A 113,493-nucleotide genomic window follows, 5' to 3' on the forward strand; every position below is an offset into this window, starting at 1 on the left:
CATCCGGTTCGCATCTTGACGGTGACGGTGACGATGACGTTGTCCTTGTGACGCTGACGTTGTCGTTATGACGCGTCGATGGCGCGCGGGTGCCGAAAATGCGGGTGCCGAAAACGGGGCGATAGCCTGGAGCGTCAGACTTCAGCCAGTGATCAGTTCAGTGAGGGGCAGCACTTCCCGTGCGCATCGCCAGATTCTCCATCGACGGCAACGTCGCGTTCGGAGTCGTGGAGGGGGACGCCGCCACTGACGGCGGTCCCTTCCTCGACATCATCAAGGGGCATCCCTTCGCCGAATTCGAGCGCTCGGGCCAAAGGGTCCCCCTCGACAAGGTGCGGCTGCTGCCCCCGGTGCTGCCCAACAAGGTCATCGGGATCGGCCGCAACTACCCGGAGCACGCCAAGGAGCTCGGCAACGAGGTCCCCGACGTCCCGGTGACTTTCTTCAAGCCGTCCACCTCGGTGACCGGTCCCGGTGACCCCATCGCCTATCCCTCCTTCTCGCAGGAGGTGCACCACGAGGCGGAACTGGCCGTGGTGATCGGCCGGATGTGCCGTGAGGTCCCGAGAGAGCGGGCCCACGAGGTCGTTCTCGGCTACACCTGTGCCAACGACGTCACCGCCCGTGATGTGCAGCGCAGGGAGCCACAGTGGGCGCGCGCCAAGGGCTTCGACACCTCGTGCCCGCTCGGCCCCTGGGTGGAGACCGACGTCGATCCCGGTGACCTGGCGATCATGTGCACCGTCAACGGTGAACAGCGCCAACTCGGCCGCACCAGTGAGATGGTCCGCTCGGTCGAGGACCTGATCGTGCACATCACCGAGGCGATGACGCTACTCCCGGGCGACGTCATCCTCACGGGCACTCCGGCTGGGGTCGGCCCGCTCAACGTCGGCGACGAGGTCGCCGTCACCATCGAAGGCATCGGCACTCTCACCAACAAGGTGATCAAGCGTGGTTAGCGCATCTTCCGTACGTGTCCGTTTTTGTCCGTCGCCGACCGGTAACCCTCATGTGGGCCTGGTCCGCACCGCCCTGTTCAACTGGGCGTTCGCGCGCCACCACGGCGGCACCCTCGTCTTTCGCATCGAGGACACCGACGCGGCCCGCGACTCGGAGGAGAGCTACGCACAACTCCTCGACTCGATGCGCTGGCTCGGCTTCGACTGGGACGAGGGTCCGGAGGTCGGCGGCCCGCACGCCCCGTACCGGCAGTCGCAGCGCATGGACATCTACGCCGACGTCGCCCGCAAGCTCCAAGAGGGCGGCTTCGCTTACGAGTGCTTTTGCACCACGGAGGAGCTCGACGCCCGCCGTGACGCCGCACGCAAGGCCGGCAAGCCGTCGGGGTACGACGGGAAGTGCCGCGATCTGTCGGCCGAGCAAGTCGCTGCGTACCGTGCCGAGGGCCGCACCCCGATCGTCCGCTTTCGGATGCCGGACACCCCGATCACCTTCACCGACCTGGTGCGGGGAGAGCTGACCTTCACGCCCGAGAACGTTCCGGACTTCGGCATCGTGCGCGCCAACGGGGCCCCGCTCTACACCCTGGTGAACCCGGTTGACGATGCGCTGATGGAGATCACGCACGTACTCCGTGGCGAGGACCTACTCTCCTCGACGCCGCGCCAGGTGGCCCTGTATGCGGCGCTCGGCGAGATCGGCGTGGGCAACGGCACCGCGCCGGCCTTCGGACACCTTCCGTACGTCATGGGCGAGGGCAACAAGAAGCTGTCCAAGCGTGACCCGCAGGCGTCGCTCAACCTCTACCGCGAGCGCGGGTTCCTCCCCGAGGGGCTGCTGAACTACCTGTCCCTGCTGGGCTGGTCGCTCTCCGAAGACCGGGACATCTTCTCCATCGACGAGATGGTCGCCGCCTTCGACCTGACCGATGTGAACGCCAACCCGGCGCGCTTCGACCTGAAAAAGTGCGAGGCCATCAACGCCACTCACCTGCGGGCGCTCGCGCCCGACGAGTTCGTACGCCGCCTGGTGCCGTTCCTCTTTCCGGGCCGGAGCCCCAGCGAGGCCGAACTCGACCTGCTCGCCAAGGCGGCCCCGCTCACCCAGGAGCGGATGGTGGTGCTCGGCGAGGTGGTCGGCATGCTCGGCTTCCTGTTCGTACAGCCGGAGAACTTCCACGTGGACGAGGCGGACGCGGCCAAAGTGCTCACGGAGGAGGCCAAGCCGGTGCTTGCGGCCAGCATCAAAGCACTGGAGACACTGCCGGACTTCACACCCGACCCCATCCAGGCCACACTGCGCGAAGCACTGGTGGACGGTCTCGGTATCAAGCCCAAGTTCGCGTTCACGCCGCTGCGGGTCGCGGTCACCGGGCGCCGAGTCTCGCCACCGCTATTCGAGTCGATGGAACTGCTCGGCCGCGACGAGACACTACGCAGGCTGCGAGCCGCGCTGTAGCCGGCAGCCCGAGCCGATCGCGCGGTGGGCCCCGGCCTCGCCGTCTGTCGGCGTGGTCCGGTCCCTTCCTGCGTCCGGCGGGCTCAGTTGGTCCTTACGACGCCACCGCGGCCTCGTAATGCCTGCTGGGGCGGCCCTTCGGCGGCCCCGTGCCAGCCCTTCAGACGCGTGGGCCGGCCCCGCCGCCTCCGGAGGCGGCGGCACTCTCGCGGGGCTGATATCGGCGCGTACTGGCGGGTACGGGAGCCGTTGAGCGGGTCCTCCCGCCGGGCCGGCGCGCGGACCGGGCGTTGGCCTTATACGGGCGCTCCAGCGCACCTGGGGCGCCCACAGGGCAGCCGATGAGGGCGGTATCGGTTTTGGTGCGCTGCCTCCCGTCGGGTAATGTTCTTCCTGCGCCGCCCGAGAAGGGCCGAGAAGCCCGGCGGAAAGCGCAAATCCAAACAAAAATCCCCAGCAGGGGGTTTGAGTTTTGGTGGGCTATGGTGTAATTGGCAGCACGGCTGATTCTGGTTCAGTTAGTCTAGGTTCGAGTCCTGGTAGCCCAGCAGGAGATCTTCCATTCGATCTCTTGATCATGCAGTGAAGCCCCCGTTGTGTAGCGGCCTAGCACGCTGCCCTCTCAAGGCAGTAGCGCCGGTTCGAATCCGGTCGGGGGTACTGATCCTGACTCCGTCACCATCCGGACAATTCCCGGAGGCGACGACGAATGGATCGCTAGGGCCCCCGTTGTGTAGCGGCCTAGCACGCCGCCCTCTCAAGGCGGTAGCGCCGGTTCGAATCCGGTCGGGGGTACTGGTCTATACCATGGGCTATGGTGTAATTGGCAGCACGAGTGATTCTGGTTCATTTAGTCTAGGTTCGAGTCCTGGTAGCCCAGCGCAGCATTCAGGCCCCCGTTGTGTAGCGGCCTAGCACGCCGCCCTCTCAAGGCGGTAGCGCCGGTTCGAATCCGGTCGGGGGTACAAGAGTATGGAAGAGGCCTCCCGCATTGCGCGGGGGGCCTCTTGCGTGTCCCGGTTTTGTGCTGGCGCGCTACGCCGCGCATCGTGCAGCCTGGCCCCACGAGAACGCTTGGCTGCGCGACGGGCTCATTCCCGGGCGGGCCGCCGCCAACGCCGAGGGCGACCTGGGGCATCTGCCTGATCAGGATGCGGTCAACCACCACAGGGCCGCGCAGGGTTGGGGCCAATGGCGCGGACAATGCCGCGGATGCTCCAGGAACTGTCACAAGAGAAGGGCGGCGAACTCCTCGGCGACCGCGCGACCGTACGGCTCGGGTGCTGAGGCGCGGTACTGCGTGGGGTGTGCGGAGCGAACGCCCAACGGGGCGCGGGGCGGCGCATGATCCTGTCGGAGCACGGAGCACGGAGCACGGAGCACGGAGCACGGAGCACGGAGCACGGAGCACGGAGCACGGAGCACGGAGCACGGAGCACGGAGCACGGAGCCGCGGCCAGGGGCGTACGGGGCACGGAGCCGCAACTGTGTCTACGGGGCACGGGGCGTGCAGGGCGCGGGGCGTTGACGGTGTTGCCCCGTAGCGGGTGCGGTGCGGCGTCGTCAGTTTGAGCGGCGGAGTGCCTCGGACAGTCGCATTGCCGCGTCTATCACCGCTTGGGCGTGCATGCGGCCCGGGTGGCGGGTCAGGCGCTCGATGGGCCCCGAGACCGATACAGCGGCGACCACGCGGTTGGACGGCCCTCGCACCGGCGCGGAGACTGAGGCCACGCCCGGTTCACGCTCGCCGATCGACTGGGCCCAGCCTCGGCGACGTACGCCCGACAGCGCCGTCGCCGTGAAGCGGGCGCCCTGCAAGCCGCGGTGCAGTCGCTCCGGCTCTTCCCAGGCCATCAGGATTTGAGCGGCCGAGCCTGCCTTCATCGGCAGGGTTGATCCGACCGGCACCGTATCCCGCAGTCCGGACAGCCGTTCCGCCGCTGCGACGCAGATGCGCATATCGCCTTGGCGCCGGTAGAGCTGGGCGCTCTCGCCGGTCACATCCCGCAGGTGAGTGAGGACCGGTCCGGCCGTGGCGAGCAGTCGGTCTTCGCCGGCTGCCGCCGAGAGTTCGGCGAGCCGGGGTCCGAGGATGAACCGGCCCTGTATGTCGCGCGCCACCATCCGATGGTGTTCGAGCGCTACCGCGAGCCGATGCGCCGTGGGGCGCGCGAGCCCAGTAGCCGAGACCAGCCCGGCGAGGGTGGCCGGGCCGGACTCCAGAGCGCTCAGTACCAGAGCCGCCTTGTCGAGAACGCCGACGCCGCTAGAGTTGTCCATGCAACGATACTCGCGTCTCACAGTATGAAACGCAAGTTCAATTTTTCGCGCCACCCGCCAGGCTGGAGACAGCGCCGGGCACGTACGGCGGCGCTCCCGCGAACACACGAGTTGGGTCGGCAGCGACGCCGACCGGAGGGAAAGCGATGGGACGGACACTGGCGGAGAAGGTCTGGGACGATCATGTCGTCCGGCGCGCCGAGGGCGAGCCTGACTTGCTCTTCATCGATCTGCACCTGCTGCACGAGGTGACCAGCCCGCAGGCTTTCGACGGGCTTCGCAAGGCCGGACGGCGGGTGCGGCGCACCGACCTCACCATCGCGACCGAGGATCACAACACCCCCACCCTCGATATCGACAAACCGATCGCGGACCCCGTCTCGCGTACGCAGCTTGAGACGTTGCGGAAGAACTGCGCGGAGTTCGGGGTACGTCTGCACCCGCTGGGCGATGTGGAACAGGGCGTGGTGCACGTAGTGGGCCCGCAGCTCGGGCTGACTCAGCCGGGCACCACTGTGGTCTGCGGAGATAGTCACACGTCCACGCACGGGGCGTTCGGGGCGCTGGCGTTCGGAATCGGCACCTCGCAGGTGGAGCACGTGCTGGCCACTCAGACGCTGCCGTTGGCTCCGTTCAAGACCATGGCGATCACCGTGGAAGGCGAACTGCCCGAGGACGTCACGGCCAAGGACCTGATCCTCGCGATCATCGCGAAGATCGGCACCGGCGGCGGTCAGGGCTATGTGATCGAGTACCGCGGCCAGGCCATCGAGAAGTTGTCGATGGAGGCGCGGATGACCGTGTGCAACATGTCCATCGAGGCCGGCGCGCGCGCCGGGATGATCGCCCCGGACGAAAGCACCTTCGCCTACCTCAAGGGGCGCGACCACGCGCCCCAGGGTGAGCAGTGGGAGGCGGCGACGGCGTACTGGCGCACGCTGCGTACCGACGCCGACGCCGTATTCGACCACGAGGTGGTCATCGACGCCGCGTCGCTGGCGCCGTTTGTGACCTGGGGGACGAATCCGGGGCAGGGTGCCCCGTTGTCGGCGGCGGTGCCCGACCCCGCTTCGTACGCGGATGCCAGTGAGCGGGCGGCGGCCGAGAGGGCCCTGGAATACATGGGGTTGACGGCGGGTCAGAGACTGCGCGACATCCGCGTGGACACCGTCTTCGTCGGGTCATGCACCAACGGTCGGATTGAGGACCTGCGCTCGGTCGCGGCCGTGATGGTGGGGCGCCAGGTGGCTGAGGGGCTACGGATGCTGGTGGTTCCCGGTTCGGTGCGGGTGGCCCTGCAAGCGGTGCAGGAGGGGTTGGACAAGGTATTCACGGCTGCCGGGGCTGAATGGCGGCACGCGGGATGCTCGATGTGTCTGGGCATGAACCCCGATCAACTCGCGCCTGGCGAGCGTTCGGCATCCACCTCCAACCGCAACTTCGAGGGACGGCAGGGCAAGGGCGGCCGTACTCATCTGGTTTCGCCCCAGGTTGCCGCCGCCACCGCCGTGCTGGGGCATCTGGCCTCGCCCGCCGACCTCGCTCCGTCAACCGCTCCTGTGGGGGTCTGATCAGTTATGGAAGCCTTCACCACTCACACCGGCCGCGCCGTCCCGCTACGGCGCAGCAATGTGGACACCGACCAAATCATCCCAGCGCACTGGCTCAAGAAGGTCACCCGAGACGGGTTTGAAGACGGGCTCTTTGAGGCGTGGCGCAAGGACCCGAGCTTCGAACTGAACCAGCCCGAACGCGCTGGAGCGACGGTGCTCCTCGCCGGCTCCGACTTCGGCACAGGCTCCTCGCGTGAGCACGCGGTGTGGGCGCTGCAGAACTATGGCTTCAAGACGGTCATCTCCTCGCGGTTCGCCGACATCTTCCGAGGAAATTCGCTCAAAAACGGTTTGCTGACGGTGGTCTTGCCGCAGGAGACGGTGGAGGCGCTGTGGAAGCTGACCGAAGCCGACCCGGACGCGGAGGTCACCGTGGACCTGGTTGCCCGCCAGGTCCGGGCCGATGGCGTAACGGCCGAATTTGAGCTTGACGAGAACGCCCGTTGGCGGTTGCTGGAGGGGTTGGACGACATCAGCCTGACCCTGCGGCAGGAGCCTGAAATCGCTGCGTACGAGGCGGCCCGACCGGCCTTCAAACCGCATACGGTGCAGGTCTAAGGCCCCCCGCTGCTCCGTGTACGGGGCACGTTTGACACGATGCGTCGTCGGTCTTCGGACCGGCGGCGCATCGGCGTGTTGGGGCCCCATGAGGCGGCAACTCGCTGTAGATGGCACAATCAACGCATGGAACGCGACATCCAACTCCAGCTTTACGGGATTGTCGCCGACCGACTCAAGGAAGCGCACCGAAAGGTGCGCGCACTGCAAGTCCCGGAGGGCGTACGGATGGCGCTGTCCCGGAAGCTGCTCGTCATCACGGCGGCGGCAAAGCACGATCTGGCAGACGCGGCGCGGCGTCTGGACCGGTTGATGGACGACCTCGATGAGGGCCGTTTCCCCGAAGATCTCGACAGTGGCGGAAGTCCGTGACGGTCGAGTTCGTTGCGGCACAAGGGTGATTAGCCCGTTTCGTGTTTGATTTGCGGTATATATCTGCCTAACGTGCGAAAAAGCTTGAACAGATTCGTTCCAGCAATGTCTCCGAAGGGGAAGACGTGAACAAGGCGCAGCTCGTAGAAGCCATTGCCGACAAGCTCGGCGGACGTCAGAACGCCGCGGACGCGGTCGATGCGGTACTGGACGCCATCGTCCGTGCTGTGGTCGGCGGTGACCGGGTTTCAGTCACCGGATTCGGTTCGTTCGAAAAGGTTGACCGCCCCGCGCGGTACGCCCGTAACCCGCAGACCGGTGAGCGGGTCCGAGTCAAGAAGACCTCGGTGCCGCGGTTCCGCGCGGGGCAGGGCTTCAAGGACCTGGTGAGCGGCTCGAAGAAGCTCCCGAAGAACGATGTGGCCGTGAAGAAGGCCCCCAAGGGCAGCCTCTCAGGCGGTTCTTCCACCCGTACGACCGTCAAGGCCGCGGCCAAGAAGGCCACCGCCAAGAAGGCATCGGCGGCGAAGAAGACCACCGCGAAGAAGACTGCTCCCGCGAAGAAGACCACCGCCACCGCCAAGAAGGCATCGGCGGTGGCGAAGAAGGCCAGCGCGCAGAAGACCAGCCCGGCGAAGAAGACCACCGCCACGGCCAGCGCCCCGGCGAAGAAGACCGCCACGGCGAAGAAGGTCAGCGCGAAGAAGACCGCGCCCGCCAAGAAGGCGACGGCCACGAAGGCGCCGGCGCGCAAGGTCACGGCGCGCAAGACCACCGCCAAGAAGGCCACCGCCAGGAAGAAGTAACACCTGCTGTCACCGTTTTGCTCAGCACCTCGCCGGGCCGGACTCCCCCAGGGGAGCCCGGCCCGCGGTGCGTTCGAAGGCGGCGCCTTGGCCAAATACGGTGCTGTACGGGGCAGCATGAGGCAGCGCCGACAGGGGGCGCTGGGTGGCGGTGGCACACGGGGTGTGAAGTTGGAGTGTGAAGTACGGCGCACGGGGCGGGTGTGGCGCGGGGCACGGGGCACGGGGCCTGGAACGTCGTACGGGGCACGGGGCGCGGAATGTCGCACGGAGCACGGAGCACGGAGCATAGAACGGGGCATGTCGTACGGGGCGCGGGGCGCGGAATGTCGTACGGGGCCACGGGAGTCGCGTCAGACACGGGTCCGGGGAGCGGGGCGCGAAGTCAGCGGCCGAGTACGGCGATCTCGCGTGTGCGGTACGGACGCGTGCGCGGCGCCGCATCGGGGCCCACCAGGACCGGGCTCAGGCGATGGGCGTGGGGAGTCAGCAACGGCGGGGGCGGACGGACCTTCCAACGGCCCGGATGTGACGGGCATACGGCGGGGCTAGAAGGTCTGGAGCGTCACGTAGACGACGCGGCGGGACTCGCCTTCTCCCTCGACCTCAATTCGCACTCGCTGGCCGGGTCGCAGCAGTCTCAACCCGCCGGCGTCGAAAGCCGCCGCGTCGAAGGGCAGGGGGGTCCCATCGTCGAGCAGCACGCTGCCCGCACGGGTATCGGGGTCGTACGTGTACGCGGTCGCCTGCATACGCAGCAGCGTAACCGGCGGCAGCCGGCCCCCACCGCATGAAGCCCCGTGCTCCGTGCCCCGTGCTCCGTGCCCCATGCTCCGTGCCCCGTGCCCCGTGCTCCGTGCCCCATGCTCCGTGCCCCGTGCTCCGTGCCCCGTGCTCCGTGCCCCATGCTCCGTGCCCCGTGCCCCGTGCTTTCTGCGGTGGTAGGTGCGTGGCATGGGGCGTGGGTCGCCGCGCCAGGCGTCGCGTACAACGTGCTAGAGCGACGGGGCGCCATGCCGCGGGGCGGACAGGAGGTTGGGCCCGTCCGGCGCGGGTCGTGGCGGCATCAGCCGCGCGGGGTGGGGGAACTGGTGGGCGGAGCGCAGGGAGCCGATGGCGGAGGACCACCGGGGCGCAGCAGCGCGGCCGTGTGCGGGCCCACGCCCAGCTCCAGTGCGGCCCGCAGGTCGAGTCCCGTATCGACGTCCTGGCGAACGCTAATCACATCGGCCAGGAGAATATCGTGGGCCCCGGTAGCACGGTGACGGGCGCGTGAAGGCCCGCCGAAAGCCGGATTTAGTTCCCTTTTCGGGGCGGCAGCTAGCAATGTGGTGCCGATTCCCGTGGCATCCGCGAGAAAAGCGCGGGGAAAATTCGCCGCCGCGCTCAGCACTCGCTGAAGTTCTGCGGGTCGCAACGCGGGCAAATCGGCGTTGAGGGCGGCGACTGCCGCCTCCGGGCGTCGGGACCGTACCGCGGCGACACCGTGCATCAGCGCCGCGTTCAGACCGTTGCCGGGCGAGTCCGGCACCGTACTAGCGCCGAGCGCCGACAATTCGGCCGCTGCCAGCGGATCGTCCGTGACAACCACCACATCCCGTACCCCGGGGCAAGCCAGCGCGGCACTGACGGTGTCCTGCGCGAAAGCGAGTGCGAGCCCGGGACGCAAGCCGTCGGATGCGGCGTCGGCCAGCCTGCTCTTCGCCCGGGACAGGGGTTTTAGCGGCACCACCAGACTCCAGCTCACTGCCGCTTCACCCGCTCCATCTCTTCGCACACACATCATTCTTGCCTGCTGCCGAAGCCGCCCGAGACCGGCGGGGTTACGGTGTCCTCGACAGACCGGATACCTGGGGCGACACTCGTGCGACTGCCCGGGTGGCAGCAAGCCAGCAGGTCAGCAGGCCCCAAGAGGAGGACGTCCGAGTGCCCCGCCACAGAATCGGTTTCTGGTACCGCCTGGCAGCGGTCATCGCGAAACCGCCGCTCGTGATTCTGTTCAAACGGGACTGGCGTGGAATGGAGAACATTCCCTCCCACGGCGGATTCATCACGGCGATCAACCACAACTCGTATCTCGATCCGCTGTCGTACGCGCACTTCCAGTACAACACCGGGCGGGTGCCACGATTCCTCGCGAAGTCTGGGCTCTTCAAGGTGCCCGTCTTTGGCCGAATGTTCCAAGGGCTCCAGTTGATTCCGGTCTACCGAGAGTCCACGGACGCCGCCAACGCCTTCCGGGCGGCCGTGAGCGCGATCAATAAGGGTGAATGCGTCGCCTTCTACCCCGAAGGCACCCTCACTCGCGATCCCGACCAGTGGCCGATGCGCGCCAAGACCGGCGCCGCCCGGGTCGCCCTGCTGACCAAGGCCCCGGTCATTCCGGTCGCGCAATGGGGCGCCAACGAGGTGCTTCCTCCGTACGCGAAGGCACAGCGGCTGCGGCTGTTCCCCCGTAAGACCTTCAAGGTCGTCGCTGGCCCGCCGGTCAACCTGTCCGCGTACTACGGTGAGGAACCGACCGCCGAGGTATTGCGCGCCGCCACTGACACCATCATGGCCGCTATCACCGAACTCCTCGCGGACGTGCGCCAGGAGCCGGTGCCCGCGGACCGGTACGAGCAACCGAAGGGCGGCGCGGCCGAGGGTCTCGGCTCCGCCGATCGCACGGAGCGCCCGAAACGCACGGAAAGTAAGTCCGGGGAGGACGCCACGTGACGCGCTGCGCTGTCTACGGCAACGGCTCATGGGGCACTGCCTTCGCAGTGGTGCTCGCCGACGCCGGATGCGAGGTGACCCTGTGGGGCCGCCGCGCGGAACTGGTGGACGCCATCAACGAGGGACGGGGCAACCCGGACTACCTGCCCGGCGTCGAGCTACCCGCCTCCGTGCGGGCCACCACGGACCCGGCCCTTGCGGCACAGGGCGCGGAGTTCACGGTGCTTGCGGTGCCGTCCCAGACGCTGCGCGCCAACCTCGCCGCGTGGGCCCCGTTGCTGCCCGCCGACACCGTGCTGGTCAGTTTGATGAAGGGGGTCGAACTCGGCACTGCCAAGCGGATGAGCGAGGTCATCGAGGAGGTCGCCCAGGCCGGCCCCGACCGGGTCGCGGTGCTGACCGGCCCCAACCTTGCCAAGGAGATCTCCGTCCGGCAGCCCGCCGCCGCCGTTGTGGCGTGTCGCGATGAGACCGTTGCCCAGCGACTTCAGACGGCCTGCCACACCCCGTACTTCCGTCCGTACACCAACACCGACGTAGTCGGCTGCGAGTTGGGCGGAGCGGTCAAAAACGTGATTGCCCTCGCTGTGGGCATCGCCGATGGCATGGGGCTCGGCGACAACGCCAAGGCATCGCTGATCACTCGCGGGCTGGCGGAGACGACCCGGCTCGGCCTGGCGATGGGCGCCGACGCGCACACGTTCGCGGGCCTGGCGGGAATGGGTGATCTGGTCGCCACCTGCTCGTCACCGCTGTCCCGCAACCACACCTTCGGCACCAACCTCGGCCGCGGCATGACACTTGCCGAGACCATCGCGGTGACCAGGCAGACGGCAGAAGGCGTCAAGTCCTGCGAGTCCGTATTGGACCTGGCGCACCGGCACGGGGTGGACATGCCGATCACGGAGACAGTGGTGGGCATCGTGCACGGCGGGAAGCCCCCCCTCGTCGCCCTCAAGGAGCTGATGTCGCGATCCGCGAAGCCGGAACGGCGCTGATCCGCCGCGGTGGCGGCTCCGAGGGGACCGGAAGTTCGTCGTGGAGCCCGGGGTAGACGCGAGCGGGCACGTGCCCGGGGCGCGGGCCCTTGGGCAGCGAGCGGGCGCGTGCGACGGCGAGCAGGCACGCGACATGGCGCGCGCACGCGCCGTGGATGGCAGCGCGCGCCTTGGAGCGCCCCGGCGGGCGCACATCGACGCGTAGCGCCCCGAGGGCGCGCCCCGGGGCGCGTGTGAGGTGCACCCCGGTCAGGTGCCACGAAGCTCGCTTGGTCCTGTGGCGCTATGCCCGATGGCCCCATGCCGTGTGGCCCCATAGACCCGTGGCCCCACAGCCCGTGATCCTCACGACAGTGCTAATCCCTGTAGCGGCCCCGGCATTTCCCTATCGACTCCCTATCGATGCGGCAGCGCCCCTGGCAGGCACGTAAGAACCGGCAGGGGAGCACGGCCAGGGAGATCTGACCACGAGCGAACCGCAGGGTAACCTCAAGCCGATGAGCAGCGAGTCCACTTCCCCAAGCCCCGTGCCCGCCTCCGGTTCCGGATCTGACGGCCGGAAGCCGTGTGTCGCCGTCGTGTTCGGAGGCCGTAGCTCCGAACACGCGATCTCCGTACTGACTGCGGGCGCCGTGCTCGCGGCCATCGACCGTACGAAGTACGACGTGCTGCCCATCGGCATCACCACCGAGGGCCGGTGGGCGCTGACCACCGACGAGCCTGAGCGGATGGCCATCAACGGCAGCACGCTGCCCAACGTGGACCAGCTCTCGGAAACACCGGACGGTGGCGTCCTGTTGCCGCTCGACCCGGGCAGTCGCGAGGTGGTTTACAGCGAACCGGGCTCCGTTCCCAAGGCTCTGGGCGACGTTGACGTCGTCTTCCCCGTACTTCACGGCCCCTATGGCGAGGACGGCACCCTGCAGGGGCTGCTAGAGCTGTCCGGCGTGCCCTACGTCGGCGCTGGCGTGCTCGCCTCCGCCGTCGGCATGGACAAGGAGTACATGAAGCGTGTCTTCCGTTCCTGCGGGCTACTGATTGGGCCGTACGAAGTGATCCGGGCCCGCGAGTGGGAGTCGGGGCCCGCCGGCGACCGGGGCGCGGTGGCACGGAAGAAGATCGTGGACTTCGCGGCTGAGAACGGCTGGCCCATCTTCGTGAAGCCGGCCCGCGCGGGCTCCTCCATGGGCATCAGCAAGGTCAATGACCTGGCGGGCATCGACGCGGCCGTCGAGGAGGCCAGGCGGCACGACCCGAAGATCATCATTGAGGCGCTGCTGCGTGGGCGCGAGATCGAGTGCGGGGTGCTGGAGTTCGAGGACGGGCCGCGGGCGAGCGTCCCGGCGGAGATCCCCCCGGTCACTGCGCACGACTTCTACGACTTCGAAGCGAAGTACATCGACTCGGCGACCGGCATTGTGCCCGCGCCGCTCACTTCGGAAGAAACGGCGCGTGTACAAGAACTCGCGGTCGCTGCCTTCGACGCCATCTCCTGTGAGGGGCTGGCGCGGGTGGACTTCTTCCTCCTGGACAACGGCGACTTGGTGATCAACGAGATCAACACCCTGCCCGGCTTCACGCCCATCTCCATGTACCCGCGGATGTGGCAGGAGAGCGGCGTCAGCTACCCGGAGTTGGTGGACCGGCTCCTCCAGTCAGCCCTCAACCGCCCTACGGGGCTGCGCTAGACGCGACCCCAGCGGCCCTGCGGCCCCAAGGCCCGTGCTACGTAGCCGCCGCCGCAGCGCACCGCCAATCACCCGCCCGCCGAGTCCCCGATCTCACGGGCCAGTGCGCCTAGCCACGGCGCGCGGAGCCCGCGTGCGGCACGGAGCGCCGCAGGCGCTCCGGTGCGGCAACGTACGCGGTGCGGCTGCACCACGGGGCACGGGGCACGGGGCGCCACGGAGTACTGGGCACGGAGCCGCGCAGGGCCCTGGAGCCCGTAGCCGGCGCGGGGACGGAACGGAGCCTGGGGCAGGGACCACGGGGCCGCGGGGGAGCACACGACGGAACGCGGCTCGCACGCGATCAAGCGGATGGAATGCGACTTCCTCGTGGGTAATGCGGGCTGCGCAGCCCGCAGTTGGCATCCGCCTGTAGCAGTTGTCCGAGACCCGCAGGCCTGGGGTCCCATGCCGTAACGATGCGGCGCCCGGGCAGGGGCAGCTGTCAGATCCCCGAGGGGACGGCCTTCTTGATGGCCTCCGCGAGGTCGGTGAGGGAGTTCACCTCCGGGGCGTACTTCGACGGCACCGTCACCTCTACGTAGGCCTTGCGCAACGTCGTCGTGAAGCGGTATCCGTCGTCCTGCTTTTCCAGCAGCCAGCCGACTCCGTTGACGTCCACGGAGTCGGCTGTGGGGTTGTAATGTTCACTGCCGGGCGTGAGTACATCGGGCCGTGGCACGCCGCACCGCAGGTTCACGGCGGGCTTTCCCCAGACGGCGGTGAAAGCCGAGGCGGGCCTGGTTTCATGTCGGTCCAGCCCATCCACCTTTGTGGGTAGTTCATCGTGCAATGCCTTGCAGAACGTCACGGCCCGTGTCGAAGGGGTGGGAACCGCGGGCGCTGCGGGTTCGTCGCTGTCAGAGCAGCCCACGGCGGACAACAGCAGAACAGCGATGGGCAGACGGGGCCAACGGCGGGGTGCGAAACTCACCGGGCCGAGGATACGGGGAGTTACAGATGGACGACCGGGCAGGTGAGAGTGCGGGTAATGCCGTCCACTTGTTGGACCTTGGCGACCACCATGTGGCCGAGTTCGTCCACGGTGTCGGCTTGGGCGCGCACGATCACGTCGTAGGGACCGGTCACGTCCTCGGCTTGAGTCACTCCCGGAATTTTGCCGATGACTTCGGCAACGGTCGACGCTTTGCCGACCTCAGTCTGGATCAGGATGTACGCCTGTACCACGGAACCTCCAGGGCGGCGACGAGGATCATGTGGGAAGAAGGGACGCTACGGTACCGCGTCGCCAAGCGGCGCGGGGAGACCCGCGCGGCGTGCACGGCGTGGCGGCTGCTTGACCTGACAACGGAGCACAGGGCGGAAGAACAGTGCAAAGGGGCGATGGGATGAAGGGCACCGTGGGTGAGTTGGGGGAGTTCGGGCTGATCAGAGAGCTCACATCCCGACTCACCAGCACTCCGGCGGTCCGGCTTGGGCCGGGGGATGACGCCGCGGTGGTCGCAGCGCCCGACCGAAGGGTCGTGGTCAGCACCGACGTTCTGCTTGAGGGGCGGCACTTTCGCCGTGACTGGTCTACGGCGTACGACGTCGGGCGCAAGGCAGCCGCGCAAAACCTCGCGGACATCGCCGCCATGGGCGCCGTACCCACCGCCCTATTGCTCGGCCTCGTCGTCCCCGCGGACCTCCCCGCAACGTGGGCGAATGAGTTGATGGACGGGCTGCGCGACGAGTGCCAGGTGGCGGGTGCCGCGGTGGTCGGGGGCGACGTGGTACGTGGCGAGACGATCACCATCGCCATCACGGCCCTGGGCGATCTACGCAACCAGGAACCGGTAACCCGTTCCGGGGCCCAACCGGGTGACGTCGTTGCCGTCACGGGCTGGTTGGGCTGGTCCGCGGCCGGGCACGCGGTCCTCTCGCGCGGCTTCCGCTCGCCCCGTGCCTTCGTCGAGGCGCACCGACGCCCCGAGCCCCCCTACCACGCGGGCCCCGCCGCCGCCGGTCTCGGCGCCACGGCGATGACGGACGTCAGCGATGGCCTCGTGGCCGATCTCGGACATATCGCCGAGGCCAGCAAGGTCCGCATTGATCTGCGCTCCGCCTCGATAGACGTCCCTTCGCAGATGTCCGACATCGGCCAGGCCGTCGGCGTGGACCCGCTGCAATGGGTGCTCAACGGCGGGGAAGACCATGCGATCGTGGCGACCTTTCCCGCCGACGTGAAGCTGCCGGCCCGCTGGAAGGTCATCGGCGAGGTACGCAACCCCTCCGCGCTGCCCCAGGTGACGGTGGACGGGGCGCCGTGGGCCAAGGCCGGTTGGGACCACTTCGGCGGCGACGAGGACGCTTCAGCGGGCTGAACCCGGAGCCGCGGCCCCGTACCTGAGCCCCAGGAAGTATCGCTGGCGGGAAGAGGTGTCCTGCGCCCCGTTCCCGTGCTTCGTGCATCGGGGCGCCGTGGTGCGCGCGGCAGTTGGCGCGAGGACGGACTCGCTGGGCCTCGTACCAGAGGGCGCGGGCCGTGGCGGGCGAATTCCGTGCCCGGGGCGGCGGCCCGCCTGGTGCACAGGACTCCCTCGTGGAGTGAGCCCGCCGCGCGCCGCCGCGGAAGCCGAGGGGGAGGGGCGGGGCGATGAGCAGCACAGCGTAGATTCGATGGCATGACCGCCGAACCTCCGGGTGCGGGCCCCGTCCGCACCGCCATACCGCCCCGTGTACTCACCGTCGCCGGGTCCGATTCCGGCGGCGGAGCAGGCATCCAGGCCGACCTGAAGGCGATGCTGGCCCTCGGTACGCACGGCATGAGCGTGCTCACCGCGGTCACTGCGCAAAATTCCCTGGGTGTCATGGGTGCGTGGGAACTGCCACTAGAGGCGATTCGGGCCCAATTCCGCGCCGTCGTTGACGACATCGGAGTCCAGGCCGTGAAGACGGGCATGCTCGCCTCATCCGCCATCGTGGAGACCGTCGCCGGCTTGCTCGCCGGCCTCGCTGCCCCGGTAGTTGTGGACCCGGTCGGCGTCTCGAAGCACGGTGACGCCCTGCTGGCGGCGGAAGCGCTCGACGCCGTACGCATCAAACTCCTGCCCATTGCGACCGTGGCCACGCCCAACCTTGACGAGGTGGAACAACTCACCGGGGTGCGGGTCACCACCGAGTTGGAGATGCGGCGCGCCGCTGCGGCAGTCCTGGAGTTCGGCCCGCGCTGGGCCTTGGTCAAGGGCGGGCATCTAGCTGGCGACGCGGTCGATCTGCTCACCGATGGCGCGGAGGAGTACTGGCTCCGCTCCGTACGCCATGACAACCGGCACACCCATGGCACCGGTTGCACGCTCGCTAGCGCCATCGCCGCGCACCTGGCCCACGGCATGCCGGTGCCGGAGGCGGTTGCGTCGGCCAAGGAGTACGTCACTGGCGCGATCGAGGCCGGTTTCCCCTTGGGCGCGGGCATCGGCCCCGTCGATCACGCGTGGCGCTGGCGCTGATCAAGCCGGGCACCCGGTTTCGTGCGAGAAGCCCCAAGCAGTGGAGCGTTGTCGCACGGGACGCATCCGACGCGCGCTCTGCCGTCCGGCGCGGGTTGCTTGTCCTGCGCGGGCTGCGCCTGCGCGGCGTATGGTGCCGCCGGAGCACGGAGCACGGAGCACGGAGCACGGAGCACGGAGCACGGAGCACGGAGCACGGAGCACGGAGCACGGAGCACGGAGCACGGAGCACGGAGCCAAGTGTGCCGCGGAACACACGGGGCCACGGGGCGCGGGGCCTGTGGTGGGCGGAGCGATGCGGGGCCGCATCGCACAGGGCGCGGAGCGGTGCGGAGTCGCTTTGGACGGGGCGCGGGGTACGGAGGGCGCCTCTAACGAGACACAGGGCATGGCGCACATGAGGAGCCGTCTCGGGTGGGAGACCAGGCAGCAGATCGGCTCGGACGGGAGCGGCGCCACGTGGTGTCTCTTCCACGAGGGGGTCGCTAGCCGAAGCGTGAGGCGAGAGGTCTCTGGTGCACCGGCACAGCACTGGCACCAACGGAGCACGGGGCGCCAGGCCAGAGGACTCTCTGACCCGCCGAGCTCTCCTTCACAGCGTCGCGCGCGCCACATGGGCGTACACGGCGGCTCAGGGGTTTTCGGGCACAAAAAAGCCGGCCCGCACGAGGCGGGCCGGCTTTGGGCAACCGGCTGGCTGCGCTACGACGGGAACGTCAGCGCGCGACCTTGCCGGCCTTGATGCACGAGGTGCAGACGTTGAGCCGCTTCGGCGTCCGACCGACCACAGCGCGCACCGTCTGAATGTTGGGGTTCCAACGACGGCGAGTGCGGCGATGCGAGTGCGAAATGTTGTTGCCGAAGCCCGGCCCCTTGCCGCAGACGTCGCAGTTGGCAGCCACGGGTCACTCCAAAGACTTCAGATGCACTTACAGTGAATTCCCGACATGCCGCAGTAACTGATCAGCAGTGCCGGGGGGAATTGACCCGATTTTCATCGGGCAACCGAAGCAGCATACAACGGCTGCTTCCGTACAACGAAACTACCATGGGTCTCTCGGCCTCCGCCCCGGGCGGTCCCCATAGTGCGCGACTACCCTGCGGGCATTCAGGCTGCCGACCAGGACCGTCCAAGGAGGCCGTAGGTGCCGCACACGTTCGACGCCGAGGCGGTACGTACGTGGTGCGGACTAGCACTGGAGGCGCTGGGCCGAGCCCGCGAGGGGATCGACGCGATCAACGTGTATCCGGTCGCGGACGGTGACACGGGCACCAATCTCTATCTGACCGTCGAGTCCGCTACACAGGCCGTCGGTGCCGCTTTCAACGGCCATGCGGCCAACGGTAGAGCGTCTCGGCCGAGCCTCGCCGACGCCATCGGTGCCATGGCCCACGGGGCGCTGATCGGAGCGCACGGCAACTCCGGAACCATCTTGGCCCAGATGCTGCGGGGCATGGCCGATGTGCTCGCTGAGACCGACGGGGCAGGCGTCTTCGCAGCCGACATGTCCGAGTCGGGCACGGGCGCTGAGACCCATGCCGGCGGCGCGGTGCTCTCGCGTGCCCTGTCACGTGCCGCCGAAACCGCCCGGCAGGCGGTCGCCCGGCCCGTAGAGGGCACAGTTCTGACGGTCGCCACCTCGGCAGCGGCAGCGGCAGCGCTCGCTGCCGGCAGCACATCGAGCAGTACATCGACGGTGCACGCGACGCACACGGGGCACGGAGCGGCGCCGGGCCAGGGTGCAGCTGCGACCGCTCCGGAGCAGGGCGCCGTGGCACCCGCCGGCGACGTTGCGCGCGCCGCCTATGAGGGAGCATGCGCCGCGCTCGACGCGACCACTGGTCAACTCGATGCCCTGGCCCTCGCCGGAGTCGTTGACGCGGGGGGGTACGGACTCGTCACCCTTCTCGGCGCCCTCGCCGAGACACTGACCGGTGAGCGTCCCCAGCCGCCGCTCAGCCCGCTCCGTAGCGGTTCGGTCGGCGGCTCGGACCGTCGCTCATTCGCGGGCCCCCGAGACCCCTGCCGCCTCGCCGTGGCGCAGCGCCCCGGGGTGGCGGAAGCCGAGAGCGGAAGCGGGAGCGCCCACAGCAGTACGTCAGTGATGAAGTGCGCGGTGGGGGACGGTGCGCCCGCCGCTGGGCCTACGGAGCCCGACCCTGTGGCACGCGAAGGCACGGACGCCACGGGCCCCGCCTACGAGGTGATCTACCTCCTGGAAGCCGATGCCGCGGCCGTCGCTCGGCTTCGGGAGCGTTTGGACACGCTGGGCGACTCTCTCGTCGTCGTGGGCGGTGACGGGCTGTGGAACGTACACGTTCACGTCGATGACGCGGGTGCCGCCGTGGAGGCCGGAATCCAGGCAGGCCGCCCGTACCGCGTCCGTATCACGCACTTCGGGGACGCCGCCGCTCAGCGACGTACCCGCGAGGCCGCGACCACCGAACGAGACCTGGGGCACGGGGCACGGGGCACGGGGCACGGAGCGGGCCATGGGGCGCGGGGCGCGGGGCACGGAGCGCCGGACGACCGCGTGGCCCGCTCCGTCGTCGCGATCGTCCCCGGTGATGGTCTCGCCGCCCTCTGCACGGAGGCGGGCGCGACGGTGGTCACCATGCGCCCAGGGGAGCCGCCCGCCAGTGGGGAACTGGTCGATGCCATCCGGCGGGCGCACGCGCACGAGGTCGTCATGCTGCCTAACGACGCGGAGTTGCGGCACACGGCGGCTGCCGCCGCGGCTCAGATGCGTACGGAGGGGGTGCGCGTCGCACTCATTCCGACCCGCTCCGTGGTGCAGGGCATCGCCGCGCTCGCCGTACACGAGGGGGATCGCGGGTTCGACGAGGACGTGGTCGCGATGACCTCGGCCGCCGGTGCCACCCGCTACGCAGAACTGGCCGTGGCCGAGCGGCAGTCATGGACGATGGCGGGCGTGTGCCAAGCCGGCGACGTACTCGGCCTCATCGACGGCGACGTGGTCGTGATTGGCGCCGATTTGCTGGGGACCGCGCGCACCGTGCTTGACCGAATGCTGGCGGCGGGCGGGGAACTGGTCACCTTGGTGCTGGGCGCTGGAGTGCCGAGCGACCTTGGCGAGCGGCTTGAGCGGCATGTACGGGAAACACATCTCGCGGTGGACACGATGAGCTACCGCGGTGAGCAACTGTCCGCCCCGTTGCTCATCGGCATCGAATGACCAGGCGGGCCGACTCGCCACCGATCCGCCCATGCCTGCCGGTATCCAGCGGCCAGCGACCGGTGTTCGCTGTCTGCTGAAGTCCGCCCGTGGAGTGCGGCTGACCGCCGAGCCCCATGGGTACGCCGCTCTCGGCCTCGCGTAGGCGCCCACGACGGATGAGAGCGGATGTGGGGCTCCGAGGGCTGCACCGAAGCCCAGAGAGCCCGCCAGAGGGCGTAACGCGGCGTACGACCACCGGCAGCCGCCTCGAAGAACCGGGCGCGACCGGCAACACGGAGCAGCGGGGCACGGGGCCACGGAGCAGCGGGGCACGGGGCGCTGAGCGGCGGGGTACGGGGCCAGGGAATCGGCGGAATCAGACGCGTGCCCACGGGGGCCAACGGGGCCGCGGAGCCAGACATCGGCGCTATCCGCGGCGCGGAGCCGGCCGTGTGGCGGCCGGCTCCGCGCCGCACCGATGGGGCGCATCGCACACGCTGTCAGTGGTGTGGTGTGCAATGGATCGCGTGCCCGCGCTCGATGAACCCCTGAAGAAGATCGTCGGCGGCAACACCGCGAAGGTGATGGCCGCCCACCTTGACCTGCACACCGTCGGTGACTTGCTGCACCACTACCCCCGCCGGTATGCGGAGCGCGGCGAGCTGACCCGGCTCGCCGATCTCCCGCTCGATGAACATGTCACGGTGGTGGCGCGGGTGGCGAAGGCGACGAAGAAGACGTTCAACCACGGCAAGGGCGTCCGCCTTGAGGTGGTGGTGACCGACGGCAGCGGCTCGCTGACGTTGGTGTTCTTCGGCCGGAGCGTCTTTCACCACGAGAAGGAACTGCTGCCAGGGCGGCGCGGCATGTTCGCGGGCAAGGTCTCGGTGTTCAACCGCACCCGCCAGCTCTCCCACCCGGACTACGTACTGCTTGACCAGGACGAGGACGAGGACGCCGCGGGAGCAGTGGACGCGTTCGCCAACCAGTTGCTCCCGCTGTACCCGGCCTGCAAACAACTCGCGTCCTGGCAGCTCGCCAAGTCCGTGAGCATGCTGCTGGACACCATGGAGGCCACGAGTTGGGAAGGCGTCGTTGAACCGCTGCCCGCGACGCTACGCGAGGGCCGCGGCTTCGAAACGTTGCCCGATGCCCTGCTGAAGATCCACCGGCCTCGCACCAAGGCGGATATCGCGGCGGCACGCGACCGGTTGAAGTGGGACGAGGCGTTCGTGCTCCAGGTGGCCCTGGCGCGCCGCCGACGCGCCGACGCCCAACTGCCCGCCGTGCCGCGCGAGCCACGCCCGGAAGGGCTGCTGGACGCCTTCGACGCCACATTGCCTTTCACACTCACCGAGGGTCAACGGCAGGTCTCCAGCGAGATCTTCCACGACCTGGCCACCGAACACCCCATGCACCGACTGCTCCAAGGAGAGGTGGGTAGCGGCAAGACCCTGGTGGCGCTGCGGGCGATGCTCGCCGTGGTGGACGCGGGCGGCCAGGCGGCAATGCTCGCGCCCACCGAAGTGCTGGCCCAGCAGCACCATCGCTCCGTCACCGAGATGATGGGCAAACTGGCCGAAGGCGGGCTACTCGGCGGCTCCGAGCACGGCACCAAGGTGGTCCTGCTCACCGGCTCCATGGGCACCCCCGCTCGCCGCCAGGCCCTGCTTGACCTGGTGACCGGCGAGGCGGGCATCGTCATCGGCACCCATGCGCTCATCGAGGACAAGGTGAAGTTTCACGATCTCGGCCTTGTTGTGGTCGATGAGCAGCACCGGTTCGGCGTGGAGCAGCGGGACGCACTGCGAGCGAAGGCGGACCGGCCGCCGCACCTGCTGGTCATGACGGCCACGCCGATTCCGCGCACCGTTGCCATGACGGTCTTCGGCGACCTAGAGACTTCGGTACTGAACCAACTGCCCGCCGGACGCTCGCCGATCGCCAGCCACGTGGTACCCGCTAAGGACAAGCCGCGCTTCTTGTCCCGTACGTGGGAGCGGGTACGGGAGGAGGCTGAGGCGGGCCATCAGGCGTACGTGGTGTGCCCCCGCATCGGCGACGAGGAGGACGCCCCCAAGGATCGGAAGAACGCGAAGCGGGGGCAGCGAGGGGCAGCGCAGGACACGGCCGACTCCACCTTGGAGCTCGGCGAGGGCGTCGCTGGGGACACGTCGGACGGCGAAGCGGGGGCCGATGGCGCGGAGCGGAGACCGCCGCTGGCTGTGCTCGACGTGGCCGAACAGCTCACCAAGGGCGCGCTCGCAGGGCTGCGTGTCGAGGTGCTGCACGGGCGAATGCACCCCGATGACAAGGACACGGTGATGCGCCGATTCACCGCTGGCGAGGTGGATGTGCTGGTGGCGACGACGGTGATCGAGGTCGGGGTCAACGTGCCCAATGCCACGGTCATGGTGATCCTGGACGCGGACCGGTTCGGCGTTTCCCAGCTGCACCAGTTGCGAGGACGCGTTGGCCGTGGCTCGGCCCCCGGGCTGTGCCTGTTGGTCACCGACATGCCTGAGGCGAGCCCCGCGCGGGCCCGGCTGGGCGCAGTCGCCGCCACGCTGGACGGCTTTGAGCTGTCTCGCATCGACTTGGAGCAGCGGCGCGAGGGCGACGTCTTGGGCCAAGCGCAGTCCGGCGTCCGCTCCAGCCTTCGGATGCTCACCGTCATCGACGACGAGGAGATCATTGCCGCAGCCCGCGAGGAGGCCGTCGCAATCGTCGCGGCCGACCCGGAGCTAGCGGGGCTACCCGCGCTGCGCACGGCGCTCGACGCTCTGCTGGACGCCGAGCGTGAGCAGTACCTGGACAAGGGCTGATCGAGTACCTGGGAAAGAGCCGAGCCCATCCCCTGCCCAGCCGTCCGGGTCGGCCTTCTAACGGTCGAACCTGGCGCCGCCAGTGGCATCCGGCCCCACGCCACGGCTGCCCCGACCGGTCGTATCCGCACCGGGCAGATCGTCCGCTCCTGCTGGTCGCACCTCCGCCAGCGGTCGATTTCGTACGACGGCGACGTCCGGGCCCCCGGGAACACTTGTGCGGCCAGCTCACACTCCTTTGCCCTGGGGCGGTCAGCACCGTCAGCGCCGCCAGCATCCGCCGCGGCGCATGATCCTGTCGGAGCACGGAGCACGGAGCACGGAGCACGGAGCACGGAGCACGGAGCACGGAGCACGGAGCACGGAGCACGGAGCACGGAGCACGGAGCACAGAGCACAGAGCACAGAGCACAGAGCACAGAGCACAGAGCACAGAGCACAGAGCACAGAGCACAGAGCACAGAGCACGGAGCACAGAGCGTGCGGAGCCGCGACGGCGCCTACGAGGCACGGAGCACGGAGCACGGAGCGGCACTGAGCCTCCCCGGTGCGGGTAGGTGCGGTCGCGGAGTCGCGATCGAAGCGACGTCATATCGTGGGGTAACGGTGGCCGCCTCGGGCCGCCGTTCCCACCACCACGAAGGGCCGACCACAGATGACCCGCGTGATCGCCGGAGCCGCCGGCGGGCGCCGTCTCGCCGTACCGCCTGGCACCGGCACCCGACCGACCTCGGACCGAGCACGCGAGGGCCTGTTCTCCACCTGGGAATCGCTACTCGGCTCGATGAACGGGGCGCGGGTGCTCGATCTGTACGGCGGCTCTGGCGCCGTAGGCCTGGAGGCACTGTCCCGGGGAGCGGGGCACGCGCTACTGGTGGAGGCCGACCCGCGCGCCGCCCGGGTGATACGCGAGAACGTACGGACGCTCGGTCTGCCGGGCGCCGAGGTACGGCCGGGCAAAGCGGAACAAGTGATTGCGGGCGCGGCTCCGGAACACCCGTACGACGTGGTTTTTCTGGACCCGCCGTACGCCGTCACCGACGACGATCTGCGGGAGATTCTGCTCACACTCTGGGGCAATGGCTGGCTCGCGTCACAGGCGCTGGTCACCGTGGAGCGGAGCACCAGGGGCGGCGAGTTCCGGTGGCCGACCGGTTTCGAGGGGCTGCGAGCCCGTCGCTACGGGGAGGGCACGCTTTGGTACGGTCGCGCCGCTTCACGCAGCACCGCCACGACGACACACCACAGCGCGTCATGACCGCACTGGAGAGCGAGGAACCACTCTTGCGTCGCGCCGTCTGTCCGGGGTCATTCGATCCCGTCACCAATGGACACCTCGACATCATCGCCCGCGCCTCGAAGCTGTACGACGTCGTGCACGTCGCCGTGATGATCAACAAGTCCAAGCAGGGACTCTTCTCCGTCGAAGAGCGGCTCGACCTCCTGCGTGAGACCACCGCCGAGTACGGAAATGTCGAGGTGGAGTCGTTCCATGGGCTCCTCGTTGACTTCTGCAAGCAGCGCGACATCCCCGCCATCGTCAAGGGCCTGCGCGCGGTCAGCGACTTCGACTACGAGCTTCAGATGGCCCAGATGAACAACGGCCTGTCCGGTGTGGAGACGTTGTTCGTGCCCACTAACCCCACCTACAGCTTTCTCTCCTCCAGCCTGGTCAAGGAGGTTGCGGCGTGGGGAGGGGACGTCACCCACCTGGTGCCGCCGCTCGTGCTGCGACGTCTCACTCAGCGGCTTGCCGAGCGCTGAGCTGCTGACGGTTTGTCAGGAGGTGTCGGGCGGGAGCCCACTGCCCGTACAGTCGATCCCGTCCCGACCCTTCGGCCTAGAGAGTGCGAGCACCCAAGGTGGACGTGCAGAAGAAGCTCGACGAGATCGTCGGCACCGTCGGCAGCGCGAAGTCCATGCCCATGTCCGCCTCCTGCGTGGTGAACCGGGCCGAACTGCTCGCCCTGCTCGAAGAGCTACGAGCCGCGCTGCCCGGCTCTCTCGCCCAGGCCCGTGAGGTCATCGGCGACCGTGATCAAGTGGTCGAGGCCGCTCACCAGGAGGCCGAGCGGATCATCGAGTCCGCGCACGCCCGCCGTGGCGCGCTGATCTCCCAGACCGAGGTGGCCCGCCAGTCGCAGGAAGAGGCGGACCGCATCCTCGCCGAGGCGCGCCGTGAGGCGGAAGAGATCCGCGTCGAGGCCGACGACTACGTGGACAGCAAGCTGGCCAACTTCGAGGTCGTCCTCACCAAGACCATCGGCTCCGTTGACCGAGGCCGCGACAAGCTCCTCGGTCGGGGCCCCGCCGGCGCATACGGCGGCACCGACGAGACCGGCCAGGGCGATCAGGCACCCGAGCGCAGCGCCGACCCGGAAACGCTGCGCCATCGCGCAGACGAGTACGTGGACACCAAACTCGGCGCAGTGGCAGCCGTGCTCGCCAAGACTCTTGAAGCGGTCGGCCGGGGCAGACAGAAGCTGCTCGGCACGCAGGAGGACGAGCTGGGCGCCCATATGGCCGCTCAGGACGCCGCCGGGGCCGCCGGGCTCAGGACCAGCGACGACGACTACCTGGCCGACCTCGCCACCAGTCAGTACGCCGTAGAGCCACGCAGCAACCCGCCGATCCCCGCTCAGCAGCCCCCGATGCCACAGCAGCAACCGATGCTGCCGCAGCAGCCGCCCGCCCCGCCCGAGGTGCCGGCTCAGCCGGAGTACGCGGACTACTACGCCGCGACTAGTTATCAGCAGGACGCCACGGCCGGCTATCAACAGGACGCGTACGGCTATCAGCAGCAGTACGCCCAGCCGGACCCGTACCCGTCCCAGCCGCACCACGGCTATCAGCAGCAGGCTGCCGCAACACCGCAACCCACCGGGGACTACGGCTGGCAGCAGCCGCAGCAGGGTTACGACCCGCACACGGGCTACCCGGAGCCCCAAGCACTGGGCGGGCACCACGACCAGCAGCACCCACAGCACCACCAAGATCACCAACAGCAGCCGCACCAGCACCATGCGGCGGGCGCGCCGGCACTGGACGAGACGAGCCTCTTCGACACCAGCATGATCAATCTCGACGAGCTCCGGCAGTACGAGCAGGGCCGCTGAACGCCGGCGACCCAGGCGGCGCCTCGCCCCTTGAGCAGGCCCGTTCCCGGAGCGCCGCACGGCCGCCCTCGAAGCGACCGGAGGCCGGAGCTCCCGCGCCCTTGCGACCCGGGCGCCTGCCTCGTGCCCCGCGCCCCGTGTGCGCCGCCTCAGCCCCGTGCTCCACACGGCAGGCTGTGAGCTGTTTGCGCCCCGGAGCGCGCGGTTGGCCCTGCGCACGCCCCGGAGCGCACGGCAGGGATCGTAGGCGGCATAGAGGGGCGTACGAATTAGGGTGGCTCTCCGGGCAGGTGCTGCCGATGAGGCTCGGGGTGACAGACGGGCGCGTACGCACATGTACGCCGGCGTCGTGTAGCCCCCCGAGCAGCCCCGTGTAGGACCCGGTCGGGCAGACTGGTGGGCTGTCTGGGCGCGGATTGGGCCTACAGCGGCCCGTCCAGTATCGTGGCTCTTCGGCCGCACGTACATCTGCGGCTTCGGCTGCCCAATTCGTACACGTTACGAGGAGGCCGCCCGTGCCGCAGCGTAGAAAGCAGGAAGCCCTGAACGCCCGTCTCGACCACCGATCCCCGCTCGTGTTCGATACACGAGAGCTGGGGCGGCGACCCGGTGCGCTCAAGCGGCTTACCCGCTCGATCGATGCTCCCGTTGATCTCGGTATCGAGATGATCGGGGTGCGGAAGGGTGCGGCCGTAGAGCTCGACCTCCGGCTGGAGTCGGTCATGGAAGGGGTGCTTGTCACAGGCACCGCCCGTGCGCCGCTCACAGGGGAGTGCGTAAGGTGTCTGGAGCCGCTTAGGCGTGAGCTTGCAGCGGACTTCCAGGAGATGTACTCCTACTCTGACGCCGACGACCGGAGCCGCGTAGCGGATACCGGCGACGACGCCGAGGAGGAGGACACTCTCTTCCTTGAGGACGACTTGTTCGACCTTGAACCCGTGCTGCGGGACGCGGTAGTGCTGGCACTGCCGTTGCAGCCGGTGTGCCGGGAGGACTGTCCTGGCCTGTGCCCCGAATGCGGAGCACGGTTGGCGGACGACCCGGACCACCATCACCAAGAAGCCGTCGATATTCGTTGGGCGGCATTGCAAGGCCTCGCTGAGACCGTCCAGGACGGCGAGAAGGACAACGCACCTCGCGATAGCGGGGACGACCCACAGGAGAAGTAGCCGTGGCTGTTCCGAAGCGGAAGATGTCGCGCAGCAACACGCGCCACCGCCGGTCGCAGTGGAAGGCTGCGGTCCCCACCCTGGTGGCGTGCGAGCGCTGCCACGAGCCGAAGCTACAGCACATCGTGTGCCCGAGCTGCGGCACCTACAACCGCCGCCAGGTCCTCGAGGTCTGATCGGCGGGTGACAGGCTCCATGTCAGACGCCAAGACGCCGCTCCGCAAGCGCGGGGATGATGTATCGGCGAAGGCGGACACGGCCTCGTCTCATATCGTTCTGGAAGGGCGGCTCGGGTATCACCTTGAGTCCGCCCTTCTGGTGCGTGCGCTCACGCACCGCTCCTTCGCGTACGAGAACGGCGGGTTGCCCACCAATGAGCGGTTGGAGTTCCTCGGGGACTCGGTGCTCGGCCTGGTGGTCACCGACACGCTGTACCGAATCCACCCCGACCTGCCCGAAGGCCAACTGGCCAAGTTGCGGGCCGCGGTGGTCAACTCACGTGCGCTCGCTGAGGTGGGGCGTGGCCTGGAACTCGGCGCGTTCGTCCGGCTTGGCCGGGGTGAAGAGGGCACGGGCGGTAGAGACAAGGCATCGATTCTGGCCGACACGCTGGAGGCGGTGATCGGCGCGGTCTATCTAGATCAGGGTCTCGAAGCCGCCGCCGAACTGGTGCACCGGCTCTTCGACCCGCTGATCGAGCGTTCCTCGAACCTCGGCGCGGGCCTGGACTGGAAGACGAGTCTTCAGGAGTTGACGGCTACCGAGGGGCTCGGCGTACCCGAATATCTGGTCACCGAGACGGGCCCCGACCACGAAAAGGTCTTCACGGCTGCCGCTCGCGTCGGTGGTGTCGCGTACGGCACCGGCACCGGCCGCAGCAAGAAGGAAGCGGAACAGCAGGCGGCCGAGGCCGCCTGGCGGGAGATCCGCGCGGCGGCCGATCAGGCCGCCGCCACTGCAGCAGCCGAGCGCGAAGCGGTTGCTGACGGCTCCCTTGCCGCCGACGTGACTACGGACGCCGCAACCGCTGACGCCGCAACCGCCGACGCCGTAGCCGCCGACGGTGGGACGATGCACGGTGCGCTCACGGACGAGGCGTCCGCCGATCAAACGGTCGCTTCTCCGGCACCGTCTGTTACCGGCGGGGAGGCCGAGACCACCTCGCGATGACAGCATGCGGTGCGGTGCCGGTGAGCACCGCGCCGTATGGGCACTCCTGAGCACGACGGGCCCACCGGCCGACGCCGGTGGGCCCGTACTCATCCATCCCGTACGTCCGAAACGCCTCGCATTCCGCCCAGCTCAGCCCGATCGTTGCCCGTCCCCGAGAGGCGGGGCCGACTTCCACGGAGGATCACGTGCCGGAACTGCCCGAGGTCGAGGTCGTCCGCCGCGGGCTGGAGCGCTGGGTCACCGGCCGCACCATCGCGGAGGTCCAGGTCCTGCACCCCCGTGCAATACGCCGCCATCTGGCTGGGCCGGCCGACTTCGCCGCCCAACTGGTGGGTCACCGCTTCGCCGCGGCATGTCGGCGAGGCAAGTACCTGTGGCTGCCGCTGGACGCGCCGGGCGCCAAAGGCGAAGCAGACCCGGAACTCCGCGTACGGGGGGAGTCCGAGGACGCCGACAGGGCGATGGGGCGCGGTGCACGGGGCGCGGTGCACGAGGCGACGGGGCATGGAGCACGGGCCGCGGGGCGCGGAGCCACGGAGCAAGGGGTGAGGAGCACGGAGTCCGAAACCGCCCTCACGGACGACGGAGCACCGGGCACGGAGCGCGGGGCAGTGGATACGGGGCACGGAGCCACGGGGCCACTAGAACACAGCGGCGCCACGGGGCAGTCCGTACTCGGCCACCTCGGAATGAGCGGACAACTGCTGGTCCAACCGACCGGAACACCGGATGAGAAGCATCTGCGCATCCGCTTCCGCTTCGCCGATGCGACGGGAACCGAACTGCGCTTCGTTGATCAGCGCACCTTCGGCGGCCTCTCCCTCCACGACCAGTTGCCCGATGCCTTTGACGGACTGCCGGACGTCATCGGCCACATCGCACGCGACCCGTTGGACCCGGCCTTCGACGAGACGGCCTTCTACGCGGCGCTACGCCGGCGCCGTACCACCATCAAACGCGCCCTCCTTGACCAGTCACTCGTCAGCGGCGTGGGCAACATCTACGCGGACGAGGCGCTGTGGCGCGCCCGGCTGCACTTCGACCGGCCCACAGCTGGCCTCACCCGCACTCGCGCGACCGAGCTTTTGGGGCACATACGGGACGTGATGAATGCCGCACTAGCCGTCGGGGGCACCAGCTTCGACAGCCTGTACGTGAACGTCAACGGCGAATCCGGCTACTTCGACCGCTCGCTGGACGCGTACGGGCGCGAGGACGAGCCGTGCCGCCGCTGCGGAACGGCGATGCGGCGCAGCCCCTGGATGAATCGGTCCAGCTACTACTGCCCTCGTTGTCAGCGCCCGCCCCGCCTCACGGTGCCTCGTGCCCAGCGTTCGGGCCCAGTTCGGTGACGTAGCCCGGCAGGCAGAGCGGGAGCCACCGTGCCCTTGGCAGCCGCGGGGCCTGGCATTTGGAGCTCGCCGTGGCCGGGATGCGCCCGAGGCGGTCGCGACCTGACGGGCGAGCGAGCGGGCTCGTTTCCAGTTGGTGGCTGGCGCGGTGCCACCGTGTCCCGGACGGACGGGCGCTGAGAGGCACCGCTCTCGGGCAGCAGCCATGCCAAGCAACCGGTGGGGGCGACCTGCCTGAGCGGTTCGCGCTGATCGGCCGGGGGCCGCGCCCTGCCCTGAACAGCCCAACGTGTTCCGTAAGGGAATAGCCAGTTAGCGTGCCTGTATGAACGAAAGTGTTCGACTTACCGCCTGGGTACGGGGCCGGGTACAAGGTGTCGGTTTCCGCTGGTACACGCGAGCCAACGCGCTGCGCATCGGTGAGTTGGCAGGCTTCGCCTCCAACCTGGAGGACGGCCGGGTCCAGGTGGTGGCCGAAGGGCCTAAAGTGGGCTGTGAGGAACTGCTGGCGTGGCTTCGCACTGGCGACACGCCCGGGCGGGTCGATGGGGTCACTGAGATCTGGGACACCCCGCGAGGTGGATACGACTCCTTCGAAATCCGCTGACGGAAACGCCGATGCGCGGGTGCGCTCCGTGTGCCCCGGCCGTGCGCCCGGTAGAAACAGCCTGGTGGTTGCCAATACAGCGCGTCCGTGGAAGGCTGCGGCACTAAGGATGATCTCCACGCCCCGATGGGCTGCGAGAGTTGCTGCGCCGCATGGTTTGTTGCCGCGCCCTCTCGGCTGCCCTAGTGATACGGGGCGTGATCGTGTTGACCGTCAAACTTTTTGGTGAGACGCTGGAAACCCCGCGCACCTTAGCTGTTTGGCATTGACGACGGTAGTGATGGCAGACACCGCGGGTGCGAATCCCTCACGACCCACACCGCTCCGGTCGGTCACTCATTGTGGAGGACCATCCATCATGGCAAAGGCGCTTCTCGGTTACGTCGGCGGTTCCGACCCCCGAGTCCTCGCCGAGATGCGACGGCTTCAGCAGCGCGTACAGGACCTGGAATCCGAGCTTATTCGGATGCAGGTCGAAAATGACGCGCTGTCCGCCGCCGTCCATCACAGCGACTCGCTGCTCGACAGCATCGACGTACCCCAAGCGGAGCCCGCGCTTGCCTGACCTGCGGCCCCGCTCGGGGATTGGTCGGGCTGCGATGCCACCCGCTTGAGAATCTTCAAGGGACGCTTCGGCGTCCCTTCGTCGTTTTCGCCTTACTGTTTCTCGTCCAGTCATTCGAGCTTTCCCTACCGTCTGATGTGCCCTTTACCTTCCCCGGCGAAACCGAAAAGGGCGCCGCGGCGCGCTCGCCCGCGCGCCGCGGGCGGCCGTCCTTTGGGTGAGTGAGCGGTAAAGTCCCACGGCGTGCACCTCAAGAGCCTGACCCTGCGAGGTTTCAAGTCCTTCGCCTCCGCTACGACGCTGCGCTTCGAGCCGGGTATCACCTGCGTCGTGGGTCCTAACGGGTCTGGCAAGTCCAATGTCGTCGATGCCCTGTCGTGGGTCATGGGCGAGCAGGGCGCCAAGTCCCTGCGCGGCGGCAAGATGGAAGACGTCATCTTCGCGGGAACCACCGGCCGTCCGCCGCTCGGCCGTGCCGAGGTCTCCCTCACCATCGACAATGCCGACGGCGCGCTGCCCATCGACTACGCCGAGGTCACCCTCACGCGGATCATGTTCCGCAACGGCGGCAGCGAGTACCAGATCAACGGTGACACCTGTCGGTTGCTCGACATTCAGGAGTTGCTGTCCGACTCCGGCATCGGCCGTGAGATGCACGTCATCGTCGGCCAGGGGCAACTCGACTCCGTTCTGCACGCCGACCCGATGGGGCGCAGGGCCTTCATCGAGGAAGCGGCCGGGGTTCTCAAGCACCGCAAGCGCAAGGAGAAGGCCGCCAGGAAGCTGGACGCGATGCAGGCCAACCTGGCCCGCGTGCAGGACCTGACCGATGAGCTGCGCCGGCAGCTCAAGCCGCTGGGAAGGCAGGCGGCGGTCGCACGTCGGGCCGCTGTCATCCAGGCCGACCTGCGCGATGCCCGGCTGCGGCTCCTCGCCGACGACCTGGCAACTCTGCGGGAAGCACTACGGGCCGAGGTCGCTGACGAGGCGGCGCTGAAGGATCGCAGGGAGACCGCCGAGAGCGCGCTACGCGCCGCCCAACGGCGTGAGGCCGCGCTGGAGGAACACGTACGGGCCCTATCGCCGCGGCTGGCGCGTGCCCAGCACAGCTGGCACGAGCTGTCTCAGCTCGCGGAGCGGGTACGGGGCACCATCGAGCTCGCAGATGCGCGGATCAAGAGCGCGACCTCGGCGCCCGTGGACGAACAGCATGGGCGCGATCCGCAGGAGATGGAGCGTGAAGCACAGCGCATCCGCGAGCAGGAGGCCGAGTTGGAGGCCGCTTTGGAAGCGGTCAGCCGAGCCTTGGACGACACTGTGGCCCACCGCGCCGAATTGGAGCGTGAGCTCGCGCAGGAGGAGCGCAGGCTTAGGGATGCCGCCCGCGCCCTGGCCGACCGTCGCGAGGGCTTGGCGCGGCTACACGGGCAGGTAAACGCTGCCCGCAGCCGCGCCGCCTCCGCGCAGGCCGAGATCGACCGGTTGGCGCAGTCCAGGGACGAGGCTTTGGAGCGGGCGGTCGCCGCGCAAGAGGATTACGAGCAGCTGAAGACCGAAGTCGATGGGCTCGATGAAGGTGACGCGGAGCTGGCAGACCAGCACGAGCGGGCCAAGAGGGAACTGGCGGAGGCCGAATCCGCGCTCAGCGCGGCGCGCGAGGCGGCGACGGCAGTCGAGCGCAAGCGCGCGGCGACAGCAGCCCGGCACGAGGCCCTTGCATTGGGACTGCGCCGCAAGGACGGGACGGGCGCACTCCTCGCAGCCGGAGACCGGCTCGGCGGGTTTCTGGGCCCCGCCGCCGAACTGCTCACCGTTGCTACCGGCTACGAGGTGCCGCTCGCGGCTGCCCTGGGCGCCGCTGCGGATGCGGTCGCCGTCACCGATCCGGCGACGGCGGCCAATGCCCTGCGGCTGCTCCGTAAGAAGGACGCGGGCCGCGCGGCACTGCTGCTGAGCGCCACCGTGGGCGCCCCGGAGCGTGAGGCGAGAGCCCCGGAGCGTACGGGCAGGCGCGAGGGCGCGCGTGATGGCGTCAGCGGTGTCGCTGTCTCCCCGCAGGCCGCCGGCCCCGCCGGAGTCGTTGGTGACGCGGATACCTCTGGCGCTGGGGAGAGCGCCTCCCATGCTGCGGACCTTGTGGGCCTCCCCGGAGCGCCGCTGTGGGCAGCGGAGCTCATCAGCGGGCCTGCTGGGCTGCTTCCCGCAGCGCGGTGGCTGCTGCGCGATGTCGCGGTCGTGGGAACCCTGGAAGACGCCGAGGACCTGGTGGCTGCTCGACCCGAGTTGACGGCGGTGACGGCTGAAGGTGATCTTTTGGGAGCCCACTTCGCGCAGGGTGGCTCGGCCGGGGCGCCCAGCTTGCTTGAGGTACAGGCGCAGGTGGATGAGGCAGCGGCGCAGCTCACGGAGCTGGGTGTGCGGTGCGAAGAGCTCGCCGATGCACAGCACGGGGCGCAGGGCCGGCGGGCCGAGGTGGCGGCGCTGGTGGAGGAGTTGGCTAGTAGGCGCAGCGCGGCCGACCGGGAGAAATCGCGGGTCGCGCAGTCGCTAGGGCGACTCGGTGGCCAGGCGCGGGGCGCCGCGGGGGAGGCAGAGCGGATGACTGCCGCCGCGGCCAAGGCAGCGGAGGCGCTTGTCCGGGCGAACGACGAGGTGGCGGAGCTGGCCGAGCGGTTGCGGGTGGCGGAGGAGGAGTCGCCATTCGGTACGGACGGGGCGGAGGAGCCTGACACCTCGGTTCGCGACCGGCTGGCTGCCGATGGCGCGAACGCCCGCCAGACGGAGATGGAGGCCCGGCTCCAGGTCCGTACGCACGAGGAGCGCGTGAAGGGGCTGGCAGGGCGGGCGGACGCGCTGGACCGGGGGGCGCGTGCGGAGCGCGATGCGCGGACGCGGGCCGAGCAGCGGCGCGCCCGGCAGCGCCACGAGGCGGCGGTCGGGGCCGCGGTCGCCTCCGGCGCCCGTCAGCTCTTGGCCCATGTCGAGGCGTCCCTGAAGCGGGCTGATGAGGAGCGGCGGGCGGCCGAGCGGGCGAAGACAGAGCGCGAGGCCGAGCTGGTTGCGGAGCGGGATCGAGGTCGAGACCTGGCCGCGGAGCTGGACAAGTTGACGGACTCGGTGCACCGGGGCGAGGTGCTCGGGGCGGAGAAACGGCTACGTATCGAGCAGTTGGAGACGAAGGCGCTGGAGGAGCTGGGCATGGAGCCGGCGGGTCTCATCGCCGAGTACGGCCCCGATCAACTGGTGCCGCCCTCGCCGCCCGCGGAGGGCGAGGAACTGCCGGAGGACCCGGAGCATCCACGGAACCAGCCGGTGCCCTTCGCACGGGGCCAGCAGGAGAAGCGGTTGAAGGCCGCCGAACGCGCGTACCAGCAGCTCGGCAAGGTGAATCCGCTGGCACTTGAGGAGTTCGCGGCGCTGGAGGAACGACACAAGTTCCTGACCGAGCAACTTGAGGACTTGAAGAAGACCCGGGCCGACTTGCTCCAGGTGATCAGGGACGTGGACGAGCGCGTGGAACAGGTCTTCACGGAGGCGTTTCGGGATACGGCGCGGGAGTTCGAAGGGGTCTTCTCGCGGCTCTTTCCTGGCGGCGAGGGCCGTTTGATCCTCACTGACCCGGACAACATGCTGACCACCGGTTTGGATGTCGAGGCCCGCCCCCCGGGCAAGAAGGTCAAGCGGCTTTCGCTGTTGTCCGGCGGCGAGCGGTCGCTGACCGCCGTTGCTCTGTTGGTGTCGATCTTCAAGGCGCGGCCGAGCCCGTTCTACGTGATGGACGAGGTCGAGGCGGCGCTGGATGACACCAACCTGCAACGGCTGATCCGGATCATGGAGGAGTTGCAGGAAAGTTCGCAGCTCATCGTGATCACGCATCAAAAGCGCACCATGGAGGTCGCCGACGCGTTGTACGGCGTGTCCATGCAAGGCGATGGGGTGTCGAAGGTCATCAGCCAGCGGTTGCGCTGACCTTCAGCGGGCGACTTCATTAGTTGAAGTAACAGGCGAAGAACGGGGCAGGATAACTTCACAGTGGGGATCTATTGACTTCGAAACTTGAAGACATAGTCTCTGCAACGTTGCTTTTACCTTCAAGTGGTGGCTCGCGCTCAGTCATGCCCCACTAGGAGTGCCAGCCCCCCACGCCCGGCAGTGCGGCCGGGCCCCAGGAGTTCACGTTGACCAGCCCCGCGCAGCCGCCGGCGCCGGAGGGCCGCAAGGCCCGCCCCGAGCACCTTGGCCATGTCATCTTCATCACCGCGGCAGCCGCCATGGGCGGCTTTCTCTTCGGCTACGACAGTTCGGTCATCAACGGCGCCGTCGAAGCGATCCGAGGCCGATTCCACATCGGCTCCGAAGCCCTGGCTCAGGTCATCGCGGGGGCCCTCATCGGATGTGCCATCGGCGCGACGACGGCTGGTCGGCTCGCCGACCGGATCGGCCGTATCCGCTGCATGCAGATCGCCGCCGTGCTGTTCACGATCAGTGCGATCGGCTCGGCGCTGCCCTTCGCGCTCTGGGACCTCGCCATGTGGCGCGTGCTCGGTGGAGTCGCCATCGGCATGGCCTCCGTGATCGGCCCCGCCTACATCGCCGAGGTCTCACCCCCCGCGTATCGCGGCCGGCTCGCCTCCTTCCAACAGGCGGCGATCGTGATCGGCATCGCCGTCTCCCAACTCGTCAACTGGGGCATCCTCAAGCTCGCTGACGGCGACCAGCGCGGCAAGGTCGCCGGCTTCGAGGCGTGGCAGTGGATGCTTGGCGCGATGGTCATCCCCGCCATCGTGTACGGGTTGCTCTCATTCGCTATTCCGGAGTCGCCCCGTTTCCTGATCTCGGTCGGCCGGATCGACCAGGCGCGCAAGGTGCTTGCCAGCGTCGAGGGCAAAGCGGTGAACCTTGATCTGCGGGTCGCCGAAATCCAGGAGGCCATGCGCCGCGAGCGCAAGTCCACCTTCCGGGACCTGATGGGCGGCCGGTTCACGCTGCTACCGATCGTGTGGATCGGCATCGGTCTCTCGGTCTTTCAGCAGCTCGTGGGCATCAACGTGATCTTCTACTACTCGTCGTCGCTGTGGCAGTCCGTTGGCATCGACCCAAGTAGTTCGTTCTTCTACAGCTTCACCACGTCGATCATCAACATCATCGGCACCGTAATCGCCATGGCCTTCGTCGATCGCATCGGCCGTAAACCCCTGGCGCTCATCGGCTCGGTCGGCATGGCCTTCTCGCTTGGCGTCGCCGCCTGGGCGTTCTCGTCGAAGACCGGCTCGGGCGAGGACATCTCGATGCCCGACACCCAGGGCACCGTGGCGCTCATTGCTGCACACTCGTTCGTGCTCTTCTTCGCCCTCTCCTGGGGCGTGGTCGTCTGGGTACTGCTCGGCGAGATGTTCCCGAACAGGATTCGCGCCGCCGCGCTTGGTGTCGCCGCCTCCGCCCAGTGGGTCGCCAACTGGGCGATCACCGTCAGCTTCCCGACCCTCTCGGACTGGAACCTCTCCGGCGCCTATGTGATGTACACGATCTTCGCCGTGCTCTCGATCCCCTTCATCCTCAAGTGGGTGCCGGAGACCAAGGGCAAGGCGTTGGAAGAAATGGGCTGATCCCCCGCCCCGTCCCTTGCCCCATGGGCCCGAACTCCGGTGCCGGGGCCGCCTTGGATGGCTGCCCCGGCACCGTTACGAAACGGCATCGCCGCTACAGAGCCGGGGCAGCGTCAATCTTGGGCAGCACAGCGCTCGCGAACAAATGCAGCGAGCTCCAGCCCTCCTCGACCGGGATACCGCCGCACAGCGGATGCAGAATCAGCCTTCCGCCCTCACCAAGGTGCCCTGCCAGCTCCACACACTCGTGGGGCGTTACCACTCGATACACGCCCTCCCGACGGAGCGCATCCACATCGTCCGCCGTGGAACGCGCCCCGGAGCGCGCACCAGGCGCCTGCCAGGAGGCGTGCACCCGAGCCTCGTGCAGCAGATGCTGCCCGTACGTGGCCCAGGTGCGATCCGGGTCCTCGGACAGGTGCAGCAGCGGAGTACGGGGTGCGGGCATGACGCAGCGCCCCATGGTGCTGTACTCCGCACACCGTGCCTGGTAGTACGCCGCTAGGTCCGGCAGATGTGCGTTGAGGAACAGCGGCAACCCCAGGCGCGCCGCGCGCCGTGCGGCAAGCCGGGAACTACCACCGACGTACAGCGGCGGATGCGGCTGCGTGTACGGGCGCGGGGTAACTCGTACGGTGCGGCCCCGATAGCCGAACGGCTCGCCGGTCCAGGCCGCCAACAGCGTCTCCAGTGCCTCGTCCTGGAGCTTGCCGCGCCAGCGCCAGTCCTTGCCGTGCGCTGCGTACTCCACTCGCCGGGAACCGAGGCCCGCGACGGTGATCAGCCTGCCACCGCTGAGGAGATCGAGTACGGCGATGTCCTCAGCGAGCCGCAACGGATCGTAGAGCGGGGCGAGCAGCGCGGCGACGGTGACTGAGATCTGCCGGGTGGCGCCGAACACGGTGCCGGCGAAGGTGAGCGGGGACGGTAGCCATCCGTTGACGGCACCGTGGTGTTCCTCGGTCTGGATGGTCCCCATGCCGCGGTCGTCGGCGAAGGCGGCCATGTCGATGGCCGCGCGGTAGCGCCGAGAAAGGGACTCAGGTGTGGCGGTGGGGTCAACGAGGTTGAACCGTACGGCGGTCGTGGGCGCCGTTGGCGGGCCGATGGGCTGGGCAGCGGGCATATGGAGATCCCCTTCGCCGTAGACGGTCCGAGGACGGCGAAGGGGACGGTAGCGTGCGGTGCAGCCAGGTGGTAGGGCGCGGATTAGCCGACGAGGTTCGACTTCCGGCCAACGCTCGGCGCCTCGTTCGGGGCCTCGTCGGCGCCCTCGCGGGGCCGTGGGAGCAGGGTGAAGCTTGCCGCCGCGATGAGGATTGTTGCGGTCCACCCCAGACCGTTACGTCCGATCCAGCTCGTGGCAAGCGGGCCGGTGAACCAATCGACCTTGGTGAAGCACAACCCCACCGTCAGCGCCAGCGCCCAGGCCGCCATGGCCTGCCAGCAGAAGCCGCCCGTGTACCAGTACCGACTGCTGGGGCCGGTGTCCATCAGCCCTTGCGCGTCGTAGCGCACCGCCAGCGCGCGGCGGCGGAACATGTCCACCGTGTACACGCCGATCCAGGCGGAGAAGGAGACGGCGAGCAGCGTGAGGAAGGTGATGAACGAGCCGTAGAAGCTCTTGGCGACCAGCATCAGCAGCAGCCCGCCGACCAGGCTGATGACGGCGTTGACCGAGACGGCGAGGGCGCGCGGCAACCTGACGCCCATGGTCTGCGCGGTGAACCCGGCGGAGTACATCGACAGGCTGTTGATCAACAGCATGCCCACCAGTGCGGTGATCAGATACGGCACCGCCAGCCAGGTGGGCAGTACGTCACCGAGGAAGGACACCGGGTCGGGGGCCGAGGCGAGGTCGGGCGTGGAGACCGCCATGACGGCGCCCATCAGCACCATCGGCACCAGGACCAAGCCCGCGCCGGAGACCGTGACGCCGACGATCTTCTTGCCGGAGGCTGCGTGCGGCAGGTACCGCGCGAAATCGGGTCCCGTGGGCACCCAACTGATGCCCCCCGCCGCAATCGTGCCGATGCCCGCGATCATCATCGCGCTGCTTCCGGTCGGGCGGTCGAAGACGGAGCCCCAGTTGGTGTCAACGATGAGATAACCGAGGACGAGCACGCTGAAGGCACCGAAAACATAGGTTGACCAGGTATTGCACACGTTCAGCGCGGCCCGACCCATGCCACTGACCAGGAAGGTGGCGGCTACAAAGGCGAACAGTGTGATGACGATTAGCACATCGTTCTGCCGCACGCCGAACAGCAGGTCCATAACGGTCAGTACGGCGTATGCGCCGGTAACCGCGTTGATCGTCTCCCAGCCGAAACGGGCCACCCACAACACGGCGCCCGGGAAGTAGTTGCCTCGGACGCCAAACGCCGCACGCGAGAGCAGCGCACCCGGCGCTCCGCCCCACTTACCGGATACCGACAGCACGCCCACCATCCCGAACGAGACGGTGGCGGCGCACCCGGCGACCAGCAGCACCTGCCAGAGGTTGAGCTGATTGAAGACCACGAGGCCCGCGCCCATGGTGAGCAGCAGCACACTGATGTTGGCGGCCATCCAGGTGGGGAACAGTTCGCGGACCCGGCCATGGCGCTCGTGAGCGGGCACCGGCTCGATACCGCGGGTTTCGATGGCGCTCGCGGCAGAAGCGATGGCCTTATCGGCAGCCAGGGTGGGCGAGGCGGACGCGGTGGACGTCTGGTCCATGGACTGGGGCTCCGTGCGTTCAAACGGTGGCGGGGCGGCCACCTGAGTGAGGGGACGCGGAGGACTCTACGCGCGTTGCATAATCCCACACCATCGTACTTTGCTCCAAGTTCGGCAGCTAAGTGGCTTTGGTCCTCGGCACCAACCGATGGCATCGTTATTCCGGACGCGTGGCCGATACTGGGTTCGTTATGGAAATCGTCATCCTTGCTGTAGTCATCGCTGTGGTCGCGCTCGGCGCGATCAGCGGGCTCGTCGTCAGCAGCCGCAAGAACAAGCGGCTGCCCCCGGCCCCGCCGAGCAGCCCGTCCGTTACCGCGCCGCCCGCCGAACCACACGTCGGCGAGGAAGCCGAGACCCCGCGCGAGGAACCGCGCCGCACCATCGAAGAAGTGGACCTGCCGGGTGCCACCGTCACGGCGCCCGAGGCCCAAGCGCCTCTTGTGCCCGAGATCGAGGTCCCGGAGCCGAGCGCGGGCCGCCTCGTACGGCTGCGCGCCAGGCTCTCCCGTTCGCAGAACAGCCTCGGCCAGGGCCTGCTGACCCTGCTCTCCCGTGAGCACCTCGACGAGGACACCTGGGAGGAGATCGAGGACACCCTGCTAACCGCCGACGTTGGCGTCGCTCCCACACAGGAGCTCGTCGAGCGGCTTCGCGAGCGCGTGAAGGTGCTCGGTACCCGTACGCCCGACGAACTGCGCAACCTGCTGCGTACCGAGCTCTTGCTGCTCATCGGCACCGACAGCGATCGCACCGTGCACACCGAGAGCGGTGTGACCCCAGCCGGCCAGGACAAGCCCGGCGTCGTACTGGTCGTCGGCGTGAATGGCACCGGCAAGACCACGACCACAGGCAAGCTCGCCCGGGTACTGGTCGCTGACGGCAAGTCCGTGGTGCTCGGCGCGGCCGACACCTTCCGCGCCGCAGCCGCCGACCAACTACAGACGTGGGGCGAGCGCGTCGGCGCCCGCACGGTGCGTGGCCCGGAGGGTGGCGACCCTGCATCGGTCGCCTTCGACGCGGTAAAGGAGGGCATCGCCGAGGGCGCCGACGTGGTGCTCATCGACACTGCCGGACGGCTGCACACCAAAACCGGCCTCATGGACGAACTGGGCAAGGTCAAGCGTGTGGTCGAGAAGCACGGCGTCGTTGACGAGGTGCTGCTGGTCCTCGACGCCACCACCGGCCAAAATGGGCTCGTCCAGGCCCGAGTGTTCGCGGAGGTCGTGAACATCACCGGCATCGTGCTGACCAAACTCGACGGCACTGCCAAGGGCGGCATCGTCGTCGCGGTGCAGCGGGAACTGAAGGTGCCGGTCAAGCTCGTGGGCTTGGGCGAGGGCGCGGACGATCTGGCTCCGTTCGAGCCGGAGGCGTTCGTGGACGCGCTGATCGGCGACTGAGATTGAGAAGAGGGCCCAGGGCCGCCCCGCTCCGGGGCGGCCCTGCTGCTGTTGGGCGGAGTGGCTGCGGACGTCGTCGGGCCGTCACGGGGCGGGTTCACAGGGTGCGGTGCGTTGCGGTACGGATGCGGACGCGTGGCCTCGTAGGGCCCACGGGGCCTCGTCGGGCGGAGTGGGGCGCTGCGCTTGCCGCAGGAGGCCGTAGCCGCGACGTGGGGCTCGACACTCCGATTGACGGGGCCGTCCTGGGTGGCTCTGTGGTCTTTGCGATGGGCTCGTGAGCCGTGGCTCCGTTCGCGGGGGGACTCCGGGGACCGCGAGGCCCCGTGCCCCGTGCCCCGTCCCCCGCGGGGCCCTGTGCGGGCTCCGTGGCTCGGCGGAGGCTCCATGGGACGGGGGTCCGTGCCCCATGGGACGGGAGCGCCTCGCGCTCCGTGCTCCGGACCCCGTGAGCCACCTCGCTGTAAAGCTCTGTGCGCCGCGTCGCTACCTCGGTGGTTGTGCCACGGGCCCAACGATGTGCGCCCTGACCTACGAGCCTCGGGCGATCTGTTACCCAAAGTAGCCCGTGGCTTGCTTGTAGTTTCTGTCCTGCTTCCGGCTGGCTCCCGCTGGCTCGTGCGCCCTGGGGCGTACGTAAGGGCGCGGGAATCAGCGAGTGCGCTTGCTGGGCGCCTCGGAGCGCGCGCCGTGCTCCGTGTCGTTCCGTACGCTCACGGAGCCCTACGTGACGCGTACGTAGAGACGAATCCCTCGGGGAGTGACCAACCGCCGGGGTGGGAGGCCGCTTCACGTCCCTGAGCGATGGCAGACGTACGCGAGAGTGCCGAGGAGTAGTCGAGCGTGCGGCGGCTGATCCGCCGTGTCGAGGGTCGGCGGGCGCAGCCAGCGGACCGGTCCCAGGCCACCAAGGTCGGACGGCGGGGCTGTGATGTGTTCGCCGGCTCCTAGGCATCGCAGGTCGAGTTCGGCATCGTCCCAGCCCATGCGATAGAGCAGATGGGGAAGTTCGGCTGCGGCGCCTGGGGCGACGAAGAACTGGGCGCGCCCGTCCGGCGTGCCGGTCACCGGGCCGAGTGGCAGCCCCATACGTTCCAGCCGGACCAGCGCGTGGCGGCCAGCTGCCTCGCCCACGTCCAGGACGTCGAACGCGCGGCCAACGGGCAGCAGTACGGTGGCTCCCGGTGCACTGGCCCATACCGCGGCGGCGTCATCGAGGGTGGACCCGGCAGGGACGGTTTTGGCGTGGGGCAGCGGATGGGCCCCGGGAGAAGGGCAGCCGGTGGTTCCGCAGGAACACTCACGAGTTCCGCCGGCGCCGCGTACCGCACGGGCGCCGGGTGCCACATCCCACCCCCACAGACCGGTGTACTCCGCCACCGTCGTGCTTTCGGCCGCACGGCCGCGGCGCCGTGAGGCGGACCGCATGTCCCGGATGCCGCCGATCGTGAAGCCCATGCTCCCTCCAACGGGTTGCGCTCTTCGATGGTTACGAGTTGGAGTTCCGCCATAACCCCCTGTGCCCATCAGTGGCGAGGCGGCGCTCTGTCGTGGGTCGGGTGGCGTGATTCCGAACGCGCGCCCCACGACGCATCGCTGCGCCTCCTGGGGGCGGTCCGTGTCAAGTGAATCGTGGGGAACGGAGGGGGAGTTCATTCAAAGGGGTGGCGAATGGTGGCGTTTCTCTGAGGCGCCTCGCTGGGTCCGTGATCGTAGGATTACCGTCGGTACACGTGAGTCGGAACCGTGCCTGTCCCTCGGGTGTGTCGGATCGATCTCGTGAGCCCTCAAACTGTCTGTTAAATACGCAGAGTTGGCGGCCACGGTGATGCGTGGTGGTCGTTGGCCGTGGTGCCTGGAGCTCGAACGGCACTCCCTGTATCGACCACCCGGAGGCGGAGGCGGAGGCGACGCGGAAGGCGGTCGCCCATGGCTGGTGCGGACGGTAGTGCCGCGGCGACGATCGAGCCGTCGCGGTGGAGCGAGTGGTGAAGTGACTCTCGAAGTGGGGGCGTTCCAGTGGGCGACAACGGCGGAAGTGTTGAAAAGCGCCCCAATGAGCAGTTGGGTTCCTGGTTTTTCCGTAGTGGTTGGTCCAAAGGCGAACTGGCCCGGCAGGTGAACCGCAGGGCGCGCCTACTCGGCGCGCACCACATCAGCACCGATACGTCACGGGTGCGCCGTTGGCTTGATGGCGAGCAGCCGCGGGAACCTATTCCGCGCATCCTCTCCGAGCTCTTCTCCGAGCGGTTCGGGTGCGTGGTGAGTGTGGAGGATCTGGGCCTACGAACACATCACCAGGCGCCGTCCGTCTCCGGTGTGGATCTGCCCTGGACCGGCCCCCAAACGGTGGCGCTGATCAGCGAGTTTTCCCGGAGTGACTTGATGCTCGCGCGGCGCGGCTTCCTTGGCACATCGCTTGCTCTGGCTGCCGGGCCCTCCCTGGTCGAGCCTATGCAGCGCTGGTTGGTGCCTGCCCCGGGGGGCGCTGCGGCCGAGGGCCTGACCGATGGCCTGCGGCCGGAGCGCCCGCGCCGTGCGCGTCTTTCGGGCCCGGAGTTGGACATGCTGGAGTCCACCACGAGGATGTTTCGCCAGTGGGATGCTCAGTGCGGCGGTGGGTTACGTCGCAAGGCGGTCGTAGGGCAATTGCACGAGGTGACGGACCTGCTCCAGGAGCCGCAGCCGCAGGCCATCTCGAAGCGACTGTTCCGGGCCGCGGCCGAACTCGCCGAGCTCGCCGGTTGGATGAGCTACGACATTGGTTTGCAGCCGACGGCACAGAAGTATTTCGTGTTGGCGCTGCACGCCGCCAAAGAGGCCGGAGACCGCTCGCTGGGTTCTTACGTACTCTCTGGCATGAGCCGCCAAATGATTCACCTCAAGCGCCCGGAGGACGCACTGGAGTTGATCCACCTTGCGCAGTACGGCGGTCGGGAATCGGCCACCGCGCGGACGCAGGCGATGTTGTATTCCATGGAGGCGCGGGCTTACGCGAACATGGGTCAGCCCCACAAGTGTCACCGGGCTGTCAAAACAGCCGAAGATACTTTCGCCGACTCCGAGCCAGGTGACGGCGACCCGGACTGGATTCGGTTCTTCTCTGAGGCCGAGTTGCACGCCGAAAACGCACACTCTTACCGTGACCTCGCCTATGTTGCCGGGCGCAGTCCCACCTACGCGCACTTGGCTCAGCCCTCGATGCTCAAGGCAGTCGAAATGTTCGGCCAGGAGATCGACGGAGAAACGGGCGGTGGCCACCAGCGTTCCTACGCGTTGAACCTGATTGGTATGGCCACCATCCATTTGCTCCAGCGCGAGCCGGTGCAGTGCACCGTCCTCGCCCAACAGGCGTTACGCGCCGCCCAGACAGTGTGCTCCGAACGGGTCAACAATCGGTTGCGCAAGACTGTGGACAGCGCTGTACGTGAGTACGGACATGTAGCCGAGGTATCTCAACTCGCCGATGAACTCGCTCACCATCTGCCGGACTCGGTAGAGGCCAAACACGTGGCGGTCTGACGCGGTCCGGCGTTCGATACCGCAGCCCCGCAGCCCCGCAGCCCCGCAGCCCCGCAGCCCCGCAGCCCTGCAGCCCACGCGCTGAGCTGCTGACCCCGTAGTGGCCAGTACCGATCTCACGTGGCCGTGTGCGGGTTACGTACTGCCTCGGACCGGTCACACCGGCTTTCCGAGCGAAGCCTCGTACAGCCCCGCATGGGTCTACGGGGCGCGGAGCGCGGAGCGCGGAGCACGGAGCACGGAGCACGGAGCACGGAGCACGGGGTGTGCGGGAGCATGTGTGCAAGGCGCGGAACCATGGGCGCGGGGGACGGGGAGAGTACCGGGCGCCCGGCGTCGGCCACTGGAGTTCATTCGCACGTAACATCGCCGCGCTCATCGTCACCACGGCGAAACATCGTGCGGCATTGGCTGAAACCGTGCTGCGCCAGCCTTGTAGTCATAGCGGCCCACTCGGCCCGCACTCGCTTGAAACCGCCTTGCCCGCACGGGCCGCCGTGACGAGGGGACGTCCACATTGAATGGCGCAGATACCGCATTCGTACTCATCAGTGGCGCACTGGTGATGGTGATGACACCCGGCCTCGCCTTCTTCTATGGCGGCATGGTGCGGGTGAAGAGCGCTCTCAACATGCTCATGATGTCGTTCATTTCGCTGGGGATCGTCAGCGTGTTGTGGGTGCTTTACGGCTACTCGCTGGCGTTCGGCGATGACCTGGGCGGTGGGCTGCTCGGCAACCTCGACCACATCGGTCTGAAAGGAATCGACACCACCACCCTGACCGGCGGTAATGAGGGTATTCCTGTCTTTGCCTTCGTCGTGTTCCAGCTCATGTTTGCGGTGCTCACACCAGCCTTGATGAGCGGTGCGCTGGCCGACCGAGTGAAGTTCAGCGCATGGGCCCTGTTCACCACCCTGTGGGTGAGCATTGTTTACTTCCCAGTCGCGCACTGGGTGTGGCAAGCGGATGGATGGCTGTTCCAATTGGAGGTCATCGACTTCGCCGGCGGCACGGCGGTGCACATCAATGCGGGCATCGGCGCGCTAGCCGCGGTCCTTGTGGTCGGCAAGCGCATCGGTTTCAAGCGGGACGCCATGCGCCCACACAGCCTGCCGCTGGTGATGCTGGGTGCAGCGCTGCTGTGGTTCGGCTGGTTCGGGTTCAATGCCGGCTCTGCATTGGCCGCCAACGGCACCGCCGCCACCATGGCGCTCAACACGCAGGTCGCCGCGGGCGCCGCGATGCTCGGCTGGCTCGGATACGAACGGGCCCGACACGGCGCCTTCACCACGCTCGGCGCCGCCTCCGGCGCCGTCGCAGGGCTGGTGGCCATCACCCCGGCGGGCGCGCACGTCAACCCCATGGGCGCGCTGCTCATCGGCGTCGTGGCGGGCGCCGTCTGCTCGTGGGCGGTCAGCTTGAAGCACAAGCTGGGCTTCGATGACTCACTCGATGTCGTCGGCGTACACCTCGTCGGCGGGTTGGTCGGCACACTGCTCGTCGGGCTCCTCGCCATCGACGGAGTCGGCGGCCTCAAGCAATTGGGCAAGCAGGCCATCGGCGCGTTCTCCGTACTGGCCTTCTCGTTCGTCGTCTCGTGGCTGCTGGCCAAGTTGGTTGACGCGACCATTGGCTTCAGGGCCGACGAGGACGACGAAGTCAGCGGCGTTGACCAGGCGTTCCACGCTGAGACGGCGTACGACTTCAGCGCTGTTGGAGGTTCTCCCGCTGGCCGTAGTACGGTGCGCGCCGCCCCCAGCCAGGACGAGACCGGCGCCGCCACAACGCGGCAGCCGGGGACCACGAAGGTGGACGCATGAAACTCATTACGGCCGTCGTTAAACCGCACCGGCTCGACGAGATCAAGGAAGCGTTGCAGTCGTTCGGCGTCCAGGGCCTGACGGTCACCGAAGCCAGCGGATACGGACGGCAGCGCGGGCACACCGAGGTGTACCGGGGCGCCGAGTACACCGTGGACCTGGTGCCGAAGGTACGCATCGAGGTGTTGGTTGAGGACGCGGAGGCAGCGGAACTGATCGAGGTGGTCGTCAAGGCCGCTCGTACCGGAAAGATCGGTGACGGCAAGGTGTGGAGCGTCCCGGTCGACACGGTGGTGCGAGTACGCACCGGCGAGCGTGGCCTGGACGCGCTGTAGGCATCTGGGGCACGGAGCACGGAGCACGGAGCACGGGGCGGCGGCGGGGCCCTCGTGTGGACCGGGTCCCTCGTGTGGACGGTGCCACGGGGCCGAAACGCTGCCCGGGAGCTAGAAATCGATCTACACACCTGGCGCAGTGACCACAGGCTGACGAGTTGACGAGCGGCAACACCCGCCGCTGTCTCTCCGGTGCCAAGCCCGAAAGGGAGCCCGAGTTGACGGACCGCGTCGAGAACCAGAACACGGACCAACCAGTGACAGCCGAGCGGAGCTCCAGTGGCTACGCGGCGGCTCGGCTACGGCTCCTCCAGGAGGACCCGCGGCCCGGGCCGCCACGCCGGGCACGGCTGGCCGAGCTCACGGATGCTTGGCTGGCCACCCTCCTCGCATGCGGAGTGCGCGCGGCAGGCCTGTCGCCAGCGGAATCCGCCCCTCAGCGACCGGACACCGTCGAGCGGGGCGGGGAGCAGGGGAGCGGGAGACTGGATGAGACGCGGCCGGCCGCGTCCCGGGGCGAGAGCCACGGGGCACGGGGCACGGGGCGGGGCGCCTTTGACGCGATACAAGGGAACGCGGGGCCCGGCGACGAGGCACGCGGCAGGACGTGGCCACACGGAGCACGGGGCGCGGAGCCGTGGGGCACGGTGCACGGTGCAGAAGGTGTCGGCCCGTACGGGGCGCGGGGTACAAAGGGGCACGGGGCCGACGCAGCGGGCCCGCGAGCCTCTGATGCCACCAGGCTCAGCGCCTCCCTGGGGCGCGGAGAGCCCGCCTCGCACGCCGCTGCCCTCCCGGAAGTGATGGTGGGTGAGTGGACGGGGCCCGGGGCAGGAAGCGCGACGACGGAGCACGGAGCCCGGGGCGTGAGGAAGGAGCACGGAGCCCGGGGCGTGAGGAAGGAGCACGGAGCGAAACGTACGGGGCACGGAGCCTGGGGCGCGGGGGCCGGGGCGGGCAGTGCTCAGCCGCCCGATCGCCGCCCTGCCGCTGCCGACTGTTCTGCCGCTCCTGACCCGTTGGCCGCGCCTTTCGGGCTCGCACTGCATGGCGTTGCGTCCTTGGCCGGGGTGCCATGGATCGCCGTGCGTGGCGTGGCGCTCGTCGCGGTGGGTGGCTACGGACGGGGTGAACTTTCCCCGCGCAGCGATGTGGACGTCCTGCTGCTGCACGACGGCTCCGTCGATGCGTCGGCCCTCGCCGTGCTCGCCGAGCAGATGTGGTACCCGATCTGGGACATGGGCCTTGCCCTCGACCACTCGGTGCGCAGCCTTTCGGAGGCACGCGAGGCGGCGGCGGAAAACCTCAAGGTGCAGATGGGGCTGCTGGATGCGCGACACGTCGCGGGCGACGCCGACCTGACGGCGCGGCTACGGACCGCCGCACTCGCGGATTGGCGTGCCAAGGCACCGCAACGACTGCCCGAGCTCCGCGAACTGTGCCAAGAACGGGCACAGCGACACGGCGAGCTGAGGTTCCTGCTGGAGCCGGACCTGAAAGAGGCACGGGGCGGCCTACGTGACGTCACCGTGCTACGCGCCATCGCTACGTCCTGGCTGGCGGATGCCCCGCGCGAGGGCCTAGAGGAGGCGCGTAACAAACTGCTCGACGCGCGCGACGTCCTGCATCTGGTCACCGGCCGAGCCACCGACCGACTCGCCCTGCAGGAACAGGACTTGGTGGCATCCGGCGTCGGCCTCCTGGACGCGGACGCTCTGCTGCGTCAGGTGTACGAATCGGCGCGCACCATCTCGTACGCCGTTGACATCGCCTGGCGCGAGGTCGGCCGGGTGCTTCGAGCCCGCACATCCAGGCCTCGGCTACGCGGACCACTCGGCGCCCGCACGGGGCGCGCAGGGACGGGGCACGGGGCCCGTCCTGCGGGCGGTGAACGCACACCACTCGCGGAGGGCGTGGTCGAGCACGAGGGTGAGGCGGTACTGGCCCGCAGCGCACGTCCTGACCGCGATCCCGTTCTGCCGCTACGGGCCGCCGCAGCGGCGGCCCAGGCCGGACTACCACTGGCGCCACACACTGTGCGCCGCTTGGCCGCTGCCCGGCCGCTGTCCGTCCCGTGGCCGCCCGACGCGCGTGAGCAGTTTGTGACACTGCTTGGCGCAGGCCACGCCATGGTGCAGGTGTGGGAGGCGCTGGAGACCGAAGGACTGATCACTCAACTATTGCCGGATTGGGAGCGGGTACGGTGCCGCCCGCAACGCAATCCCGTGCACCGTTGGACGGTGGACCGGCATCTGGTCGAGACCGCGGTACACGCCGGCGCGCTCAGCCGCCGCGTCGGCCGCCCCGACCTGCTACTGGTCGCCGCGCTGGTACACGACATCGGCAAGGGCTGGCCCGGCGATCATTCGATTACGGGCGAAACCATCACCCGCGATGTGGCGGCCAGGCTCGGCTTTGACACGCACGATGCCGCCATCCTGGCCACGCTCGTACGCCACCACCTGTTGCTCATCGACACGGCCACTCGCCGCGACCTCGATGACCCGGCCACCGTACGGTCCGTGGCGGCCATCGTCGGCAGCCCCGGCACACTGGAACTGTTGCACGCCCTTACTGAGGCCGATGCGCTTGCCACCGGTCCTGCCGCATGGAGCACCTGGCGCGCCTCGTTGGTGGCCGCCCTGGTGAAGCGGGTCAGGGCGCAGCTAAGTGGGGAGTCGATAGCGGAGTGCGCCGCTGCTTCGGAACCAACCGCCGAGCAGGAACGGTTCGCGATCGAAGCCTGGCGCACCGGTGAACCGGTGGTCATCCTGCACGCCCGCACGGAGCCGTACACGGTCGGTACGGGGCGGCTTCAGGCCGGCGCGGCGTGGACGGCCGGTGGCCCGGCCGCGGAGACACAGTCCGCGCTGCGAGAACCGGTGGGGCTGCCGGAACCCGTGGGCGTCGAACTGCTCATAGCCGTACCTGACCAGTCGGGTGTGCTAGCCGTCACCGCTGGAGTGCTCGCTACCCATCGGTTGACCGTACGATCCGCCGAATTGCGCGCCGTGGAGTTGCCTGGAGGCATTCTCGCGCCAGGCATGCCAGGGGCAGGGCTTGATACGTCGGGCGACGCACGGGGCACTGAATCGGCCATGACGCACATGACGGAGCAGGCGCTCAGCGCTTGCCCACCGTCCCGCCCGTCCGCGAGCAGATGGCGACGGGGCGGCGGGCAGGCGGATCGGAAGTGCGTCGCCGACCGCACAACGGGTCTTGACCCGCAGCCGGGCACCGTGTTGCTGCTGAACTGGCGAGTGGCAGCCGAGTACGGCTCGCTCCCGCAGCCCGCGCGGCTGCGGAACGACCTGATCCGCGCCTTGGCGGGCGCGCTGGACATCTCCGCCAGGCTCGCGGAGCGTGAGAACGCCCGCCCCCACCGTCGCGGTGTGCACCCCCCGCCGCCGCGGGCCACCGTCGCACCGAATAGCTCAGAGCATGCGACGGTGATCGAGGTACGGGCCCAGGACACCCCCGGCCTGCTGTACCGCATCGGCCGCGCGCTGGAAGACGCGAGGGTAGCCGTGCGTAGCGCGCACATCAGCACGCTCGGAGCCAACGCGGTGGACGCCTTCTACATCACTGACCTCACCGGCGCCCCGCTGCCGGAGCCCCGCGCCGTGGAGGTGGCAAGGGCGCTGGAAGACGCACTGCGCTGAGACCCCGATCGCCGCTTAAGGGGCGGCGGAGCACTGGCGACGGAGGGGGCAGGTGGTACACGTGCTGTCGGAGCACGGAGCACGGAGCACGGAGCACGGAGCACGGAGCACGGAGCACGGAGCACGGAGCACGGAGCACGGAGCCAAGCGTGCCGCGGAACCCACGGGGCACGGAGCACGGAGCCAAGCGTGCCGCGGAACCCACGGGGCACGGGGCACGGGGCCTGCGGTGTGTGGAGCCGCGACAGCCTCTACGGGGGCACGGGGGCGGCACCCCGTCGTGGGACCGAATTACGGAGGCACGGGCGACGGGGGCCACGGCGTGCGGCGTTCTGGCAGTAGCGAGCCCGTACTGTGCGGCTCGACGTTCGTGCACCGCATGATGCACTGTGGGCACGGTGGCGTTCGCAGACTGCCCCACAGGCGATCCGAGACATCGCGCGGCCCGCTAACGGTGCGCGCCGCAAGGAGACCGTTTCGCCCGTACCGGAGGCAACGACCCCGGACAGCGGGGCAGACCACACCGGACCGGGCGGATACCCTTGGGGGTCAACCGCCGAATCGACTTCGACAAGAAGGACTCGCGACCGCCGTGTTCGATACCCTCTCCGACCGCCTCGCAGCGACGTTCAAGAACCTCCGGGGCAAGGGGCGCCTGTCCGAGGCGGACATCGACGCCACGGCGCGCGAGATCCGTATCGCCCTCCTTGAGGCGGACGTCGCCCTGCCCGTCGTACGTGCGTTCATCAAGCAGGTCAAGGAGCGAGCGCTCGGCTCCGAGGTTTCCCAGGCGCTGAACCCTGCCCAGCAGGTCATCAAGATCGTCAATGACGAGTTGGTTGGCATTCTCGGTGGCGAGACCCGCCGCTTGCGATTTGCTAAGACGCCGCCGACGGTGATCATGCTGGCCGGTCTCCAGGGTGCCGGTAAGACCACCCTCGCCGGCAAGCTCGGCCACTGGCTGAAGGGTCAAGGGCACGCTCCGCTACTTGTGGCCTGTGACCTTCAGCGGCCCAACGCTGTCAACCAGCTCTCGGTCGTCGCCGAGCGTGCCGGAGTGGCGATCTACGCGCCCGAGCCGGGCAACGGTGTGGGCGACCCGGTGAAGGTTGCTGAGGACTCCCTGGCTTTCGCCAAGTCCAAGCAGTACGACGTGGTGATCGTTGACACCGCTGGGCGCCTGGGCATCGATCAGGAACTCATGCAGCAGGCGGCCGACATCCGGGACGCTGTCCGCCCGGACGAGGTGCTGTTCGTCGTCGATGCGATGATCGGCCAGGACGCGGTGAACACCGCCGAGGCGTTCCGCGAGGGTGTCGGGTTCGACGGTGTCGTGCTCTCCAAGCTGGACGGCGACGCCCGTGGTGGTGCCGCGCTGTCCATTGCGCATGTCACCGGCCGCCAGATCATGTTCGCCTCGAACGGCGAGAAGCTGGACGACTTCGACGCGTTCCACCCGGACCGTATGGCGTCCCGCATTCTCGGCATGGGCGACATGCTCAGCCTGATTGAGAAGGCCGAGCAGACCTTCAGCCAGGCCGAGGCCGAGCAGATGGCGGCCAAGCTGGCGAAGGGGCCCAAGGAGTTCACGCTTGACGACTTCCTGGCGCAGATGGAACAGGTCCGCAAGATGGGCTCCATCTCCAAGCTGCTGGGGATGCTGCCGGGCATGGGGCAGATCAAGGACCAGATCAACAATTTGGACGAGAAGGACGTGGACCGCACCGCGGCGATCATCAAGTCGATGACCCCAGCGGAGCGGCAGGAGCCGACGATCATCAATGGGTCGCGTCGCGCCCGTATCGCCCGTGGTTCTGGCGTTGATGTGAGCGCGGTCAGGAACCTCGTCGAGCGCTTCTTTGAGGCGCGAAAGATGATGTCCAAGATGGCCCAGGGAGGCGGCATGCCGGGTATGCCAGGTATGCCAGGCATGGGGGGCGGTTCGCGAAAGAAGGGCAAGCCCCAGAAGAAGGCCAAGGGTAAGCAGCGCAGCGGCAACCCCATGAAGCGCAAGGCTGATGAGCAGGCAGCGGCGGAGCGCCGGGCAGCTGGTGGCGGGGCTCAGCAGGACGACGCGTTCGGGCTGCCGGGCGCAGGCAAGGACGCGAGCTCGTTCGAACTGCCCAAGGAATTCCGGGACATGCTCCCGCCCCAGCAGTAACCAAAGCCGTACCCAACTTCATCGCCTCTGTGGCATCGCGCACCCGCGCGATGCCACAGAGGCGCGATGCCTGATGGCCAACGACGCTCTTCTCCGCCGTTGGCGAAAAGCCAGGCCGAGAGGCAGCGCGTCACCCGTTCACTCCGGTTGCCGCGGCGCCACGCGAGTCGGCCATCAAAGGTGCCGGTTCGACCTCCCCGCCCAGTTCGAGCAGCCCCGGCTGTCGGCCTGCCATCTGACCGCGCACACCGCCTCGTAGGCAGGTCAAAGGAAGGCGAGGCACGGAGCCGCCGGGCGGCGTCGCCCAGTGCGCGGCGCCGCACGCGGAGCTGACCGGCGTGTCGAACGCGGCACGGAGCGGGAGAGCGGCGACCCTTCCCGCCGGAGCACGGAGCACGGAGCACGGAGCACGGAGCACGGAGCACGGAGCACGGAGCACGGAGCACGGAGCACGGAACAGCTCCGTCCGGAGCACGGGACAGCCAGGGGACCGGCCGTGTGCAGGCCAAAGCGGCGGTACCGCAGCGCGCGGAACCGAAGGCGTCGCCGTAACGGGGCAGCGCGGCGACCTAGCGTTCAGGGGCAAGGGCACGATTCACGTTCCACATCGGTCGCCCCGTACGATCTGCGCCATGGCAAAGGCTCCCGTACTCACCCCCCAGGCGGACGACTTCCCGCGCTGGTACCAGGATCTGATCAGCAAGGCCGAGCTGGCCGACAACGGCCCGGTGCGCGGCACCATGGTCATCCGACCGTATGGGTACGGGCTCTGGGAGCGGATGCAGCGAGAGCTGGATGACCGGATCAAGGAGGCGGGCGCCTCAAACGCGTACTTCCCCCTGTTCATTCCGCAGTCGTACCTGACACGCGAGGCCGAGCACGTCGAGGGGTTCGCTCCTGAGCTTGCCGTCGTCACGCACGGCGGCGGCAAGGAGCTCGACGAGCCGATCGTGGTGCGCCCCACGTCCGAGGCGATCGTCAACGAGTATTTCTCAAAATGGGTGCAGAGCTACCGTGATCTGCCGCTGCTCATCAACCAGTGGGCGAACGTGGTTCGCTGGGAGATGCGCCCGCGTGTGTTCCTGCGCACCACCGAGTTTCTCTGGCAGGAGGGACACACGGCGCACGCCACGTACGAGGACGCCCGGGAGTACGCCGCGCGCATCCATCGCGACGTCTACGCCGACTTCATGGTGAACGTCTTGGGCATCGACGTGGTGCTCGGCCGCAAGACCGCTAAGGAGCGGTTCGCCGGGGCGATCAACACCCTCACCCTTGAGGGCATGATGGGCGACGGTAAGGCCCTGCAACTCGGCACCAGCCACGAACTCGGCCAGAACTTCGCCAAGGCCTTCAACACTCAGTACCTCTCTCAAGCCGGTGACCGCGAGCTGGTCTGGCAGACCTCCTGGGGCGTTTCGACCCGGATGGTCGGCGGTTTGATCATGTCGCATGGTGATGACAGCGGGTTGCGGGTGCCGCCGCGGTTGGCGTCCACCCAGGTCGTCGTGCTGGCGATCAAGGGCGAGGAGTCCGTCGCCGCGGTGCGTGCCCTGGGCGACAAGCTGACTGATGCGGGTCTGCGAGTGAGGGTTGACGACCGAGTGGATATCCCGTTTGGCCGCCGCGCCGTGGACTGGGAGCTCAAGGGCGTACCGGTACGGATCGAGATCGGTCCGCGCGACCTGGAGAACGGCACCGCCATGCTCGCCCGCCGCATCCCCGGCGGCAAGGAGCCGGTGCGCGCCGAGTCCCTTGCTGAGATCCTGCCGGCGATCCTCGAAGAGGACCAGGCGCTCTTGCTCAAGCAGTCCCGTGAGCGTCGGGAGACTCGTACCTCCGACGTGGCCACCTTGGACGAGGCCGCGCAGGCCGCGATGGCGGGCGGCTGGGCCCGTATCCCATGGGCGAAGGTCGGCCCCGAGGGCGAGGCCAAACTGGCTGAACAGGCTGTTTCCGTACGGTGTTTGATCGCCGAGGATGGGTCGGTGCCGGATGCGGACGACGCTCCCGGTACGGTCGCCGTCGTTGCCCGCGCCTACTGAGGCGGGCCTGCTGAACGAGGGCTGACCGGCCCAGGGCGCGGACGCCGGCCGGTTTCCAGCCGTGCCGCACACGGGGCACGGCTGGATGGTGCCATGGCCCAGCGTGACGGAGCGCCGCTCCGGTCGCGAGAGCCATGGCTTACGGCGCGCGATGCGCACGTGGCGGTTGTGCCGCAGGCGCACGGTGCGAGCGCGGCGTGGCGCTCGCCCGAGGTGCGGACGTTGCCTGGACGCTGGGGCGTACGCACCGATACGTACCGGCTTGACGCGCGCCGTGCCGCTCCTCCGCAGATCTGCGCACCCGCCCTCGTCAGGAGGCATCAGCGTGAACCGACTGGTACGTGCAAATTATTTGGGATGCCCGGAATCGGAACACCCAGCCGCCACCGCTCGTTGTCACGACGTGAGCACGACACCACCTGTTCTCGCCGCGGAACTGGCGCTGGCGTGGGCCGACATTCAACGGCACCACTCCGAGCTGCCGGATCTCGCCGCGCCCGAATCCTTGATCGGAGAGTCGTCGTCCGCCTGTGGCCACGAGCTCTCATTCGAACGGCTGCTACACGAGGCCGTGCACGGGATCGCCGCAGCCCGCGGCATCCGTGACACCTCGCGCGCCGGCCGCTACCACAACCGCCGATTCCTGGCGATCGCCGAGGAGTTGGGCCTTGATCATGCCGAGGAGCCACACCCGAGCAGTGGCTTCTCTTTGGTCACACTGAACCCAGAAGCGAGAAAGCGTTACCGCCCGACCATCGAGCGGCTACAGCGCGCACTGAAGGCGCACACGGTGGCGACTGCCTCCGACACCACCCGAAGCTTCCGTGGCCCCGCAGCGCGGCACGGCTCATCCGGTGGTGGCGTGCGCGTCAAGGCAGTGTGCGACTGTGGGCGCAATGTGAGAGTCGTCCCATCTGTCCTGGCCCAGGCGCCGATCATGTGCGGAGGGTGCGGGAAGCCCTTCCGTATCCCCGAGGTGGTCGCGGTCGGCTGACTGGCTGCGGTGTGGCAGAATAGCTAGCTGTACTCGACAGTCGAACAGGACCCCTCTCTCCTACGGCTGACGCGTCCATCGGGCACTCGAGTACCGCAACCCCACGCGGCACATCGCAGTGCTCAACCACGTCAAGACCAGGAGACACCACTCCCGTGGCAGTCAAGATCAAGCTGAAGCGTCTGGGCAAGATCCGCGCGCCTCACTACCGCATCATCATTGCCGACTCCCGTACCCGCCGTGATGGCCGGGCCATCGAGGAGATCGGCCTGTACCACCCGGTGCAGAACCCGTCCCGCATCGAGGTCGATTCGGAGCGCGTTCAGTACTGGCTGAGCGTCGGCGCCCAGCCGACCGAGCCGGTCGCGGCCATCCTCAAGGTCACCGGTGACTGGCAGAAGTTCAAGGGCCTGCCGGCCCCTGAGCCGATGAAGGTTGCCGAGCCGAAGGCCGACAAGCGCGCGCTGTTCGAGGCTGCGGCCAAGGACGCCGGCGACGAGCCGAAGGGTGAGGCGATCACCCCGAAGGCGAAGAAGGCCGAGAAGAAGGCGGACGAGGCGGCTCCGGCTGCTGAATCCACCGAGCCGACCGAGGCCTGAGGATGCTCGAGGAAGCCCTCGAGCACCTGGTAAAGGGCATCGTGGACAACCCCGACGACGTGCAGGTCGCATCGCGCAACCTGCGCCGTGGGCGCGTTCTTGAGGTTCGGGTGCACCCCGACGACCTCGGCAAGGTGATCGGCCGCAACGGTCGCACCGCACGAGCTCTGCGTACCGTCGTGGGCGCCATCGGCGGCCGGGGCATCCGAGTCGATCTCGTCGACGTGGATCAGGTTCGCTGAAGAACGAGTGAGCACCGGCACGGGCCGGAGGCGGCTGACGGCCGCCTCCGGCCCGTGCGGCGTTCGAGCACTACGGTGAAGGAGTGGTCCCGTCCGTCCGCCCCGTGCCGCACTCCGTCCCCGTCTGCCCCGCGCCCCGTGGCCGCGTGGCTCCACCAGGCTCCAGACTCCTTTGGGTGGCACCCCGCACCCCGTGCTCCGTGCGCCCGCGCCAGGCTCCGTGCGCCGTCCCCGCGGGCGTCGGCCCTCACATCCGATCCCGTTTCGTCCAAACCCCAGTACGCCGCGTAGCCCGCGTGGCGGCAGAGAAGGAAGCGCACCGTGCAGTTGGTAGTCGCGCGCGTCGGCCGCGCCCATGGCATCAAGGGTGAGGTCACCGTTGAGGTACGCACCGACGAGCCGGAGCTGCGGCTCGCACCCGGCTCCGTGCTGGCTACGGAACCCGCCTCGGTGGGGCCGCTGACGATTGAAACCGGCCGAGTACACAGTGGCCGGCTGCTGCTGCACTTCGCAGGCGTCAGTGACCGTACGGGCGCCGAGGCGCTCCGTAACGTCCTGCTGATCGCTGAGGTCGATCCCGAGAACGTCCCGGACGATCCCGAGGAGTTCTACGATCACCAACTGATCGACTTGGACGTGGTCACTGCGGACGGAGCCGTCGTCGGCCGCATCGCGGAAATTTCCCACCTGCCCTACCAAGATCTGCTCATCGTCAAGCGGCCCGACGGCAGCGAGGTCATGGTGCCGTTCGTCGCCGAGATCGTGCCCGAGATCGACCTCACGGAGCAGCGTGCGGTCATCGACCCTCCGCCGGGACTGCTGGACGAGGAGCAGGCCGAGACCGCGCGTGGTGGGGACGACGCCTGATGCGGCTCGATGTCGTCACGATCTTTCCGGAATATCTCGAACCGCTGAACGTCTCGCTGGTCGGCAAGGCACGCACCCGCGGCCAACTCGATGTGCGCGTACACGATCTGCGGGAGTGGACGCACGACCGGCATCACACAGTGGACGACACGCCCTACGGCGGCGGCCCCGGCATGGTGATGAAGCCCGAACCGTGGGGCGAGGCGCTGGACGCGGTCATCGGCTCCGCGACGGAGCAGGACGAGGCAGGCCCGGCACTGATTGTGCCGACACCCAGTGGCCGCCCCTTTACCCAAGCCCTTGCGGTGGAGCTCTCCCAGCGGCCGTGGTTGATCTTCGCACCAGCACGCTACGAGGGCATCGATCGACGCGTGATGGACGAGTACGGAGAGCGGCTCGACGTTTACGAGGTGTCCATCGGGGACTATGTGCTCGCCGGAGGCGAGGCAGCGGTGCTGGTGATTACGGAGGCCGTCGCTCGACTCCTACCCGGCGTGCTCGGCAACGCCGATTCGCACCGCGATGACTCGTTCGCCCCCGGCGCCATGGCCTCTCTCCTGGAGGGCCCCGTCTACACCAAGCCGCCCGAGTGGCGCGGCCGTGCCATCCCTGACGTACTGGTCAGCGGCCACCACGGCAAGATCGCCCGCTGGCGTAGGGACGAGGCTTTTCGGCGTACAGCCAGCCACCGCCCCGACCTCATCGAGCGCTGTGACCCGTCCTCGCTCGATAAGGGGGATCGCGCGATCCTGGCCGCGTTGGGATGGGCGGAGCGTACGGATGGCCGATTTGGGCCGCCGGGGGAGACCGTGGAAGAATAGGCCGCTGTTGTCCGCCCAGCGCGCGCCCCTGCCACAGGGGGAACGACGCCGCCCGGCGGAGCGACAACACTCATCACTCTTCCTACATCCCGTTGATGACCTGTGGCATCAGCGAAGAAAGCAGACGTCATGCATCTTCTTGACAACGTGGACGCCGCGTCGTTGCGCAGCGACGTTCCGGCCTTCCGCCCGGGCGACACGGTCAACGTTCACGTCCGCGTCATCGAGGGCAACCGCTCTCGTGTGCAGCAGTTCAAGGGCGTTGTCATCCGACGCCAGGGCTCCGGCGTACGGGAGACCTTCTCCGTCCGCAAGGTCAGCTTCAGCGTTGGCGTCGAGCGCACCTTCCCCGTGCACACCCCGATCGTTGAGAAGATCGAACTCGTGACCCGCGGTGATGTCCGCCGTGCGAAGCTCTACTACCTCCGTAACCTGCGCGGCAAGGCCGCGAAGATCAAGGAGAAGCGCGACAACTGAGTCGAGCGTGTGCCGGGCGGTCACAGATTGGCCGGATAGGCTCTGGGCCCGATGGATACCGACGCACGAATTTCGGAGCGCGATCGCTCTCCCGACCCTGAACCGGGTCCGGAGCTGCGGTCGCGCTTCGCGCGTTTGCCCTGGCCGATCGAGGTCGGCGGTTGGCGTCGTGTGGGGCTCCTCGCCGTGGCGTGCGTCACCTGCGTGTTACTGCTGAGCGCCTTTGTGGTGCAGCCCTTTTTGATCCCCAGCACCTCGATGGAGAACACCTTCAAGGTCGGTGACCGGGTGCTGGTGAACAAGCTGGCGTACCGTTTCGGTGATACGCCGCAGCGCGGCGACGTCGTGGTCTTCGACGGCACCGGGTCCTTCGCTGACGAGCGTCCTGCGGGGAACCCGGTGACGACTTTGTTGCGCTCGGCAGCATCGGCGGTCGGCTTGGCCGAGCCCGCCGAGACCGATTACATCAAGCGTGTGGTGGGCATCGGAGGGGATCGGGTCACCTGCTGTGACAAGCGGGGGAGGATCAAGGTGAACGGTCAACCGGTGGATGAGGACTACCTCTACCCCGGAGATGCCCCGTCACAGGTTCCCTTCGACATCGTGGTCCCCGAAGCAAAGCTGTGGGTGATGGGCGACCACCGCAGCGCCTCGCGCGACTCCCGCGACCGTCTCGGAGCCCCTGGCGGGGGCTCCGTACCGGTGGGCAAGGTCATCGGCCGAGCCGACTGGATCGGCTGGCCACTGACCCGCTGGAGCTCGCTGCATCGACCCGATGCGTTCACGCGGGTGCCAAAGCCCAACAAGGTGCCGGCGCCGGGCCGAGCACATGGGTAACCGCGGACGGCCGCGCTCGGGTCCACAGCGCCCGGAGCCACCGGAGGAACCCGTACCACTGGCAAAACCGACGGTGCCGCGCACGGGGCACGGGGCCCGGGGCCACGGGGCGACGACCCGCGATACGGCGCACGGGGCGCCCGTCGACGGTGCGCACGACGACGCACACGGGGCCCGCAGTGCGAACGCTCCGCACGGGGAGCGGGGACCGGGGCACGGAGCCGCGGGCGGAGCACGGCGCAGCACGGCTCACGGGGCCGCGGGCGAGACAGCGCCGTTTGAGGCTTCGTACGGCGCCGACGATGCCACGTACAAGGCCCCGTACGGCGCCGGCGGTGCCCCATACGAGCCTCAAGAAGCGCAGCCGGCCCAAGATGCCTCCGAGGCCTCGGCCCCACTCGGCTACCGGGCGCCGACCCGGCCCGCATACGAGGCGTCGTCCCCTCAGCGCACGTACCACAGGCTTCGCAAGACCGCCCATGACGCGCCCGCCGCACCCAGCCACGAGACCCCACCCACCCACGAGGCCGCCGAAGCCCCGCGTCGCGTCCCGCAGCCGGGCGCTGGAGTCGAAGGTCCGCTAGGGCCCGACAGCGGGCCCCTCGGCCCCGCAGAGCCCGGCACAGGGCCGGATGGGCACGAACCACCGAGCGGAACCGAACCCCCGGCTCGGCATCCGCGCCAGCTGGCCGGCCGGGCGGAGCGCCGCAAGGCGGCCCGCCGTATCCAGCGCAGACGCCGCCGCTCCGCCATCAAGGAGATACCGATCCTTGTAGCCGTGGCGCTGCTGATCGCGCTGGTGCTGAAGACGTTTTTGGTGCAGGCGTTCGTGATCCCCTCCGGCTCCATGGAGCAGACGATCAAGATCGGCGACCGGGTGCTGGTGGACAAGCTCACCCCCTGGTTCGGAGCCAAACCCCAACGTGGCGACGTGGTGGTCTTCAAGGACCCCGGTGGCTGGCTTGAGGATGAGCACAAGCCCAGCGGGGACGATCCGGTGGGCATCAAGCAGGCCAAGCAGTTCCTGACGTTCATCGGGCTGTTGCCGTCCTCGGACGAGCAGGACCTGATCAAACGCGTGGTGGGGGTCGGTGGCGATACGGTGCGCTGCTGTGGCAGGGACGGTCGCGTCACGGTCAACGGCACTCCGCTCAACGAGCCGTATGTCCACCCGGGAAACCCGCCCTCCAAGCTGAAGTTCCAGGTGCAGGTCCCCCAGGGACGTATCTTCGTGATGGGTGACCACCGGTCCAACTCGGCCGACTCCCGCTATCACCTCGATGACGAGGGGCGTGGCACGATTCCGGAGGACCTGGTGGTCGGTAAGGCCGTGGTGATCGCGTGGCCGGTCGGTCACTGGCGACGGTTGGAGGAGCCGGGAGCCTTCGCCTCCGTACGGGACGCGGGTGACGCTCAGTCCCAGGCGGGCGGCGCTCCGCATAGTGTGTCCTCCGGCACTGCGTTTCCTTTGGAAGCGCAAGGATTGACCCATCTCCCGACCCTTGCGGAACTCCCGCTCGTTATGGGGTTGGTGGGCCTGCGCCGGACCTGGGGCAGGCGGCAGCACGGCAAGAGGAGTGGATGTGGGGGATTTGGCGGTCGGCGCACGATCCGGACACGAAGAGCCCGAAAGGCAGCCAGAGCAACCCGGTGAGTCACCCGTGAACGAGTCGTCCGAAGCCGAGCCCCAGTACGCCGCAAGCCGCGGTGGCGGCTCCGTGGGCCCCGGGCCGGGAGGTCAGCCAGGCGCTACTCCCAGCGGCGTTGGCGCGGGCAGCGGTGGCGATACTCGACCGCACCAGGCCGAGGGCGCCGAACCGGCAGACGCCGCAGCGGCGCCTGGCCAGCCCGGTGACTCCTCCCTCGGCCCCGTGGGGCTCGACAAGAGCGGCGGGGAGGAGGAACGGCGCACGGACGGTGCGCAGCAAAAGAAGCACCGTTCCTTCTGGAAGGAGCTGCCGCTCCTCGTGGGCATCGCGCTGCTGCTCGCCTTGTTGATCAAGACCTTCCTAGTGCAGGCGTTCTCGATCCCGTCGGACTCGATGCAGGACACGCTCCAGCGCGGCGACCGGGTACTCGTGGACAAGCTGACGGCGTGGTTCGGGTCGGAGCCCGAGCGCGGCGAGGTCGTGGTCTTCCATGACCCGGGCGGGTGGCTGGACGAGGCGCCGCAGTCTGACTCGGGGCCGATTGCGGAAGGTGTCCAGGAGGTCCTGAGTTTTATCGGCCTGATGCCGTCGGCTGAGGAGAAGGACCTGATCAAGCGGGTGATCGCGGTTGGCGGCGACACCGTCGAGTGCAAGAGCGACGGTCCGGTCAAGGTCAACGGCAAGGCGCTGGATGAGCCGTACATCTTCCCGGGGGACACTCCGTGTGGTGACAAGGAGTTCGGCCCGATCCACGTGCCCGAGGGGCGGATCTGGGTGATGGGCGACCATCGCCAGGACTCGCTCGACTCCCGCTACCACCAGAACCTGGACAACGGCACCGTATCGACTGACGAGGTCGTTGGCCGGGCGATCGTCAAGGCGTGGCCGATCAACCGCTGGGGCACGCTCCCGGTTCCGGGCACGTTCGACCAGCCTGGACTGAACGCCGCGGCGTCGATGACTCCGACGGTGGCCGGATTCGCTGGGGCTCTTCCGCTGGTGTTGTGGCGCCGCAGTCGGCTGCTCAAGAAGGCAGCCGGGAAGGGCTGACGGCACCGATACCGCCGGGTAGGGTGCGGACCCGTGCTGTAACGGCATGGCCCGTTGGGCCACTTCGCGTACGGAGCTTCATGGGTTCCGTACGGGCTTTTGGCGGGGTGGGGCACTCGACACGGGGCCGCGGCCCCATGCAGGCGCTGTCGGGCGACAGGAGAGCGAAATGGGCGGACCGCGACGTACGAGCGATGGACGGGGCCGACGTGGCAGCGTGCTGTCAGGTGTGGCGGTCGCCATCGGCTGTGTGCTCTTCCTCGGAGGCTTCGTCTGGGGTGCGGTGCTGTATCAGCCGTACACCGTCCCCACCGACTCGATGTCGCCGACGATCGGCAAGGACGACCGAGTGCTAGCCGAGCGCGTGGATGGTAGCGATGTGCACCGGGGTGACGTGGTCGTCTTCCGCGATTCGGTGTGGGGCGACATGCCGATGGTCAAGCGGGTAGTTGGGGTGGGTGGTGACAAGATTGCCTGCTGCGACAAGCAGGGGCGGCTGACGGTCAACGGCAAGGCCATCGACGAGCCCTACCTGGCGCGTGAGGGCCGCGCTTCGCCGACCATGTTCTCCGCGACGGTGCCCGGTGACCACCTTTTCCTCCTCGGCGACAACCGGGACACCTCGGTTGACTCTCGTGGGCACCTGACCGACGGCGACCAAGGCACCGTGTCGCGGGACGCGGTGGACGCACGTGTGGAGGCGGTGGTGTGGCCTCTTGGGGCCATGGGGACGCTGGAGGAGCCATCGGGATTCGATGGATTGCCGGGCGGCGTCTCCGAACGCGGTCCGCTGACCTTGATCACCGGGATGGTCGTGGCGGGCGCGGTACTCATCCTGGGTGGTGCCGCGTACGGGCCGCTCACACGGCGTACGAGCGGCAAGGGCAAGCCGCCCCATAGCGTCGCCACGTCTCGCAGCGCGGAGCCCGGGGCACGGAGCGGCGCCGAGCGGGCCGCTGGCGCTGTGGCGCCCGGTCGGCAGGGCAAGCCTGGCGACCGGTTGGGGAAGGCAGCCGGTGGTACGGGGCACGGGGCCGCGAGACCGCCCGGGGCGGCGGAAGGCGCGTCCACGGACGCTGAAGTGCCCGGCCGGCCTGGGAGAGGCGGGAAGGGAACGGCGAGGAGCAGTGGCTGACGGCATATCGCAGGGGGCTGGGGAGCCGGCGCTACGCAAGGTGGCACGGGTGATCCTGCTCGACCCCGCTGACCGCATGTTGCTGATGCACGGCTATGAGCCGGGTGACCCGTCGCTGACCTGGTGGTTTACCCCGGGGGGTGGCGTGGAGGCGGGGGAGAGCCGAGAGCAGGCGGCCCTACGGGAGCTGGCGGAGGAGACCGGCATCACCGAGGCGCGGCTGGGGCCGGTGATCTGGAAGCGGGTGTGCTCCTTTCCGTTCGATGGGCGGCGCTGGGACCAGGACGAGTGGTACTACCTGGCCAGGACCCGGCAGACACTGACCCGCACCAGTGGCCAGACCGACCTGGAACGGCGCAGCGTCGCTGGACTGCGCTGGTGGACGGCCGAAGAACTGTTCGCCGCCCATGAGACGGTGTACCCGACCAGACTCGCCGAACTGCTCCGCACGCTGCTCGACGAGGGGCCTCCTAGCGCGCCGGTGGTCCTGGAGACAGAGCGCGTCTGACGCACAATGGGGGGACGCACGGCTGAAGGGGAACATGCCATGAGTGCCGAGGACCTCGAAAAGTACGAGACCGAGATGGAGCTGAAGCTCTACCGGGAGTACCGCGATGTCGTCGGTCTGTTCAAATACGTGATCGAGACCGAGCGGCGTTTCTACCTCACCAACGACTACGAGATGCAGGTGCACTCGGTTCAGGGCGAGGTCTTCTTCGAGGTCTCCATGGCCGATGCCTGGGTGTGGGATATGTACCGGCCAGCTCGCTTCGTCAAGCAGGTGCGCGTCCTCACGTTCAAGGACGTGAACATCGAGGAGCTGAATAAGAGCGACCTCGACTTGACCTCGGGTGAATCCGGCTTCAACAGCTGATCGCCGCCGCTAGGCATGAGTGAAGGTTTCCTCACTCGTATGGGTGAGCGAGTTACACCCAACGCACCGGTTATCCACCAAGATCCAAAAGTTCGCGGCACGAGCGGCACTGTCGATGCCGGAGGTGGTATCCATGCCGCGAACATTTCCCAAGCGCTCACCCGCGCCCGCCAAAAGCAGTGCCGTACGTCCAAGAACCACGAGGTCATCGGGGCCAGCGAGGTCACCGAGGCCCGTGCCAGCCGCCCCTGAGGCCCTGCCTGCCGCAGACCGAGCAGGTCCGTCGTGCGCCCGCCGCGCTCTCGGCGCTTACGGGGAAAACCTGGCAGTTCGCGAGCTCCTGGCGGCCGGGATGGCCGTGATCGCTCGCAACTGGCGATGCCGCGAGGGCGAGATCGACATTGTCGCCCGCGATGGTGACGCGTTGGTCATCTGCGAGGTGAAGACTCGCAGGGCCAGCTCCTACGAGCACCCGATGGCTGCCGTCAGCCGCACCAAGGCCCGGCGCCTGCGGCGACTGGCCGCCCACTGGCTGGAACGGCACGGTGGGCCCCCCTCGGGTGGGGTCCGCATCGACCTCGTGGGCGTGCGGCTGCCAGACCGAGGCGCGCCGATCGTCGAGCACGCGCGGGGGGTGGCGTGATGGGCTTCGCCCGCACATGTTCCGTGGCACTGGTTGGCGTCGAGGGCGTGGTGGTCGAGGTGCAGGCCGATCTGGAGCCGGGAGTAGCAGCGTTCACGCTGGTCGGGTTGCCAGATAAGAGCCTGTCCGAGAGCAGGGACCGAGTGCGGGCGGCCGTCGTCAATTCAGGCGCCGAGTGGCCGCAGAAGAAGCTGACGGTCGGACTCAGCCCCGCTTCCGTGCCCAAGGCGGGCAGCGGATTCGATCTTGCGGTGGCGTGCGCCGTCCTGTCGGCTGCTGAGTTCATCGATCCCCGCGAGATCGCCGACCTGATGATGATCGGGGAACTGGGCCTCGATGGGCGGGTGCGTCCGGTACGGGGCGTACTGCCAGCCGTGCTCGCGGCCGCGGACGCCGGGTATCGGCAGGTCGTCGTCCCGGAGCAGACAGCAGCCGAGGCGATGTTGGTGCCAGGGGTGTCCGTGCTGGGCGTCCGCAGCTTGCGGCAGTTGATCGCCGTATTGACCGATGGGCCGGTGCCGGAGGAAGCGGAGCAGCCGGAGCTGGGGCGCCCGGACCCCATGCTGGCGGGCCTGATGCTGCCGGGAGCCGGTGTGGGAACGGGGGCGATCAATCGCCAGGGGACGGCCCAACAGCTCGACCTGGCGGACGTGGCGGGCCAACAGGCAGCCCGCAAGGCCCTTGAGGTCGCGGCGGCCGGCGGCCATCACCTCTATCTAAAAGGACCTCCTGGGGCGGGCAAGACGATGCTGGCCGAACGGCTGCCTGGACTACTGCCGCCCCTGACACCCGCGGAGGCCCTGGAGGTCACCGCCGTCCACTCCGTGGCGGGGGTCCTCCCACCGGGAAAGCCACTCCTTGATGTGCCGCCGTACTGCGCGCCGCATCACTCAGCGACGATGGCCTCACTGGTCGGCGGAGGCAACGGTGTGCCAAGGCCTGGAGCCGTCTCGCTCGCTCACAGAGGTGCGCTTTTTCTCGATGAAGCCCCTGAGTTCAGCGGGCGGGCGTTGGATGCGTTACGGCAGCCCCTGGAGTCGGGTCATGTGGTGGTGGCCAGATCGGCAGGGGTGATGCGGATGCCCGCGCGGTTCCTGTTACTGCTCGCCGCCAATCCATGCCCCTGTGGGCGTCACGGCCAGCCCGGGGACCGGTGCGACTGCTCGCCGGCGGTCATTCGTCGCTACCAGGCCAGGCTTTCGGGCCCGCTGCTCGACCGCGTAGACCTGCGCGTTCGGGTCGGCGCCGTGAGCAGGGCGGAGCTTGCCGGGGAACACGGCCGGTCGGAGACCACCGCGGTGGTGGCCGCGCGCGTACGCGAGGCCAGGGAGCGGGCCAGTGCTCGCTATGCGGAGACGCCCTGGTCCGTGAACGGCGAGATGCCCGGATACGAGCTGCGTACTCGCTGGGCACTGGCTCCCGGGGCGCTGCGCGAGGCGGAGCGTGACATGGAACGAGGCGTGCTCACGGCCCGAGGCCTCGATCGGGTGTTGCGGGTGGCTTGGACAGTGGCGGACCTTGCCGGCCACGACCGGCCGACGCGCGAGGACGTGGTCCAGGCACTTCAGATGCGCACCGGCATCAGCCGCGGAGTGCCGGAGAGAGCAGGTAGCGCATGACGGCGCACGACCTGCCGGTGGAGGGAAGCAGCGGGGCCTGCGAGGCGGAGTTGGCCGCAACAGACGCGCCTCAGCGGCCGGTAGACGACGCCGTGCGGCTGGCCAGGGCCGCTCTCACCCGGCTGACGGAACCGGGAGACGAGGCCATCGGCCGGTGGCTGCGGGAACTTGGCCCCGTGGCACTGTGGCGTGCGCTGACCGGCGATGGCGAGCCGCCGCCGGGGGCCGGCTCCCGCCGTCTGGCCGGGTGCGCGCTGCGAGCCGCGCGACTTGACCCGGCCGAGGATTTGGCGGCGATGGCCGCGTTGGGTGGGCGCTTTGTCTGCCCACAGGATGCGGAATGGCCGGGCCAACTCGATGACCTCGGCGATGCCCGCCCCATCGGTCTTTGGGTTTTGGGCAGGGCGTCACTGCGAATGTGGGCGGTGCGGTCCGTGGCTGTGGTCGGTGCGCGGGCGTGCAGCGACTACGGGTCCTACGTTGCGGCCACACTGGGTTCCGGTCTCGCAGAACGGGGCTGGGTGGTGACCTCCGGCGCGGCCTACGGCGTGGACGCTGCCGCCCATCGAGGCGCTCTCAGCGCGGACGGGGCGACCATCGCGGTGCTTGCCTCCGGCGTGGACGTCCCCTACCCACGCGGCCACGCGGGGCTGATTGGCAGAGTCGCGGAACAAGGCCTCGTAGTCGCAGAGTTGCCGCCCGGCGGCCATCCCACCCGTAGCCGGTTCGTACTCCGCAACCGGGTCATCGCGGCCCTGACGCGCGGAACGGTCGTGGTCGAGGCCCAATACCGCAGCGGGTCCCTGGTTACTGCTCGTTGGGCGCAGCGCCTTGGGCGTTGCACGATGGGCGTGCCGGGCCCAGTGACCAGCGGCCTCTCGGGAGGAGTGCACGAACTCCTGCGCGGAGAAGGCCTACTGGTGAGCGACGCCGATGAGGTGGTCGAACTAATCGGCAACATCGGCGACCTCGCGCCCGCAAGGCGAGGTCCCGTCGTAGGCCGCGACCTGCTGCCGACCGCGACGGCCCGGGTACTGGAGGCGCTGCCCGTACGGGGTACCGGCGACACCCAGGCGCTCGCCCGTGACGCAGGGATGAGTCACGACGAGACGTTGACCAGACTCTACGAATTACTGTCGCTCGGGTTCGTCGAACGCCGCGGTAGTCGCTGGGAGTTGACGTCGCAGGCCCATCAGACGGGAAGCTCGCGGCGAGGCGGTTCTTGATTTGGGGCAATTGGGTGAAAGGGTGTGAGAGATGACCGCAGACGCCCTTGTGGAGCTGGCCTTTCGGTTGCCGTCCGTGCTGCGACCGTAACTCCAGGGTGCGGAGAACGGAACGCATCTGCGCACGGCACAACCCTCGACACTCGCACACTGCGACGCATCAGTCACGCTACGCTCACAAGGATTCCGACGCGGGCACACGCCCTCACCCACGTCACGGCAGAACGGCTCAAGACGACGCATGCCCCAGCACACCTCCGGGTCTGAACGCGCGACGGTGCCGCCCGCCGCCCGCGGCACCGTCCGGCCAACCGCGCCCACTTCGCTTGAAGAGCTGTGGCGGTCGTACAAGACAACGGGTGACGAGCGGCTACGGGAGCAGTTGATCCTGCATTACTCGCCACTGGTGAAGTACGTGGCCGGACGCGTCAGCGTCGGGTTGCCCGCCAACGTCGAACAGGCGGACTTCGTCTCCTCAGGGATCTTCGGCCTCATCGACGCCATCGAGAAGTTCGACCCCGATCGGGCCATCAAGTTCGAGACGTACGCGATCACCCGCATCCGTGGCGCCATGATCGACGAGCTGCGGGCGCTGGATTGGATTCCCCGCTCGGTGCGACAGAAGGCCCGGGCTGTTGAGCGCGCCTACGCCACGTTGGAGGCGGCGTTGCGCCGTACGCCATCGGAGATGGAAGTTGCCGCGGAGATGGGCATCGGGCTGGAGGAACTGCACGGTGTTTTCAGCCAGTTGTCACTGGCCAACGTGGTGGCTCTGGAGGAGTTGTTGCACGTTGGCGGGGAGGGCGGTGACCGGCTCACGCTCGGTGACACACTGGAAGACCAGGCTGCGGACGACCCCGTCGAAGTCGCTGAGGACCGGGAACTGCGGCGGCTACTCGCGCGCGCCATCAACACCCTCCCAGAGCGCGAGAAGACCGTGGTGACGCTCTACTACTACGAGGGGCTCACGTTGGCTGAAATCGGGCAGGTCTTGGGCGTAACGGAAAGCCGTGTCAGCCAGATCCACACCAAGTCCGTGCTCCAGTTGCGAGCGAAACTGGCCGACGTCGGGCGCTGAATCGTCCCTCCTCCGTCGTCCTGCGTGCCAGGCGTACGTAGAGTGGAGGAGTGCCCAGGATTCGAGCGGCCTCGGTGGCCGAGCACCGGACGATGCAGCGCAGCGCCCTGCTGGACGCCGCGCGCACCCTGCTGTCCGAAGGCGGTACGGACGCGCTGACGTTCCCTGCCCTCGCCGAGCGGACGGGACTCGCCAGGTCGTCTGTCTACGAATATTTCCGGTCACGCGCCGCCGTGGTCGAGGAACTGTGCGCCGCCGACTTCCCGATCTGGGCTGCCGAGGTCGAGGCCGCGATGGAGCGCGCCGACACCGCTGAGGCCAAGATCGAGGCGTACGTCCGGCAGCAACTGGCCCTGGTCGGCGACCGGCGTCACCGTGCCGTAGTGGCGATCTCGGCGGGAGAGCTCGACGCGGGTGCGCGGGAGAAGATTCGCGCCGCGCACGGCGGACTTATCGCCATGGTGGTCGAGGCGCTGGGCGCGCTCGGGCACGAGGAACCCAGGTTGACCGCGATGCTGTTGCAAGGCGTGGTCGATGCCGCGGTTCGGCGCATCGAACTGGGGGCAGCCGAGAACCCAGGGCGTATCACCGACACGGCCGTCGCCGTGGCCCTGCGGGGCGTTCGGGGCTGAGCCGATGCCTGGTGCCTCCGCCATGCCCAGGCTGCCGTCACGGCCAAGAGCGCAGCATGGACCAGGCCGGCGGGCGTCACGGTCAACGGGCGGGTGGGCGCCGTTGTGGCTGCGGTGGGGGGCGGCTTGTCGGTGGACGATCCACGCTGGAGTTGGCCTGTAACGCCGTCTTGGCACCGTGGATGCACGCAGCGGCCAACGCCAGCTGGAAGGCCGCCCCTGACGGTGAGGCCGTGGGAAAAGCTGGGAGCGAGCCGACCCGGTGAACGGTGGGCCGGGGTCGGTTGCCCCAAAGCGGAGACCGAGAGCTCCGGGATGCCGAAGACGGGCAGCAATCTGGAGGGACCGCCGCGCAGCAGGGACGGAGGCATCAGCGACAGTGGGTCCAGATAGCGGTCTTCGCGGCGCAGCCCCCAGTGCAGGCAGCCGGACGGACAGTGAAACGGGCCCTCCTGCACGATGGCGACCACCTGCCCGGCGGTCACCTTGTCTCCCTTTGCCACTAGCGCTTGCACGGGCTCGTACGTGGTGCGCAATACAGGGTGTCCACTTCCGGACACCGCAATTGAGAGCACCCCGCGCCCCGCGACACGGCCCGCGAACGTGACACGACCGGCCGTCGCGGCTCGTACCGGCTGCCCGGCGTGCGCGATGAGGTCCACCCCGCGATGCCCCGCAGCCCATGGCTCGGGAGGAGGCTCCCAGCCGCGGAGAACGGTAGGCCGCAGCGCTCCGTGGGGCCCGTCCACCGGCCAGGCCCGGTCTTGCGCGGAATGCGGCTTCCGGGCGGGGGAGGGCACGTCGCGCGCCAAGGCCGCCCGCGGTGGGGGCCCTGTCGAGCCGCCAGCGCGAATCGGGGGCCCCGCCGCGAGGGGAAGGCGCAGACCGTGCGGTTGCGAGGCGTCGGCGGACGGCAGGGCGGCAGGGGGTGCGGCGAGTGGGCCCCGTGGCGCGACCGTCGGGATGCCAGGGGCGTAGTTGGGGGTAGGCCGCGGGGGCGTCTTGGGGTCTGCATACCCAATGCTGGCGGACTCCTCGGTTCGGGTTCCCTGCTTCGGGGCTGTCCCCTGCTCCCAACCGGTGCTCAGCACATCGGCGATCACCATCACGGCACAGCCCGTGACCGTTAAGCCGAGCGCCACTGCCCCCGTCACCAACCAGCGGACGAGGGGTGCGCGAGCTTCGCTGGGGCCGGGTGGGCCGGGTGGGCCGGGTGGACCGGGTGGACCTGGGGGCCGCTGGGCACGATGCGCACTGATGATGGCGTACGTAGGGGAAACAGGAAGAACATGGCCACAGAGGCGACGGAGGGCCTGGTGGGCCTGACGGAGCGTGTGTGAGTAAGACATACGACGACCGTGCCGCACATCGCCGATCTGCGGTGATCTTGGTCGTCTCCTGTGGATAACTCACGGGTTGTGGATAACGCCGTCACCCGCGACCGCGGCGGTCCCGTACACTTCAGGTGGCGATCCGGGTCACCGGATCGACTTCGCACGCCCCGCCACCGGCGCATCAGTCCCACTCGGGCAGCACGGTGGCCGCGTCCCTCGGTCTTCGGAAGGTCTTCTTCCGTGGCAGGCGCGTCGGGGCGTCAGGCGCGGCGGCCACCCGGCCGCCGCGGGAACCGAGCACCTCAAGGAGTACGGCTATGGCCGTCGTCACGATGCGGGAGCTGCTGGAAAGCGGCGTCCACTTCGGTCACCAGACCCGCCGTTGGAACCCGAAGATGAAGCGCTTCATCTTCACCGAGCGCAACGGCATCTACATCATCGACCTGCTCCAGTCGCTGTCGTACATCGACCGCGCCTACGAGTTCGTCAAGGAGACGGTCGCGCACGGCGGCTCCATCATGTTCGTCGGTACCAAGAAGCAGGCGCAGGAGGCCATCGCCGAGCAGGCGACCCGCGTCGGCATGCCGTACGTCAACCAGCGCTGGCTGGGCGGCATGCTCACCAACTTCTCGACCGTCTACAAGCGCCTGCAGCGCCTGAAGGAGCTTGAGCTCATCGACTTCGAGGATGTGGCCGCCTCCGGCCTCACCAAGAAGGAGCTCTTGGTCCTCTCGCGTGAGAAGATCAAGTTGGAGAAGACCCTCGGTGGCATCCGCGAGATGCAGAAGGTGCCGAGCGCCGTCTGGATCGTGGACACCAAGAAGGAGCACATCGCCGTCGGCGAGGCGCGCAAGCTCCGTATCCCGGTCGTCGCGATCCTCGACACCAACTGCGACCCCGACGAGGTTGACTACAAGATCCCGGGCAACGACGACGCGATCCGCTCCGTCACCCTGCTCACCCGGGTGATCGCCGACGCCGTCGCCGAGGGCCTCATCGCTCGCTCCGGTGCCGCCACCGGTGACGTGAAGGCCGACAAGGCGGCCGGTGAGCCGCTCGCCGAGTGGGAGCGCGACCTGCTTGAGGGCGACACGGCCAAGAAGGCCGAAGAGGCTGAGAAGCCGGCCGACGCCGCCCCGGCTGAGACCGCTCCTGCCGCCGACGCTCCGGTCGATGCTGCTCCGGCTGAGGCCGCCACGACCGAGACCGAGGCCGCTCCGGTCGATGCTGCCCCGGTTGAGGCTGCTGCTGCCGAGGCTCCGGCCGTGGACGCCGAGCAGGGCTGACGATTGCCGCGGCGAACTGGGCTCGCGCCCGTTCGTCGTAGCGTCACGGTTGGTGACGGCGGGAGCGTTGTGTAATCGCGACGCCCCGCCGTCCACCCGTAAGATCACAGATCTTTCGAGACCTTTCGAGACCTTTCGAGAAGAGATTTACAGACCATGGCGAACTTCACCGCCGCTGACGTCAAGAAGCTCCGCGAGCTCACCGGCGCCGGCATGATGGACTGCAAGAAGGCGTTGGACGAGGCCGAGGGCAGCGTTGACAAGGCCGTCGAGATCCTGCGCGTCAAGGGCCAGAAGGGCGTGGCCAAGCGCGAGAGCCGTAACGCCACGAACGGCGCCATCGTCTCGCTGATCGCCGACGACAAAAGCTCCGGTGTTCTGCTTGAGCTGAAGTGCGAGACGGACTTCGTCGCCAAGGGCGACAAGTTCGTCGCCGTTGCCGACGCCATCACTGCTCACGTCGCGAAGAGCTCTCCGGCCGACATCGAGGCGCTGCTCGCCTCGGAGATCGAGGCCGGCAAGACCGTGCAGGCGTACGTGGACGAGGCCAACGCCACCCTTGGCGAGAAGATCGTCCTGGAGCGGTTCGCTCAGTTCTCCGACGGCTCCGTCGCGGCGTACATGCACCGCACCAGCCCGGACCTGCCGCCCCAGGTGGGCGTGCTTGTCGAGCTGGACAAGGAGAACGCCGAGGTCGCCAAGGACGTCGCGCAGCACATCGCCGCCTTCTCGCCGAAGTTCCTCACGCGCGAGGAAATCTCGGCCGAGACGGTGGAAAACGAGCGCCGCGTCGCCGAGGCCACCGCGCGCGAGGAGGGCAAGCCCGAGGCTGCCCTGTCGAAGATCGTTGAGGGACGTGTCAACGGCTTCTTCAAGGAGAACGTGCTGCTCGACCAGCCGTTCGCCAAGGACAACAAGAAGTCCGTCAAGAAGGTTCTGGACGAGGCCGGCGTCTCGCTCAAGCGCTTCGCCCGCTTCCGCGTTGGCGTCTGACCTCATTCCCCGGGGTTAAGCCCCGGCTCAGGACTGAGCCGGGGCAGCGAATGACCAACGACCCCGATAGGGTCGTACGCAGCCAGCCGTCCACCGGTTGGCCGCAGATGTGACGAGGAGGCCATTGCCGTAGAGGTCGATCAAGGACCATCCCGGCAGTGGCCTCCTTCGTATGTGCACGAGGAGATCTCCCATGAATTTGGACGCCGATCAGGCCGATCAGGCCGACCCGAAAACCGACGTAGCCAAGCGTCGTCGGTTTCTGCTGAAGCTTTCCGGTGAGGCGTTCGCTGGCGGCGGAGGACTCGGCGTCGATCCCGACGTCGTGCACAAGATTGCCCGCGAGGTGGCCGCCGTCGTCCGCGACGGGGCCGAGATTGCCATCGTCATCGGTGGTGGCAACTTCTTCCGCGGTGCCGAACTCCAGCAGCGCGGTATGGACCGGGCCCGCTCCGACTACATGGGCATGCTCGGAACAGTCATGAACTGCCTTGCCCTCCAGGACTTCCTGGAAAAGGAGGGCATCGACTCCCGGGTCCAGACCGCCATCACGATGGGGCAGGTGGCGGAGCCGTACATCCCGCTCCGTGCGGTGCGGCACCTGGAGAAGGGGCGCGTTGTGATCTTCGGCGCAGGCATGGGCATGCCGTACTTCTCCACCGATACGACCGCCGCGCAGCGGGCCCTGGAGATCGACGCGGAGGCGCTGCTGATGGGCAAGAACGGCGTGGACGGGGTCTACGACTCAGACCCCAAGCGGAACCCGGACGCGGTCAAGTTCGACGCGTTGGGATACGCCGAGGTGATCACTCAGGATCTCAAGGTCGCCGACGCCACGGCGGTCACGCTGTGCCGCGACAACAGGCTGCCGATCCTGGTGTTCGAGCTGCTCGCGGAGGGCAACATCGCGCGTGCGGTGAAGGGTGAGAAGATCGGCACGCTCGTCAGCGACCAGGGCACCCGGAACTGACGGCCCGTACTGCCTTTCGCACGGCTGTCCGTAATGCCATACGGGCGGCAAGTCCCGGTCGTCGGAAGCGCCTGGCGCGGGGATGGACAACTGCCTGCCGGTCGGACACCGTGCAGGAGAAGACGCACGCAGGGGCGAGGCTCTGCTTACTGATAACACCAGGAGCAAGTGGTGATCGAAGAGATCCTCCTCGAGGCCGAGGAGAAGATGGAGAAGGCCGTTGTGGTCGCCAAGGAGGACTTCGCCGCGATCCGCACCGGGCGTGCGCACCCGGCGATGTTCAACAAGATCGTGGCGGACTACTACGGGGCGTTGACGCCCATCAACCAGTTGGCGTCGTTCTCGGTGCCGGAGCCGCGGATGGCGGTCGTCACGCCGTTCGACAAGAGCGCGCTGCGCAACATCGAGCAGGCCATCCGCGACTCGGACCTGGGCGTCAATCCGAGCAACGACGGCAGCATCATCCGGGTGGTGTTCCCCCAGCTCACGGAGGACCGCCGCAGGGAGTACATCAAGGTCGCCAAGACCAAGGGTGAGGACGCGAAGATTTCGATCCGCAGCGTCCGGCGCAAGGCCAAGGAGACCATCGACAAGCTCGTCAAGGACGGCGAGACGGGCGAGGACGAGGGCCGCCGCGCGGAGAAGGAGCTCGACGACACCACCGCGAAGTACGTCGCGCAAGTGGACGAGCTGCTCAAGCACAAGGAAGCCGAGCTGCTCGAGGTCTGATGAACGACTCATCCTGGGGGGCCCCGCCCCGCACCGGATATCGGGGCCCGATCGACCAGGGGCCCGCTCCCTCGCTTCGTGGGGCAATGCCGCCAGCATCGGCGGGTCCCATGCGCATGGTGGGCGATGCGGCGCAGACTCGGCCCATGCCCATCGTGCCCGACAGAGGCGGAGACCAGGACGATCAGGGGGCCGCTCGGTGGAGCGGCCCCCTGTTCCACGACGCGCAGGAGCCGCCTGCCCCGTCCCCGGAACATGGCTCTGAGCCAGCTCACGGGCCCGCACGGGGCGATGCCGGTACGACACCCGGGGAGCAGCCCACCGTGCCACCCGCTCCGCAGAGGAAGCGCGCGGGGCGTGACCTGCGCGCCGCGATAGGGGTCGGCCTCGGCCTGGGCGTGGTCATCGCCGTCTCGCTCTTCGTCCAAAAGGTCCTCTTTCTCGGTGTGATAACGGTCGCCGTTGTCGTCGGATTGTGGGAACTGACCTCCCGGCTCGCCGAACGCAAGGAAATTCGCGCGCCGCTCGTGCCTCTCGCGGTGGGTGGCGCGGCCATGGTCGTCGCCGGGTACCTACGTGGCGCGGAAGGCGCGTGGGTTGCCATGGCGCTCACGACGCTGGCAGTGCTCGTCTGGCGAATGACGGAGCCACCGGACAACTACCTCCGAGACGTCACGGCGGGTATCTTCGCGGCCTTCTATGTGCCGTTTCTCGCGACGTTCGTGGCCCTCATGTTGGCCGCGGACGGCGATGGACCCCAGCGGGTACTGACCTTCCTGGTCCTGACCGTCGTCAGCGACACTGGGGCGTACGCGGTCGGCTGGAAGTTCGGCAAGCACCGGCTCGCTCCGCGCATCAGCCCTGGTAAGACCCGGGAAGGGATGCTGGGTGCCATCGTCTTCGCCGTGGTGGCGGGAGCGCTGTGCACGCACTTCCTCATCGATGGCGGTACCTGGTGGCAGGGGCTGATCCTCGGCTTCGCGGTCGCCGTCAGCGCCACACTGGGCGATCTGGGCGAATCCATGATCAAGCGAGACCTCGGGATCAAGGACATGGGCTCGCTGCTGCCGGGGCACGGCGGAATCATGGACCGGCTTGACTCTCTCCTGCCGACGGCACCGGTGGTCTGGCTGTTGCTGGTGATCTTCGTCGGGGCTGGGTGAGGTAGCGCCACTGTCCGGGTGCGTCGGCTGTGCGGTGGTACGCGGTTCGTTACGGGGCGCGGGGCACGAGGGCCGGGCGGGGGGTGCGCGGGTTCCCGCATGGCACGTCGGGGTGCGGGTCCCTACGTAGGGCCTGGGCTGGAGCGTGGAGGGGCGGGCTCTCGTAGGTGGTGCGTTGAGGTTTGTCGTGGTGCCGGCGTACGGGGCGCGGAGCACGGGGCCGACGCAGGGGGGACGGTGCCTGGGTACTCGTTTGATCTGGACCGGGGCACGGTGCATGGAGGATGGCGGGGCGCGTGCGGTGCGTGGAGTGCAGAGGACGGGGCGCGGGGCCGAGTGTGGTTCCCCGCCTCGCGGACTCGGAGCCGGCGAGATGGCTCTGAAGTCGGGCGCGGTGCAGCCGTGTGCGGAGCATGATGTGCCCTATCTCCAGTAGCCGGTGGACGTACAGGTCGCTCCAGTCCTTGCTGCGGCCGGTCGACGTGGCCTTGAGCTGTGGTTTTGGGCGGGGCGGGGACGTCCGCAGATGAGCGGCCTGTTCCACCCCGTACGTCTGCGACACTGGATGAACCATGCCTGTACCTGGAGAACTCACTTTCGCCGCGCCGCGCGGAGCCAAGAAGCCGCCGCGGCACATCGCTGACCTCACCCCCGCCGAGCGTCGTGAGGCCGTGGCCGCGATCGGCGAAAAGCCGTTCCGCGCGGGGCAGGTTTCCCGGCACTACTTCGCCCGCTACGCGAGCGACCCGGTGAGCTGGACCGACATCCCCACCGCGGCACGCGAGAAGCTGGCTGCCGAGCTACTGCCGGACTTGATGAACGTGGTCAGGCACATCAGCTGTGACGCCGACACCACCCGCAAGACGCTGTGGCGGCTTCACGACGGGACTCTGGTCGAGTCCGTGCTGATGCGTTATCCGGACCGGGTCACGATGTGCATCTCGTCACAGGCTGGCTGCGGTATGAACTGTCCTTTCTGCGCCACGGGGCAGGCGGGGCTGGACCGTAACCTGTCCACCGCCGAGATCGTGCACCAGATCGTCGATGGCATGCGCGCTCTGCGCGATGGCGAGGTGCCTGGCGGGCCGGCGCGGTTGTCGAACATCGTCTTCATGGGCATGGGAGAGCCGCTTGCCAACTACAAGCGGGTCGTGGGCGCCATTCGGCGGCTGACCGACCCAGAGCCGGACGGCCTAGGCCTCTCCCAGCGTGGGATCACCGTCTCCACAGTCGGACTGGTCCCGGCGATGCTCCGGTTCGCCGACGAGGGCTTCACCTGCCGTCTGGCGGTGTCGTTGCACGCGCCGGACGACGAACTGCGCGACACCTTGGTGCCGGTGAACACCCGCTGGAAGGTACGCGAGGTCCTGGACGCGGCGTGGGAGTACGCAGAGAAGTCAGGGCGTCGAGTGTCCATCGAGTACGCCCTGATCAGAGACATCAACGACCAGGCCTGGCGCGCCGATCTGCTCGGCAAGCTGCTGCGCCGCCGGCGGGTACACGTAAACCTCATCCCGCTCAATCCCACGCCAGGATCGAAGTGGACCGCATCGCGGCCCGAGGACGAGCGTGCGTTCGTCGCGGCGCTTGAGGCACACGGGGTACCCGTGACGGTTCGGGATACCCGTGGGCAGGAGATCGATGGGGCTTGCGGGCAATTGGCGGCCTCCGAGCGCTGACGGAGCACGGGGCACGGAGCCGGTGCCCCGGCTCCGTATTCTGCGCCGGCTCCGTGCCCCGTATGTCCCGCGCGCAGTGTTTGTCACCCGCGTGCTCCGTTCTGCTGCGTAGCACGCGGCGGACGTGGGGCCGGCATGGCGCAGGTGCGAGGGAAGAGCGCTGATACGGTTCCGCAGTACCGTTTTGTCGAACAAAAGAACACTTCCGACAGGGGAGCGCGTCACGCGCTGAGAGTGCGGCACCGTATGGGCCGCAGACCCTCGGACCTGATCCGGGTCATACCGGCGTAGGGAGTCAACGTACTGATGATCAGTCACCTTCGGCGTGCCGTCGGCACCGCCTTGCTTGGCGCGCTCGGTGCCGCGACCCTGGCCGCGTGCGGAGGCTCCGATAGCGAATCGGACTCCAAGACGGTCACCGTCGTATCGCACGACTCCTTCGAGGTGTCCAAGACTGTGCTGAGCAAGTTCACCGCGCAGACCGGCTACAAGGTGAAAGTGGTGCGGGGTGCGGACGCCGGGGCGGCCGTGAACCAGGCGATCTTGTCTAAGGGCAATCCACAAGGCGACGTCTTCTTCGGCGTGGACAACACCTTGCTGTCCCGCGCCCTGGACGAAGGCGTCTTCACTAAGTACCGCGCCAAGGACCTCAACCATGTGCCAGAGGACCTCCAGCTCGACGCAGCGAAGCACCGCGTCACTCCCGTGGACACCGGCGACATCTGCGTCAACTACGACCGGAAATTCTTCGCTGACAAGAAGCTCGCCCCGCCGAAAACCTTCAACGACCTGATCAAGCCCCAGTACAAGAACATGCTGGTCACCGAGAACGCCGCCACCTCATCACCCGGGTTGGCCTTCCTTCTCGGCACGGTCGGCACGTACGGCGACGACGGCTGGCAGAGTTACTGGAAGAAACTGAAGGACAACGGGGTCGAGGTCGTCGATGGCTGGGAGCAGGCATACAACGACCGATTCTCGGGCTCCGGCGGTGGGGCGGGCAAGGGGGACAAGCCACTAGTTGTCTCGTACGCGTCCAGCCCGCCAGCTGAGGTCGTAGGTGTTGAGCCACAACCCAAGGAAGGGCCGACAGGCGTAGCCGCCGGAACATGTTTCCGACAGATCGAGTTCGCCGGATTGCTCGATGGGGCGAAGAACGCCAAGGGCGGCAAGGCGCTGCTGGACTTCATGTTGAGTAAGGCCTTCCAGGAGGACGTGCCGGTCAAGATGTACGTCAACCCCGTGCGCAAGGGGGCGAAGTTGCCCGAGGTGTTCACCAAGTACGGTCAGAAGATCGCCGAGCCGGCCACTGTGGCGCCGGAGAAGATCACGAAGAATCGCGAGCAGTGGATCAAGTCGTGGACTTCGCTCGTCGTGAGGTGAGCGATGATCCGAGGGCCGGCGCGGCGCATGGGGCACGGAGCACGGAGCACGGGGCCAGCGACGCGGTTGCACCAGACACGGAGCGGAACGTACGGGGCGCGGGCACGGGGCCTGGCGCACGGCGCACGGGGGAAAGCCGGCGCGGGCGACGGACCAGGCGGACCACGGTGCTTCGTCTTGGCCTCATGGCGATCCCTATCGGGTTCTTCGGGCTCTTCTTCGGTTATCCGGTTGCCGCGATCACCGCTCGCGGGCTCCATACCGGCGGCGCATGGCACTTCGATCGGATCGGTGAGGTCCTCAGTGACCCAGACGTGCTGCATGTGCTGTGGTTCACCGTCTGGCAGGCCGCCGCCTCGACAGCACTGACGCTGGCCCTCGCGTTGCCGGGCGCCTATGTATTCGCGCGCTTCGAATTTCCCGGCAAGCAGATACTGCGGGCAGTGGTGACGGTGCCCTTCGTCCTGCCCACGGTGGTCGCGGGCTCAGCGTTTCTCGCCCTATTGGGGCGCGGCGGACTGCTGGATGATCTGTGGGGCTTCCGGCTGGACACGACCGTATGGGCGATCTTGCTCGCGCACGTCTTCTTCAACTACGCCGTGGTCGTACGCACCGTCGGCGGGCTGTGGGCCCAACTCGACCCGCGACAGGAGGAAGCAGCGCGCGTGCTGGGAGCCGGACGGTTCAGCGCATGGCGCATGGTGACGCTTCCCGCGCTCGGCCCGGCTGTTGCCGGGGCCGCGCTCATGGTCTTTCTTTTCACCTTCACTTCCTTTGGCGCCATCCAGATCCTGGGCGGTCCGCGCTACGCCACGCTGGAGGTGGAGATCTACCGGCAGACCGCCCAACTCCTGGACCTGCCGACTGCCGCTGTTCTCACGCTCACACAGTTCGTCGCAGTCGCACTACTGCTCGTCGTACACGCCTGGACCGTGCGGCGCCGGGAGAGCACGCTACGGCTCGTGGACGCCTCCCAAACGGCGCACCGTCCGCGCGGCGTGGGGCAGTGGGGGCTGCTAGCGAGTGTCCTCGCCGTCATCGCTCTGCTGATCCTTCTACCGCTCGCCGTCTTGGTGGAACGGTCGTTCTCCGGGCCCGACGGCTATGGGCTCGCCTTTTATGAGGTGCTGGCCTCGGCCGAAGAAAGCGGCGGGACCTTCGTTGTCGCGCCCCTGGACGCGCTGTGGAACTCGCTCCGGTACGCGGCGGTTGCGACCCTCATCGCGCTCCTCGTCGGCGGGCTCGCTGCCGCGGCGCTCACCGTACGGGGCCCACGAGGCGCGGAACCGTCGCACGCGGGGCGGTTGGTAAGGAGCTTCGACGCGCTGTTGATGCTGCCGCTCGGTACCTCGGCCGTCACCGTGGGCTTCGGGTTTCTGATCACTCTGGACGAGCCACCCTTGGACCTCCGAGCGTCGTGGTTCCTGATCCCTCTGGCACAAGCTCTGGTAGGAGTGCCGTTCGTCGTACGGACCATGTTGCCGGTGCTCCGTTCGGTGGACGACCGGCTGCGTGAGGCCGCGACCGTGCTCGGAGCGTCGCCCCTCCGTGTGTGGCGGGAGGTGGACCTACCCATGATGCGCCGAGCGCTGCTGATCGCCGCGGGTTTCGCGTTCGCCGTCTCCCTCGGAGAGTTCGGCGCGACCGTCTTCATCGCCCGGCCTGACAATCCCACCCTGCCAGTGGCCGTGGCTCGCTTCCTGGGCCGTGCGGGTGAACTCAACTATGGGCAAGCCATGGCGCTGAGCACCATCTTGATGGTGGTCTGTGCGACTGCCCTGCTAGCGCTTGAGCGCCTTCGCACCAACCGTTCGGGAGAGTTTTAGATGGCGTCGCTACGTAAGAGGCTGGCCGTGGCTCGCGGCGAGACCCAGCGCCCGGAACGAAAGCGGAGCGCACTACCAGCGCCAGCGGAGCAGCCAGCGCACACGGAACTTCCCGAAGACGAAGGCCGCTGCCAGAACGAGGCACGGAGCGCGGAGGTTCAGGGCGACGGGGCACGGGGCACGGCAGCATCTGGCCCAAGAGCACGGAGCGATGGGGCGCCGAGTGACGCCGATGAGGACCGAGGGGACGGTGCGCCGGGCTTTGAGGCACGGATCACGAAGGGGCGAGCGCGAAACGGCGTTACACGAGGCGGGAAGGACACCCAGGATTCAGCGTTGCTGCGCTTGGACGGGGTCACGGTCCGATTTGGCGATCGGCTCGCCGTGGACGCGGTGGATCTGGCTGTCGCTGAGCGCGAGACCGTGTGTGTACTGGGGCCCAGCGGTAGCGGCAAGTCAACGCTGCTTCGAGTGGTCGCCGGCCTACAGCCCGCGGACAGCGGGCGGGTTTGGCTTGCGGGGCGTGACCAGGCAGGCGTAGCCGCGCACCGTAGGGGTGTTGGCCTGATGTTCCAGGACCACCAGTTGTTCCCGCAGCGCGACGTGGGCGGCAACGTCGCCTTCGGCCCAAGGATGCGGAGGGCGGGGCGCGCGGAAGCGGATCGCACCGTTGCCGACCTTCTTGAACTGGTCGGCATGCCAGGGGCGCAACGTCGAGCCATTGCCGCGTTGTCGGGAGGGGAGCAGCAGCGGGTAGCGCTGGCCCGTGCACTTGCGCCCCGACCGAAGCTGCTCATGCTGGATGAGCCGCTGGGCCAGCTTGACCGGGGCCTTCGGGAACGGCTCGTAGTGGAACTTCGGCAGATGTTTCACCAGTTGGGTACGACGGTGCTCGCGGTCACCCACGACCAGGGAGAGGCGTTCGCCCTCGCTGACCGCGTGGTGGTGATGAGGGATGGCCGTATCGCCCAGGTGGGTACTCCCCTTGAGGTCTGGCAGCGCCCCGCTTCTGAGTTTGTGGCCCGATTTCTCGGCTTCGACAACGTGGTTGAGGCGACTGTGCGCGGCGCGTACGCCGAAACGTCGTGGGGGAGCCTTCCGGTGCCTGCCGGCACGGCGCCAGGCCGGTGCCAACTTCTGATTCGCCCGACAGGCGTGCGGCTGACCGGCGATGAGCACGGCCTCCGCTGTGAGGTGCAGGCAAGGACGTTCCGGGGCGGCCTGGGGGTCTCCCTGCTCCTGCGACCCGAGCAGGGGCCAACGCTGGAGGCGGCGTGTTCGCTGCGGGAAGCTCCTGCGGAGGGGGACCGAGTGAACGTGGAGTTCATGGCGGAGGACGTCGTCGTGCTGGGTGACGTGGCGTAAGGCGAAGGCTCAGCTTGGCCACGGCGGAGGGCGGCCGGTGTCCTGTCACCGAGGTGGTGCACGGGGCACGGGGCACGGGGCCTCGGGATGGGTTGGATGGGGCGCGGGGCGCGGGGCAGTTGCGCGGATGCACGGGCACGGGGCACGGGGCGATGAGAACTGTGATGCGTGGGGGTGGCGACCTACGGTGATGCTTAAGGTCATGCGGCCGGAGGCGTCAGGGCCCCTACTGGGCGTCTCTGAGTTGATCGTGCCTTGGCCTTGGCGCCGCAGGCGCTGGTGTTGTCAGGGGCGGCGGTACCAGGCAGCCGCCCGTATGGGTCCGCTACGCCGCTGCCATGCGTGCTAGTGCCGCGGGGGCGTCGTCAACGGACTCGACCAACTCGATGCGATGAACCATCGAGCGACCTTCGGCCAGAGCTTGAAGCAGCGGCCACGTAGGCAGCCTTCGTGTCCAATGGTCGCGGTTCACCAGGACCATCGGTGTGGGCGCGCCGCGCGACTCGTAGTAGTTCGGGGTCGCGTTGTCGAAGATCTCCTGGACCGTACCGGCGGCGCCGGGGAGGAAGACCACACCGGCATTGCAACGGGCGAGCAGCCCGTCTTCACGCGTGGCGTTGGCGAAATACTTGGCGATGTGTGAGGCGAAGGCATTGGGTGGCTCGTGTCCGTAGAACCAGGTCGGTATGCCGATCGAGGTTCCGCCGTCTGGCCAACGGTCGCGCACATCGAATGCGGCCTTCGCCCAGTGCCCCACAGAGGGCGCGAAAGAAGGGGCCTTGGCCAGAAGTTCCAGCGCCTCGCCGAGCATCTCGCCGGCGAACGAAGCGGCGTACGCGCCAAGGTTCGCGGCCTCCATCGCACCAGGGCCACCGCCGGTGGCTACCGTCAGCCCCGCGCGGGCGAGGGAACTACCCAACCGAGCAGCGCCCGCGTAGTCATCGGAGCCGCGTTCTAGCGCGTGTCCGCCCATCACACCGACCACTCGTGAGCCCAAGAGGTGTTCGTCTAGCGCGTCGGACACCGCGTCGTCGTGAATGCTGCGGAGCATCGAGGCGAATATGTCGCCATCCGTCTTGGTGCGCTGAAACCAGGTATAGGAGCGAGCGTCCGGCGTGTACTCGTATCCGCGTGCCAGCCCGGTGAATAGCTCCGTAGGTGAGTAGAGCGCTCCGCGATATGGATCAAACGGAAGGTGTGGCACTGGCGGGAAGACGAGGGCGCCGCCGGCCCGAACCTTCGCTGCCGCCTCGGGCTGCATCGGACAGCCCAGAAAGACCGCTTCGGTGGTGTCCGCGGCCAGGAGAGCAAACGTGCGTTCCGTCAGATCCACCGACTGGATTCGGAACCCCGCGAGCGAGCCTGAAGTAACGGCTTCGTCGAATTCCGCTAGGGACTCGATCTCGTGGTCGTTATGGGCGGCGTTGGCGGCGCGGTCGGTAGGCACGCGGTCATGCTAGGCCCGTCTGCGGTCATGCGGACTGCTCGGTTCTCAGGGATTGACACCATGAGGGGGCGCCGCGTCGTGGCGGATGTGGAAGGGCGGTGGTGAAGGGCTCGGCGGCGATGAGCACCTGCGGTCGCACCGGCAAGAGACGTTGTGCGCCGGACGCGAGAGGCGGGGCGCGAGACAGGAGTGCGGGACAGCTTGGGAGAGGGGGAGCGGTGTCTACGGGGACACGCACGGGGTCCTACCGCCATCGCGGCGGTGTGTTGTTTAGGTAGTTGCCGGCCCGCGGGACGCTCTCTACGGAGCACGGAGCACGGAGCACGGAGCACGGAGCACGGAGCACGGAGCACGGAGCGTGCGGAGCCGCGACGGCGCCTACGAGGCACGGAGCCTGCGGCGTGCTGCCATTGGGCGGGGTGATCTTGGGCCGTTCGTCAGCAGAGCGAAATGTGCGTACCTGATAATTTCCCTACCAGATGGACGCGCATGACGCCTGATTCCCCTCGTGGTGTGAACCGATTGCCAGGCCTTCCACTACGTACGGCGGACTTTCCGGCTGTTTCAGCATGTGAGCGGCATCGTCACAAGCTCGGCCACGATCCAAGTGAGGACAGCCAACGCTGTGAACACGGTTGCTCCGCGAAGCGTGTCCGCCTGACGGCGTAGAGAGCGAGGGGCTCCGAGGCAGAGGAGGGCGTTGGTGGAGTCCGCACGAGCGTTTGTGGTCTCCAGCGCCGTGATCAGGGCTGTGGCGGTGATGCATCCCATGACCAGTGCGACACCAAGCCCTGTCAAAGGCCCCAGGAGACGCTCGACTGTCAGGTTCGGTACTGCGTTGCAGAGCCGGACAGCGACGTAGGTAGTAGAGGCGACGGCACACAGTGCGCCGAGGGGACGCCCGAGTCGGCCTGCCTCTTCTTGCAGAGCGCGCCCGGCTAACAGTCGTACGGCGCCAGGACGTCCCATCGCAAGCAGACTGCCACAGCCACGGATGAGCGCGGGCCCGACCAGTACGAGGCCCAAGGCGGCTAGGAGCCAGGCAGCCGATACCGCGGCAGCGGCCCCGGTCAGATGCCCGGGCACCGGAATCAGGTCGTGGATGTCGGCCGCATCGCGGCTGGCGTACGCCGTAAGTGCCAGTCCTGCCAGGAGCAAGGCAGTGCCCCAGACAAGTCTGGATGTCTCCGTGGTGGCTACGGGTGGCATGGCGCGGGGCGCAACGTAGGTAGACGGCGATCGCGGAACAACGGTGGGTTCTGCCAACGGTGCTGTAGTGGGCGGCGGAGAGGATACTGCCGCGCCGCTTCCAGCGGTTGTTGCGCGGATGGCGCTATGGGGCGGGGCGGTTCCGGCGGGAATTGGGCTCGATCCCTGGGACGCGTACAGGGCAATGGGGGCGATAGGAACGGGGCCCGGCGCGTCCTCAGATGGTGGTTGCGGCTCGCCCTGTAGCGGCCGTGTATGGCACCGTCCTGCTGCCGTGGGTGTGCGCTGGCTGAGCGCGATGGCCATTGCGGCGCTGGTGGGCACTACAGCGAGCAGGGTGAGTACGGCGCCGACGGGGAGCCTGTGGCCCACGGCTAGGGCGTCAAGAGTGGGGGCGTTGAGGGGCGAGCCGAGGACGCTGCCACGTAGGAACAGAAAGGCCAAGAGCGCCAGTGCACTGCCGACACCACAGACCAGGGCTGTTGAAGCGGCGGCGAGCACGGCGCGCCCGAATGATCCGCAGCCAGCGGCGGACAGTCCCGGTGCGGGGCAAAAGACCGATTCGGTGCGGTTGACGGCGACCGCGAGCTGAACGGTCGCCGCGAGCGGGGCAACGCACCACAGCAGTCGAGCGAGGCAGGCGGACTTCTCGTACGGGTGGGCCAATGCGTAGCCAAGAGCGCACAACAGCAGAAAGCCGGCTCCCGCGGCGGCTGCGGCGACCAGCGACCGACGCACTTGGGTCGCTGGGCCAGCACCAAGAGCTAGACGGAGACTGAGCACGCTGTGCTGCCTTCCGCGTCAGGGCCTGGCGTGATCCCGCCTCGGCGGCCGTCAAGTAGGGCGATGGAGCGGTCGGTGAGTGGGTCTGCCTCAGGGCCTTGACTGGTGAGAATCACGGTGATGCCGTGGGAACGCGCCGCTGTGGTGATGGTGCGTAGCACCTGGCTGCTGTCCGAGCCGTGCAGTGGCGCGGTGGGCTCATCGGCGAACAGGACGGTGGGTTCTGCGGCGAGCGCCCTGGCGACCGCAACACGCTGTCGCTGCGACTGGAGGAGCACGACAGGCCGGCTAAGGGCACAGTCACCCACATCCAGCCGGTCGAGCCATTCGCGTGCTGTGTTTCTGGCGCTCCTTCGCCCCCTACCTCGGAGCATGAGGGGCAGCGCAGCGTTCTCCCAGGCGTTCAATTCCGGTACGAGACAGGGCTCCGGGGCGATCCATGCGAAATGGTTCCGGCGTAGTTGTTCGCGCGCCGTATTCGTCAGAGTGTGGACTGGGCCGCTGTTGAACCACACCTCGCCACTTTCTGGCAGGAGCTGGCCGGACAGGCAACGGAGCAAAGTCGTCTTGCCGGAGCCACGGGGCCCGATGATCGAGAGAATTTCTCCTTCTCGAACGCCGAGGGAGAGTCCTGTCAGGGCGGGCGATCCGTGGTACGTGTAGGTCAGGGCACGGGCCCACAGCACATCGTTGTCCGGCGGAGCCACCATGGCGTTACCTCGGTTGCTGACGATTGTCCGCGTTCCCCTGGCTGAGTGAACGAAGACAGGGACGATCGGTCACTGGCACGGTAAGGACTCGTACGGTGGAACAACGGCCAGGCGCGGCGCTGAGACGGTTTCGTTCCTTCGAACAGCCCTCGGATGCTCGTGTCCGCGGCTTGCTGGGGTATGTGCCGATCCGGCGATGTCTGCGCATGTAGGGCGCCGTATCGACCCCGCGACGGCCAGCACGGTGACTCGAATAAGCCGGGGCGCCGTACGGGGGAGAGGCGGGCCACTGGATGAGCGAAGCGTGGTCGTGGGTGAGCCAGGCGAGCAAACGCCCGGGGCTGGGCCCGGCGGCCGAGGGACCAGCGCCGCGGTTGTGGGGCGTCTGCCTGGGCCGGTCAGGGGTTGCAGGTTCACCAGCCCCGAGCACACTGCCGTTGACGGAGCACGGAGCACGGAGCACGGAGCACGGAGCACGGAGCACGGAGCACGGAGCCTGCGGTACGCGGATGGTGCCTCAACGTGGGCAGCCCCGTAAAGAACAAAGCGCCCTGGGGCAACCCGCGGTAGGCAACGGCGCGGGAGATGACCTTGTACTTGGTGCGGTTGCCCGTCAGCTCGTGGCACCGCATCGTGAGCTTCCACGCTGACCGGGCCTCGTCTGCGCCACGTACAGCCCGGTCAGGCCATTGAGGTAGCGCTTGCCTGGTTCGTAGATGCGGGTGCCTTCACCACGCACGATGGCGGCCACGGGGGCGCTCCCGTGCGGCGACATGCGAGCGAAGTGCATCTACAGGTAGTCGTACGCCTTCTTGAAGTTGCTTGCGGTGGCGGCGTCGGTGCGCATGGCTATCTCGTTCCCCAGGTGTAGGTCTGCTTCCGGAGCTTGAGGTAGATGAAGCTCTCAGTGGAACGCACGCCGGACAGCGTGCGAATCCGCTTGTTGATCATTTCCAGGAGGTGGTCGTCGTCCTCGCAGACGATTTCGACGAGGAGGTCGAAGGAACCAGTGGTGACGACGACGTACTCCACCTCTTCCATGGCAGTCAGGGCGTCGGCCACCGGATCGAGGTCGCCTTCGACGTTGATGCCGACCATCGCCTGGCGTCGCAATCCGACGGTGAGCGGGTCGGTGACGGCGACGATCTGCATCACGTTCTGGTCGAGCAGTTTCTGGACGCGCTGCCGGACCGCTGCCTCGGAGAGGCCCACGGCCTTGCCGATAGCGGCGTACGGGCGGCGCCCGTCCTCCTGGAGTTGCTCGATGATCGCCAGTGAGACGGGGTCGATCGAGGGCGAGCTGTTTTTGTCGGATGTGGCCACGCGCCTCACTGTGCACGAGGACTCGACTGTGTCACAACTCCGTAGCGCGGTAATTCGTGGAATCATGCTGCCTGAACGACTGTTTTCGTTGCCTCTGGCGAGTGGGTATGTCGAAAGCGTTACCTGGGCGGTTAGGGTGGGTGTCTCATCTATCGGACACCAGGCAGGGAGGGGTGGCTGTGACCACCGAGCTGCGTCGTTTGCGCAACTACATCGACGGGGAGTTCCGGGACGCCGCCGACGGGCGGACCACGGAGGTGGTCAACCCGGTCACCGGCGAGCCGTACGCCACCGCTCCGCTGTCCGCCGCAGCAGACGTGGACGCCGCCATGGCTGCTGCCGAGGCGGCTTTCCCTGCCTGGCGGGATCTGACCCCGGCCGAGCGGCAGAAGGTTCTCCTGAAGGTCGCTGACGCCTTCGAGGAGCGCGCGGAGGAGTTGATCGCCGCCGAGTCGGAGAACACCGGCAAGCCGATCGGCCTGACGCGGACAGAGGAAATCCCGCCGATGGTCGATCAGATCCGTTTCTTCGCGGGCGCGGCCCGGATGCTGGAGGGGCGTTCGGCGGGCGAGTACATGGAGGGGCTTACCTCGATCGTCCGGCGCGAGCCGATCGGCGTCTGTGCACAGGTGGCTCCGTGGAACTACCCGATGATGATGGCCGTGTGGAAGTTCGCCCCAGCCCTTGCGGCGGGCAACACGGTCGTTTTGAAGCCCTCGGACACCACCCCGGCCTCGACCGTCCTGATGGCCGAGATCATCGGCGGCGTACTGGCCGACCTCGGTCACTCGAAGGGCGTCTTCAACGTCGTGTGCGGTGATCGTGACACCGGCCGTCTAATGGTGGAGCACCCCGTGCCCGCCATGGCCTCCATCACCGGCTCCGTGCGTGCGGGGATGCAGGTTGCCGAGAGCGCTGCGAAGGACCTCAAGCGGGTGCACCTGGAGCTCGGCGGCAAGGCTCCGGTCGTAGTCTTCGAAGACGTCGACATCGCGAAGGCTGTCGAGGACATTTCGCTGGCGGGCTTCTTCAATGCGGGCCAGGACTGTACCGCCGCGACCCGGGTGCTGGTGCACGAATCGATCCACGATGAGTTCGTTACGGCGTTGGCCAAGACTGCCGCCGACACCAAGACGGGGGCCCCGGACGACGAGGACGTGCTGTACGGCCCGCTCAACAGCGCCAACCAGCTCGCCCAGGTGTCCGGTTTCATCGACCGGCTCCCGGCGCACGCGAAGGTCGAGGCGGGTGGCCGGCGGGTCGGGGACAAGGGCTACTTCTACGCCCCTACCGTTGTGTCTGGCCTCAAGCAGGACGACGAAATCATCCAAAATGAGGTCTTCGGCCCCGTCATCACCGTCCAGTCCTTTACCAGCGAAGAACAGGCCATCACCTACGCCAACGGGATCGAGTACGCCCTGGCGTCGTCCGTGTGGACCAAGAACCATGCGCGCGCCATGCGGCTCTCCAAAGCCCTGGACTTCGGCTGCGTGTGGATCAACACCCACATTCCGCTGGTAGCCGAGATGCCACACGGCGGCTTCAAAAAGTCTGGCTACGGCAAGGACCTGTCGTCGTACGGCTTCGAGGACTACACGCGCGTCAAGCACGTGATGACGTCGCTGGACGGCTGACGGGTGACGGCCGGGACCTGCTGGCCTTGAGCTGAGGGTGGGCGGCCGAGCGCTGTAGTCAGCCGACTGAGGGCCTGGTCCGATGATGAGACTGGCACGCCTCATGCCGTGGGGCAGACGGTGTCTTGCCGCGTCTTGGTGCTGGCGTGGAGAGGGGCCGGCCCTCGATGGCGCCTGCTTGGCATCGGCTGACGCATGAGCGCCGGTTGGCTGTGGCTTTGGGGGCCGGGGGTGTTGACGAAGGCGGGCTGGTCTCGTGCGAGCGCGTACGAGACCAGCCCGCTTAGAGCCTGTCGGGTGGCTGATCATGTGCGGAGTGTGTTGGTAGTGATCCGCTGTGCGGGCATGGTGACGGCCCCGGAATGATCACGTGGTGTGTGCCAGTGCGACAACTCCGAGGCCGTCAGCGGTCCATGCTATCCGTCCAGCCTGACCGATGAGATGTGGGAGATCATCCAGCCCCTTCTTCCCGTGCGTGACCTGCGCAAAGGCGGCGGAGTGCGCGAGTATGGGGACCGGCTGGTGCTCGACTCGGTCTTCTACGTGCTGCGCTCGGGCTGTCAGTGGCGGATGCTCCCGCGCGATCTGATGCCCTGGGACGCGGCCCACCGCTGGTTCACCACGTGGCGCCGGGACGGCACCTGGGACCGCGTCCACGGCGAGCTCCGCAGCTGGGTGCGGATCGCGGCCGGCCGCGATCGTGAGCCGTCGGCTGCCGTGATCGACGCCCAGTCGATCAAGACCAGTGAGGGCGGCGAGGCACGCGGCTTCGACGCAGGCAAACGAACGACGGGGCGAAAGCGACACGTGATCGTCGACACGATGGGCCTGCTGTTGGTCGTCGCCGTTACTTCCGCGTCCGTGCAGGACCGGGCCGGAGGCCGGATCGTCCTGACCCGGCTCGCCGCCGGCTTCCGCACCGTTGCTCTGGTGTGGGCCGACGGCGGATACGCCAACTCCGTTGATTCCACACTGCTTTCATGGGCCCGTGACGCGCTGAACCTGGTCGTGGAGATCGTGAAGCGCACTGACGATGTCAAGGGTTTCAAGGTCCTGCCTCGTCGCTGGGTGGTGGAGCGAAGTTTCGGCTGGCTGGTCCGCAACCGTCGGCTGGCCCGTGACTACGAACGCCTGTCCGCGACCTCTGAAGCCATGATCAAGGTCGCGATGATCCGCCTCATGCTCGTCCGACTCGTCGGGCAGCCTTCACGGTGGAGCCATGACTCCCAACGCAAGGCCGCCCGATCCACGACCGTCGAGGACCTAATCACTGCGTAGTCAACCGGCCACCCGACAGGCTCTTAGGCGCGCAGGGCAGACCGCACCGCGACGAGTCGAGACCAGGCATGCCGGTTTGGTATGGGCTGGGGTCGGTTGGAGCCCGGGCGGCGTCGCAGCTTTGTGGGCGTGGTGTGCGACGGGCGGGGCATGGCGCGTGATGCCGGGCAATACGGGGCACGGGGCACGGAGCACCACGGGGCACGGGGCACGGAGCACGGGGCACGGGGCACGGAGCACGGGGCACGGGGCACGGGGCACGGGGCACGGAGCACGGAGCACGGAGCACGGAGCACGGAGCACGGAGCACGGAGCACGGAGCACGGAGCACGGAGCACGGAGCCTGACTTCACTGCCGTGGGGCAGCGGTGGCCAGCCGCCGAATGTCGGTGACGTCAGCTTGGTGACAGGTGACAGGTGACAGATCGGGTGGGTAGACGTCACCGACCGGGGTGTTACTGGTTTTCGGGTGTCTCCCGCTGGATGAGTGTGCACAGTGCGCTGATGCGGTTCGTTGTGATCCCGTCTACGCCTGCACGGAGCAACCGCCGCATCGTGCGCTTGGTGTCCGCTGTCCATGCGGAGACCAACATGCCGTCGGCGTGTGCCCGTTCCACCAGAGCTGAAGAGACGATCCCGAACCGGTAGTTGAGCCAGCGGGGGCGCAGTTCCGCGACGAGTTCAGGGTGTGGAGGAGCGAGCGTCGTCCAGGTGAAGGCGATTTCGGCATCGACATCGGCCCGTCGCACGGCTCGTAGGGCTGCAAGGTTGCCGCAGTAGTAGACGCGTTCCATCGCGTCTGCGTCCCGTACCGTGGCGAGTACCGCAGGCACTGCTGATACGGCGGGCAGATCAATCATCGTGCGAGCTGTATGCGTGTCCTTAGTCATCTCGATCAGCGTGTCGCGCAGTGTGGGTACCCCGCCGCCGGTGACTGCCCACACCTCGTCCGCGGTGAGGTCCGCGAGCGGACGGTCGTGTCCCCACAGCCGTTTGAGAGTTGCGTCGTGCAGCAGCACGGGCACGTTGTCGCGGGTGACCCGTACATCGATCTCCACCGCGTCGGCGCCCGCGCGCAGCGCGGAGCGGATCGAGGCCAGCGTGTTCTCGCGCTGCTCGTACGGATTGCCGCGATGGGCGACGGCGGTGAAGCGGCTTACGCGTGGTGTGGTCCTGGTGAACATGCGCACTATTGTCACCTCGGCGCCCATCGAGCGTGCCGCCACGGCGCGCTCTGTACTGCCGTTCAGCGCGCTGATGTCCCGGCGGGCCCCTCCCTGTCGCGGGTCCACCCACCGGCGCACACAAGCTGAGGCACGGTGCCGCCGCGTATAAGAGTTGGCATGGGCGCCGTGCCCGGCACGGCGCCCGGAGCCCTCTCTGTGTTACGCCGTCGTCGCCGCTGTGTACGCGTTGATCTCCGCCGTCAGTTTGGCCTTGCCCGCGGTGTCGAGGAACGACGCCTCCACAGCGTTCTTCGCCAGCCCCGCCACCCCCACCGCGTCAAGGTCCAGCAGCCGCGCAGCCACGGCGTACTCCTTGTTCAGGTCGGTTCCGAACATGGGCGGGTCGTCGCTATTGACGGTGACCAGAACGCCCGCGGCAACCATTTCCCTGATCGGATGCTCGTCGAGCGTAGCCACGGCGCGCGTGGCGATATTAGACGTCGGACAGACCTCCAGTGGGATGCGGTGCTCCGCCAGGAACTGCAGCAGCTTCGGGTCCTGCGTGCTGGATGTGCCGTGGCCGATGCGCTCGGCACGTAGTTCGGTGAGGGCGTCCCAGATGGTCTGCGGCCCCGTGGTCTCACCAGCGTGCGGCACGCTGTGGAGGCCGGCCGCGATGGCGCGGTCGAAGTAGGGCTTGAACTGCGGGCGCGGTACGCCGATCTCTGGGCCACCCAGACCGAAGCTGACCAGACTGTCGGGCTGGAGGTCTAGCGCGATGCGCGTCGTCTCCTCCGCCGACTCCAAGCCCGCCTCGCCCGGGATGTCGAAGCACCAACGGAGCGATACGCCCAGCTCCGTCTCGGCCCCCTTGCGGGCGTCCTCGATCGCTTCCACAAACGCGACATCGGGTATGCCACGTCGGGTGGAGCTGAACGGGGTAACGGTCAGTTCGGCGTACCGGATGTTCTGTCGTGCCATGTCTCGGGCGATCTCATACGTCAGTAGCCGCACGTCGTCGGCATCACGGATCAGGTCTACAACGGCGAGATAGACCTCGATGAAGTGTGCGAAGTCGCGGAAGGTGAAGAAGTCGGCGAGTGTCGCCGGGTCTTTGGGAACCTTGGAATCCGGGTGTCGTGCGGCAAGTTCGGCGACGATACGGGGCGAAGCGGAGCCTACGTGGTGGACGTGCAGCTCGGCCTTCGGCAGCCCAGCGATGAAGGCGGTGACATCGGACAACAGAACCTCCTGGGAATGGCCCGGGAAGGGCACGTTTGGATCATCGTAGAACTGAGGCCCAGGCTCCGTGACAAACAGGGCATCATACGAACAGACGCCCGATGGGGGAACGATATGCCCGATCAGCCCAGCCAGCCCGGCCTCCCCGACCAGCTGAACCAGCCCGATGCGCCGCGCTCTGCGCCCGGCACGGACCCGCGCGATGGCGCTCCCTGGGCACCGCCCGAACAGCCGCGGGTACCGATGAGCGAAAGGCCGGCGGTCGAGCAGCCGATGGCCGGGCAGCCGAGGATGACAGCAGCGGCGGAGCCGGCCATGCTGGATTCTGGTTCGTCTGCGCCCGACCCCGTCCCCGGTGCGCACCACGCGGCCGGCGCGCTCAGCCCCCTTCCCACGGCGTGGACGGCGGATGGCGGACCTGGCGCCAGCGTGGTCCCTCCGCCGCCGCTGGCACCGACGGGGCCGGGGACGCCGAGCGCCTACCCGTACGAGGCCACACCGTACGCTCAGGTCAGCCATGGACAGGGCTCCGCCTACGGAGCCGGGAACTACGGCTACTCCCCGTACGGTGCGCCCCCCACGGGGCACAGCTACCCTCCGCGCTACGCGCCGTACGGTGCGGCCTGGGGCCACGGGGGGCGCTCATTGAACAACGCGCAGGGCACCGCCGCACTCGTGCTGGGGCTCGTCGGGCTGGCCCTGTTCTTCAGCATCGTCTTCGGCATCATCCTCGGCGTCCTGGCCATCGTCTTCGGGGCTCTCGGACGAGCCAAGGCGCAGCGCGGCGAGGCGAGTAACGGTGGCTCCGCATTGGCCGGGGTTGTTCTCGGGATCACTGCCTGCGCTGCGAGCGTGGTCATGATCTTCGTCTACATCGCGATCGGCCTCGACGAGGAGGCCAAAAAGGACGAACCCGGCGGGCCTCACGACAGCGCAGCCGTGCAGGCCCTCCAGAGCCCGCCGGAGGCAGTGCTGCCGGGCGCATAGCGGGGAACCGGCCATATGCCAGCCTCGCCCTGCAACAGTACGTGGCGGACGGGCGTGCGCTGCTGCGCTAGGGACATGCCGTATCCGCCTAATTCTTGTTCCTCAACGGAGGCTTCACGCGTATGCCTAACTGTCGTTTGAGGGCGGCACCTTGCGCTGGCCGTGGTGCCGCATGGGAGCGCCCGGGTCGCACATACTCAAGCTCCGTGCTCCGTGCTCCGTGCTCCGTGCTCCGTGCGGCGGAGCCCCGTGCCCGTGCTGAGGGGGCCGCTGCCTGGCGCCGCTCTGTGCTCCGAGCAGGGAACCGCCCGGCCCGTTGCACTTACGCCAGGCGGTGGCGCGCCTCCATCAAGGCGAAGCCCAGCAGGTTGAGTCCTTGCCACTGCTCCGGAGCTACCGTGCGATCGCCGGCGGCGGCCAGCCCGATGCCCCATACACGGTCTACGGGGCTCGTCTCGACCAGGACACGCGTACCTGCCCCCAACAGGTAGTCGCGCAGCGCCGGATGTTGCTCGAATTCGGCGACGCTTCCCCGGACGGCCAACTCGAAGCGTCGCTCGTGCCAGACAGCCCCGTTGCAGCCTCGTACTGAGCGGCCTGCCTTCTTGGCCTGCCCGGGGTGGGCTGCGCCGATTGCCCGCTGCTCCGCTTCCGCGTCACTGAACAGCCGGGCCTTGCCTGCCATCATCCAGTGCTCAGCCGTCGCGTAAGCGACCTCGTCGATCGTGAACGGGGCAGGCCACCACTGACTGAAGCGCTCGGCGCCCACGGTGCCGTCTCGACGTGGTTGGTGCCCCCAGAAACAGACGTACTCGAAGCGTTCTCCATCCGCCGCCCGCTTCACCAATTCCGCCACAGTCCCTGGCCCGCTGTGCTCGTTCACCGTGTCGGGGCTGGTCTTCGTTAGCGCCATGCGGACAATCTCGGCAGCAGCGTGGAACTTAGCCTTCCGCAGTGACCGCACCGGTCGTGAGGCAGGGCACTTCGCTCGCTGGTCCCGCAGCTTGAGAGGGGCTCGTCGCACAGAAAGCGGGAGGCGGCGCCACTTGCGCTGGCTCGGCCTTTGGGCCTGCGTGTGGGGCAGGAGGCACGGGGCACGGGGCACGGGGCACGGGGCACGGGGCCCATGCGACGCAGGAGTGGCGGACGGGGCGGGGCCCGGGCCTCACCGTCCGCCACTGTCGTCTCCTTACTTGCGCACGGCACATCGCCCGAGGCTGCAACCCGCATCACTACCGATTGGTAGCCGCAACCTGAGTAAGGAATGGCCAGGACCCTCTTCTCTCCCGTGAGGCGCACGACTACGCGGACACGACGAGAGGGAGAGGCAGAGGGCATGAGTGACGCGGGGGCGAGGAGTTCCGTTCGGTGGCTGGCATCGGCGGCATCCGACCCCGAGGCTTGCTTGGCGGATTGGGAGCGCAACCCGTTAGGGGTGGCGCTGTTGCCCGCGGGCCGGCTTTGGGATGTTTTGATCATGTCGGGGGAGGTAGGCGGCCCGACGTTCGACATGCTGAGTCGCAGTGTGGAGCGGCTCGGCCCGGTGCTGGCCGACTTCAGCGACTCGCAGGTGGGTTTCTTCGTGCCGCCGGGCACCGCCACACGGTGGGTGGCTACCGGGGTACGGGGCGTGGGGCACGGTGCCTGGCTCGTGGTGCCCTACCCGGGGCGGGCGACGGGGGGTGTTCGGTGGATCAATCCTCCGGACGGCTCCGGCACGCTTATCGGGTCGGCGGCGCTGGAGTTGGCGATGCGTGAGGCGGCGAGTCCTGAGCCGGCCCCTGGGGAGGGCGGCTGACGGTGAGCGCTCGGCGTACCGACCAGACGACGCAACCCAGCAGCAGAGCAGACAGACACCAACTGCCCAACACATCCAGCGGCCAGTGGTAGCCGCGCCGTACCAAGCCCAGGCCAATGGCCAGGTTCAGGCACATCAACCCGGCCAGCAGCCATCGCCACATGACGGGGCGGCAGGAGTCGGCGGTCCTTGTCGGGGATTTCGCGGACGCGTTGGCCGGCGCCCCGCGCGGTGCGCTAGCGCGAGCGACGGTGCGCGCGAAGACAGCGAGGAGGAAGACCGCGCCGTATCCGACGGCTGCTGTGGCCGCGTGGCCGGAAGGGTAGTAGCCGTTCCCGCTGGTGAAGGGAGTGCCGTCCGGTCCTGGCCGCTGCAGCCAGGCCTTCAGTGGGGCGACGAGCGCGGGTACGGCGCCCATCACGACCGCGGCGGCCAGTGGCGGCAGCCACCAAAGACGGGCCCTGGCCCGGTGGCCACACCATGCCCCGTACCCCATCGCTACCACGAGTACGGGCACCACGATCACGATGCTGCCCAGGTCGGCACAGAACTCGGCGATGGCCTCGGCAACGGACGAGGTGGAGAACCCTGACGGCACGGCTCCATGCCGCACCACGGAGCGACCCAGGCGCTCATCCACGGTGCGCAATGGACCGTCGGCGGCTACCTGCCAGGTGACGGTCGAGAAGAGCAGCGCAGCGGCGCCGAATACGAGAAAGAGTGCATAACCGAGGAAGGGCAGCCCCGGAACAAGGGGGGTGGTTCCGGGGCCGCCGGAGTGACCGGGGCGCCGCGCGCCCCGGGGGGTGTGGGGCGGGCGGCCATCCGATCGGTGAGGAGATCCAGAGCCAAAGACTCCAGTGGTGTGCGCCAAGGCGCGGCCGGAACGGGGCGTGGGATGCACCGGCCCGGCATCGCCCGCAGTCTCCTGCGAGCGGGGTGTTTCTCTCATCTGCGGGAACCGTACGCCAGGAGGGAGACGGCCGATAGCTGGATCACTCGTCCGACATTGCTCTCGCACATCTTCTTCACGAGGTGTGCTCGTCTTTCCGCGCCGCGCTGTACTCCCATGCCCTGGCCCCGTTCCTGTCCCTGCGAAGGCCTGTTCTGGTCCTCAGCGTCCCGGGCGAGGGCCGGCGGTGGGCGCGATAAACGCCACGCCAGCGCGGTAGTACGGGCCAGGCTCCGTCCGCGGGGCCGAGTCGGCTCCGTACGGGCCTCACGACCGCTTAGCTCCCCGCTTGGCCCCATACGGTGCCAGACGAGGTTGAGGGAGGCGGCGACGGTGCGCTGCGCTGAGTGGGACAGGGCCGGGGTTCGACGGTGGTCCTGCGGGCGCTGTCACAACCGGGCGAAGGCCTCCTCTAGGAGGTCGAGGCCCTCGTTCAGCAAGTCCTCGCCGATGACCAGTGGCGGCAGGAAGCGCAGCACATTGCCGTACGTACCGCAGGTGAGGACCACGAGACCGGCGGCATGACAAGCCTTGGCCAGTGCGCTGGTGGCATCCGGGTTCGGGTCCTTGGAGCCCGACTGCACCAGCTCGATGGCGATCATCGCGCCACGGCCGCGAACGTCGCCGATGATCTCGTACTTCTCCTGCATCGAGCCGAGTCGGCCCTTCATAACCTCCTCGATGCGCCGTGCTCGCGCGTTGAGGTCGAGCTCGCGCATCGTCTCGATCGAGCCGAGGGCCGCGGCACAAGCCACCGGATTGCCGCCGTAGGTACCGCCGAGACCGCCGCTGTGCGCCGCATCCATGATGTCGGCGCGGCCGGTGACCGCGGCAAGCGGCAGGCCGCCCGCGATGCCCTTGGCTGTGGTGATCAGGTCGGGCACGATCCCCTCGTCCTCGCACGCGAACCACTGGCCTGTTCGGCAGAAGCCGGACTGGATCTCGTCCGCGACGAAGACGATGCCGTTGTTGTTCGCGAACTCGACGATCTTCGGGAGGAAGCCCTTGGCGGGCTCGATGAAGCCCCCCTCGCCGAGCACTGGCTCGATGACGATGGCAGCCACGTTCTCTGCCCCGACTTGCTTGCTGATCATGTCGATGACCTGGTCAGCGGCCTCTTGCGCGCAGTTCTCGGCACCGGTCAGCCAGCGGTAGGGGTAGGCGACCGGAACCCGGTAGATCTCCGGCGCGAAGGGCCCGAAGGAGTGCTTGTACGGCATGTTCTTGGCGGTGAGCGCCATGGTGAGGTTGGTGCGGCCGTGGTAGCCGTGGTCGAAGACGACGACCGCCTGACGCTTGGTGTAGGCGCGGGCGATCTTCACCGCGTTTTCTACAGCCTCGGCGCCGGAGTTGAACAGTGCCGACTTCTTCGCGTGGTCACCAGGTGTCAGCTTGGCGAGCTCTTCACATACGGCGACGTAACCCTCGTACGGCGTCACCATAAAACAGGTGTGGGTGAAGTCGGCGAGCTGCGCGGAGGCGCGGCGTACGACCGCCTCGGCGCTTGAACCGACCGACGTCACGGCGATGCCGGAGCCAAAGTCGATCAGCGAGTTGCCGTCCACGTCCTCGATGACGCCGCCACCCGCGCGAGCGGCGAAGACCGGCATCACGCTGCCGACACCACTGGCGACCACCGCGCTCTTACGAGCCAACAGTTCCTGGGACTTCGGGCCGGGGATCGCGGTGACGAGACGGCGCTTCTGGGGGAGGGAGGGGCCTCCGGACAATTCGGTCATGTGGCGCTCCAGGGGTACGCAGGGGAATGCGGGGCTTTACGTCGCAGGCTAGGGGTGGCGCCAATGCCCGGGCATGTTCCGTTCGGGAGAAGTGCGCGTGTTGCGTTGTCCGCAGCGGACATAGCGTGAGGCTGGGACATAGCGGCGCGAACGGCGCAGCCCCCGGCAGGAACGAGGCACTCCCGGCGTGGGGACACTAGATTGAACCGCGGCGAAGCGGCGAAGGGCTGTCCATGGAGCTGACTTGGCGTCGGGTGCGGGCTGGGATTGGTGCTGGCGCACTGACGGGTACGGGGGCTGGCGCGCATCGGCGAATGGCAGCGCGGAGCGTGGCCTGGGGCACGGTGCCGGGGCCCTGGCGCGCGGTCCACGGGGTGACTGCGGAATGGGAAACGGGGCACAGAGCCGGGACACGGAGCGCGCATGCTTCGGCCACAAGGTCGGCGGGGCAGGCGGGGCCTGCCTGGCCGCGGCAAATGCCCACCGAAGTTTGGCGCGATCGCAGGTCGTGCACAGTCTGGTTGCGGTGGTCGCCGGGTCGAGGTTCCGCATGGCCCCCGAGACCGTGGCGTGGTTGCGGTATGGGGGACGGTGGCGTGGCCGACGTCCGGTGGGCTACGCGCCGGAAGCGTGGCCCGGGCGGCTAAGCGGGGTAGTGAGTTCGGGTAGTTGGCAGGGCTGGTCAGGGGCAAGGGATAGCGGATGGACACCGAAGGCACCTACGACGCACGTGGCATGCGACGGGATGCCGTGCCGCGCCCGGCCGACCGCGAATGGCCCCCCGTTTCGCCCGCTGGCCCGGTAGGGGCGCCGGCGGCACAGGATGCTCCGGTGGCCCCCCCATGGCGGCCGGGGCCGGGGACGGGGCCCGCAGTGCCGCCGCCGCCTGTGGTCCCCCCGCAGTCTTCGCGTGCCTCCGACCCACCGCGTGACCCGGGGCAGCCGTGGCGCCCGCCCCGAGAGGCCGACACGTCGCAGTGGGTGCAAGGCGCGCCCATGCCTCCGGCAGCGCTGCCCGCGCCGCTGCCGGGGGCCGCGCCCGGTGCCGTGCCACCATCGCCGAACCGCGCGAGCCAGCCCTACCCCGGAGGGCTGCCGAATATCGTGCCACCGTCACTGCCACTGCCACCGATGCCGCCGGCTCCGGCTGGCGCCCCTGACGTGCCGTCGGTGCAGCAGCATCCATTCCTTCAGTGGCTCCGCACGGCGCGTCGAGTCACCGAGCCGGGCATCTGGGCTTACGGTCACCGGCCCAAACCTGCGGAGGAGCCGGATCGGATTCCTACGCGGCGGCTGGTGAGCGGGGCGCTGATTGCTGGGCTGTGTGCCTGGTTACTGTGGAGATTGATCATTACCGCCGTTTTCGGTGACTTCTACATGTGGCCATTCGAGCAGTTCACCCCTGATTCGTGGTACCGGGACGAGAGCGGCAAATTTGATAACCAGGCCTACGTCAATATGGTCCGGGTTTACGAATACTTGATCGGTGGTGGCATCTTCGCCGCCTTCGGCAAGATGGGCCACTGGCCCGAACTAGCCCGCCGCCTCCTGGCCCCCCTGATCCGCCACGTACAAGAACGCAACACCAACCCCACCCGCCCCCCAGCCGACCTGGAATCCGATCCTGCCGAATGGCCCGAATTGCGGCAGGCCGGAGCGCGGGATGCTGCCGAGCGGTTGGCGTACGAGGCGCGGGCCGGGCTCATGAATGACGTGGACCACGCCCGTCTCGCGCAGGCTTGGAAGTCCGTGCGTGCCCAGCCCAGCCGGATGCCGGCCTTCGTTGACACGGTGCTGCGGCACGGTGCTGCGGCATGCGCACACCCTTCGGGGGCGCGCGACTTGCCGGCGCGGAGCGCGCACCACGACATGGTCACGTGCCAAGTTCGGCTGGGCACGGCCGTTGACGATCTGCGCAACCCCTACCAGCACCGGGGCGTGGGCCTGGCTCTCGACCCAGACGTGCTGGGTACGTCGCTGCTGGCGGTCGGGCCGCCCGGGTCGGGGAAGACGGCGCGCCTGGTGGGCCCCGTGGTGGAGGCGCTGTGTCTGCAAGCGCTCGCCGGACAAGTCGCGGTCGTGGCTGTTGGGGCGGCGGGCGCAGGGCTGGGGCCGGATGAAGCGTTCGACGTCGTGGTGAAGATCGGTCGGCCCGACTCGGCGTACGACCTCGATCTCTATGGTGGCGCGGTAGACGCCGACGAGGCGGGCGGCATCCTTGCCGAGGCGCTGCTCGGCGACCTGAGCCTTACATTGCCCGGCGGGGAGAGCCAGCGTGCGGCTACGGCTATCGCCCAGCTCGTCGGTCCCTTCCGTGCCGCTCATGGCCGCTACCCCTCCGTCCCCGAGCTACGCGAACTGCTGGAGGGTTTCGCCCCGGCATGGCTTGCGCTCCGTAAGGTGCTCGACGCGACCGGGCAGCAGGCGCAGGCGCGGGAACTCGACACGCGTGAGCGGCAGGCCGCGCGCCCCGGAGACATCGGCGCACTGCTAGCCGAACGGCTTGCTCTGCTGGACCGGCCGGCCTTCGCCGACTTCTTCAAGACCGACGGAGCCAGCCGCCCCTTCTCGCTGCGCGCCCTGGAGCACCCGTTGAGGGTGCGCATCGACCTTCCGGAACGGGGTTACGCCGATGCCTCCCGGATGCTCGCCCGCCTCATCGTCGCTCAGTTCACCGAGAGCGCCGTCAGCCGCACCGACCGATCGCTGTTCGCCTGCCTCATCCTCGATGACGCCTCGCACGCCGTTACTCCCGAGGCGCTGCGCGGCATCCAGCGTCTACGCTCCGCCAACGCGGGCGCCGTTCTCACGCTCCGTACCCTTGATGACGTACCCGAGGGCCTACGCAGTGCCCTGCTCGGTACCGTGGGCTGCCGGATGGCCTATGCCGGGCTGACGACATGGGACGGGGCGCGATTCGCCGAGGTGTGGGGCAAGGAGTGGGTGGAGACACGCGACGTCACCGATCGCCAGATCATCTCCGACGAGCCGCTCACCAAGGTGCTGCACTTCATCCGCAGTGTGGCGACGGGCAAGGCCGCGACCGCCCAGTCGGTGACCGTACGGAAAGTGGAGCGAGAACGTTGGTCGGCGTCCGAACTGGCCCACGCCGTGCCGCCCGGGCACGCCGTGCTTTCCCTCACCTCCGTACGGGGCCGTAGCGCTCCACCAGTGCTGGTCGAGCTGGGCGGCTGAGCACTACTGCCGTCGGGCGAGCGCCACGTGAACCTCGCGCCTGCTCCATAGCCCAAACGGGATTCCTGCGATTTCCTCCATTGAGGCAGAATCGGGAAGAGCCGTTCGTACGGGACGGCGCACTCCTCGCGTCCCCGCCGAAGCGAAGCCGCCCGAAGCCGCAACGAAGGTGCCATGCCTCCCACGCTCGCCTCTCTCGTCCACCACTCCACTCTCAAGCTGACTGTACTTGCGGGTGAAGACCGGCTGGACGCACCCGTGCGCTGGGCACATGTCAGCGAGTTGCCCGACCCGGTGCCGTATATGGACGGCGGTGAGCTGCTGCTGATCACCGCGATGAAGTTGGACGCCGAGGAGCCGGAGGCGATGCGCCGTTACGTGCGGCGGCTGGTAGACGCGGGGGTCGTCGGTCTCGGCTTCGCGATCGGTGTCAACTACGAGCAGGCGCCTGCAGCCCTCGTCCAGGCCGCCCAAGAGGCCCGGCTGCCGCTGCTTGGAGTGCCGCGCCGCACCCCGTTCATCGCGATTAGCAAGGCCGTCTCGGCCGCCATCGCCGCCGACCAGTACCGGGCCGTGACTGCGGGCTTCGAGGCACAGCGCGAACTCACCCGCGCCGCACTCGGTGCCGAGGGCGCCACGGCGCTGCTGGCCAGGCTCGCCGCCCACCTCGACGGCTGGGCAGCGCTCTACGACGCCTCCGGGACGCTGGTTGGCTGCGCACCCGATTGGGCTGCGCGCCGTGCGACCAAGCTCACCGGCGAAGTCGAGCGGCTACGGGCGAGGCCAGCGCCCGCCAGCGCCGTCGTCGGGGGCAGTGGAATGGACGGCGACGAAGAGGCGGCGGCCGACCGGGTGGAGTTGCAAACGCTGGGTATCGGGCGCCGTACACGGGGCGTCCTGGCCGTAGGGACGGGGGCGCCGCTAGGCACCGCGGAACGCTACGCCGTGCACTCCGCCGTAGCCCTGCTGACCCTCACCACCGAACGCTCCCGCGCACTGCGCGAGGCCGAGCAGCGGCTCGGAGCGGCCGTCCTACGCATGTTGCTCGCTGGCGAACCCGACCATGCGCGGGCCGTGACTGGGCAACTCTACGGCGGGCTGCTTGACGCCCCCTTCCGCGTGTTGGTTGCCGAGGTAACGCCCGGCAACCAACACGCCCATCACACTGCTCCGTCTGGGCCCCGTGCCCACGGGGCCCAGAAAGCGACCGCCGTCGCGCCGCTTGCCTCGTCAACTCCGGCTGCGGGGCATACGGCGCCTGCACCAGTCGCTGCGCCCGCCGGTACCAGAGAGACCGGCCCTGCGCCCAGCAAGGCTGCGTCTTCCCGCGCTGTGTCGTCTGCGGGCGGCTCCTCCCGCCCCGCCCCGCACCCTCAGTCGCCTGCCTCCGTGCCGGTGCTGCCTGGCGGCGCTGCGGCGCTGGTGCCGGCCGATCCGTTGGGCTCCCTCGTGGATGCCGTCGAGGCGGCGGCCGCGCGTTCGGGGGAGGCGGTGCTGATCGTTCCCGACGGCGGGAGACTCATCGTCCTCGCTACTGATGGTGGAACAGCCGTCGAAGCGTGCGCGGAGTACGCCGAAGCGGTGGAGGCGCGCCGGGGCGGCACGGCACGTTCCCGCGACCGCAGCGGCTCCGACCCAGACGACAGCCTCGTTATCGGCCTCTCCGCTCCCGCGGGCCCCATCGCCGCTGCCGCTGCTTACCGTCAGGCCGAGCAGGCGCTGTCCGTGGCCCGGCGCCGTGGTCGGGTACTTGTCGAGCACGAACAGGTCGCCGCGGGATCGGTGCTGCCGCTGCTCGCCGACGACGCGGTGCGGGCCTTCGCTGACGGTTTGCTGCGCGCCCTGTACGACCACGATGCAACGGGCCGGGGCGACCTGGTGGCGAGCCTTCGGGCCTGGCTTTCCCGGCACGGCCAGTGGGACGCCGCAGCTGCCGACCTGGGCGTACACCGTCACACGCTGCGCTACCGCATGCGGCGGGTCGAGGAAATCCTCGGCCGCTCACTGGACGATCCCGACGTACGCATGGAGCTGTGGCTCGCCTTGAAAGCCATGGGCATTTAGCGCATGTGGGCGGCGCGGTAGGTGGTGACCCAAGGGTGCCAGGCGCCGGGTGCGGGTTTTGCTCGTCCCCGCTGCTCCTTGCCCCCGCCGCTGCTCCGTGCTCCGTGCTCCGTGCCCCGTGCCCCGTGCCCCGTGCGGTGCGGTCCCCGTACCCCGGTTGGTTACTCCGGGCTCTGCCTCGTGCCCCGTCCATCAGCCACCGCATGCTTCGCCGTACCCGTGATGGCATCTCCCGCCCCACTGCACGTGCCAATCCGGCACGTGCAGTGGGACGAGTGCTACGGGTCGGACAAACGCCACGCTGTGGCATCGCCTCTACGGTGGACCAGAGTGCGTCCAGCACTCCGGTCAGTGGTTCACCCAGGACGCAGGCGTTCCGGTCAGGCCCGCGTCACCCAGTCCGGCACCCGGGGGCGTGCGTGGGTCAGTCGGTAGCAGCGTTCCCCGCTCCGCCCACCGGATGGCCTGTGCTCGCTCCGTGAGAACCAACCGCACCATCTCCATCACTTGGAAGGGCCGGGATTCGCTGTGTCAGTCACCCATGAATCTGCTATTCACGCTTTCTGGCTCGCTGGCCGCAAGACGACCGGCGAGGACACGCTCGACGTCACTTCACCCTGGGACAACCGCCTCGTCGGCACCGTGAGTGTTCCCACCGATGCTCAGGTCGAGGAGGCCGTAGCCGCGGCCGTAGCCGTGCAGGCCGAGTTGGCCGCTACGCCGGCGCATGTGCGCGCCAGCGCCCTGGACCACGTCATGAAGCGGCTCATCGAGCGCACCGAGGAGATCGCACGGTTGATCTCCGCGGAGAACGGCAAGCCCATGAAGTGGGCGCGTGGTGAGGTCGGCCGCGCGGTCTCGGTGTTTCGCTTCGCGGCGGAGGAAGCGCGCCGATTCAACGGCGGCGAGGCCCAGCGTCTGGACACAGATGCCGGCGGGGTCGGACGGCTGGCGCTCACCCGTCGTTTCCCGCGCGGCACCGTGCTGGGCATCTCCCCGTTCAACTTTCCGCTCAACCTCTGTGCTCACAAGGTTGCTCCCGCCATCGCCGTGGGCGCTCCGATCATCTTGAAGCCGGCCCCTGCCACTCCGCTGTCAGGGCTGCTCCTTGGCGAACTGCTATCGGAGACCGACCTCCCGGCGGGTGCCTGGTCGGTGCTGCCCGTGCCCAACGACCGGATGCCCGCGCTCGTGCAGGACGAGCGACTGCCGGTCATCTCCTTCACCGGCTCCGACAAGGTCGGCTACGCCATCATGGAGTCGGTGCCCCGCAAGCACTGCACCCTGGAATTGGGTGGTACCGGGGCGGCCGTAGTCCTTTCCGACTTCTCATCCGAGGCTGACCTCGACTGGGCCGCGACCCGTATCGCCACCTTCTCCAACTACCAGGGTGGCCAGTCCTGTATTGCCGTCCAGCGCGTTATCGCGGACGTATCGCTGTATGAACGGCTCGTACCCAAGATCGTGGCCGCCGTCGAGGCCCAGGTCACCGGCGACCCGTCGGATGAGACGACTGAGGTCGGCCCGCTGATCAGCGAGGATGCCGCGAAGCGGGTCGAGTCGTGGGTCGAGGAGGCGGTACGGGGCGGAGCGACATTGCTCGCCGGCGGTAAGCGCGATGGAGCCTCCTATGCCCCGACCGTCCTCGCCGACGTCCCCGCGGGTGTCACCCTTGCCTACGAGGAGGCCTTCGGCCCCGTGCTGACGCTCCAGCAGGTCGATGGCGAGGCCGCCGCCTTCGAGGCCGTTAACGACTCCAAGTACGGCCTCCAGGCGGGCGTTTTCACGCATGACACACGCGCCGCATTTCGGGCCCACCGTGCACTAGAGGTCGGTGGCGTCATCATCGGCGACGTGCCCTCCTACCGTGCTGACCAGATGCCTTACGGCGGAGTCAAGCAGTCCGGCGTGGGCCGCGAGGGCGTTCGCTTCGCTATGGAGGACTACACGTACGAGCGCGTGATGGTTCTCACCGGCCTCGACCTATAGGCCCACGGGGCTGGGTTCGGAAAGCACCTGCGAAGCCGGGGAGCCAGAGAGCGCGGGGTCGGTTACAGGAGGGCCCCGAGAGGGCCGGAGCGCGTATACCGCGTTCCGGCCCTGCCATGCTCGCCGCCCAGCTCCCCTTCACCGTGATGACTGGCCGCACGCGGCAGCGCCCTGCGCCGCCCCCGCGCCGGGCTCCGTGCGCCGTGCGATGGCCGCACTGGCGCGTGTCCCGCCCCGGTTCTTGGGCGTTGCCCCCGTGCCCCCGTGCCCCCGTGCCCCCGTGCCCCCGTGCCCCGTGCCCCGCTCTTCCCACCAGCCTCACCGCGTCCCGCTTCTCCCGCGGAGGCTCGCCCCTTTGCTTCAGCGCCCGCCTGTCCCACGGCGTCCCACTTTCACCGCCGCCGATTTTGTGCCCGGGCACTCTCCATGTCTCTGCCCTGTGCCGCCCACACCGGCTGGCCGCTGCAACTCCGGCCCCGTTGCGCCGTCCGCCTCGCTCCAACGCGGGAGGTGGTAGAGATTGGCTGGATCGGGTGCATGCGGACCAGTAGCACCGGCCGGTAGACCGCGGGCGCCGGGGCGGCAGCCCGGGGCTTCTTGCCGGTCGAATTCACTGCCCAGACGCCGCGGCGAGGTGAGCCCCCATGACCGCACCATCCGTAATGCCCACGTCCATCTCCGAACGCGCAGCGCGCTAGGTGGCGTGGCCGCCCGGGAAACGGCCCGGCGAAAGCCGAGCTTTGCCAAGGAGTTGTTCCTCGGCCCCTTTTGGCTTGACCTCATCCATCCCTACCCCTCCCCCAGTAACAACAGCGCGCGGCGCGGTGAGGAATTCCCTCGCGAACGTTTGCGACTTCTGCGAAACGCAGATCGACAGCGCCCGCATCGAACGCGAAGCGCGCATCCCGGACGAGACGATCAACGGTTTCAAGGCACTGGGCGCCCTGGGTACGAAGATCGGTACGGAGTACAGCGGGCTCGGACTGAGCCAGGTGTACTACAACAGGGCCCTCGCTCTTGTCGGCTCCATCAGCCCCGCAATCGGTGCGCTGCTCTCCGCACACCAGTCCATCGGCGTGCCACAGCCGCTGAAGATCTTCGGCACTCAGGAGCAGCGGGATACCTTCCTGCCGCGCTGCGCCCGTACCGACATCTCCGCGTTCTTGTTGACGGAGCCGGATGTTGGATCTGACCCGGCGCGGTTGGTGACCACCGCAGTGGCAGACGGCGATGACTACGTCCTGGACGGTGTGAAGCTCTGGACGACCAACGGGTGGTCGCCGATCTTCTTTTTGTCATGGCTCAGGTGCCGAAGAGCGAGGGGCACACGGGAGGCATTACGGCGTTCGTCGTCGAAGCCGTCGCCAAAGGGGTCACCGTTGAGAACCGGAACGCCTTCATGGGCCTGCGCGGCATCGAGAACGGTGTCACGCGCTTCTACCGGGTACGGGTGCCCGCCGGGCACCGGATTGGCCCCCGAAGGCGCCGGTCTGAAGATTGCTCTTACCACCCTCAACACCGCCGGCTGTCGCTGCCCGCCATGTGCGTCGGCGCGGGCAAGTGGTGTTTGAAGATCGCCCGAGCATGGTCGGCGGCGCGTGAGCAGTGGGGCAAACCGATCGCCCCGGCATGAGGCGGTGGGCTCGAAGATTGCGTTCATCGCCGCGACAACGTTCGCACTGGAGACTGTTGTCGACTTGTCGTCTCAGATGGCCAACGAGGAGCGTAACGACATCCGGATCGAGGCCGCTCTTGCCAAGCTATACGGCTCCGAGATGGGCTGTCTGATGGCTGACGAACTCGTGCAGGTCCGCGGTGGTCGCGGTTTCGAGACGGCGCCCTCGCTGGCGGCTCGCGGTGAGCGTGCGGTGCCCGCCAAGCAAATCCTGCGTGACCTGCGGATCAATCGGATCTTCGAGGGCTCCATGGAGATCATGCACCTGCTCATCGCGCGTGAGGCCGTCGATGCGCCCCTTTCGATCGCGGGCGATCTCATCGACCCGGACACGTCACTCAGCGACAAGGCGCGGGCCGGGGCCAAGGTGGGTGGCTTCTACGCCCGCTGCCTTGCGCAGCTCGTGACGGGGGCGGGGCAGCTCCTGCTTGCGTACGCACACTTCAACCCGCCTGGTCACCGGGACCTCGCCGCTCATCTGCGCTACGTGGAACGCTCCGCGCGCAAACTCGCCCGCTCGACCTCCTGCGCCATGGCGCGCTGGCAAGGCCGGATGGAGACCAAACAAGGCTTTCGCGGGCGCATCGTGGACATCGGCGCCGAACTGTTCGCGATGAGTGCGGCATGCGTGCGTGCCGAGCGCCTGCGTACGGAGGGAGCGCACGGAGCCGAGCCATACCAACTCGCCGAAGCCTTCTGCCACCAGTCCCGTATCCGTGTCGGGGAGCTGTTCGGTCGGTTATGGACCAATACCGACGACCTGGACCGCAAGATCGTCTCCGAAGTCCTCAGGGGACGTACACCGGGGTGGAGGAGGGCATCCTCGACCCCAGTGACGACGGTCCCTGGATCGCCGACGCCACACCGGGGCTGCCGCGGGGGCCCAACATGCATTGCCCGGTCCGCTGACGCGCCCTCACGGCACCGCTCTTTCAACTTCGCAGTCTCTGTGGAAACACGGTGCCTGTGGAGACACGGTCGACAGCGGTCGTACGGGCCTGCTCCGGCCGTCCGATGCCCCTCGACTCAAACGATGCACTCTGCGCCGCCTGCCTGCCTTGCTCAGCTTCTGGGCTTGCCCGCGTACATGCTCGCGGACGACCGGGCATCATCCTGTCGGAGCACGGAGCACGGAGCACGGAGCACGGAGCACGGAGCACGGAGCACGGAGCACGGAGCACGGAGCACGGAGCACGGAGCACGGAGCACGGAGTGTTTTCGCCTGACTCCGTGCCCACCCTGCCCCGTCGCCCCGTCGCCCCGTCGCCCCGTCGTCAGGCCGAAGTTCCGAGCCTCGCCGCCCCGTGCCCCGTTCGTCAGTTGGGTTCGCTCGTTGCCCGCCATGGCAGAGTCCTACTAGCGGAGTGCCACCCAATTCCCCCAGCGGAACAGCCACAATGGGGGGATGACGGACTCCCTCGCCACCCCGCATCAGCCGTTTGCCGCTGCCACTGACGCCTCCAAAGGTTCGGAGGACCCGCGTTCCATCGTGATTCTCGGCTCAACGGGTTCGATCGGAACCCAGGCCATCGACGTCGTGCTGCGTAACCCCGACCGCTTTCGGGTCACAGGGCTGTCCGCCGCCGGCGGGCGCGTGGAGTTGCTTGCGGAGCAGGCACAGCAGTTGCGAGTGCGTACCGTCGCGGTCGCGCGGCAGGACACGGTCCCCGCGCTGCGTGAGGCGCTGAAGGCGCGGTACGGCGCCGAGCCATTGCCGGAGATCTTGGCGGGACCCGATGCTGCCACCGAACTCGCCGGCAGCACATGTCACTCCGTACTCAACGGCATCACCGGCTCCATTGGTCTCGCGCCGACGCTGGCTGCTCTAGAGGCGGGCAGCGTGTTGATCCTTGCGAACAAGGAATCTCTGATCGTCGGCGGCCCGCTGGTGAAAGCCGTGGCCAAGCCCGGCCAGATCGTTCCGGTTGACTCCGAGCACTCGGCGCTCTTCCAGGCGTTGATGGGCGGCACCCGCTCGGAGGTGCGCAAGTTGGTTGTCACGGCCAGCGGCGGGCCCTTCCGGGGCCGTAGTAAGACGGAACTGACTGCTGTCACGCCGCGCCAGGCGCTCGCCCATCCGACCTGGGCCATGGGCCCCGTCGTCACCATCAACTCGGCGACTTTGGTGAACAAGGGGCTCGAAGTCATCGAGGCGCACCTGCTCTTCGACATTCCCTTCGACCGTATCGAGGTCGTCGTTCACCCCCAGTCGTATGTGCACTCCATGGTCGAGTTCACCGACGGTTCGACCCTCGCCCAGGTCAGCCCGCCCGACATGCGCATGCCGATCTCGCTCGGCCTCGGCTGGCCGGACCGGGTGCCGGACGCCGCCCCCGGCTGTGACTGGACGAAGGCAGCTACCTGGGAGTTCTTCCCGCTCGACACGGAGTCGTTCCCCTCCGTCGCCCTGGCCCGGCATGTGGGTGGTCTCGGCGGTACGGCGCCCGCCGTGTTCAATGCGGCGAACGAAGAGTGCGTGGACGCGTTCCTGGCCGAGCGGCTGCCCTTCACGGGCATCGTGGACACCGTGGCCGAGGTGGTCTCCGAGGGACTGGCTTCCGGAACCGTGAAAAAGAGCCATGATGGAACCTCGCTCTCGGTGGCTGACGTCCTGGAAGCGGAGACATGGGCGCGCGCCCGCGCTCGCGAACTGGCCGCACGGGCGGCGAAGGCAACATCGGAGGTACGCGCATGACGACCTGGATGACGATTCTCGGCATAATCGTCTTCGTCGTCGGCCTGCTTTTCTCCATCGCCTGGCACGAGCTCGGGCACCTGTCAACAGCCAAGCTGTTTGGCATCCGGGTGCCGGAGTACATGGTCGGTTTCGGGCCGACGATCTTCTCGCGCAAAAAGGGCGAGACGGAGTATGGCGTCAAGGCCATCCCGCTCGGCGGCTATATCCGCATGATCGGGATGTTCCCGCCCGGGGAGGACGGGAAAGTTTCGGCGCGCTCTACCTCGCCGTGGCGCAGCATGGTCGAGGACGCCAGGTCCGCCGCGTACGAGGAACTCCAGCCGGGCGACGACAAGCGCCTGTTCTATACGCGCAAGCCGTGGAAGCGCGTGATCGTGATGTTTGCCGGGCCGTTTATGAACCTGGTGCTCGCCGTGGTGATTTTTGTCGGGGTGATGATGGCCTTCGGCATCAACAGCCAGACCACCACCGTCGGCTCCGTATCCGAGTGTGTGATTTCGGCCTCGGCCAGCACCGACACCTGCCCCAAGGACGCCAAGGACTCCCCGGCCAAGGCAGCGGGCCTCAAACCGGGCGACAAGATCGTGGCCTTCAACGGTCAGCCGACGCCGGACTGGCAGACCCTCCAGCGTGACATCCGTGACACCACGGGGCCCGCGACGATCACCGTGGAGCGGGATGGGGCGCACACGACGCTGCGTGCCAACCTCATCAAGAACAAGGTCGCCAAGTCCGACGGTGACGGTGGCTACGTCAAGGACGAGTACGTCACCGCCGGCTTCCTCGGGTTTGCACCCGCCACCGGAGTCGTGCAGCAGTCTTTCGGCGAGTCCGTTGACCGCATGGGTGACATGGTGCAATCCGGCGTCGAGTCACTCATCGCCCTCCCGTCCAAGATCCCTGACCTGTGGAACGCTGCCTTCGGCGACGCCGAGCGTGAGCCCGACTCACCGATGGGTGTGGTGGGCGCCGCACGCGTCGGCGGCGAGGTTTTCAACCTCGACATTCCGCCGGAGCAGCAGGTCGCCACGATGCTGTTCCTGGTGGCGGGCTTCAACCTCTCCTTGTTCCTGTTCAACATGCTGCCGCTGCTGCCGCTGGACGGCGGGCATATTGCCGGCGCGCTGTGGGAGTCCCTACGTCGCAAGGCGGCGCGCGTCTTCCGCCGCCCCGACCCGGGCCCCTTCGACGTGGCCAAGCTGATGCCGGTCGCATACGTGGTGGCCGGGATCTTCATCTGCTTCACGTTGCTGGTGCTCATTGCGGACCTGGTGAATCCGGTACGCATCACCTGATGGTGCGGGCCTCGGCGCACAACGCATCGACGGCATGGTCCGTGCTACCGCGCCACCGGCCCCGTACGGCTTGGGACGCCGGACGCTGACTCTGTCGGGGATCTTGGTGGTCTGCTCAGTCTCTGGCGGACCGCCAAGACCTCGGCCGGGGGATTCCGTGCTGGTCTAGGTAGTTCTGGAAGGCGGTCGGCGGCCGTGGCGGGGGTGTTTCTCCGGGAATCGGCCGTCGGCTGAGGCGTTCGATGTTTGCGGCGATGGCTGTGAACACGTGCTGTAAGTGGGCTTTGCGTTGTCCCCGGTAGCGGCAGTGGCGCATGCCGTGTCCGTGGGCAAGCTCGTTGATGGTGCCCTCCACCCCGGAGCGGACCGCGTAGCGGGCCTGCCATTCGGGTGTCTGTTGCTCGGCGCGGACGCGGAGTTGCAGGTCACGGAGTTCTCGCGGGGGAAAGCCCACGCTCCGGGCTCTGTCGGCGGTGGTCGTGCAGCGGCTGCGGGCCGGGCAGGGACGGCACTGGCTCTTGGTGAACCGCGCCACGATCATAGGTGCCGCGGTGGGTGAGGAGGCTGGGTAGGGGCCGTGCCATCCCGCGCTGGTCTCGCCCTGCGGGCAGATGACCTGGCGGCGGTCGAAGTCAATGTGGAAGTCGTCGCGGCCGAAGCCGTTGTTCCTGCGGTTCTGGCGGGTGGTGTTGACCGGTAGTGGTCCGGTGACCGTCACCTGGTGTTCGCGGGCTGCCTGTTCCAGATGGGCCAGGGAGGTGTAGCCGCCGTCGACCAGGTGCTCGGCGGGCAGCAGCCCGCGATGCTTGAGCCGGGTGTGGATGCCGGGCAGCGCCTTCGCGTCGTAGCCGGTGGCGTCGGTGGTGGCCACATCTGTGATCACGTTGACGCCGTCGGGATTGCAGGTCTCGGTGAGGTGCGCGACGAACCCCTGCCACCGGGTGTCGCCGCGGCGCGCGTAGCGGGCCGTCGGGTCGTAGGGCGAGACGACCGCGACCGCCGAGGGCGGCAGCCCGCCGTCCTCCACGGTCCGCCAGCGCAGGCGGCCGGCCCCGTCGCGGTAGTAGTTCTGCACCATGATCTGCCGCAATGCCTGGACCCGGGGGCCGGACAGGCGGTCCGCCCCGTGCTCCCCGACGTGTTCCAGCAGCCGGACGGCGTCACCGCCGGTGGCGAGGATCCTGGTCTTGGGGCGGGTGGGGTTCTTGCCCAGACGGACCGGGCGGCCGTAGCGGCGCCCCCACTCCTCGTCGACCAGGTCGGCCAGCAGGTGCGGAACGGTGCCGGCCAGCTCTTCCAGCGCGGCGCGGACGGCCTCGGTGACCAGTTCCAGCCGGGTGAGGTCGCGCACCGCGGCCAGGACGTGGGTGGAGTCCGTGCGCTGGGTGGTGCGTTCCCGGACGAGACCGGCCTCCTTCAGGCGCGCGAGCGCGAGGTCGAGGAGACGGTCGGCTCGGCCGTCCTCAGTGAGACGGTCGCGGAAGTCGGACAGCACGCTGTGGTGGAAGCCGGGATCGTCCAGTTCCATGGCCAGCGCGTATTTGAAATCGATGCGGCAGCGAACCGCTTCGGCCGCCTGCCGGTCCGACAGACCGAGCAGGAACTGCAGCACACAGACGGTGGCCAGCTGGGCAGGCGAGAGACCTGGGCGGCCGTCGCGCGGGTACCAGTCGGCGAAGTCCTCGTCACGCCACAGCCCGCCCAAGTGGTCTCTCACCCACATAGCCGTTGTACCGCTCGGATTGCTCGCCCGCGCCATCTGCACGGTCAGGGAAGGGACTTGCTCACCAGAACGGGCGTGGAGCGACAACGGGCACCTCGACAACTGCATCGGTTCCTGAACAGAGCCGAGCATGCCCGTTGATCATGCTGCCTCGCCGGGGATCCTCAAGATCCCCGACAGAGTCAGCGTCCGGTTTGGAACGCCGGACGGGGTCGTACGGGCCGCCGGTGGTTCGGTTGCACATCCGAGTTGCACATCCGATACGGGGCGGTGATGGGGCCTTCGTAGGGTGACAGGTAACGCGTGCGGCTAGCTCGGCTTCGTACGGGGCCGGGCTCGCGCACCGGCAGGCGTGTGCAGGGGCCGGGGCTCGCATTGGTCCCGATGAGCTCCACCGCCGGCCCCAGTGATTGCCTCGCTCCGCACGGAGCCCCGACAGCGCCGGAGCAGACGGGCAGACGGAGCAGACGCGATGCAGCAGGCGGGCTCCCGCCCCGTCCCCGTTACGAGTGCCGGGGCCCCCGCCGCTTGTCAGGACGTGTCTGTGCGCTGCCCTGGCGAAGCTGGTACGGGCTTACGAGCCGTTGGCCCAGCGGTCGCCAGTGGATCTTTCGGCTCGTTGACGTGCGCACCACGAACGGGCGAAGACCAGGCGAGATGTGTTCGTCCGACTATCACCGATCGTGTGAGGTTAAAGGCTGGGTGCGCTGGCCGTGTGCCGGGTGCCGTAATCTCGAAGGCTGGAGCCCGCCGATCTCGGGACCTCGTTACACACCTTGGGGTTGCTCGCCAGATGACAGCGATTTCGCTTGGAATGCCTTCCGTTCCGACCAAGCTTGCCGACCGCCGGGTTAGCCGCCAGATTCAGGTGGGCTCGGTGGCGGTTGGTGGTGATGCTCAGATCTCCGTG

Annotated in this window: 85 protein-coding genes, 5 tRNA genes, 4 pseudogenes and 1 riboswitch; of the genes and pseudogenes, 74 read left to right on the plus strand and 20 right to left on the minus strand. The window is 68.2% G+C overall.

The genetic code is table 11. The features are described 5' to 3' along the window. The first annotated feature begins 179 nt into the window (after nucleotides 1-179). The 7 genes from FHS42_RS14405 to FHS42_RS14435 all read left to right on the plus strand — a co-directional run bounded on the left by FHS42_RS14405 (nucleotide 180) and on the right by FHS42_RS14435 (nucleotide 3,386). Complete coding sequence (locus FHS42_RS14405; RefSeq protein WP_184572592.1) at nucleotides 180-962, plus strand: fumarylacetoacetate hydrolase family protein; 783 nt, start codon at nucleotides 180-182, stop codon at nucleotides 960-962. After that, a complete protein-coding gene (gene gltX / locus FHS42_RS14410; RefSeq protein WP_184572593.1) occupies nucleotides 955-2,421 on the plus strand; it encodes a glutamate--tRNA ligase in 1,467 nt (488 codons plus the stop codon). Before FHS42_RS14405 ends, gltX begins: the two co-directional genes overlap by 8 nt. Before the next feature lie 476 nt (nucleotides 2,422-2,897). After that, a tRNA-Gln gene (locus FHS42_RS14415) sits at nucleotides 2,898-2,969 on the plus strand. A 39-nt stretch (nucleotides 2,970-3,008) separates the two neighbouring features. Continuing rightward, a tRNA-Glu gene (locus tag FHS42_RS14420) sits at nucleotides 3,009-3,081 on the plus strand. A 62-nt stretch (nucleotides 3,082-3,143) separates the two neighbouring features. After that, a tRNA-Glu gene (locus tag FHS42_RS14425) sits at nucleotides 3,144-3,216 on the plus strand. 13 nt (nucleotides 3,217-3,229) lie between these two features. Then, nucleotides 3,230-3,301: transfer RNA gene (locus FHS42_RS14430), tRNA-Gln, on the plus strand. 12 nt (nucleotides 3,302-3,313) lie between these two features. Beyond that, nucleotides 3,314-3,386 (plus strand) — tRNA-Glu (locus FHS42_RS14435). 598 nt (nucleotides 3,387-3,984) lie between these two features. Here FHS42_RS14435 and ndgR read toward each other — a convergent pair. Beyond that, on the minus strand, nucleotides 3,985-4,701 hold the full coding sequence (gene ndgR / locus FHS42_RS14440; RefSeq protein ID WP_184572594.1) for an IclR family transcriptional regulator NdgR: 717 nt from the start codon (nucleotides 4,699-4,701) through the stop codon (nucleotides 3,985-3,987). Between the two features lie 146 nt (nucleotides 4,702-4,847). On the opposite strand from ndgR, the gene leuC reads away from it, so the two are divergent. From leuC to FHS42_RS14460, 4 genes are all read left to right on the plus strand, one after another. Further along, a complete protein-coding gene (gene leuC / locus FHS42_RS14445; RefSeq protein ID WP_184572595.1) occupies nucleotides 4,848-6,272 on the plus strand; it encodes a 3-isopropylmalate dehydratase large subunit in 1,425 nt (474 codons plus the stop codon). A 6-nt stretch (nucleotides 6,273-6,278) separates the two neighbouring features. Next, nucleotides 6,279-6,872, plus strand: a complete 594-nt coding sequence (leuD, locus tag FHS42_RS14450) for a 3-isopropylmalate dehydratase small subunit (RefSeq protein WP_184572596.1) — start codon at nucleotides 6,279-6,281, stop codon at nucleotides 6,870-6,872. A gap of 126 nt (nucleotides 6,873-6,998) precedes the next feature. Further along, on the plus strand, nucleotides 6,999-7,244 hold the full coding sequence (locus FHS42_RS14455; RefSeq protein WP_184572597.1) for an SCO5555 family protein: 246 nt from the start codon (nucleotides 6,999-7,001) through the stop codon (nucleotides 7,242-7,244). A gap of 125 nt (nucleotides 7,245-7,369) precedes the next feature. Beyond that, the gene (locus FHS42_RS14460) at nucleotides 7,370-8,050 is read left to right on the plus strand and encodes an HU family DNA-binding protein (protein ID WP_184572598.1); all 681 of its coding nucleotides are present in this window, start codon (nucleotides 7,370-7,372) and stop codon (nucleotides 8,048-8,050) included. A gap of 548 nt (nucleotides 8,051-8,598) precedes the next feature. On the opposite strand, the gene FHS42_RS14465 is transcribed toward FHS42_RS14460, so the two are convergent. Then, nucleotides 8,599-8,802 (minus strand): hypothetical protein, encoded by a 204-nt coding sequence (locus FHS42_RS14465; protein WP_184572599.1) that lies wholly within the window; start codon nucleotides 8,800-8,802, stop codon nucleotides 8,599-8,601. Nucleotides 8,803-9,116: 314 nt separating this feature from the next. Beyond that, nucleotides 9,117-9,797, minus strand: a complete 681-nt coding sequence (gene cofC / locus FHS42_RS14470) for a 2-phospho-L-lactate guanylyltransferase (RefSeq protein WP_184572600.1) — start codon at nucleotides 9,795-9,797, stop codon at nucleotides 9,117-9,119. 179 nt (nucleotides 9,798-9,976) lie between these two features. Here cofC and FHS42_RS14475 point away from each other — a divergent pair, with 179 nt between their 5' ends. The 3 genes from FHS42_RS14475 to FHS42_RS14485 all read left to right on the plus strand — a co-directional run bounded on the left by FHS42_RS14475 (nucleotide 9,977) and on the right by FHS42_RS14485 (nucleotide 13,454). Then, complete coding sequence (locus FHS42_RS14475; RefSeq protein WP_184572601.1) at nucleotides 9,977-10,768, plus strand: lysophospholipid acyltransferase family protein; 792 nt, start codon at nucleotides 9,977-9,979, stop codon at nucleotides 10,766-10,768. Then, nucleotides 10,765-11,766, plus strand: a complete 1,002-nt coding sequence (locus tag FHS42_RS14480; RefSeq protein ID WP_184572602.1) for an NAD(P)H-dependent glycerol-3-phosphate dehydrogenase — start codon at nucleotides 10,765-10,767, stop codon at nucleotides 11,764-11,766. The genes FHS42_RS14475 and FHS42_RS14480 overlap by 4 nt, the downstream gene beginning before the upstream one ends. Before the next feature lie 497 nt (nucleotides 11,767-12,263). Beyond that, entirely contained in the window at nucleotides 12,264-13,454 is a 1,191-nt protein-coding gene (locus FHS42_RS14485) for a D-alanine--D-alanine ligase family protein (protein WP_184572603.1), read from the plus strand. Between the two features lie 484 nt (nucleotides 13,455-13,938). On the opposite strand, the gene FHS42_RS14490 is transcribed toward FHS42_RS14485, so the two are convergent. Both FHS42_RS14490 and FHS42_RS14495 read right to left on the minus strand, forming a co-directional pair. Next, nucleotides 13,939-14,427: a DUF3515 domain-containing protein gene (locus tag FHS42_RS14490; protein ID WP_312866870.1), complete on the minus strand. Its 489-nt coding sequence runs from the start codon at nucleotides 14,425-14,427 to the stop codon at nucleotides 13,939-13,941. A gap of 20 nt (nucleotides 14,428-14,447) precedes the next feature. Next, complete coding sequence (locus FHS42_RS14495; RefSeq protein WP_184572604.1) at nucleotides 14,448-14,681, minus strand: Lrp/AsnC family transcriptional regulator; 234 nt, start codon at nucleotides 14,679-14,681, stop codon at nucleotides 14,448-14,450. Nucleotides 14,682-14,842: 161 nt separating this feature from the next. Between FHS42_RS14495 and FHS42_RS14500 the strand changes: the two genes are divergently transcribed. Then, a complete protein-coding gene (locus FHS42_RS14500; protein WP_184572605.1) occupies nucleotides 14,843-15,817 on the plus strand; it encodes a thiamine-phosphate kinase in 975 nt (324 codons plus the stop codon). 300 nt (nucleotides 15,818-16,117) lie between these two features. Continuing rightward, nucleotides 16,118-16,942, plus strand: a complete 825-nt coding sequence (gene thiD / locus FHS42_RS14505) for a bifunctional hydroxymethylpyrimidine kinase/phosphomethylpyrimidine kinase (protein ID WP_184572606.1) — start codon at nucleotides 16,118-16,120, stop codon at nucleotides 16,940-16,942. A gap of 716 nt (nucleotides 16,943-17,658) precedes the next feature. Here the strand turns inward: thiD and rpmB are convergent. Further along, entirely contained in the window at nucleotides 17,659-17,844 is a 186-nt protein-coding gene (gene rpmB / locus FHS42_RS14510) for a 50S ribosomal protein L28 (RefSeq protein ID WP_014628431.1), read from the minus strand. Nucleotides 17,845-18,087: 243 nt separating this feature from the next. On the opposite strand from rpmB, the gene FHS42_RS14515 reads away from it, so the two are divergent. The 13 genes from FHS42_RS14515 to FHS42_RS14575 all read left to right on the plus strand — a co-directional run bounded on the left by FHS42_RS14515 (nucleotide 18,088) and on the right by FHS42_RS14575 (nucleotide 36,534). Next, nucleotides 18,088-20,139, plus strand: coding sequence for a DAK2 domain-containing protein (locus tag FHS42_RS14515; RefSeq protein ID WP_184572607.1), 2,052 nt, complete (start codon nucleotides 18,088-18,090; stop codon nucleotides 20,137-20,139). Between the two features lie 500 nt (nucleotides 20,140-20,639). Continuing rightward, the gene (recG, locus tag FHS42_RS14520; protein WP_184572608.1) at nucleotides 20,640-22,946 is read left to right on the plus strand and encodes an ATP-dependent DNA helicase RecG; all 2,307 of its coding nucleotides are present in this window, start codon (nucleotides 20,640-20,642) and stop codon (nucleotides 22,944-22,946) included. 655 nt (nucleotides 22,947-23,601) lie between these two features. Further along, nucleotides 23,602-24,204 (plus strand): 16S rRNA (guanine(966)-N(2))-methyltransferase RsmD, encoded by a 603-nt coding sequence (gene rsmD, locus FHS42_RS14525; RefSeq protein ID WP_184572609.1) that lies wholly within the window; start codon nucleotides 23,602-23,604, stop codon nucleotides 24,202-24,204. Continuing rightward, nucleotides 24,201-24,710 carry a pantetheine-phosphate adenylyltransferase gene (gene coaD, locus FHS42_RS14530; RefSeq protein WP_184572610.1) on the plus strand — a complete coding sequence of 170 codons (510 nt, stop codon included), beginning with the start codon at nucleotides 24,201-24,203 and terminating at the stop codon, nucleotides 24,708-24,710. Before rsmD ends, coaD begins: the two co-directional genes overlap by 4 nt. A 98-nt stretch (nucleotides 24,711-24,808) precedes the next feature. Beyond that, nucleotides 24,809-26,062, plus strand: coding sequence for a cell division initiation protein (locus FHS42_RS14535; protein WP_184572691.1), 1,254 nt, complete (start codon nucleotides 24,809-24,811; stop codon nucleotides 26,060-26,062). 542 nt (nucleotides 26,063-26,604) lie between these two features. Next, entirely contained in the window at nucleotides 26,605-27,231 is a 627-nt protein-coding gene (locus FHS42_RS14540) for a YceD family protein (protein WP_184572692.1), read from the plus strand. Nucleotides 27,232-27,233: 2 nt separating this feature from the next. Beyond that, nucleotides 27,234-27,407 carry a 50S ribosomal protein L32 gene (gene rpmF / locus FHS42_RS14545; protein ID WP_184572611.1) on the plus strand — a complete coding sequence of 58 codons (174 nt, stop codon included), beginning with the start codon at nucleotides 27,234-27,236 and terminating at the stop codon, nucleotides 27,405-27,407. A 19-nt stretch (nucleotides 27,408-27,426) separates the two neighbouring features. Then, entirely contained in the window at nucleotides 27,427-28,401 is a 975-nt protein-coding gene (rnc, locus tag FHS42_RS14550) for a ribonuclease III (protein ID WP_246494728.1), read from the plus strand. Nucleotides 28,402-28,589: 188 nt separating this feature from the next. Next, a complete protein-coding gene (mutM, locus tag FHS42_RS14555) occupies nucleotides 28,590-29,756 on the plus strand; it encodes a bifunctional DNA-formamidopyrimidine glycosylase/DNA-(apurinic or apyrimidinic site) lyase (protein WP_184572612.1) in 1,167 nt (388 codons plus the stop codon). Nucleotides 29,757-30,081: 325 nt separating this feature from the next. Next, nucleotides 30,082-30,363, plus strand: coding sequence for an acylphosphatase (locus FHS42_RS14560; protein WP_184572613.1), 282 nt, complete (start codon nucleotides 30,082-30,084; stop codon nucleotides 30,361-30,363). Nucleotides 30,364-30,721: 358 nt separating this feature from the next. Next, nucleotides 30,722-30,928 (plus strand): hypothetical protein, encoded by a 207-nt coding sequence (locus tag FHS42_RS14565; RefSeq protein WP_184572614.1) that lies wholly within the window; start codon nucleotides 30,722-30,724, stop codon nucleotides 30,926-30,928. 243 nt (nucleotides 30,929-31,171) lie between these two features. Beyond that, nucleotides 31,172-34,897, plus strand: coding sequence for an AAA family ATPase (locus FHS42_RS14570; RefSeq protein WP_184572615.1), 3,726 nt, complete (start codon nucleotides 31,172-31,174; stop codon nucleotides 34,895-34,897). Nucleotides 34,898-35,106: 209 nt separating this feature from the next. After that, complete coding sequence (locus FHS42_RS14575; RefSeq protein ID WP_184572616.1) at nucleotides 35,107-36,534, plus strand: sugar porter family MFS transporter; 1,428 nt, start codon at nucleotides 35,107-35,109, stop codon at nucleotides 36,532-36,534. A 94-nt stretch (nucleotides 36,535-36,628) separates the two neighbouring features. Here the strand turns inward: FHS42_RS14575 and FHS42_RS14580 are convergent, their stop codons facing one another. Continuing rightward, the gene (locus FHS42_RS14580; RefSeq protein ID WP_184572617.1) at nucleotides 36,629-37,660 is read right to left on the minus strand and encodes an LLM class flavin-dependent oxidoreductase; all 1,032 of its coding nucleotides are present in this window, start codon (nucleotides 37,658-37,660) and stop codon (nucleotides 36,629-36,631) included. Between the two features lie 83 nt (nucleotides 37,661-37,743). Next, a complete protein-coding gene (locus FHS42_RS14585) occupies nucleotides 37,744-39,255 on the minus strand; it encodes a purine-cytosine permease family protein (RefSeq protein WP_184572618.1) in 1,512 nt (503 codons plus the stop codon). Between the two features lie 191 nt (nucleotides 39,256-39,446). Between FHS42_RS14585 and ftsY the strand changes: the two genes are divergently transcribed. Beyond that, nucleotides 39,447-40,658 (plus strand): signal recognition particle-docking protein FtsY, encoded by a 1,212-nt coding sequence (gene ftsY / locus FHS42_RS14590; protein WP_184572619.1) that lies wholly within the window; start codon nucleotides 39,447-39,449, stop codon nucleotides 40,656-40,658. 789 nt (nucleotides 40,659-41,447) lie between these two features. On the opposite strand, the gene FHS42_RS14595 is transcribed toward ftsY, so the two are convergent. Continuing rightward, entirely contained in the window at nucleotides 41,448-42,116 is a 669-nt protein-coding gene (locus FHS42_RS14595; protein ID WP_184572620.1) for a bifunctional DNA primase/polymerase, read from the minus strand. Nucleotides 42,117-42,677: 561 nt separating this feature from the next. On the opposite strand from FHS42_RS14595, the gene nsdA reads away from it, so the two are divergent. The 24 genes and pseudogenes from nsdA (at nucleotide 42,678) to FHS42_RS14710 (ending at nucleotide 68,948) form a co-directional block, all read left to right on the plus strand. Further along, nucleotides 42,678-44,180: a transcriptional repressor NsdA gene (gene nsdA / locus FHS42_RS14600; RefSeq protein WP_184572621.1), complete on the plus strand. Its 1,503-nt coding sequence runs from the start codon at nucleotides 42,678-42,680 to the stop codon at nucleotides 44,178-44,180. A gap of 517 nt (nucleotides 44,181-44,697) precedes the next feature. Further along, nucleotides 44,698-46,002, plus strand: a complete 1,305-nt coding sequence (locus FHS42_RS14605) for an ammonium transporter (RefSeq protein WP_184572622.1) — start codon at nucleotides 44,698-44,700, stop codon at nucleotides 46,000-46,002. Beyond that, nucleotides 45,999-46,337, plus strand: a complete 339-nt coding sequence (locus FHS42_RS14610; RefSeq protein ID WP_184572623.1) for a P-II family nitrogen regulator — start codon at nucleotides 45,999-46,001, stop codon at nucleotides 46,335-46,337. Before FHS42_RS14605 ends, FHS42_RS14610 begins: the two co-directional genes overlap by 4 nt. 1,019 nt (nucleotides 46,338-47,356) lie before the next feature. Next, nucleotides 47,357-49,999 carry a [protein-PII] uridylyltransferase gene (locus FHS42_RS14615; RefSeq protein WP_376772593.1) on the plus strand — a complete coding sequence of 881 codons (2,643 nt, stop codon included), beginning with the start codon at nucleotides 47,357-47,359 and terminating at the stop codon, nucleotides 49,997-49,999. Nucleotides 50,000-50,591: 592 nt separating this feature from the next. Beyond that, nucleotides 50,592-52,160: a signal recognition particle protein gene (ffh, locus tag FHS42_RS14620; RefSeq protein ID WP_184572624.1), complete on the plus strand. Its 1,569-nt coding sequence runs from the start codon at nucleotides 50,592-50,594 to the stop codon at nucleotides 52,158-52,160. 632 nt (nucleotides 52,161-52,792) lie between these two features. After that, nucleotides 52,793-54,205 (plus strand): proline--tRNA ligase, encoded by a 1,413-nt coding sequence (proS, locus tag FHS42_RS14625; protein ID WP_184572625.1) that lies wholly within the window; start codon nucleotides 52,793-52,795, stop codon nucleotides 54,203-54,205. 403 nt (nucleotides 54,206-54,608) lie between these two features. Continuing rightward, complete coding sequence (locus FHS42_RS14630; RefSeq protein WP_184572626.1) at nucleotides 54,609-55,199, plus strand: hypothetical protein; 591 nt, start codon at nucleotides 54,609-54,611, stop codon at nucleotides 55,197-55,199. A gap of 155 nt (nucleotides 55,200-55,354) precedes the next feature. Then, nucleotides 55,355-55,798 (plus strand): 30S ribosomal protein S16, encoded by a 444-nt coding sequence (gene rpsP, locus FHS42_RS14635; RefSeq protein ID WP_184572627.1) that lies wholly within the window; start codon nucleotides 55,355-55,357, stop codon nucleotides 55,796-55,798. 2 nt (nucleotides 55,799-55,800) lie between these two features. Next, nucleotides 55,801-56,040: an RNA-binding protein gene (locus FHS42_RS14640; RefSeq protein ID WP_005311361.1), complete on the plus strand. Its 240-nt coding sequence runs from the start codon at nucleotides 55,801-55,803 to the stop codon at nucleotides 56,038-56,040. Nucleotides 56,041-56,361: 321 nt separating this feature from the next. Further along, nucleotides 56,362-56,907: a ribosome maturation factor RimM gene (gene rimM / locus FHS42_RS14645; RefSeq protein WP_184572628.1), complete on the plus strand. Its 546-nt coding sequence runs from the start codon at nucleotides 56,362-56,364 to the stop codon at nucleotides 56,905-56,907. Continuing rightward, nucleotides 56,907-57,728: a tRNA (guanosine(37)-N1)-methyltransferase TrmD gene (gene trmD / locus FHS42_RS14650; RefSeq protein ID WP_184572629.1), complete on the plus strand. Its 822-nt coding sequence runs from the start codon at nucleotides 56,907-56,909 to the stop codon at nucleotides 57,726-57,728. Before rimM ends, trmD begins: the two co-directional genes overlap by 1 nt. A 129-nt stretch (nucleotides 57,729-57,857) precedes the next feature. Beyond that, the gene (gene rplS / locus FHS42_RS14655) at nucleotides 57,858-58,205 is read left to right on the plus strand and encodes a 50S ribosomal protein L19 (protein ID WP_184572630.1); all 348 of its coding nucleotides are present in this window, start codon (nucleotides 57,858-57,860) and stop codon (nucleotides 58,203-58,205) included. A gap of 51 nt (nucleotides 58,206-58,256) precedes the next feature. Beyond that, nucleotides 58,257-59,042 carry a signal peptidase I gene (gene lepB, locus FHS42_RS14660; protein ID WP_184572631.1) on the plus strand — a complete coding sequence of 262 codons (786 nt, stop codon included), beginning with the start codon at nucleotides 58,257-58,259 and terminating at the stop codon, nucleotides 59,040-59,042. Between the two features lie 778 nt (nucleotides 59,043-59,820). After that, on the plus strand, nucleotides 59,821-60,696 hold the full coding sequence (lepB, locus tag FHS42_RS14665) for a signal peptidase I (RefSeq protein ID WP_376772594.1): 876 nt from the start codon (nucleotides 59,821-59,823) through the stop codon (nucleotides 60,694-60,696). Further along, nucleotides 60,626-61,741: a signal peptidase I gene (lepB, locus tag FHS42_RS14670; protein WP_376772595.1), complete on the plus strand. Its 1,116-nt coding sequence runs from the start codon at nucleotides 60,626-60,628 to the stop codon at nucleotides 61,739-61,741. The genes lepB (FHS42_RS14665) and lepB (FHS42_RS14670) overlap by 71 nt, the downstream gene beginning before the upstream one ends. 169 nt (nucleotides 61,742-61,910) lie before the next feature. Continuing rightward, a pseudogene (lepB, locus tag FHS42_RS14675) lies at nucleotides 61,911-62,657 on the plus strand (signal peptidase I); the annotation flags it as partial. 211 nt (nucleotides 62,658-62,868) lie between these two features. Continuing rightward, entirely contained in the window at nucleotides 62,869-63,384 is a 516-nt protein-coding gene (locus FHS42_RS14680) for an NUDIX hydrolase (RefSeq protein ID WP_184572633.1), read from the plus strand. A gap of 39 nt (nucleotides 63,385-63,423) precedes the next feature. Next, nucleotides 63,424-63,750 (plus strand): DUF2469 domain-containing protein, encoded by a 327-nt coding sequence (locus FHS42_RS14685; RefSeq protein WP_184572634.1) that lies wholly within the window; start codon nucleotides 63,424-63,426, stop codon nucleotides 63,748-63,750. Between the two features lie 39 nt (nucleotides 63,751-63,789). After that, on the plus strand, nucleotides 63,790-64,002 hold the full coding sequence (locus FHS42_RS37025) for a hypothetical protein (RefSeq protein ID WP_246494730.1): 213 nt from the start codon (nucleotides 63,790-63,792) through the stop codon (nucleotides 64,000-64,002). A gap of 4 nt (nucleotides 64,003-64,006) precedes the next feature. Beyond that, complete coding sequence (locus FHS42_RS14690) at nucleotides 64,007-64,393, plus strand: YraN family protein (protein WP_246494815.1); 387 nt, start codon at nucleotides 64,007-64,009, stop codon at nucleotides 64,391-64,393. Beyond that, nucleotides 64,393-66,012, plus strand: coding sequence for a YifB family Mg chelatase-like AAA ATPase (locus tag FHS42_RS14695; RefSeq protein ID WP_184572636.1), 1,620 nt, complete (start codon nucleotides 64,393-64,395; stop codon nucleotides 66,010-66,012). The genes FHS42_RS14690 and FHS42_RS14695 overlap by 1 nt, the downstream gene beginning before the upstream one ends. Continuing rightward, nucleotides 66,009-67,238 (plus strand): DNA-processing protein DprA, encoded by a 1,230-nt coding sequence (dprA, locus tag FHS42_RS14700; RefSeq protein WP_184572637.1) that lies wholly within the window; start codon nucleotides 66,009-66,011, stop codon nucleotides 67,236-67,238. Before FHS42_RS14695 ends, dprA begins: the two co-directional genes overlap by 4 nt. Nucleotides 67,239-67,479: 241 nt before the next feature. Continuing rightward, the gene (whiG, locus tag FHS42_RS14705; RefSeq protein WP_184572638.1) at nucleotides 67,480-68,316 is read left to right on the plus strand and encodes an RNA polymerase sigma factor WhiG; all 837 of its coding nucleotides are present in this window, start codon (nucleotides 67,480-67,482) and stop codon (nucleotides 68,314-68,316) included. 74 nt (nucleotides 68,317-68,390) lie between these two features. Further along, nucleotides 68,391-68,948 (plus strand): TetR/AcrR family transcriptional regulator, encoded by a 558-nt coding sequence (locus FHS42_RS14710; RefSeq protein WP_184572696.1) that lies wholly within the window; start codon nucleotides 68,391-68,393, stop codon nucleotides 68,946-68,948. 440 nt (nucleotides 68,949-69,388) lie between these two features. Here the strand turns inward: FHS42_RS14710 and FHS42_RS39090 are convergent. Together FHS42_RS39090 and FHS42_RS14720 are read right to left on the minus strand one after the other, a co-directional pair. Beyond that, nucleotides 69,389-70,297: pseudogene (locus tag FHS42_RS39090) on the minus strand (peptidoglycan DD-metalloendopeptidase family protein); the annotation flags it as partial. A gap of 166 nt (nucleotides 70,298-70,463) precedes the next feature. After that, nucleotides 70,464-70,613 carry a hypothetical protein gene (locus FHS42_RS14720; RefSeq protein ID WP_184572639.1) on the minus strand — a complete coding sequence of 50 codons (150 nt, stop codon included), beginning with the start codon at nucleotides 70,611-70,613 and terminating at the stop codon, nucleotides 70,464-70,466. Here FHS42_RS14720 and rpsB point away from each other — a divergent pair. The 9 genes from rpsB (at nucleotide 70,600) to FHS42_RS14765 (ending at nucleotide 81,676) form a co-directional block, all read left to right on the plus strand. Then, a complete protein-coding gene (gene rpsB, locus FHS42_RS14725) occupies nucleotides 70,600-71,568 on the plus strand; it encodes a 30S ribosomal protein S2 (RefSeq protein ID WP_184572640.1) in 969 nt (322 codons plus the stop codon). The genes FHS42_RS14720 and rpsB overlap by 14 nt on opposite strands. Nucleotides 71,569-71,724: 156 nt before the next feature. Further along, nucleotides 71,725-72,561 (plus strand): translation elongation factor Ts, encoded by an 837-nt coding sequence (gene tsf / locus FHS42_RS14730; protein WP_184572641.1) that lies wholly within the window; start codon nucleotides 71,725-71,727, stop codon nucleotides 72,559-72,561. 193 nt (nucleotides 72,562-72,754) lie between these two features. After that, nucleotides 72,755-73,531, plus strand: a complete 777-nt coding sequence (pyrH, locus tag FHS42_RS14735; RefSeq protein WP_246494732.1) for a UMP kinase — start codon at nucleotides 72,755-72,757, stop codon at nucleotides 73,529-73,531. A 171-nt stretch (nucleotides 73,532-73,702) separates the two neighbouring features. Beyond that, on the plus strand, nucleotides 73,703-74,260 hold the full coding sequence (frr, locus tag FHS42_RS14740; RefSeq protein WP_184572642.1) for a ribosome recycling factor: 558 nt from the start codon (nucleotides 73,703-73,705) through the stop codon (nucleotides 74,258-74,260). Then, nucleotides 74,260-75,423 carry a phosphatidate cytidylyltransferase gene (locus FHS42_RS14745; RefSeq protein WP_184572643.1) on the plus strand — a complete coding sequence of 388 codons (1,164 nt, stop codon included), beginning with the start codon at nucleotides 74,260-74,262 and terminating at the stop codon, nucleotides 75,421-75,423. Before frr ends, FHS42_RS14745 begins: the two co-directional genes overlap by 1 nt. 572 nt (nucleotides 75,424-75,995) lie before the next feature. Further along, entirely contained in the window at nucleotides 75,996-77,102 is a 1,107-nt protein-coding gene (rlmN, locus tag FHS42_RS14750; protein ID WP_184572644.1) for a dual-specificity RNA methyltransferase RlmN, read from the plus strand. A gap of 200 nt (nucleotides 77,103-77,302) precedes the next feature. Continuing rightward, a riboswitch (TPP riboswitch) is annotated at nucleotides 77,303-77,413 on the plus strand. Beyond that, on the plus strand, nucleotides 77,409-78,485 hold the full coding sequence (locus tag FHS42_RS14755; RefSeq protein WP_184572645.1) for a thiamine ABC transporter substrate-binding protein: 1,077 nt from the start codon (nucleotides 77,409-77,411) through the stop codon (nucleotides 78,483-78,485). Its footprint overlaps the riboswitch before it by 5 nt. A 185-nt stretch (nucleotides 78,486-78,670) precedes the next feature. Then, entirely contained in the window at nucleotides 78,671-80,311 is a 1,641-nt protein-coding gene (locus FHS42_RS14760) for an ABC transporter permease (protein WP_184572646.1), read from the plus strand. Nucleotides 80,312-80,647: 336 nt separating this feature from the next. Next, nucleotides 80,648-81,676 (plus strand): ABC transporter ATP-binding protein, encoded by a 1,029-nt coding sequence (locus tag FHS42_RS14765; RefSeq protein WP_246494735.1) that lies wholly within the window; start codon nucleotides 80,648-80,650, stop codon nucleotides 81,674-81,676. 325 nt (nucleotides 81,677-82,001) lie between these two features. Here the strand turns inward: FHS42_RS14765 and FHS42_RS14770 are convergent, their stop codons facing one another. The 3 genes from FHS42_RS14770 to FHS42_RS14780 all read right to left on the minus strand — a co-directional run bounded on the left by FHS42_RS14770 (nucleotide 82,002) and on the right by FHS42_RS14780 (nucleotide 87,148). After that, nucleotides 82,002-83,123 (minus strand): LOG family protein, encoded by a 1,122-nt coding sequence (locus tag FHS42_RS14770; RefSeq protein WP_184572648.1) that lies wholly within the window; start codon nucleotides 83,121-83,123, stop codon nucleotides 82,002-82,004. A 1,973-nt stretch (nucleotides 83,124-85,096) separates the two neighbouring features. Next, nucleotides 85,097-85,825, minus strand: a complete 729-nt coding sequence (locus FHS42_RS14775) for an ABC transporter ATP-binding protein (RefSeq protein WP_184572649.1) — start codon at nucleotides 85,823-85,825, stop codon at nucleotides 85,097-85,099. 849 nt (nucleotides 85,826-86,674) lie between these two features. Next, complete coding sequence (locus FHS42_RS14780) at nucleotides 86,675-87,148, minus strand: Lrp/AsnC family transcriptional regulator (RefSeq protein WP_312866873.1); 474 nt, start codon at nucleotides 87,146-87,148, stop codon at nucleotides 86,675-86,677. Nucleotides 87,149-87,327: 179 nt separating this feature from the next. Between FHS42_RS14780 and FHS42_RS14785 the strand changes: the two genes are divergently transcribed. Further along, nucleotides 87,328-88,782, plus strand: coding sequence for a gamma-aminobutyraldehyde dehydrogenase (locus FHS42_RS14785; protein WP_184572650.1), 1,455 nt, complete (start codon nucleotides 87,328-87,330; stop codon nucleotides 88,780-88,782). 375 nt (nucleotides 88,783-89,157) lie between these two features. After that, nucleotides 89,158-90,060, plus strand: a complete 903-nt coding sequence (locus FHS42_RS14790; RefSeq protein WP_312866874.1) for an IS5 family transposase — start codon at nucleotides 89,158-89,160, stop codon at nucleotides 90,058-90,060. Between the two features lie 455 nt (nucleotides 90,061-90,515). On the opposite strand, the gene FHS42_RS14795 is transcribed toward FHS42_RS14790, so the two are convergent. Next, a complete protein-coding gene (locus tag FHS42_RS14795; protein WP_184572651.1) occupies nucleotides 90,516-91,244 on the minus strand; it encodes a glycerophosphodiester phosphodiesterase in 729 nt (242 codons plus the stop codon). Nucleotides 91,245-91,445: 201 nt separating this feature from the next. Further along, nucleotides 91,446-92,468 (minus strand): adenosine deaminase, encoded by a 1,023-nt coding sequence (locus FHS42_RS14800; RefSeq protein ID WP_184572652.1) that lies wholly within the window; start codon nucleotides 92,466-92,468, stop codon nucleotides 91,446-91,448. A gap of 114 nt (nucleotides 92,469-92,582) precedes the next feature. Here FHS42_RS14800 and FHS42_RS14805 point away from each other — a divergent pair, with 114 nt between their 5' ends. Next, nucleotides 92,583-93,455 (plus strand): DUF4190 domain-containing protein, encoded by an 873-nt coding sequence (locus FHS42_RS14805; protein ID WP_184572653.1) that lies wholly within the window; start codon nucleotides 92,583-92,585, stop codon nucleotides 93,453-93,455. Between the two features lie 322 nt (nucleotides 93,456-93,777). On the opposite strand, the gene ybiA is transcribed toward FHS42_RS14805, so the two are convergent. Beyond that, nucleotides 93,778-94,368, minus strand: a complete 591-nt coding sequence (ybiA, locus tag FHS42_RS14810; protein WP_184572654.1) for a riboflavin biosynthesis intermediates N-glycosidase — start codon at nucleotides 94,366-94,368, stop codon at nucleotides 93,778-93,780. A 423-nt stretch (nucleotides 94,369-94,791) separates the two neighbouring features. Between ybiA and FHS42_RS37040 the strand changes: the two genes are divergently transcribed. Next, nucleotides 94,792-95,253 (plus strand): hypothetical protein, encoded by a 462-nt coding sequence (locus FHS42_RS37040; RefSeq protein ID WP_246494738.1) that lies wholly within the window; start codon nucleotides 94,792-94,794, stop codon nucleotides 95,251-95,253. On the opposite strand, the gene FHS42_RS14815 is transcribed toward FHS42_RS37040, so the two are convergent. Together FHS42_RS14815 and gabT are read right to left on the minus strand one after the other, a co-directional pair. Next, complete coding sequence (locus tag FHS42_RS14815; RefSeq protein ID WP_184572655.1) at nucleotides 95,177-96,205, minus strand: phosphatase PAP2 family protein; 1,029 nt, start codon at nucleotides 96,203-96,205, stop codon at nucleotides 95,177-95,179. The genes FHS42_RS37040 and FHS42_RS14815 overlap by 77 nt on opposite strands. A 389-nt stretch (nucleotides 96,206-96,594) precedes the next feature. Further along, entirely contained in the window at nucleotides 96,595-97,944 is a 1,350-nt protein-coding gene (gabT, locus tag FHS42_RS14820; protein WP_184572656.1) for a 4-aminobutyrate--2-oxoglutarate transaminase, read from the minus strand. A gap of 996 nt (nucleotides 97,945-98,940) precedes the next feature. Here gabT and FHS42_RS14825 point away from each other — a divergent pair. The 6 genes and pseudogenes from FHS42_RS14825 to FHS42_RS14850 all read left to right on the plus strand — a co-directional run bounded on the left by FHS42_RS14825 (nucleotide 98,941) and on the right by FHS42_RS14850 (nucleotide 110,860). Next, nucleotides 98,941-101,139, plus strand: coding sequence for a type IV secretory system conjugative DNA transfer family protein (locus tag FHS42_RS14825; RefSeq protein ID WP_376772596.1), 2,199 nt, complete (start codon nucleotides 98,941-98,943; stop codon nucleotides 101,137-101,139). Nucleotides 101,140-101,313: 174 nt separating this feature from the next. Beyond that, nucleotides 101,314-103,203: a PucR family transcriptional regulator gene (locus FHS42_RS14830; RefSeq protein ID WP_184572658.1), complete on the plus strand. Its 1,890-nt coding sequence runs from the start codon at nucleotides 101,314-101,316 to the stop codon at nucleotides 103,201-103,203. 528 nt (nucleotides 103,204-103,731) lie between these two features. After that, nucleotides 103,732-105,192, plus strand: a complete 1,461-nt coding sequence (locus tag FHS42_RS14835; protein WP_184572659.1) for an aldehyde dehydrogenase family protein — start codon at nucleotides 103,732-103,734, stop codon at nucleotides 105,190-105,192. A gap of 662 nt (nucleotides 105,193-105,854) precedes the next feature. Continuing rightward, nucleotides 105,855-107,776, plus strand: a pseudogene (locus tag FHS42_RS14840) (acyl-CoA dehydrogenase family protein). A 496-nt stretch (nucleotides 107,777-108,272) separates the two neighbouring features. Further along, the gene (dxr, locus tag FHS42_RS14845; RefSeq protein ID WP_184572660.1) at nucleotides 108,273-109,562 is read left to right on the plus strand and encodes a 1-deoxy-D-xylulose-5-phosphate reductoisomerase; all 1,290 of its coding nucleotides are present in this window, start codon (nucleotides 108,273-108,275) and stop codon (nucleotides 109,560-109,562) included. After that, nucleotides 109,559-110,860, plus strand: a complete 1,302-nt coding sequence (locus tag FHS42_RS14850; RefSeq protein ID WP_184572661.1) for a M50 family metallopeptidase — start codon at nucleotides 109,559-109,561, stop codon at nucleotides 110,858-110,860. The genes dxr and FHS42_RS14850 overlap by 4 nt, the downstream gene beginning before the upstream one ends. Nucleotides 110,861-110,975: 115 nt before the next feature. On the opposite strand, the gene FHS42_RS14855 is transcribed toward FHS42_RS14850, so the two are convergent. Continuing rightward, nucleotides 110,976-112,583 carry an IS1182 family transposase gene (locus tag FHS42_RS14855; RefSeq protein ID WP_246494740.1) on the minus strand — a complete coding sequence of 536 codons (1,608 nt, stop codon included), beginning with the start codon at nucleotides 112,581-112,583 and terminating at the stop codon, nucleotides 110,976-110,978. Between the two features lie 793 nt (nucleotides 112,584-113,376). Between FHS42_RS14855 and FHS42_RS14860 the strand changes: the two are divergent. Then, nucleotides 113,377-113,493: pseudogene (locus tag FHS42_RS14860) on the plus strand (flavodoxin-dependent (E)-4-hydroxy-3-methylbut-2-enyl-diphosphate synthase); the annotation flags it as partial.

It is taken from the genome of Streptomyces zagrosensis, assembly GCF_014203645.1.
Lineage (GTDB): Bacteria > Actinomycetota > Actinomycetes > Streptomycetales > Streptomycetaceae > Streptomyces > Streptomyces zagrosensis.

Excerpts from the sequence above, each read along its gene's own strand:
- ndgR (WP_184572594.1), bottom strand. The coding sequence starts at position 4,701 with ATGGACAACTCTAGCGGCGTCGGCGTTCTCGACAAGGCGGCTCTGGTA.
- leuC (WP_184572595.1), top strand. The coding sequence starts at position 4,848 with ATGGGACGGACACTGGCGGAGAAGGTCTGGGACGATCATGTCGTCCGG.
- leuD (WP_184572596.1), top strand. The coding sequence starts at position 6,279 with ATGGAAGCCTTCACCACTCACACCGGCCGCGCCGTCCCGCTACGGCGC.
- FHS42_RS14455 (WP_184572597.1), top strand. The coding sequence starts at position 6,999 with ATGGAACGCGACATCCAACTCCAGCTTTACGGGATTGTCGCCGACCGA.
- FHS42_RS14465 (WP_184572599.1), bottom strand. The coding sequence starts at position 8,802 with ATGCAGGCGACCGCGTACACGTACGACCCCGATACCCGTGCGGGCAGC.
- FHS42_RS14485 (WP_184572603.1), top strand. The coding sequence starts at position 12,264 with ATGAGCAGCGAGTCCACTTCCCCAAGCCCCGTGCCCGCCTCCGGTTCC.
- FHS42_RS14500 (WP_184572605.1), top strand. The coding sequence starts at position 14,843 with ATGAAGGGCACCGTGGGTGAGTTGGGGGAGTTCGGGCTGATCAGAGAG.
- thiD (WP_184572606.1), top strand. The coding sequence starts at position 16,118 with ATGACCGCCGAACCTCCGGGTGCGGGCCCCGTCCGCACCGCCATACCG.
- recG (WP_184572608.1), top strand. The coding sequence starts at position 20,640 with ATGGATCGCGTGCCCGCGCTCGATGAACCCCTGAAGAAGATCGTCGGC.
- rsmD (WP_184572609.1), top strand. The coding sequence starts at position 23,602 with ATGACCCGCGTGATCGCCGGAGCCGCCGGCGGGCGCCGTCTCGCCGTA.
- coaD (WP_184572610.1), top strand. The coding sequence starts at position 24,201 with ATGACCGCACTGGAGAGCGAGGAACCACTCTTGCGTCGCGCCGTCTGT.
- rnc (WP_246494728.1), top strand. The coding sequence starts at position 27,427 with ATGTCAGACGCCAAGACGCCGCTCCGCAAGCGCGGGGATGATGTATCG.
- FHS42_RS14560 (WP_184572613.1), top strand. The coding sequence starts at position 30,082 with ATGAACGAAAGTGTTCGACTTACCGCCTGGGTACGGGGCCGGGTACAA.
- FHS42_RS14565 (WP_184572614.1), top strand. The coding sequence starts at position 30,722 with ATGGCAAAGGCGCTTCTCGGTTACGTCGGCGGTTCCGACCCCCGAGTC.
- FHS42_RS14580 (WP_184572617.1), bottom strand. The coding sequence starts at position 37,660 with ATGCCCGCTGCCCAGCCCATCGGCCCGCCAACGGCGCCCACGACCGCC.
- FHS42_RS14585 (WP_184572618.1), bottom strand. The coding sequence starts at position 39,255 with ATGGACCAGACGTCCACCGCGTCCGCCTCGCCCACCCTGGCTGCCGAT.
- ftsY (WP_184572619.1), top strand. The coding sequence starts at position 39,447 with ATGGAAATCGTCATCCTTGCTGTAGTCATCGCTGTGGTCGCGCTCGGC.
- FHS42_RS14595 (WP_184572620.1), bottom strand. The coding sequence starts at position 42,116 with ATGGGCTTCACGATCGGCGGCATCCGGGACATGCGGTCCGCCTCACGG.
- FHS42_RS14610 (WP_184572623.1), top strand. The coding sequence starts at position 45,999 with ATGAAACTCATTACGGCCGTCGTTAAACCGCACCGGCTCGACGAGATC.
- proS (WP_184572625.1), top strand. The coding sequence starts at position 52,793 with ATGGCAAAGGCTCCCGTACTCACCCCCCAGGCGGACGACTTCCCGCGC.
- FHS42_RS14640 (WP_005311361.1), top strand. The coding sequence starts at position 55,801 with ATGCTCGAGGAAGCCCTCGAGCACCTGGTAAAGGGCATCGTGGACAAC.
- trmD (WP_184572629.1), top strand. The coding sequence starts at position 56,907 with ATGCGGCTCGATGTCGTCACGATCTTTCCGGAATATCTCGAACCGCTG.
- rplS (WP_184572630.1), top strand. The coding sequence starts at position 57,858 with ATGCATCTTCTTGACAACGTGGACGCCGCGTCGTTGCGCAGCGACGTT.
- lepB (WP_184572631.1), top strand. The coding sequence starts at position 58,257 with ATGGATACCGACGCACGAATTTCGGAGCGCGATCGCTCTCCCGACCCT.
- FHS42_RS14685 (WP_184572634.1), top strand. The coding sequence starts at position 63,424 with ATGAGTGCCGAGGACCTCGAAAAGTACGAGACCGAGATGGAGCTGAAG.
- FHS42_RS37025 (WP_246494730.1), top strand. The coding sequence starts at position 63,790 with ATGGGTGAGCGAGTTACACCCAACGCACCGGTTATCCACCAAGATCCA.
- FHS42_RS14695 (WP_184572636.1), top strand. The coding sequence starts at position 64,393 with ATGGGCTTCGCCCGCACATGTTCCGTGGCACTGGTTGGCGTCGAGGGC.
- dprA (WP_184572637.1), top strand. The coding sequence starts at position 66,009 with ATGACGGCGCACGACCTGCCGGTGGAGGGAAGCAGCGGGGCCTGCGAG.
- whiG (WP_184572638.1), top strand. The coding sequence starts at position 67,480 with ATGCCCCAGCACACCTCCGGGTCTGAACGCGCGACGGTGCCGCCCGCC.
- rpsB (WP_184572640.1), top strand. The coding sequence starts at position 70,600 with ATGGCCGTCGTCACGATGCGGGAGCTGCTGGAAAGCGGCGTCCACTTC.
- tsf (WP_184572641.1), top strand. The coding sequence starts at position 71,725 with ATGGCGAACTTCACCGCCGCTGACGTCAAGAAGCTCCGCGAGCTCACC.
- pyrH (WP_246494732.1), top strand. The coding sequence starts at position 72,755 with ATGAATTTGGACGCCGATCAGGCCGATCAGGCCGACCCGAAAACCGAC.
- FHS42_RS14745 (WP_184572643.1), top strand. The coding sequence starts at position 74,260 with ATGAACGACTCATCCTGGGGGGCCCCGCCCCGCACCGGATATCGGGGC.
- rlmN (WP_184572644.1), top strand. The coding sequence starts at position 75,996 with ATGCCTGTACCTGGAGAACTCACTTTCGCCGCGCCGCGCGGAGCCAAG.
- FHS42_RS14755 (WP_184572645.1), top strand. The coding sequence starts at position 77,409 with ATGATCAGTCACCTTCGGCGTGCCGTCGGCACCGCCTTGCTTGGCGCG.
- FHS42_RS14760 (WP_184572646.1), top strand. The coding sequence starts at position 78,671 with ATGGCGATCCCTATCGGGTTCTTCGGGCTCTTCTTCGGTTATCCGGTT.
- FHS42_RS14775 (WP_184572649.1), bottom strand. The coding sequence starts at position 85,825 with ATGGTGGCTCCGCCGGACAACGATGTGCTGTGGGCCCGTGCCCTGACC.
- FHS42_RS14795 (WP_184572651.1), bottom strand. The coding sequence starts at position 91,244 with ATGTTCACCAGGACCACACCACGCGTAAGCCGCTTCACCGCCGTCGCC.
- FHS42_RS14805 (WP_184572653.1), top strand. The coding sequence starts at position 92,583 with ATGCCCGATCAGCCCAGCCAGCCCGGCCTCCCCGACCAGCTGAACCAG.
- ybiA (WP_184572654.1), bottom strand. The coding sequence starts at position 94,368 with ATGGCGCTAACGAAGACCAGCCCCGACACGGTGAACGAGCACAGCGGG.
- FHS42_RS37040 (WP_246494738.1), top strand. The coding sequence starts at position 94,792 with ATGAGTGACGCGGGGGCGAGGAGTTCCGTTCGGTGGCTGGCATCGGCG.
- FHS42_RS14815 (WP_184572655.1), bottom strand. The coding sequence starts at position 96,205 with ATGAGAGAAACACCCCGCTCGCAGGAGACTGCGGGCGATGCCGGGCCG.
- gabT (WP_184572656.1), bottom strand. The coding sequence starts at position 97,944 with ATGACCGAATTGTCCGGAGGCCCCTCCCTCCCCCAGAAGCGCCGTCTC.
- FHS42_RS14825 (WP_376772596.1), top strand. The coding sequence starts at position 98,941 with ATGCCTCCGGCAGCGCTGCCCGCGCCGCTGCCGGGGGCCGCGCCCGGT.
- FHS42_RS14830 (WP_184572658.1), top strand. The coding sequence starts at position 101,314 with ATGCCTCCCACGCTCGCCTCTCTCGTCCACCACTCCACTCTCAAGCTG.
- dxr (WP_184572660.1), top strand. The coding sequence starts at position 108,273 with ATGACGGACTCCCTCGCCACCCCGCATCAGCCGTTTGCCGCTGCCACT.
- FHS42_RS14850 (WP_184572661.1), top strand. The coding sequence starts at position 109,559 with ATGACGACCTGGATGACGATTCTCGGCATAATCGTCTTCGTCGTCGGC.
- FHS42_RS14855 (WP_246494740.1), bottom strand. The coding sequence starts at position 112,583 with ATGTGGGTGAGAGACCACTTGGGCGGGCTGTGGCGTGACGAGGACTTC.